This window comes from Streptomyces sp. UG1 (genome assembly GCF_049974585.1).
Lineage (GTDB): Bacteria > Actinomycetota > Actinomycetes > Streptomycetales > Streptomycetaceae > Streptomyces.
The window spans coordinates 1-105,133 of sequence record NZ_JBNGGG010000047.1; the positions used below are offsets into that span (position 1 = coordinate 1).

The following is a 105,133-nucleotide window of genomic DNA, read 5'->3' on the forward strand; positions in this document are numbered from 1 at the left end:
GCACTTCCTGGCCTTCACCGCCATCGCCTGCAGCCTCATCTGCTACCGCAGACTCACCAAATGAGACGACGTCTAAGAAGTACAAGCGCGTCCACGCCCTCACCTATGCCGACCTCGGTGACAGCCTCGCCGCCCAGGCTCGCGCCGACGAAGCCGTCGCCGCCTGGTCCCAGGCTCTGACCCTCATGGAAGGCATGACCTCCGACCGCACCCGCAAGGCCATCACCTCGCTCCGCTCCACCCTCTCCATCTACCACCGCCGCAAAGTGCCCGGAGCCACCGAACTCGCCCGCCGCACACGCGAAGCACTGGCCTAAGACGTCATCTCATTTGGGTCGGTAGCCTGTTGGTCGTGGTTTCGATCGTTGAGCGGCTGGTGCCGGATGAGTTGTGGGAGTTGTTCCAGCGGGTGGTCCCGGAGGCTCCGTCGCGGCCTCAGGGCGGCGGCCGGCGCCGGCATGGTGACCGGGAGGTGCTGGCCGCAATCGTGTTCGTGGCCACGTCGGGCTGCACGTGGCAGCAGCTGCCGTCCGCGTCGTTCGGGCCGTCGGGAGCGACGGCTCACCGGCGCTTTGCCGAGTGTGCGCGGCGCGAGCTCGCGCGCAATGACAGGCCCGAATCCTGTCGACCGGGGCAAGTACGGCTCGAAGGTCCACCTGATCACCGAGCGCACTGGTCTGCCCCTCTCCGTCGGAATCTCGGGGGCGAACCTGCACGACAGCCAGGCGCTGATCCCGCTGGTGAAGGGGATACCGCCGATCCGCTCCCGGCGCGGACGCCGGCGGCGCAGACCGGGAAAACTCCATGCCGACAAGGGATACGACTACGACCACCTGCGGCGATGGTTACGCCGGCGCGGCATCAGGCACCGCATCGCCCGCAAGGGCATCGAGTCCTCGACCCGCCTGGGCCGCCACCGCTGGACCATAGAACGCACGATGTCCTGGCTCGCCGGATGCCGCAGACTGCACCGCCGCTACGAGCGCAAAGCCGAGCACTTCCTGGCCTTCACCAGCATCGCCTGCACCCTCATCTGCTACCGCCGACTCACCAAATGAGATGACGTCTTAGCCGTACCACAGGCAGGTGGTCTCGGCGGTGAACACGGTCTCGGCGCGGCTGTGGCGGTTCACGGCCTGTGGGGTGAACGTCAGTGTGGCGGCCGGCTCGGCCGGAGTGCTGAGCCGATCGCCTTGAGACAGGGCCGCCCGCGCCGCACGGTCGGCGGCGGAGCGAGACCGTAGAGCACCGCGTTCGCCGGCAGCCGGGTGGTGAAGTTGACTGATACGGGCAGGTCACCGGCTGGGGACACCTCCCGGCCGGAGGCTGCGGGAGCACGCCGGCCGGGGTAGGAACGGCAGGTCCACGATCAGGCCGAGGACGACGAAGCAGGTGCCGTAGCCGATCATGTCGCGGCCGGCGGCACAGCCGTCGTGCTGCCAGGCGGCCCCGAAGACCTTCTTCCCACGCCGTTTGAACAGCGTGTCGTCCACCGCTACCGTCAGCGGGTGCCGTCGGGCACCAGCGAGCGCGCCACCAGGTGGGACAGCGACGCGCCCAGCGTATGCGGCTCTCAGCGGGCACAGGCGAAGAAGGAGTGGGCCCGGTCAGTGGAAAAGGTCGGCGAGGTGCAACTGCGGCGCGAAGCGCCCAGCACAGCGAGCAGAGATGCAGGTACGGTCGGATCCGGAAGCATCGGCGGGTCCCGCACCACAGGCGACCCACGCACCGCCGACACTTCCTTGGCGTCTGCTCCCGACCGGGCCGATGGCCACGAGTCACCCGCACGAGCTACTGACTGACAGTCAGAACGACGAAAGCCGAGTCAGTCGAGTCACCTTCACGCGTAACACTTTCACGAGGCCGCTCCGAAGACGCGGAGCGAGTACGTCGCCTTGTCCTCGCCCGCGCCGTACACCACCAGGACGGTCGCGGCGGAACCCGACCGGTACAGGGGGCTGTCGGCGGTCTTCCCGGTCCGGTCGTGCAGCTTGTCGACGGCGGCCGTGGTCGTGGTCAGCCAGCGGGCCGCCGCCTCCGGATGCGCGTCCGGGTGGTCCAGTTCGACGCACTGGCGCAGGAAGTCGGCGCGACCGGGGGCCGTCCGGCCGGCGGCGCATGTCAGGGACTTCATGTCGCCGTCCAGGCTCCACACGACGGCGACGGACAGCTCGGTGCCGGCCGTGGGGTGGGTGACACCGGAGGAGAACCACACGGCGGGCCGGTCGTCGTCCGCGTCGAAGTCGTTCTTCTTCCTCGCGTTCAGTGTGATGTGCCACCGCTTGGTCAGCCGGGCCAGGTAGTCGGCGCCGGTGTATCCCTTCGCGAGAACGGCATTGGGGACGGCGTCGGGAACCTTGTCCGAGGTCGCGGGCCGGGTCGGCCAGTCGTTCAGGTCGGCGGTGGCCGAGGGCGACGGCGTGGCCGCCGTCTTCGGGGCGGAGGAGGTGATCTCGCCTTCGCCCGGCCCCGGAGACGCCGGGGAGGCGGAACCCGGTGAGGAGCCGGGGTGCGAGGAGCACCCGGTGAGCAGGGCGCTGGCGGTCAGCGCCGCCGCGAGGGCGTGCGGGAACTTCATGAGCGTGGGCTCCGTTGCGAGGTGCAGCTGGGCAGATGTGCGGCAGTGGGAAGGCGGTGCGCCCGCACGTCCCGGTCGTACGCGGAGCGTGGGACCGGGACGTGCCGTGGTGTACTGCTGTGGAGTACGGCCGTGTGTCAGGGCATCGCGTCGTGGAAGCAGATGCCCGTGCTGGACGCGGTCGTCGTCGGCTTGAAGACCACCGCGTCGTAGGCCACGTCCTGGTCGCCGGTGTAGTCGCCGCGGCTGGTGTTGTCGGCCTGGAGGTTGCCGCCCTGCCACATCCGGACCGTGCCCAGCTCCACCCAGGCGTCGTTGCCGTTGCTGCGGGTGGCCTGATTGACGCCGCAGGTGCGCGTGGGTGTGGCCCCAGCGGTGTTCATGCCGACGTGGACGGTGTACGGCACGATGGCCTGCGCCCCGTGGTTGGGCAGGTGGACGTAGATGTCGTACAGAAGGCCCGTGGTGCCCGGCTCGGACATTTTGGACGGGTCCGGTGTCCAGGTCGCGGTGACCGTGTGCCACAGGTTGGCCGCGCTGCCGGTGCCGCCCGCGTAGCCGTGGGTGAACCAGGCGTGCCCGTCGTATCCGGCGCCGAGCTGGTGCAGGTCGATCGGGGCGATGTCGCCGGTTGCCCGCCAGGTGCCGTCGCCGCGGTGGTAGGTGAAGTTGTCCCCGAACTGGAGGGTGAACTTGCCGCCGCTCGGCTGGGATTCGGTGCAGCCCTGGGTGTTGTCGTCCGGGTTGCCCAGGTCGTCGACCAGCAGCCCGCTGGGGGCGTTGCCGCAGGGGCCCGCCGCGTACTGCCGGTTGAGCTGCGGCTCGCCGCTGGCGAGGGAGTAGGCGAGGTTCTCGCTGGAGCCGTTGGTCGAGTCGCCACCGGCACCCCAGTCGACCGAGCCGTGGAACCAGCAGGTCTCGTTCTCGGCCGGGCACGGATCGGTACCGGACGCGGCCCCGGGGTCGCAGTTGTTGGAACTGTCGCAGTAGGCCCGGTAGTTCAGGTTCAGGTTGAGCTTGCCGGCCGGTCCGGTGCCCCCGGTGGGGAACTGCGGGTAGGAGTACGAGGGCTGGCCGTTGTAGGTGAGCTGCGGCGTCTCCACCCAGCCCATGATCTTTTCCTCGTACGGCCAGTCGGCCGGGTGCGCGGCGTCGTCGTAGGAGTCGCGCAGGAACGGGGCGCGGTCGGCCGGGTAGTTGGGGTTGGCCGGGTTGTTGAACCAGCCGAGCCCGATGTGGCCGCCGTTCTGCGAGGTGTCCGTGTAGACGCCGCTGTTATAGCCCCACAGCGCCATGAACCAGTTCTCGACGTACGCCGGGTTGCCGGTGTTGACGTTCATCCCCAGGCCCTTGAGCTGGTTCCAGGTCTTGCTCAGGATCTGCAGGCCGGCGGCGATGTTGGCCGCGTAGTCGGTGGCGATGGCGTACGCCTCGGTCGGTGCGTACGGGTCGGGCTTGGCCTCGTTCATGCCCGAGGTGACCTGGGCGATGCCGTAACCGCAGTCGGCGGCACCGTTGTTGGGGTAGTAGTGGATGCTGTCGCCGTTGCCGTAGTAGTCGCCGAGCAGCGGGTTGCCGCCGTCGCCGGGGACGGAGTGCCAGGTCGCCTGCTTGAAGTTGGACTCCTGGGCGAGGATGCCGAGCATCACTTGGGCGGGCACGGTGCCGCCCCCGGTGAGCGCTGCGCGCGGGAAGAGGCCCTGCGGGGTGTAGGAGGCGCTGCCGGTGCCCAGGTAGTTCGCCGGCCGGGTGATGTTCAGGTCACCGTGCACGGCCTGGTCGACGGCCCACTCCACCATGTTCGGGCTGGGCTGCAGGGCCTGGGCGTGCGGGTCGTTGCGCTTGACGAGGCAGTTGGAGTAGTGCGACTGCGGGTTGGGGTCGCTCGGCGCCACGCCGGACTGGGCGAGTGCGTCCTTCTCCGGCTGGCCGTTGACGTCGGGCTCCACGTCGTCGGGTCCCGACGACGTGGCCTCGGCGGTGGCCACCTGTGTGGTGGCCATGGTGCCGGTTTCCGGCGCGAGGGCCTGCACGTCGATGAGTCCGGCTCCCTGCCCGCCGGAGGAGCCGATCTTCGACGTGATGCCCTTGAGTTCTTCCGACGCGGCCTTCGTGGTGAGCAGGTGCCCCTGCCGGGAGGCCTCGAGGGGCTTGCCGGGGGCGTTCGCCTTCGCCAGGCCGGGCGCCTCGGTGGCGTCGATGCCGGACACCTGGCCGGCGACGAGGTCGCCGCCGCGGCGGGGGAAGAGACCGAGCTTGCCAAGCGGGGCGGTGCCGAGTTTCGTCAGTTTGCTGCCGTCCCAGCGGTGCAGGACGTCCTTGCCGTTCGACACGACGGCCAGGTCGACGGCTCCGCCGGTGGACGGGGCGATGGCGAACAGGCGGCCGGGCAGGTCGGTGAGGGTGGAAACCCGCCCGCGGGCCTCGTCGGCCGAGACCTTGACGAGCCGGCCGTCGAGCACGCCGATGTCGCCGTCCGCGGTCGGCAGCGGGTTGGTGAACTGGCCTGTGACGGTGGTGCTGTCGACGGTTCTGCCGGTGGTGGCGTCGACGTCGAAGAGCTGGGTGGTTCCGTGCCCGGAGTCGCCGACGGCGCTCCGGGTGAAGGTGACCGTGTCGCCCTGTCCGCATCCCGGGGAGAAGTAGGCGAGCTGGACACCGGTGACGGACCGGGTGACCTTCCCGGTCTCCAGGTCCACGACCGCGGCGAAGGCGCCGTGCTGCATCAGGGCGGGCTTGTTGGCGGCCATGGACGGCGCGTAGACGGCCGCGGCGTAGCGGCCGGAGCCGGTGGTGCACACGTATCCGGTCCACGGCCCGATGCCGTCGAGTCCGGCCTCGGTCAGATCGGCCACCTCCCGGTACCGGAACGACTGCGACTCGTCGGCCACCAGAACGTGGAAGCCCTTCGAATCGCCGGTCCCGATGACCGCGCGGTCGCCGGAAGTCCGCCAGTTGCCGCCCAGCGCCTTGGCGGGCGAGGCGAACAGCGTGCCGTCGGTGTGGGGAACCGGCTGTTGCGGTGCGGCCGCCGCGGTCACGGCGGAGGCCGGCAGCAGGCTCACGGCCAGTGCGGCGCAGGACAGCGGGACGATTCTGGCCGTCAGGCGCCGCGCTCGTCCCAGTGGACGCAAGACGCCCGCTCTCCTCGCCCTTCGTATCCTTCTTGTCAATGCCATTGCGTGCAGTCTCCGCTCGTCCCTTGCTGCTTCCACGTCTCCGGTGCAGGGTCGAATCCTTGGCCCAGTTCCGTGACACAGCCCTTGGCCATCGAATCTCCGCCGACCATCGGCGTCGCCTTGGCCACGTCCGCGGTGGCGATGTATCCGGTGGAGTACGACGCCTCGCTGCCGCCCAGCGGAGGGACGTAGAAGATGTTCGCGGCCTGCGGGTCGAGGGTGTAGTCGGTGTCGAGGGTCACCTTGGCCCAGGACGCGTCGCAGGTGCCCGAGTAGAAGAACCGCAGGGAGAGCCCGGTCTCGTCGACCTCCTCCAGGAGCCGGGCGTCACTGTCACAGCCCGCCGTGACCGGGCTCTGGCCGGTGCACGCGGTGCCCTTGCAGGTGGCGCGGCCGACGCCGGGCTCGTCATGGCGCACACGGAACCGCCGGCCAGGGCGAGGGCCAGCAGCAGGGACTTCAGAGAGGGAACGATCCGGGATCCGGCACCCGCGGAGGATCTTCGCGTCAACATGGCTGTCCTTCACATCCGTTGACAGTGGGTACATCCACAGCGGTGGCGGCAGGTTCGCCATTCGGGCATGCGTGCATGCGTACGCGCGACGCTTCCGCCCCTTGCCGTCGCGCACGAACACGCATGATCACGCGACGGTCACAGACTTTCGCCCGCCGTACGGCGTGATCAACCAAGGTTCCGCCAAGAGGTACCCAAAGCATCCCGAGGCGCAAGCCCTGACTGTGTCAGCCGGCGATCCTTCGTCGCGGTCGATGCCGAACCGGTAATGCTCACGGAGGCGGAAGAGATGCTCCGTCCCGCGCTCGGCTCCTTCCACCGGCTGCGGCTGCGTCACGCTCTCACGGAGGACTTTCTTCCGCCGGAGGATGGCGTCCGCACCTCGTGACCTGCCGCCGTGTCTTCCACTGGCTGGACAAGCCCCACTTCCTCGACCAGCTCAGCGAGTGCGTGGCCCCGGACGGGGTCATCGCGGTCTTCGGCGGCAGGAGCCTGTGGACGCCCGACAGCCCTGGCAGCGAGCCGCTCGGAAGGTCGTCCAGGACTTCCTCGGCCGGCAACACAGAGCGGGCGATGGCACCTTCAGCGCTCCAGGGCCGCCGTACGAAGACGTGCTCCGTGCTTCCGCCTTCTCGCACGTCGACTCTGCGGTCGTCTCCGTTCGCAGGCAGTGGAGGATCTCGCAGGTCATGGGCCACCTGTACTCGACGTCGTTCGCGGCTCCACACCTCTTCGGCGATCGCAGCGATGCCTTCGAAGCGGCCGTCACCAACGCCGTCTCGCCCTTCCTCGACAGCGGAGTGCTGACGAAGGACAACGCTCTTACCGTCCTCGGAGGGCATTAAGTCCGATCTTCCCTGGTTCGTGATCGCTCGATCGTGGTACTTCGCGGCGACACCGGCCGCACAGGCTCCGGCGACGGTGCAGAAGGCCGTGGCTGTTCCGGCCGTCTCCGCGTCGAACCGGAAGGTTGCTGCCGATACCGACCGTGGCGCCCGCCAGGCCCCCTCGTCGAGCGTTCCATAGCGAGCGAGGCAGGATAGTGCGATCCGGGCCGCGCAGTTCACCGGCCGACCGCGAGCGTGTCAGGGCGTCATACAAGGCTCCCGCTGCCGAACGGCGCCGGTACGGGCGTCACCTGGGTGGCGCCGGCTGTCAGCCAGACGTCAGCGCGTCTCGGCACCGCTCTTGACCGAGCCTTGGCTGATCACGTAGTCATTCATGGCCATAGGCGTTCTACGCTCCGTCCAGGCCGCTGATCTTCCGGCCCCGCCCCGCTCGTTCCCGGACGCCTCCTCACCTTGTGACGCATGCGGTCCTGGCCCCCACTTCGACGTGGCGCACTCTGCACGACCATCAAGGACTTCCATGCGCCCCTCGTCCCGTGCCCTGACGATGCTTGCCGTTGCGGCACTCTCGTTGGCTCTGGCTTCCTGCTCCTCCAGCTCTTCCTCCGCCGACGGGGCCGCCTCCACCGCACCGACCAAGCCCAAGGACCCCAACGCCGGTCTGCTGACAGGCACACAGCTGAAGAAGGCCCTGGCTCCCGCGTCCTACTTCCGGGCCGGCTTCGCGGCCGACCCCAGCGCCGCCCGGGACACCGGCGACACCTACCAGGCACCGGCCACCAAGAGCGCCGACAAGCCGCACTGCGCCGGTCTCGGAGCCACCAGCTGGATCAGCCTCACCGGCGTCGAGGGCGTATCGTTCGCGCAGAACTCCTACATCAACAAGAACACGTCCGCCGAGCTTGACCAGGAGATCGACGTCTACCGCGGTACGACAGCCGCGGATGTGATGAAGGACGTGGCACAGGTTGTCTCCGCGTGCCCGAGCTACACGGACGCCGACACCCGCAGCACTGTGAAGGTCACCAGCGCCTCCACGGCAGGGCTCGGGGACGAGGCGTACACCATCACGCTGACCGACAGCGCATGGGAGAGCGGCACCACTCTGATCGCCGCCCGCGCGGGCGCGGCGGTCGTGAGTGTGCTGTCCACCGACGGCAGCGACAACGGCGCCGCGAGCGCGAAGAAGCTCGCGGAGCAGGTCCTGACCTCTGTGAAGGGCATGAGTGGTACGGCCGGCCAGAGCTGACCGCCCCCGGCGCCGTCCGGTGAACCGGGAGGGAACTCTTGGTCATGGGTTCCTTTGGGCGGCCGTTCGGGCGCAGCCCGCTGCCTAGCATGAGGCGGTCATGAACAGTACGCCCCGGGAGACCGGGATGGTGTGGTCCGGCCTCAGGCGGAGGTCGCCGCGTCCGTGGGGTGTCGTCGGGCTTGGCTTCGTGTGCCTGGTGGCCGGAGGGCTGGCCCTCGCACACGGGAGCCGCCAGGCCCGAGCGGACTCGGACGGGCTGCCGCACACGACCGTCGAGGTCTCGCCGAGCCACTGCGGCCGCGGCTGGCTGCACCCTGTGTCCGGCTTGCAGGTGTTCAACGTGCGCAATACCTCCGTCGGGCCCTCCGAGGTCTACCTGCAGGATCCGAAGAGCCAGGCCGTCTACGGCGAGCTGGAGGACATCGGCCCCGGTACGACGCGCCCGCTGACCGTGCGTCTCGGCAAGGGGGCGTACGCGTTCAAGTGCGTGCCGGACGACGCCGACGCGGTGACCGGGCCCACCGTCCGTGTCACCACCGGCCGCGGCGGTCCGGCGGCGGCCCCAGTCACCGAGCACGACCTGATTCCGCCGGCGCTCGCCCACCAGAAGTGGGTGGGAAGCGCCCTCGACGACGTCGTACGGCTGACGTCGGCACTGCGCGATGCGATCGACCGCGGCGACCTCGCCGGGGCACGGACCGCCTGGCTTATCCGTCGCCGTCGTCGAAGGCATGCTCTGCGGCATCGGCCTCGTCATCATCGCCGGCCACGTCTATGCGGCAGCGGGCCTGAAGGCCCCGGAGACCGGCATCGGCAAGATCGTGGGCCTGCCCGGGGCGTTCGCCGACGCCCTCGGCAGCACGGAGGCCCTGGCCTCGCTCGCGATCGGGGCGGCCACCGTCGCCGTGATCGTGCTGTGGAAGAAGCTGCCGAAGGCGGTGCGGTCCGTGCCCGGCGCCCTCGCGGCGGTGGTCCTGGCCACCCTCGCCACGCTCGCCTTCAGCCTGCCGGTCGCCACCGTCCAGGTGGAGGGCCTGCTCGGCGTCATCCAGCCGCCCGGGTCCGAAGCCTTCGGTGAGCTCGCCAGCCCGGCCATCTGGGGCACGATCATCGCGTTCACGCTGATCGCCTCCGCCGAGTCGCTGTTCAGCGCCGCGGCCGTGGACCGCCTGCACGACGGTCCACGCACCCGGTACAACAAGGAGATGATCGCCCAGGGCACGGGCAACACGGTGTGCGGTCTGCTCGGCGCGCTGCCGATGACCGCGGTGATCGTGCGCAGCTCCGCCAACGTCAACGCGGGCGCGAAGACCAAGGCGTCGCGCGTGCTGCACGGCGTGTGGCTGCTGCTGTTCGCCGCCGCGTTGCCCTCCGTCCTGGCACTGATCCCGATTCCCGCCCTGGCGGGCATCCTGGTGCACGCGGGCTGGAAGCTGATCCGGTTCCGCCAGATCGCGGAGCTGTGGCACAGCCACAAGGGCGAGGCACTGATCCTCATCGTCACCGCCGTCTCGATCGTCGCGGTGAACATGTTCGAGGGCGTGCTCATCGGTCTGGCCCTGTCGGTGGTCAAGACCGCCTGGGAAGCCTCGCACCTGAAGGCGGAGGTCATCGACAAGGGCGCCGGACCGATCCAGGTGTACCTGTCGGGCAACGCGACCTTCCTCAGGCTGCCGAAGATCCTCGACAGCCTGGAGGCCCTGCCCCAGGACCGCCCGGTGGAGCTGGACCTGTCCGGCCTGCACCACCTCGACCACGCCTGCCGTACGGCCCTGGAGAACTGGGCCGAACGGCACAGCACGGACGGCACGGAACCCGTGAAGGTCACCGAACTGCTCAAACCCGAGGCCGAGAAGATGACGTCGAACACCTGACACTGCTCAGCAGCGGGGCGGTGCACACCCAACCCGCACCACCCGGTCCACCCTGCCTGCGCCGTGTGTGCTCACTGTGCCGCGTCGCCGTCTGCTTCCTCCTTTCCACTGCCTGGGCCGCTACAGCATCCGTGCCAGTGTCCCGGCCGGCGGCGGCCTGGGCTGCCCGCTGCGCGACCCGGCCGCCGCAGACGTCGAGGAGGACGACGCCGGGTGAGTTTCGCCGGGCACCTCGGGATCCCTGCGGCGCGACGGCCCGGCTGCAAGGATCCCGAGGGGGCCGCTCCGCTGTCCGGACCGGAGCGGCCTGCCTGGCTACCGGCACCTTTCCCCGTCCCCGCCACCCACACACCGCCGGTGGACTCATGCAGGGCGCCGTCAGCTGCTCAGGGCGGCCTCGGCGTCGGCGACGGTGTCAAAGACCCGCAGGACCTGATCGGCTCCGGTCATCTCCAGGATCTGGCGCAGGCGGGACCGGGACGCAGGCCAGGACCAGCACGACTGCTGCCTTCTCCGCCTCACGACGGGCACCCAGCAGCACGTTCAGCCCCGCCGAGTCGCAGGAGGACACATCCGTCAGCTCCACCACGACAGCCCGCTCCGCGCGGTCGATCGCCTGCGTCAGCTGCCCGCGCAGCTCCAGCTGCGTGAGGTAGTCCATGGTCCCGCGCACCTTCGCCACCAGACAGGGGCCCGATACGGTCGTCTCGACCGAGGAAAGATCTTCCACAACGCCTGCCCAACCGTCTCGTCCGGGGCCTGAGAGTGCTGTCGAGCCTATCCGGGAAGGTCCGTCCGGTACGCCGGACCGGCACGGGTGCCTTCATCACGGGCCCTGCTTCCCTGTAGACAATGGATGAAGCGGGTTTCGGGAGGTTTGCTGCCGGTGTTCCCGGTGCGGCGGCATCGAGGGGGCAGCGTTGATCGTGGACCAGCAGGCCGGAGGATGGGACTTCCTCACCAACCATGCGCGCGTGCTGCTGGCCATCGCACGCGATCCCGCCGCACGTATCCGTGACATCGCCGCCGCCTGCCACATCACCGAACGCACCGCCCAGAACATCGTCGGCGACCTCGAACAGGCCGGCTACCTCAGCCGGGAGCGAGAGGGACGGCGCACGCGCTACACCCTCCGTCTGGACGGCAGGCTGCGTCATCCGGCGGAGGCCCACCTGCCCGTCAGTGCCCTGCTGGAGGTGTTCACCGGCCGGGACCGTGAGGATCTTTCTTCGGCGGGCGAGTGAGGGCCAGGGCGGCATACGCAGATTCTCATGCTCGTTTTCGCCCGCGCGCTGAAGGACCGCGGTGTCCCTGTGCCGGAGATCGCGAAGAAGCTGACGATCAAGACGGGCGGGAACGCAGGGCGTCACCCCGTCGCCTCGCTATACCGGGCCCTCGCTGAAGCCGAGGCGGCCGAGGCACCGGCCGGGCCGGAGATCATCGCCCCGCCCCGGCCGACCCGGGTCGACCTCACCGGCCCCGGCAACGGCGCCGCCCCCGAACTGATGGAACGCCTCACCCAGCAGGTTCTCAACGGCACGAGCGACGAGCTGACCGACGTGCTCGCTGAGCAGACCGAGGACGGCACGAAGGATGTGGTGGCCCAGCTGCCGGCTCGGGCCCAAAACGGAGAGAAGGCGAGTGATCCCGGGCGGTCCGCCCTCGTTCGGCCGACAGCGCGGGCAATGCCTGGCTCGTTGTGCGGGTGTGGACGACGAACGGAGCGTTCTGGACCGGTCGCCGTACGGGGCGGGGCAGCACCGTCGCGCGCTGAGGTTATGCACCGAGGCCGCCCTCGCCCGGCGCCTGGGGGTGATGACAAGGCCGTCAGCGTGGCCCGATCCGGCGAGCTCCGGCGGGACCAGGCGGTGCGACGGCTGGTGCCGACTCGTAGGCTGCCGCCATGACCGAGATCCAGACCCCGACGCCCCGCGACGCCTTCGAGCTGCTCATGGCCGGTAACCAGCGCTTCGTCTCAGGCACGCCCGAGCACCCGAACCAAGACGCCATACGCCGCACCGAGATCGCACCGGCCCAGCAGCCCTTCGCCGTGCTGTTCGGGTGCTCCGACTCCCGGCTGGCCGCCGAGATCATCTTCGACCGCGGCCTGGGCGACCTGTTCGTGGTGCGCACCGCCGGGCATGTCGCCGGTGCAGAAGTCCTCGGTTCCATCGAGTACGGCGTGAGCGTGCTCGACGCCCCGCTCGTCGTCGTGCTCGGCCACGACTCGTGCGGGGCCATCGCAGCCGCCCGTGCCGCAGCCGACGGGGGCAGGGTGCCCAGCGGCTTCGTCCGTGACGTTGTCGAACGAGTGACCCCGAGCGTGCTGGCAGCCCGCGCCGCCGGACGCGACCAAGCCGACGAGATCCTGGCCGAGCACATCGAGCACACCGTGGACCTGCTGCTCGAACGCTCCCGCGTCCTGGCCGAGCGGGTGGCCGCCGGCCGTCTCGGAGTGGTGGGGCTGTCCTACCGGCTGGCCGACGGCAGTGCACAGCTCGTCGCCTCACGCGGCCTCGACGCGGCGGTCCCCGCCGCATCCTGACCGCCCCGGCGTGATTTGCCCCGGTCCCAGGAGACCCGTATACGTGGAGGGGGAACCCACCGGATTCACCGCTCGATCACCCCCGGAAGGGCACCGCCCGATGGCTCACGGAGCCGATCACGCGCCCAGCACCGCCCCCCGCGCCGACCTGGCGCGCGCCGCCGGCTGCGAGGTGTGCCTGGGATGGGGAACGGTCGTCACCGACGACGGGCGGCACGAGTTGTGCCCGGCCTGCCAGACCGGCGGGCGCCCAGCCGAATCCGTCAGGAATCCGCCAGGCCCCCCACATCCGGGAGCAGTAAGAGCAGCGCCGGTACTGGTCACACGGTGGGCCGGGGCCCCGCGGCGCGCCGGAGCCGGTTGGCGATCGCCAATCCCAGCCCCTCCTCCACCGGCAAGGACGCGACGATGAGGTCGCCCCCCCGCTGGTCGAGCTCGCGCAGGAACCCGTACAGCCCGCGCGCATAGGCGGCCATCGAACCGGGGACCGCCACCACCGCGTGCGCCTTCACCTCCGCGCCAGCGAAGGCGGCAGGAAGAAAGACACCCACCCGGTGCCCCAGCTCCCGCGCCAGCTCCGCTTCGGCGACGACCTTCTCCGGCTCGACCAGGACGACCCGAGCACGCGGCGCGTAGTGCGACGGATGCTGGCCCGGCACCCGGACCCGGCTGGTCGCAGGGACCGCGAGCGGGCCCTCCAGCACCGCTTCAAGGTCCTCACGCGTCACCCCGCCGGGCCGCAGAATGGTCGGGAACTCGCCCGTGACGTCGACGATGGTCGACTCGACACCGACCTCGCAGGGGCCGCCGTCCAGCACGAAGTCGACGGCGTCACCGAGCTCGGCACGGACATCGTCCGCCGTGGTGGGGCTGACCGAGCCGAAGCGGTTGGCGGACGGGGCCGTGACACCACCGCCGAAGGCCGACAGCAACGCGAGTGCGACGGGGTGGTCGGGCACCCGCACGGCCACCGTCTCCAAACCACCGGTCGCCTCCAGGGGCACCCGGGGACCACGCCGCAGGACCAGCGTGAGCGGCCCCGGCCAGAAGTGTTCGGCCAGCAGGCGCGCCGTCGCCGGCACGTCCTCGACCCAGTCGCCCAGCAACTCCGCGCCACCGATGTGGACGATCAGCGGGTGGGAAGGCGGACGCCCCTTGACCTGGAAGATGCGCGAGACAGCGGCGGGATCCTCGGCATTGGCGCCCAGACCGTAGACGGTCTCGGTCGGGACAGCCACCAGGCCGCCGGCGCGCAGCACACCGGCCGCCTTCTCGATGTCACTGGTTCGTGCCGTCACGCCGGCAATCCTCCCACTGCTCCGCTCTCCCAGGACGCACGGAGGCCGTCACGGCGGCACCGGGCAAACACCGCCAGCACGGCCCGGCTTCAGCGTAGAGCCCACGGGCCCTACCCCAGCCGGATGGTCACCGCCGGGCGTTGCCGAGTGGAACCACGCCCCCAGCACCCAACGACCCAGCAGCGCCAACGTTCCGAGTACCCGAACCTCCAGCTCGGCCGGGCCCTGCATCCGAGAACTCCCGCAGCCACACCGGACTAGACCGGGATTTTGCCCCGCAGGCACTGACGCCGTCTGCATTGCCGAGCGGAAGACGCTCACCGCCCATGACCTCCCCTGAATCGACTGTGCCCGGTCGACAGCATTCCGGGGATTCCAATATCCGACGCTACCGTCAGTCCAGGAGGCAGACTCCGACGAAGCCCAACGCCGGCTGCGTCGTGTACGCCCCGGCCACGCACCGCTCCACGTCGACGCCATCCACCTGGTCGACGTCACCGCGGACAGCACGGCCAAGACGATCACCTGGGAGCATCTTCGCGAAATTCTCCTCGGCCGCCGCGATTGAGTCTGTGACGGGGGCCGTGGAGATCGCCGAGTTGGTCGCTGTACGGCTGCGCGGCGGCCACGATTCTCTTGCCGAGGGCGGTCAGGCGCATCGCGTGTCCCTGCCCGCCGCGGTCCAGGAGCCGCCCGTCGAGGTCTCGTTCCAGCCGGCTGATCTGCAGTGTGACCGTGGACGGGTCAAGCCCTTCGGCACGGGCGAAGGCGGCGAGGTTGGGGTACTGGACGGCCTCCAGGAACCGGCGTAGTCGGCGGCGTCCGCCGTAGGTTCCGGCCGCTGGGCGCAGGAGGGCTGGAAGGTGGGCCAGCCTCGTGGCTGCGGCGGCCGTTGTGCGCGGTCTCCTGCGGCGGGGGTGCCGGATTGGTTCGGTCGGCACGGCAGTCGTCGGGACGCCGAGTTGGTCGGACAGCGGCCGGGCGGCATTAAGAACCTTGTGACCGAGTTCGGTCGGCTCCATCGGCCGGCTCCTCAGGGTGCGCACCAGCAGCGTGCCGCCCATGTCCTCGTCGAGACGAGCGAGGTGATTGGTGACGCTGTGTGAGGACAGGCCGAGCGCCGCGCACGCGTCGCCGAGGGAGCGGTACCCGGCGATCTGGAGGAAGGTTCGCAGCCTGCGCAGCTGGTAGTTGTTGCCGAGGGCCGGTCGCAGGACCGCAGGGATGTCCTCGATGCCGAGGACGGGGCGGCTGAGGTGCCGGTTGCTCTGCCGCGGAATGTGATGGCTTCGGGCCCAGCGCGCCACCGTCCCCGGTGTCACGCCCAGGTCCTGGCCGATGTCCTTGAAGGACCGGTGCCGGTCGACGTACTGCGTGTGCAGCCAGTCACGGTCGAGGAGTTCTGCGGGCCCGGGTGTGCAGTCGGCCCGGCGGGGCCGTGTGCCGTGGCGCGGCAGACCGTACTCGTCGGTGAGTCGGGCGATGTGCTTGCGGTCGAGCCCGGTCTGTTTGGCGATCTCCACGAAGGTGGCGTGCTGGTGCACGTAGAGCCGCTCCAGGACGTCGCGGGGGAGCTCCCTGCGCGCGATCTGCATGCCGGTGAGGGTGGGCTGGCCGGGCCTGCCGTTGCGGGGCCGACGTCGAGGCCCGGCCGGCGTGGTGGCCTGCGGGTGGCCGGCAGGGCGGGCGCGGGGTGCTCGGTGAGCAGGAACCGAAGGGTGCGCAAGTCGGTGTTCAGGGCCCGGGCGATGTGTAGTGGCGCGTGCCCCGCGCGGACGTGACGGTGCAGGCCGGCCAGGTCGAGGCGTTCGGGGTCGGCTCGTGGGAGGTCGAGGCCGGTGAGAAGTTCGGGGGGGAGGTTCCCAGGTCAGCGGCTCCTCGGCGACGCCCTGGCGGGTGAGGAAGACCGCCGCGACCTGTTCGAGTTCGGCGAGGAGCTCCGGGGTGAGTAGGTAGGGGAACCGGTTGCATGCATTTCGGAACGAGGCCGAGTGGTACGGAAGTTCGGACAGCTGGTGGGCGGGCAGCCGGCTGATCCGCTCGAAGAGGAAGCAGCGGGCGACGTGGTAGCGGCCCCCGTTGCCCGGCGACTGCTGCGCCCGCGCGCACGCTGTCTCCCAGTTATCCTCGGACAGGAGTTCGGTGTAGTCGAGGCGACGGCGTCGGGCGTAGTCGATGGGGACCTCGTGGGCGTCGAGGTGCTCGGCCAGCCGGATAAGGGCAACCTGGATGTCGTTCCACTGCGGGGCGTCGCGCAGGGCCTGCAGGGCGTGCGTGGTGATGGGCTGGTCGATCAGCCCGCCCAGGTGCTGGGCGATGACCGGGGAGAGCTCGGCCCGGCTGTCCACCAGCATCAACGCGGCCGACAACGCGGGTCCCAGATGTTTACGCACCTGCGCGGGCGGATCGAGGCGGGCTACCCAGCGCGGCCAGAGCACCACCGGGGTCTTGACCGCTCGTCGGGCCACCATCTCCAGGTCGGCCGACGGGCTGCCGGGCCGGGCGGCGGCCGATCGGTAGCGCAGCTGGTCCACCGAGCGCAGAGTCGGGCCGACGGCCGCCACGTGCACGGTCTGCAGCCACGGGCTGGCGTACCTCGCCCAGGGGCGGGACACCGTGGGGCTGATGAAGTTGCCGCGTTCCGCCGCAGCGTCCAGCAGGAGCCTCATCCGTGGCGCCGCCTGCCGGCAGTCGTCCTGTCCGAGGATGCTCCACGCCGCGGTGATGAGCGCGGCCGTGCCGGCGGCTGTCACCGGCACGAGGCGGCCGGACGCACTCTCGCCGGCCGACGTCTCCTCGCGGGCGTGGAGGAGGTCGGCAGGAACGAGCTCGGCCAGTCGGTCGCCGGACATGATGAACAGGGCCCGCCGTCCTAGCCCTTTGACGTCGGCCAGGACGTCGAGGGCGGGTTGGGGCTGGTGCCGGTAGACGCCGAAGGAGCCGACGCCGGTGGTGACGGCATCCACGAGGTCCGGGCGGGGACCGTTGTCCGGCTTCGGGCCGGGACGATCACACAGGCCGGGCGCCGGGATGACGAGGTCGGCGTGCCGACGCCGTCGCTGCAGTGACGCACAACCCGGGCACGAATCGGCCAGGAGCCGGCGATGGGGCAGGCAGGCGAACGACCAGCCGAATCGCCAGGACAGCTGCCACCGGCCGCCGCTCTCGGCGAGGCAGTCGGGGCAAAACCGTGAACCCGTTCCGGCGCTGCGCCGCCAGTTGCGGGTGCGGTGCAGCATGCGCCTGCCGTGGTCAATGGACAGGGCACGTTGATCGTAGTGTTCGAGCGTCATCGCATGAGGGTCGCCCGGGCCAAGCCCGTCGCGGCGCTCAGATGTTCCGCCTCGTCCGGGGCGAGGAGAGTCAGCCAGGTATGCCGCGTGGACGGAGTCCACCCGTGCGGCCGATGCTGATCGGGGAGGCCCACCTCACACAGGAGATCGCCCATGGGCGTACGGAGCTGGGCGGCGAGCGCCTCCAGCCACGAGTCCAGGGCCTCGCCGGGTATCGGGGCAGTGCGCAGCGGCAGCGAGCGGACCACGCTCATGCCACGGTCTTCGCCGACGCGTTCTTCGTGGCGCGGGAACGGGTCCTGGTCGTCATCCGCCCGCGGGCGGACTTCTTCGCGAGCGCCTTGCGTGCCCGTTCCGCCGCCGCGTCCAGCTTGACCTGGTCGAGGAGTTCTTCGTCGAGGAGCTCGGCGCCGGTGCGGGCGGCGCGCTGGCACCCGCGGTTGATCAGTGTCATCAGCGAGCCGATGTGGCCGGTGGTGCGGATGTAGAGGTAGTCGGACAGCTCGTCGGCGAGCATGCCGGGGAACTTCTGGCACAGCACGATCCGCTTCTGCAGGGCGAGCAGCATGCGGCGCCACTCGCGCCGGTGCTTGTCGTGGTTGCTGACCTCGGTCCCGTTGCGGTCATGCCACTTGAGGAAGTGCAGATCGTCGATGACCAAGATGCGCGTCTCACATTCCAACACGCAGTCCAGGGCCCGCTGGGCGAAGAGCGCGGCGGTGCCGGTCGTCCTGCCGGGGTGCGCGTAGTACTCCAGCAACGACCGGTTGAACTCCTTCATGCCGATGTTGCTGGTCAGCCCGACCCGGCAGACCGGCCGCCGCTCGTGTCCGGCGGCGGTGAACGCCCCCTCCCGCTCGATCACCTGCCGGTGGTGCTTCAGCGCGAAGTCCAGAACCGCGGTGGTCTTGCCGAGTCCGGGGAAGGCGTCCACCGCTACGGCGCCCTTGGCCTTGTCGCCGTCTTGCTGGTTGCTCGCGAGGATGTCCCACAAGTCTTCGTGCAGCGCTTTGAGTTGAGGCGTCCCGATCGGCCCCAGGTTGGCGTGCCAGATACTGCGACCCTGCTCGTACTCCAGCAAGGCCGCCTCGCCCAAGAGCTCCTTCTGCTTGAGCGTGAGCTGCTCCGGCGGCTGCCGCTTCGGCGCCTCGGCCAGGGCCCGCAGCCCTCTTTACGCGAGAGCGTGAGGTTGTCCAGCGGCGGGGTCTCGGGGCGGGGCTGCATCATGCGTCCTCCAGAGCATCGGCGTAGAAGTCCCCGTCGTCTTCGGGACTCTCGAGTTCCTCGTCCTCGTCGTCATCACCAGGCAGCAGGCCCTCATACGGGTCGGCCTCCACCTCCTCCGGCTCCTCTGCGTCGTCCTCCTCGACCTCCGCGTTGGTGGAGAGGATCCGCGCGACGGACGGCAGCATGCGCACGTCGTCCTCGACGGTTCCCGGGAGGTCGAAGGCGGACTCCTCGCGGGCCTGGCGCAGAGCCAGACGGCGCTCGGTCATCGTCAGCCCAAGGCCCAGGTGCCAGCGGTCGAGCAGTTCGGCGACCGCGGTCTCGTCGTCGGGGAACGGGTATTTCTCGCCCGCGATCTTCCGGGCGATCTCGATGGCTCCCCGGCTGATCGGGAACTTCTGCGCCGGGGCGTGCTCCCACTCCAGGGTGTGCCAGCGGCGGGTGTCCGGGCGGCGGAAGTAGATGTAGTTGATGTTGTCGGGGTCGACCTGGACGGGCCATAGCCCGTTGGCCTTCGGCCCGGTGTACGGGCTGGTCTCGCCCCGGTAGCCGTCCAGACCGGGGCCGTTGTAGCGGCACTTGCGGATCTCGACGCCATAGTGGTGGGTCTGCTTCCACTCGGTCTTCAGGAACTCGAAGCCGAGCGCTGGATCGCGGGGCACCTCGATGTAGCCGGCCCGGGCGATCCCGTGCTCGAACATCGCCGCCGGCGACAGCTTCAGCCCCGGTACATGGCCGTCAACGCTTCCAACTCGTGAAGGAAGAAGAACGCCTGGTCCTCCGGCCGCTCACCCCGCGAGAACAGGTCCGGACCCTTGTAGCCGGGCAGCGACTCCAGCAGCCCCTCGCGCACGGTCTTGAAAAATCTTTCAATCGGCCCTTTATCCCGGCCCGTCGCAGACGGGCCGGCTGAATGGACACGCCCAGACGCTGGCAGACGGAGGTGATGTGCTCCGAGATGAAGGGCTTGCCGTGGTCGACGACGATCGTCTCCGGCACCAGAGCCGGAGACGCGACACCGCCCTTCTTGGCCTCCTCCGGCTCCTCCTCATCCGGGTCGAGTGCCTTCCGCTCGACGAACACCGTGCGGGGGATGCCGTGGTCGGGCCACACAGCGTGCGCCGGCCAGTCCTTGCCGGCCGGACGGGGGCGGAAAGTCTGGAACATCACGGCCGCGACGTCGATGGACGACGTGGACACCGGTGTAACCCTCACCCCGCACACGCACCGGTCATACCAGTCCATCGCGACCGTCAGTTCGGCCTGGACCCACTTCATCGTGATCGGGTCCATCGCGAAGACATCCAGGCGCGTGGTGTCCATCAGCAGGTGCTCGCCCAGCCTCGTGGGCCGCAGCTTCCCGTACGCGCCCGGCGGCCGGGTGGCGATGTCCCGGTTGCGCTTCGTACTCAGCCGGAAGGTCGGCAGCCGCCGCTCCAGCTCCTCGAGCCACCGGTATGCCGTCGCGCGACCGGGCAGCTTCACCTCGCCCTCGCCATAGCGGGCAACGAGGCGCGGGCCGACGGAGCGGATCACCTTCCCACGGGTCGGCTTCGAGTCCTTCCCGTGCTCGGCCATGATCTCCAGGGCCATCTCCACCCACCGCACGTCGGCCCGGCCCAGCCCTCCCATGTCACCGCTCCCACGATCCGGACCGCCGCGTACGAGCCCGGCTTCCCGGTCGGTGAGGAAGGCGCGCACCCACCGCTTGATGGTCCGTACGCTCACACCCAACTCGGTGGCCTTCGCCCCGTATCGCTGCAGCTTGGGTACCGTGGCCGCGTACTGCGGCCGGGGCTCGCCCGGCTCCGCGAGTTCGTCGCTGCCCGACCGGAAGCCGGTCAGGACCTCGTTGATATGGGCGGCCCGCTCCCGAACCTCGGCAAGCTCCTCTTCGCTGAGCAGAGCGAACAGCACCGAGGCCGTCTCGCGGTCGTCGTCCGATTCCGGCCCCGGTCCGGTCGCGATGACCTGGGCCCGGCCAGAGGCGAGCACCTCGCGCAGCGACAGACGGAACCTGCGGCCCGGCCCGTCACGGACCAGCACCTCGTTGCCGGCCGCCGAGCCGAACATCTCCTCCACCACGACGACTTCACTGTCGTACCTCAGCCTCGTGCCCACCCCGACACGTACAGCGGCTCCGGTCACATGCCCTCCTCCACGAGACCCCGGCCTCGTGACCCGACAGATCTGCTCGAGCTGCTCCTCGTTGCGTGCGGATTCGTCCTCGGGCTCCTCGATGGGGCGGGGCAGGTCGCGTCTGCCAGCGCCAATCACCGTGGCCAGGCCCTGGCGCAGGATGTGGCGCTCGGACAACGGCTCCGTCAGGTCCGTCACAAAATGCTGGCACCACAACAGCCGCAGCACCGCGGCCCTCACCCGCCAGTCCGGATGACGGGGGAAGGCATGAAACGCCTCGCCCAGCGTCGCCCCGTACAGATCTGTCGCCCGGATCTCCGCGAGCAGGTCCTCGTCGAAGAGCCAGCTGCGGCGATAGCCCGCGAGGAACCGCAGGTTCGCCAGTTCAGCTTCTGGCGGCTCGGACCACACTTGGAAATCCCAGCCGCGCGACAGAACGACCTCGCGAGCCCAGCCGAGCGCGAAGCTCACCTTCGGGCGGGTGAGCAGGTGCCGCGGCTTGACGTCCACGACCAGCGGAACGTCCTTGTCGCGCATCACGAGGAAGTCGGGTACATGGCGGCTCCGGCGACCGTCGACGGTGGTGGACAGCAAGAACGGCTGGGCGAAGACGGCCGTCACATCCTGGGCGAAGTCGGCGTAAAGCAGTCGTGTCAGCTCAAGGCGCGACTCGTAGGCGACGTGGTCACGCATGGTGGACGACCAGTACAGGCCGGAATAGTGCTTCTGTCCCTCTCTCCAGCGGAACGTACGCCAAGGGATCGAGGGCTCGAAGACGTCGATGGCCGTCGTCGACCAGACCAGGTCCTCGTCGATCTTTCCGTCCGTACGACGGAGGCTCATCGAGACTTCGCCGATCACACGCGACATGCCCCACCCCCGAGCAGCAGGAGCGGGGCGCGGAGCTCCCGGTCTCAACCAGCTGCGACATTCCCACGATCAAGCGGGAGAGCGCCGCTGCATAGAACGAGACCGGGAACAGCACTACGACGAGTGAACTATCAGACAGGAGCGCGTCTCACCGCGTTGTCCCTTGGGCCGGACAAGGACCGGGGAGAACACAACTGTGAGAGTCCTTCCGCGGCCCGGGACTGGTCCCTGCCAGGCTCGGCGCTCGTGGGACCACCTCGTCGAGGCGGTCGGCACTGCCGGAGACGGGCGCCATGGCTGCCCTGGAGGCCGCACCGACCGAAGCGGGCCTCGGGGCCGGACCCGCTGCTGGGCGACTTCGCCGCCGTGGGAGCTGCGCGCCCTCGTGCGCTTCGCGGACGCCGCCGGTCGGCTGCACCGATACGGAATCGACAGACCGATTGGAGTAGTGGTCATCCGACCAGCAGTGGCTGCACGACGCTGCTTGATCGGAAACCTGCGCGGCGCCCTACGGGAGGGCTTCAGGTCATGGACCACCACTCCGGACTTTTAGTCCAGGGTCTGGACGTTTACTATAGTCGGCGTCCTGGGCTGGATGAGACTGAGGGATGGTGTGATGGCCGACGACAGCGCGGATGCGATCCTGGCGGCGTTGCTGCCCGTCATCGATGGGCTGGCGGCGACGTTCGGGCCGACGTGTGAGGTCGTGCTGCACGACTACCGGCGGGGTGAGCAGTCGGTCGTGGCGGTCTCCGGCGCGGTGACCGGCCGCAAGGTCGGCGGCGCGCTGAGTGAGATCGGCCTGGCCGTGCTGGCCCAAGGGGACGCGGCGGCTAACGACATCAACTACGTGACGCGCACCGGGGACGGGCGCATCATCAAGTCCTCGACCATGCCGTTGCGCGATGGTTCGGGCCACGTGTTCGGGGCGCTGTGCGTCAATGTCGACGTCACGGCTCTGCGGCAGGCCGGCGACCTGCTGACGGCACTGGCGGGGACGCCGCCCGTGCAGGTGACGGCCACCACGTTCAGTAACGACTTCGACGACGTGGTCGACGCGCTCGTCCGGGCCGAGGAGGTGTCCCGTGGCAAGCCGGTGAGCAGTCTGACCCGAGTGGAGCGGCTGGCCCTGCTCCAAGTCCTGGATCGGCGCGGTGTCTTCTCGGTTCGCAACGCGGTGCCGCGGGTCGCCGAACGGCTCGGCGTGTCGCGCTCGGCGGTCTACGCGGATCTCAACGAGTGCCGCAAGACGCCGCCGGCCGACCCGCCACACCGCAGCGACGGCGAGGCCCCGGCGGCACGGCAGGACCGAACGCCGCGGACCGAGGAGAGTCCCGGCGCCGTGCGGCGGCCGGCCCCGACCAGCAGTGAGGAAAGCCGATGACCCACCTCGAACAGGCGCTGACGGGCCGGAGAACCCTCGACGATCCGGACACCCCGTTCCTGGCTCTGGACACGGCCACGGTGAGAGCGAACATCAGCCGGCTGCGCGAGCACCTCGACGGGCTCGGTGTCACGCTGCGGGCCCACGTCAAGACGGCCAAGTCCCTCGACGTGGCCTCGCTGCTGTACGACGGGCAGCCGGGACCGATCACGGTGTCGACGCTGGCGGAGGCCGAGGCGTTCGCCGACGCCGGCTACCGGGACATCCTGTATGCGGTGGGCATCACGCCGCACAAGCTTGACCGGGTGATCGCGCTGCGGGAGCGCGGCGTGGACCTGACGGTGCTGCTCGACAGCGTGGAGCAGGCCGCCGCACTCGCTGCCGATCGCGTGGGGATGTCCGGTATTCCGGCGCTGATCGAGGTCGACTGCGACGGTCACCGCGGTGGGGTGCGACCTGACGACCCCGTACTGCCAGCCATCGCGCGGACCCTGCGCGACGGCGGCGCGGTCCTGCGGGGTGTACTCGTCCATGCCGGCGAGTCGTACTACGCCGACGGCGAGGAGGAACTGCGCGCCGCCGCCGAGAACGAGCGCCGGTGTGCCGTGCAGGCCGCCGAGGTGTTGAGGGCGGCCGGTCATGAGGCGCCGGTAGTGAGCGTGGGTTCGACGCCGACCGCGCACTTCGCGACCGACCTCACCGGCGTCACCGAGGTCCGGGCCGGCAACTTCGTCTTCTTCGACCTCGTGATGGCCGGGATCGGCGTGTGCTCCACGGCCGACCTGGCGATGACGGTGGTCACGACGGTGATCGGTCACCGTCCGGACAAGGGGTGGATCCTCACCGACGCGGGCTGGATGGCGACATCACGGGACCGCGGCACCTCGCGCCAGCGAGTGGATCAGGGATACGGCCTCGTCGCCGACCTGGACGGCACTCTCTTCGACGGCCTGCTGATGACCGACGCGAGCCAGGAGCACGGCATGCTCTCCATGCGCCCGGACAGCACCGCCGCCCTGCCCGATCTGCCGGTCGGTACGCGCGTGCGGATCCTGCCCATCCACGCCTGTGCGACCGCCGCACAGCACGACCACTACCACGTGACCGAAACCGGCTCCCGCACCGTCGAGGCCGTGTGGCCGCGCATCCGAGGATGGTAACCACCATGCATTTCCTGCCCGAGGAGCGGTCCGCCGCCCTCATCACCGAAGAGCTGGCCTTCACGGCGGTGCGGGACGCGTTGATCGCTGCCGCCGGCTCGCATGCCGAGGTCTTCCCCGCCGTCCTCGGCCACGGATCACAGGACGAGAACCGGTTCACCGTGAAGTCCGCCGCAGCGGCGCGGCTTGCCGGAGTGAAGATCGGCAGCTACTGGCCGGGCAACGCCGACAAGGGCATTCCCCGGCACAACTCCCTGGTCCTGCTCTTCGACCAGGAGCACGGCCGCATCGGTGCGGTCGTCGAGGCCGGCGTGGTCAACGCCTACCGCACCGCCGCGGCCGACGCGGTCGCCGCGAGCGTCCTGGCACGCACCGACGCCACCACCCTGACCATCTTTGGCACGGGCCACCAGGCCCTGTACGAATGCGCGGCGGTCGCCCGCGTGAGTCCCATCAGCACCATCCATGTCGTCGCCCGCACCCCCGAGCGCGGCGAGCATTTCCTGGCCCAGCTGGCCGAGCGAGGGCTCGCCGGCCGGCTCACCCCTGCCGAACAGGCGTGCCGCGCCGCCGACATCATCGTCACCGCCACCACCGCCACCGCGCCTCTCTTCGACGGTGCGTGGGTGCGCCCCGGCACCCACATCGCCAGCATGGGCTCCGACGCACACGGCAAACAGGAACTGCCTCCGCAACTGCTGAACGAGGCACGCCTGTTCTGCGACCTTCCCTCCCAGGCGGTCCGCATCGGGGAGCTGCAGCACGTCGCCGACCTCATCGACGACGGCACCCTCGCAGTCACCGCCGTGGGCGACGTCCTGACCGGGCAGGCCAAGGGGCGCCACAGCGAGCAGGACATCACCGTGTTCGACAGCTCCGGCATAGCCCTGCAGGACCTCTTCGTCGCCGACGCCCTCCTGCACGCCGCCACACCCGCCGCCGGAGCCACCACATGACCCACACAGCCAGCTCGACGCCGACCACCATGGCGCTGCAGTGTGCCGCGTGCAGCCACACCCATCCGCTGGGCGACCTGGCCTGGCGGTGCGCGAACTGCCACGGCGTCCTCGACCTCGTCGGGTTCACACCGATCATGCCCACGACCGCCGACCTCGCCACGCGTCGCCCCAGCCTGTGGCGATACGCCGAAGCCCTCCCGATCGGCGAACCGCACGACATCACCATGGGCGAGGGCATGACCCCCCTGGTCACCGCGCCCGGCCTGCCCGGCGTCCAACTCAAGGTCGACCACCTCATGCCGACCGGATCCTTCAAGGACCGCGGCGCGGTGATGCTGGCTGCCCTCGCCGCCCGCCTCGCCGTGTCCCGGCTCATGGCCGACAGCAGCGGCAACGCGGGAACCGCCGTCGCCGCCTACGCCGCCCGCGCCGGCATCGCCTGCGACGTCTACGTACCGGAGAGCACCTCAGCAGGCAAGGTCGCGCAACTGCGCGCCTACGGCGCCACCGTGCACCAGATCCCCGGCACCCGCGAAGACACCGCCCAGGCGGCAGCCCGAGCCGCCGACGAGCCGGGCGTCTTCTACGCCAGCCACGTCTACCACCCTCTTTTCCTGCACGGCACCAAGACTTACGTGCTGGAGCTGTGGGAACAGCTCGGCGGCCGACTGCCCGACACCCTCGTCCTGCCCGTCGGTAACGGCACCCTCGTGCTCGGCGCCTACCTCGGCTGCGCCGAACTCCTGAACCAAGGACTGATCGACCGGCTGCCGCGGATCGTCGCGGTCCAAGCCGCCGGCTGCGCACCGCTGGCCACCGCCTTCGCCGACGGCCAGCCGGAACCGAGCGACGTCCCCGCGTACGGCACCGTGGCCGAGGGCATCGCCATCGCGCGCCCCGCCCGCGGCTCCCAGATCCTCACCGCCGTCCGGGCCACCGGCGGCACCATCGTCACCGTCACCGACGACGATGTGCGCGCCGCCCACGCCTCCCTGGCCCGTTCGGGCCTCTACGTCGAACCGACCTCTGCCGTGTGCTGGGCCGCCGTACAAGCCGGGCTGATCCCCACCACGCCCCGGCACGACGGCCTTCCCACCGCTGTGGCACCCCTGTGCGGCAGCGGACTCAAGTCCAAGCCTCCGGCCTGAGCACCGACGGGTAACCCCATGCATATCCATGTCATCACCACCGGCGGCTCCATCGACGTCGAGTACTCCCTCCAGGGCACCCTCGTCATCGGTCAGCCGATGGCAGTGCCCATCCTCGAACAGGCCCGCACGCTCCACAAGTTCACCGTCGAGAGCGTGTGCCGTAAGGACAGCGCCGCGTTCGACGACGCCAACCGAGACCTGATCCGCCACCACGCCCGGACCGCCGACGCCGAACACATCCTCATCACCCACGGCACCGACACCATGACGACCACGGCCGAACACCTGCGTGAGGTGACCGGCAAGGTCATCGTCATGACCGGGGCGATGCAACCAGCACGGATGACCGACAGCGATGCCCCCTTCTACCTCGGACTCGCCGTCGCCGCCCTGCAGACCCTGCCCCACGGGGTCCACATCGCCATGAGCGGCCGAATCTTCCCTGCCGGGCAGGCAAAGAAGGACCGCGCGCGAGGAATATTCATCTGATCTCGGCCGCTCGGCGCTACCACGCGTGCCCGACAGCTCTCACTAGTCCTGGCCGTACGCTCTGATCCGGACCCTGATCTCCATCAACGCGGGAAACCCCCACCCTCCCGAGTGACGGAACTGACAGGTGCCGTGAGAATCGAGCCCCCAGCGACGCGCGAAATGCGAACCTACATCAGCTGACATCGGTCGTCGACGGCGCAGGGCAGGGCCTGACGCTGACGTACGCGTCTGGCAAGCTGTCGTCCGTCAAGGACGCGGCCGGCCGCACGACCAGCTTCACCCTGAACGCAGACGGCCTGGTCACCAAGGTGAGCCTTCCGGACGCCACTTCGGTCTCCTACGCCTACGACGCCGGCAAGCGGCTGTCCTCGTACACCGACCCGGCGGGCGGCAGGGTCAGCAACACTTACGACTCGTCCGGCAGGGTCACCTCCCAGACGGACCAGAACGGTAAGAAGACGACGTTCACGTGGGATGGCAGCCGCGAGTCGCACATGACAGCCCCGGACGGCGGGGTGTGGACCGACGTCTACTCCGGCAACGTGCTGCTGGAGAGCATCGACCCGTACGGCAAGCGCGTCTCCTACAGCTACGACCGCTCTCTGCGCCCCGTCGAGATCACCGACCAGCGCGGCAGCACCACGTCGATGACGTACGACAGTGCCGGTCGGATGCTCACGCGCAGCGCGCCGTCGTCGCTGGGCTAATCGGAGAGCTGGACCTACGACAGCGCGGGCAACATCCTCAGCCACACGGACGGCCGCGGCAACAAGACGTCGTACACGTACACGGCACTCGGCGCCCTGGCGACCGTGACCACACCGCGCGGCAAGACCACGACGTACGGCTACGACACAGCGGGCAACCGGACTTCAGTCACCACCCCGCTCGGTGAGAAGACGACGTTCACCTACGACGGCGCAGGCCGCATCACCGCCAAGACCGACCCCCGCGGCAACGTCACCGGTGCCGACCCGCTGGGCCGCACCACCACCTACGGCTACAACGGCGCCGAGCAGCTGACGTCCGTGAAGAACCCGGCGGGCAACACCACCACCTTCGCGTACGACGACGCCGGCAACCTCACCAAGACCACCGATCCGGCGGGCAAGTCCGTCACCCGCACCTACGACGCGCTCGGCAACCTCACGTCGGAGACCGATCCGCTGGGCAACAAAGCGACCTACACACACGACAAGGTCGGCCGTCTGCTGAGCTCGGTTTCCGCGCGCGGCAACGTCACCGGAGTCGACCCGGCCGCTTACACGACGAGCTACGCCTACGACGCCGCGGGCAACCGCACCAAGGTCACCGGCCCCACCGGCGCGGCCGTCACCACCGAGTACGACGCCGTGAACCGACCGGTCAAGGTCTCCGACCCGCTCGGCAACGCGACCAGCTACACCTACGACGCCGTCGACAACGCCACCAAGGTCACCGACGCCCTCAGCAAGAGCATCACGTCCGTCTACGACAAGAACAACAGACTGACCAGCACCACCAACCAATTCGGCAAGACCACCACCTACACCTACGACGCCGACGGCAACCTGCTCAGCCGCACGTCTCCCCTGGGCAACAAGGAGAGCTGGACCTACGACGGCGACGGCCGCAAAGCCACCGCAGTCGACCCGCGCGGCAACGCCACCGGCGCCGACCCCGCCCAGTACACCACCACGTACGCCTACGACGCGGCCGGCAACCTCACCTCCGTCACCGACCCGCTCGGCGGCGTGACCACCACCGCCTACGATGCGGCCGGCAACGTCACCAAGCGCACCGACGCCGACAAGCGCGTCACCACCTACGGCTACGACCAGCTGGACCAACTCACCACGGTGACAGCCGCCGACGATGGAAAGACGACCTACGACTACGACTCGGCCGGGAACGTCGCCAAGCGCACCGACGCCAACAGCCACATCACGTCGTACGCCTACGACGCGGCCCGCCGCCTGACCACGATCACCGACCCGCTCAACCGCGTGACCTCATACGCGTACGACGCCGAGGGCAAGCTGACCAAGAAGACCACCCCGCGCGGCTCGACCAGCTACACCTTCGACCCGCGCGGCCTGCTCACCAAGGTCGACTACTCGGACACCACGCCCGACGCAACCTTCGCCTACGACGCCGCCGGGCAGATGCTCACCCGCAAGTACTCCGACGGCAACACCATCAGTTACGCCTACGACAACGACGGCCGCACCTCGTCCATGACCGCTGACGGGGTCACCACCAACTACACCTGGGATGCTGCAGGCAACCTGACCCGGTCCGCACTGCCCAACACTGAAACCGAAGACCGCGCCTACGATCGAGCCGGACGGCTGACAGCGGTCACCTCGTCCAAGTCGGGCGCCACCGTCACCAAGACGGCGCTCACCCTGTCCGCCGCCGGGCTGCCCACCCACGTCGACGTCACCCGCGCCAGTGTCGGCACCGGCGGCTATGACCTGACGTACGACGCGGCGGGCCGTCTCACCTCCGGCTGCTTCCCGCAGCCCTGGGTCACCGGCTGTGCATCCAGCCGTACCACCTCCTACACCTACGACAAGGTCGGCAACCGCCTGACCTCGACACTGGGCACGACATCCACCAGCTACACCTACGACGCCGCCGACCAGCTCACCTCGACCACCACCGGCACCACGACCACCGCCTACGACGACAGCGAGGGCAACCAGACCAAGGCAGGCGCCGACACATACACCTACGACCTGGCCGGACAGATCTCCGCCGCTACCGTCGCAGGCGCCAACTACACCTACGACCACGACGCCAGCGGAAACCAGGTCACCACCAGCAAGGACGGCACGGTCACCAACCGCACCCAGTGGGACCCCAACGCCCCCCTGCCGATCCTGGCCACCGAATACGACGGCGCCTGGGCGATCAAGCAGTCCTACCGCTACGACCCGCTGGACCAGCCCACCGCGACGAAAACTGGTTCGGGCGCGCTCTTCTACTACCACCACGACACCCAGGGCTCTCCCGTCGACGTCACCAACGGCACCGGCACGCTGTACCAGCGCTGGGCCTACGACCCGTTCGGCACCCGTGTGCTGAACACGACCACCACCGGCAACCTCGACCTGCACGCCCGCCAGTACAACACCGCTACCGGCCGCTTCAACCGCCCCGACCCCGCCACACGGAGCCTCACCACCCCATACGTCTCGGCGTACGCCTACGCCGACAACCAGCCCACCCACCTCACGGACCCCAGCGGTCTGGCGCCCGGCAACCCCGACGACGAGCACGTCGAGAGCTTCGGCCAAGTACTCGGCATTTTCGGTGATGCTTTCGTCGACGTCTTCAAGTCGCCTTTCGTGTTCCTCGGAGACGTGCACGATGCGTTCACGGGAGAGAACGGCGGCGCCGGAGCCTTCGTCGACAAGTACCTTCCCGTCCGCCCGGCCTACCGGCTCTACCGTGCCGAGTACATGCTGCGGCAGCAGGGGTGCGACGCGCTGGCGGACCTGTACGCCGATGCCGCCGAGGAACTGACCAAGCAGATTGTCCTCGTGGGGGTTGGCGGCCTCACAGGGTGGCGGCGAGCCGCCGTTTTCCCTGAGAGCACCACGATCAAGGTCGGGAACCTGCGATTCGGTCCAGGTGGCGGGGGAGTGACACTCGGGTATGGAGGCATCCCCTACAAGACGCCCATCACCGCTCAGCTCAAGGCACTGGTGAACCCACAAGGCGGCGGGACGAACTGCCGTGCCTGCGCTGTGGCAGTTGACCGCCTGCTCGCTGATGCGTCTCCGTCTTCGGCTCCCGGAGCACTCAAGGAAGGCCCTACGGCGCCTATCGAGGCGTTGTACGGCGGAAGGAGTTTCAAGAAGTCGACGCTCTCCCGCATCGTGCACGAGATCAAGTCTTCAGGAGATGGCGCCAGAGGTATCGTCATGGGCCAGAAAGGCAGGCAGGCGCATGTCTTCAACGTCGTCAACGTCAAGAGGGATGTCGTGTTCCTGGACGGCCAGACGGGGCACGCTGATCTCTCGACGTGGCGAAACTTCTCCCTCCTGAGGACGGACTGATGCTGGACATGGAACAGGCGACCAGGCTCGCCCAGGAGTTTCTCGACAGAGAAGTGAGCCATGAAGGCATGACCTTCGCGCTGGTCGAGGGAGAGCGTGCCCAGGTTGAAGGCAAGTTCTACTTCGACTGCCAGTCGGTCGCCTACCTTCGCAGCGGAGACTTCCGGGACATGGCAGTCGGCACGGGATATGTGTGTGTCGACGCAGAGACCGGGAAGTGCCACATGCTGGGAGCGGTGGAGTCCGCCCAGCTCGACCTGTTCTGACACCGGCCCATGGCCCGCGACGATCGCAGTCCGCACACAGCCGCAAGACACCCGCTCAAGACCCCCGCACCCCATCGCCACCAATCGCAAAAAGACCAGGTCAGCGACCCGTAGGAGACATCACCGCAGGTCACCGACCCGGCCCGTTACCAGGAGACCAAGAAGGCCTGACCCCGGCCTCGTTTTTCCGCGTGACCGGCGAGCGGTGCACCATCGCCGGTCGACGGAGCCCTCGAAAGGGCCCGGTCGCTCTCCGGTCGGGCCCTTTTCCCGCGTCGAGGCGCTCAGTGACGGTGACGGCAGAGCAGGATGCCGGCCCTGCACTTGACCTCGAACGCCCCGTGCCGCGCGATGTGTTCGTCGAGGATGGCGCGCGCCCGCTCGATGGTCGCGGCGAAGGGCACGTCGTGCTGGTCGGCCCAGGCCCGGTAGGAGGCCAGGTGCGTGATGACCGGATCGGGATCGTGGACCGTGACGGTGCCGGACAGCTCGATCCGCTCCACGCGGCCGAAGCCCTGCCCCAGAAGGGAGGGCGCCTTCTCCAGAGTGAAACGAGCACTGAGCGAGATACGGTCCGGCCCGCGACCGGTGCCGAGAACATCATCCGCGGCCCGCCGCCACAGCTCGAAGAGCTCCGCCTTGTCCCGGCCGCTGTTGGTCGAGACGACCAACAGCCCGTCACGGCGCACCACCCGTGACAGCTCCCCGACCGCCTGCGGAATGTCGGGGACGTGGTAGAGCATGTGCATCGCCAGGGCGGCGTCCACACTCCCCGAAGCCAGTGGCAGCCGGCCGGCGTCCGCCACGGCCACCGGCCCGGGGACGCCGGCGAGGATGCCGGGCGCGATGTCCAGGCCGAGCAGGTCCAGGTCGGGCCGGTCCTGGCGCAGCCGCTGGATGAACTTCCCGTTGCCGCAACCGACATCGACCACACGCCCTCGCCCACGCACCCCGCGCAACCGCTCCACGACCATGCCCGGCAGGTCGTGACGGGGCGTCTGCCACTGGTAGAGCGACTGGCGCGCGGCCAGGTCCCGGTCACTGCTGTAGGCCCGCCCGGCAAGGCGGTTCCGGTCGGTGATGGCGGCGTCGTCCGAGGCAGGGAATTCGGTCACGTCGGCAGCTCCGGGAGGTCAGTGGGGGGACGTGAGGCCGTCACGCACGGTCCGGTCGCTGCGGCGGGTGGGGAGGCCAGGGCCCGAGGGTGGGCAGCCCCTGTGCCGCCACTGGCGGCGTCGTGGGTGTACGCCCGGCCGGCCAAGCCGCCAGGTCGCGTACCCGTCCGGTGATCTCCGGGCCCGGGCCGTCGCCGACGGACCACTGTCGGGGCATGTCCTCGGCGCGTACGCGCGTGCCCGCCGGGAGTCGGCAGAGGAGGAAGTCGACGGTGTGAGCGGCGAGTTCCTCGGGCCAGTCGTCCGGACGCACGCCGAGGTCCAGGTCGACCATGTGGATCCATACCTCGCGCCAGCGCGCAAGGACCGTCGCGGCGAGGTCCGCGTTGCGGAAGGTGACCGGCCGGGTCCAGTCCGCCTCGTCGGCGACTCGTGCCCACACCGCCTCCAAGTGGGCCACTGCTCCGGCGAGTTCGGCGCGGTGCTCGGCGGCGCAGCGCGTGCTCCGCGAGACGGGCGAACATCCTCGCGTTGTCGGTCAGATGCGCGAGTACGTGGCCGCGCGACCAACCGGAAGGGCGGAGTCCCCGGCGACCTGCTGGTCGTCCAGTCCGGCGGCGACTCTCTCCAACGTCCGGTGGGCTTCGATCACTGCCGCGACGGGAGGCTGCATACGTCACCACCGCCCTACGGGGCGACGGTCGGGACGGCAGCACTCGGGACCTTGGCGGCGAGTTCTCTCAGGGGCTCACCGCTCAGCCGGCACACCGTCCACTCGTCCAGGAGCTCCACCCCGAGCGACTTGTAGAAGTCGATCGTCGGCTCGTTCCAGGCCAGCACCCACCACTCGAAGCGCTCGTAGCCGTTGCGCAGGCAGGTCGCGGCGAGTGAGGCGAGCAGGGCCTTGCCGTGGCCCCCGCCTCGGGCGTGCGGTCGTACGTAGAGGTCCTCCAGGTGCATGCCTCGTGTGCCGGTCCAGGTCGAGAAACTCGGGAACCACAAGGCGCAGCCCACGACGTCGCCCGAGTCGTCGTCCTCGGCGATGAGTGCGAAGGCGGCGGGGTGCTCGCCGAACAGCGCCGCGCGGAGTTGCTCCTCGGTGGCCCGGGCCTGCTCGACGGCCCGTTCGTATTCGGCGAGTTCGCGGATCATCGCGCGGATCTCGGCGACGTCGTTCACAGTGGCAGCCCGGATCATACAGAGGATCATGGGTCACCGCGCCGAACCGTGTCCATCCTGTTCAGGATGCTGGGCCTGGCCCCCGGCCGCCCGTACCGCCGCCCCCGGCCAAGCGCTCTCCGGCCGGCCGGGTGGACGACGTCCTGGCCGTCGCGGCGGACGTACGGCGGCTGAAGGAGACCGGGGACGCGGTGGTGTTCATACCGGCGGCCGGCGCGACACCGCCCCGGTCTCCCCCGGCGACTTCACCGGTCTGCGGGACGTCGCACTGGCGAAGAACCCGGTGGCGTCGGGAACGTTGAAGGGCGAGGAGGCGGATCCGGCCCGGATACGGTCGGCGATGCTCGCACAGCGGCGGACACTGCTGGTCACCGATGCGCCGGAGGTGGCGCGGGCCGTGAAAGGGAAGCGGGACAAGGCCAAGACCGCCGTGCTGGAGGAGCACTTCAGGGCCGCGTCGGACTTACAGGTCCGGGTGCGGCGGGTGACGGTGTACGAGCAGGTCGGGCCGGCGGAGGAGACCTGAGCCGGAAGGCCTCCTCCGGTTCACGACCCGGTCAGTGGAACTGCGGCACGATCAGGTAGATCCCGTACGCCACCACCGCCGCGCAGGCCAGGAAGCACAGCCCGGCCTGGGCGACGCCGAGGGAGGACGTACCGCCGCCCTCCGCACGCGCCCCTTCGTAGCGGGCCAGGCCCAGCACACCGAGGGCGAAGACGGCGACCACGGCCACCGTCACGGCGAGGCTCACCGCGGTGACCTGGCCGAGTGCGGTCCAGTCGAGGCTCATGGATGGAACTCTCCTTGCTTTCAGAAATGGTTGCCGTAACGGCCCTTTCTCAGGCCGCCGTCCCGACCCGCTCCGGCTCCGCGCCGCGGATCGTGACCTCGTGGGCGTCGTTGACGTTGTGCGCGGACACCGGGTTGCGGCGGGAGACGAGGACGATGCCGCCGGCGACCGCGGCGCCGATCAGCGCGACCACGGCCGTACCGAGGTCGCCGCCGTGGGTGACCACGCTCGCGGAGACGCCGCCGACCAGCGCGGCGGCGGGCAGAGTGATCAGCCAGGCCACGACCATGCGACCGGCCACGCCCCAGCGGACCTCCGCGAGACGGCGGCCGAGTCCGGCGCCGAGGATGCTGCCGGAGGCGACCTGGGTGGTGGACAGGGCGAAGCCCAGGTGGGCCGAGGTGAGGATGACCGTCGTGGAGGCGGTCTCGGCGGCGAAGCCCTGCGGGGACTGGATCTCCGTCAGGCCCTTGCCCATGGTGCGGATGATGCGCCAGCCGCCGAGGTAGGTGCCGAGGCCGATGGCCAGGCCGGCGGAGGCGATCACCCACAGGGGCGGGCCGGCGTCGTGGCCGAGCGCGCCCGCCGAGATCAGGGTGAGGGTGATGACGCCCATCGTCTTCTGCGCGTCGTTGGTGCCGTGGGCCAGCGAGACCAGCGAGGCCGAGGCGACCTGACCGATCCGGAAGCCTTTGGTGACGGACTCCTTGCGGGCGCGAGAGGTGAGCCGGTACGCCAGGTACGTGGCCAGCAGCGCCGCGACTCCCGCGACCACCGGCGAGGCCACCGCCGGGATCAGCACCTTCTCGACAACCTTGTCGAAGTGCACGCCGTGCGCCCCCGCACCGACCCAGACGGCCCCGATCAGCCCGCCGAACAGCGCGTGCGACGAACTGGACGGCAGCCCCACCAGCCAGGTGAGCAGATTCCACAGGATCGCCCCCACGAGCCCCGCGAAGATCATGCCCGGAGTGACGAGTGTGTCGTCCACGATGCCGCCGGAGATCGTCTTGGCGACCTCGGTGGACAGGAAGGCGCCGACGACGTTCAGCACGCCGCTGATCAGCACCGCCGTCCTCGGTTTGAGCGCCCCCGTGGCGATGGAGGTGGCCATCGCGTTCGCCGTGTCGTGGAATCCGTTGGTGAAGTCGAAGGCGAGGGCCGTCACGATGACGACCGCCACCAGGAACGTGATGTGGTCCATTCCCCAATGCAAACAAGGACGGGCCAATGCGGGGCGAACTGATGGCAAAGCACGTCCCAGGACCTGGCACGCGGTTGGTGAGGGTCCTGCAAAGCGGGCGTGGTGAGCGCTTGGTCCGGCGTACGACTGCCCCGGCCTGAGGGCCGCGCCGACCGGCGGTTTTACGATCACTCCATGAGCATCCGCTGGACCTACGCGTTCATCGACCGTCCCGCCGGGTCCTTCGCCCGGGCCCACGCCTTCTGGAGTGCGGTGACGGACACCGAGCTGTCCGAATTCCGGGGCGAGCGGGGGGAGTTCGTGACGCTGGTGCCGCGCGGCGGGGCGGACGCCTGTGTGAAGGCGCAGGGCGTCGACTCGGGCGCGGGCGGCGCGCATCTCGACTTCGCCGTGACGGACGTACCGGAGTTCGTGAAGGCGGCGCTGGGGCGCGGTGCGCGTCTCGCCGCCGGACACGAAGGGTGGGCCGTACTGTGCTCTCCCGCCGGGCAGTTGTTCTGTGCCGTGCCCTGGCACGGGGAGTCGGCGCGGCCGCCCGTGGTGCGCGGCAGCCGTCTCGACCAGGTCTGCGTGGACGTGCCGCCATCGCGGTACGACGCCGAAGTCGCCTTCTGGAGCGGGCTGCTGGAGGGCTGGGCGGCGGCGCCCGGCTCGCTCCCCGAGTTCCATGTGCTCAGGCCGCCGGCCGGGCTGCCGGTGCGCATCCTGCTCCAGCGGCTCGGCGAGGAGCGGCCCACCACCGCCCACCTCGACCTCGCCTGCGCGGACATCCCGGCGACCCGCGCCCGGCACGAGGAACTGGGCGCGGTCTTCGTGTCGCAGGGTGCCCACTGGACGGTGATGCGCGATCCGGCGGGCGGCATGTACTGCCTGACGGCCCGCGACCCGGAGACGGGCGGACTGGCGGCTAACGCGTCCTGACGAAGCAGAGCACTTCACCGTCCTCGTCGGGCGTGGGGCACGCCGACCTCCAGCGCTCCGGCAGCGAGGGCGTAGGGCCGGCGTTCTCCCAGCGGTAGGGCCCCGGCGGCTCGGCCGAGTCCCGCAGCCACAGCGTCGCCCCGCCCGCGACGGCCACGAGAATCACCCACACCACCAGGGCCCACCGCCACAACCGGCGCCCTCCGGTCACGTCCACGCCGCCACGTCCACCACGGCCGCCACCGGAATCGGCCCGTACACATGCGGGAACTCCTCGCCCCCCGGCTCCGGTGCCTCGTACTTCAGCGGCACGTCCAGCCGCGCCGGGTCCACGACCAGCACCACCAGGTCGTCGGGGCCGTCGTAGGAGCCGTACACGAAGGCCGCCACGGTCGGGAGCTGGTCGCGGGTCGAGCAGTGGATGAAGCCCTCCTCCTCAAGGGTGCGGCCACGGGTCGACATCTCGTACGTGCCGCGCTCGCGGGCCGCGTCCCACAGGGAGCGCTCGGTGATGTGGAGGATGTACGTGTGTTCGGACATGGGGCGAGGTTACGGCCCCAGCCGGGCCGCCCGCGCGCGCAGATAGCGCTGCTCGGGCAGGCTCAGCGTCTTGGTGGCGGCGGCCTCGTAGGCGGCGCGGGCCTCGTCGCGGGCGCCGGCCCGCTCCAGGAGGTGCCCGCGGACCGCGTCCAGACGGTGCCCGGCGCCCAACTCCTCCTCCAGCGCGGCCAGTTCGGCCAGCCCCGCCCGCGGGCCCTGGACCATGGCGACGGCGACCGCGCGGTTGAGGCGTTCGACGGGGCCGGGGACGAGGCGGATGAGGACGTCGTAGAGGCCGAGGATCTCCCGCCAGTCGGTCTCCTGCGCGGACGGCGCCTCGTCGTGTACGGCGGCGATGGCGGCGCGCAGTTGGTAGGGGCCGGCCGGCCCCCGGGAGAGTGCCCTGGTCACCAGGGCGACGCCCTCGTCGATCGCGGCCTTGTCCCAGCGGTCGCGGTCCTGTTCGTCGAGGGGGACCAGCTCGCCGTGCGGTCCGGTGCGCGCGTCGCGGCGGGCGTCGGTGAGCAGCATCAGCGCGAGCAGCCCCGCCACCTCGCCGTGACCGGGGAGGAGGCGGTGGACCTCGCGGGTCAGCCGGATCGCCTCGCCGGCGAGCTCCCGCCGCTGGAGGCTGGTGCCCGAGGTCGCCGTATAGCCCTCGTTGAAGATCAGGTACAGGGTCTGCAGGACCGCGGGCAGCCGGTCCTGCCAGTTGTCGGGGCGCCCGAAGCGCACACCCTTGACCTTCTGCTTGGCCCGGCTGATGCGCTGGGCCATCGTCGCCTCCGGGACCAGGTGCGCCCGGGCGATCTCCGCCGTGGTCAGACCGCCGACGGCACGCAGGGTGAGGGCGGTCTGGGCGGGCGCGGACAGGTTCGGATGGCAGCTCAGGAAGAGCAGGGTGAGGGTGTCGTCCTCGCGGGGTGCACGGTCCGCCCCGGGCGGCGGTGCCGTGAAGGCGTCCCGTGGCGCGAGGGCGGCGACCTTCTCCTCCCGGGCCCGCCGCGCCTCCTCCGCGCGCAGGGCGTCGGTCAGCCGGCGTGCGCCGACCCTGATCAGCCAGCCGCGCGGGTTGTCCGGGACGCCGGTGCGCGGCCACTGCTCGGCCGCCGCGAGCAGTGCCTCCTGTACGGCGTCCTCGGCGCTGTCGAAGTGGCCGTACCGCCGTACCAGCGCGCCGAGGACCTGCGGCGCGTGGCGGCGCAGCAGGTCCTCGGTCTCGGTCGGGCCGGCCATCGGCGGTTCAGGCGTCCGAGGAGCCGTCCTGGATGGGCCGGATCACCACCGGGTACACGGGGGCGCCGGCGGGCTGGGGGCAGCCGAGGACGCGCTCGGCGATCTCCGTGACCCGCTCCAGGCTCGCGCAGTCCAGCACCCAGTAGCCGGCCAGCAGCTCCTTGGTCTCGCTGTACGGCCCGTCGGTGATCACCGCCTTGCCGTCGTCGCCCAGGGTGACGTGCCGGGTCTTCGCGGGCTCGGCGAGCCCCTGTCCGTCGATCATCTCGCCGGTCTCGGCGAGGTCGTCGTTGAGGGCCTGCATGTAGGCGTACATCGCCTGGACGTCCTGCTGGCTCCAGGCCACGGAGTGCTCGGACCCCTTGCCCTGCATCGCCTCGTAGTCCGCCTGCGAGCCCTGCACCATGACCAGGTACTTCATCAGTCCGCTCCTTCTGCTTGCGTCGGCTCGGGCCACCCTCGGCGGGCGGCTCTCACAGGGGACGTCGGAGCCGGGACGGGCTTCTCGACATGGTGCTCAGGAATTTTTCGCCGTGGGGGTGTCGGGCTTCGCGGTGGGGGTCCCCGGCTTGGAGGTCCCGTGCCGCTCGCGCTTCTCCTCCTGCTCGGCGCCCTCCTCGGCGTACGCCTCGCAGTCGGGGTTCTTGCACGGGCCGCCCACCCAGGTGGGGACCCAGGCGCCCAGCGTCTTGTGGCGCTTGACGACCGTGTCGACGGGCTGTCCGCAGACGGGACAGACGTGCTCTTCGCTGTCCATGCCCTCAGAGTAGGGCGGGAGCGGTCTCAGCGCTTCCTGCTGTACGTACGAACCACGGCGCCGTTGCCGAACGCGCGGACCTCGTCGAGGGTGAACTCCGTGAGGGCGAAGGGCGAGCCGAACATCGGCATGCCCGTGCCGTACACGACGGGGTAGCTCTTGATGACGAGCTCGTCGATCTCGTCGAGCAGCGCGCCGGCGAGCTGCGAGCCGCCGCACAGGTAGATGTCCAGCTCGCTTTCCTCGGCCTTGAGTTCGCGCACCTTGGCGATCAGGTCGTCGCCGATGATCTCGACGTTGGGGTCGGGTGACTCGGTCAGGCTGCGCGAGGCGACGTACTCGCGCAGGTGGGCGTACGGGCTGTTGATGCCCTCTTTCAGGGCGAGGTCGTAGCTGCCGCGGCCCTGGATGATCGTGTCGAACCGCCGGTTCTCCAGGTCGTCGAAGCCCATGGCGCGGCGGCCGTGGGTGGGCATGGTCTCCGGGTACTCCGTCTTGAGGAACTCCAGGTACTCCTCGTCGACGAAGGCGACCATCGCCGAGGCGTCGCCGTCCGGGTCGCCGATGAAGCCGTCGAGCGAGCAGGCGATGAAGTAGGTGAGCTTTCGCAAGCCGGTCTCTTTTCGTAGGGTGTCGGACAACCACTCCGGCTGTAGTGCTTCAGTTGTAGTACTTCGCTTGTAGTGGTTGCAAGGGCATTCACGGGACCGGCTGGAAGTGGGAGAGGGGATTCCGCATGGCGGGCAATCCGGAGCGGCGGGCCGCCCTCGTCGACGCGGGCGTCGAGGTGCTCGCCCGGGAGGGGGCGCGCGGTCTGACGTTCCGCGCGGTGGACGCCGAGGCGGGGGTGCCGGTGGGCACCGCCTCCAACTACTTCACCGGGCGCGACGACCTGCTCCGCCAGATCGACGCCCGGCTGCATGTGCGGCTGGCGCCGGATCCGGAGGTGATCGCCGAGCTGCTGACCCGGCCGAAGGACCGCGCGCTGGTCACCGCCTTCATGCACGACCTGATGGCCCGCGCCGGCCGCGACCGCACGGGCTATCTGGCCCTGCTGGAGATGCGTCTGGAGGCCAACCGGCGCCCCGAACTGCGCGACTCCTTCACCAAGTCGGTGCGCGGCGACCTGGAGGAGGCGATGGAGTTCCATCGCGACGCCGGGCTGCCGGGCGGCGACGACATCGTCACCGTGCTCTATCTCGCGATGCTCGGGCTGCTCCTGGAGCATCTGACCCTGCCGGACGTGCTGGAGGGCGTCCTGCCCGGAGTGAGCGTGCCGGACGGGCTGGTGGAGCGGATCGCGGCGACGATCGTGCCCGAGGGGTAGGGGGCACAGCCGGCGGAACGCTCAGCCGCGTGGTTCGCGCCACATCGGCCACATCTGGGGGCCGTCGAGGAGGTCCAGAGGGCGGCCCTCGAGCGCGAAGCCGAGGCGCTCGTACAGGCGCCGGCTGCGGGCGCTGCTCGCCTCCAGATAGGCGGCCACGCCCCGCTCGTCGCAGCTGTCGAGGACCGAGGTGATCAGCGCGGTGCCAAGGCCCTCGCCCTGTCGCTCGGGTGTGGTGCCGATCATCCACAGGTATTCGTGGGCCCGGCCCTGCGGGTGGATGGCGGCCGTCAGCCGGCCGATCTGCTCGACGCGCTCGTTGTCCGGGTCGACGGCCTCGCGCAGCCGGGCGGGCCCTTCGTCGTCGTCCTGGGCGTGCGCCTCGGCCGGCATGGACAGCCACAGCGCGCACGCCGTGCCGTCCTCGGTGACGTCGATACGGCCCTGGTCCAGCACGATGTCGGTGAACGCCGCCATCAGCCGGGGGTGGGCGCTGCGGCGATGCTCCGTCCCCGGGAACACCCAGCCACTGACCGGATCGTCCTGGAAGGCCGTGTCCAGCAGCCGGACCACCAGCTCCCGGTCCTCGTAGCCCGCCGTCCGGATCGCGACGCCCATGGTGTGTACCCGCCCCTTCGTGTCAACCGGCCTTGATCGTAAGGCGAATGGCACGGGTGTGCGGGTCCGTGGGGCCAAGTTGTCGAGATCCGGCCGGTGCCAGGATCGGTACACCCGGTCGGTGCCCGGACCGGTACACCGGGACGGGCCCCGCACACCGTGGGGATGTGCGGGACCCGCCGTTCCGGAGCCGCTCACCGGCCGTACGGGGTCAGGAACCGTACGGCCCCGACGGCTCCGGAGACTTCGACGCCCGTCACGCCCTCAGGTGCTGCGCCGGGTCACGAACTCCGCCAGGGCCAGCAGCCCGCCCGCGTCCTCCGGGTCCGGCACCGCACGCGCCAGCTCCTGCATGGCGCGGGCCATCCGGTCGGCGGCCTGCGCCTGCGCCCAGTCCCGGCCACCCGCCCGCTCGACGGCGAGCGCGGTGCGCTGCAGGTCCTCCTTGTCGTACGGCAGCTCGTACAGCGCGGCCAGTTCCGCCGCCGCCGGGCCGCCGGAGGTCAGCGCGGCGACGACCGGCAGGGACTTCTTGCGGGCGGCGAGGTCCGCGCCGGCCGGCTTGCCGGTGCGGCTCGGGTCGCCCCATATGCCGATCACGTCGTCGATGAGCTGGAAGGCGAGCCCGGCCTCCCGGCCGAACGCGTCCAGCGCCGCCACGTCCTCCTCGGCCGCGCCCGCGTACAGCGCACCCACCGCGCAGGCGCACCCCAGCAGCGCGCCCGTCTTGGCCTCGGCCATGGCCAGCACCTCGTCGAGGCCGACCTCGCCCGGGCCCCGCTTCTCCAACGCCGTGTCCGCGTGCTGACCGGCGCACAGCTCGACGACACAGTCCGCGAGCCGGGCGGCGGCGGCCGTGGACGCCGGGTGCGGGTCCTGGGCGAGCAGCCGCAGGGCCAGCGCCTGGAGGGCGTCCCCGGCGAGGATCGCGTCGGCCTCGCCGAACACCGTCCACGCGGTGGCCCGGTGCCTGCGGGTGGTGTCCTGGTCCATCACGTCGTCGTGCAACAGCGTGAAGTTGTGCACCAGTTCCACCGCGACCGCCGCCGCCATGGCCGCCGCCCGCGCCCTCGGCCCGCCGAGCGCGGTGGCCGCCGTGAGGACGAGGGCGGGACGGATCGCCTTGCCCGCGTTGCCCGCCGCAGGTGTGCCGTCCGGGTGCACCCAGCCGAAGTGGTAGAGCGCGATCCGGCGCATCGACGGCGGCAACGACTCGATGGCGGCGCGCAGTTCGGGGTCGACCGACATCCGGGCGCGCTCCAGGATCACCGCCGCCTCGGGACCGTCGAGCGGCCCCGGCATGCCGTCGCTGTCGGTCGCGATGGGCCTTCGCCTTTCGAGCGTCTCGGTGGGCGGCCGCGCCCCGGCGGGGCGTTGCTGCGTCTGCGTCATGAACTCACCCATGGCATCGCCTCGGAGAGTCGGCGGACAGTGGCACTTCCGTCAAGGGGTCTTCCACCAAGGGATCCAAGGGGCCTTCCACAACACCCCCTGGGGCCGGGCACCTACCCGGTGGGTCTACCCACGGCGACGGCACGGGACACGACGCGACGGCGGCGGGCGTTCGCGGCAGGGTCACCGCCAGCGCCCGATCTCGACGTTCTCCAGCACCCCGAGGGCGTCCGGCACCAGGACCGCGGCCGAGTAGTACGCCGTCACCAGGTACTTGATGATGGCCTGTTCGTTGATGCCCATGAAGCGGCAGGACAGGCTCGGCTCGATCTCGTCCGGGATGCCCGACTGCTGCAGCCCGATGACGCCCTGCTCCGCCTCGCCCGTACGCATGGCGATGATCGAGGTCGTACGGGCCGCGGTGACCGGGATCTTGTTGCACGGGAAGATCGGCACCCCGCGCCAGGTGGGGATGCGGTTGCCGGCCATCTCGATGGTCTCGGGGACCAGTCCGCGCTTGTTCAGCTCGCGCCCGAACGCCGAGATCGCGCGCGGGTGGGCGAGGAACAGCTTGGTGCCGCGCCGGCGGCTGAGCAGTTCGTCCATGTCGTCGGGGCTGGGCACGCCGTCGTGCGGCTGGAGCCGCTGGTCGTACTCGCAGTTGTTGAGCAGCCCGAACTCGCGGTTGTTGATGAGTTCGTTCTCCTGGCGCTCCTTCAGCGCCTCCACGGTCAGCCGGAGCTGCTGCTCGGTCTGGTTCATCGGCTGGTTGTAGAGGTCGGCCACGCGCGTGTGGATGCGCAGCACGGTCTGGGCGATGCTCAGTTCGTACTCGCGGGGCCGGGCCTCGTAGTCGACGAAGGTGTGCGGGATGTCCGGCTCGCCACTGTGGCCGGCCGCGAGGTCGACCGCCTTCTCGCCGTATTTGTTGGTGCGCTGCTCGGGGATCGCCCGCAACTGCTGGATGTGCTCGCGCAGCGAGTCCGCGCGCTCCGCGACCTGCTCGACCTCCTGACGGGGCAGCACGAGCACCGTGCAGGCGGTGACCGCGCGGGCCGTGTACTCCCAGATGGCGTCGGAGTCGAGCAGCGCCTGCTCCCCGAGGTAGGCGCCGTCGGCGAGGACGCCGAGGGATTCGTCCTCTCCGTAGGGGCCGGTGCCGAGCTTCTCCACCCTGCCGTGCGCCAGCAGGAACACCTCGTCGGTCTGGCTGCCGAACGAGGCGATCACGGCGCCCGCCGCGAACTCGCGCTGCTGGCAGCGCTGGGCGAGCTCCGAGAGCACCTCCTCGTCCTCGTACGACCGCAACGCCGGGAGCTCGGTGAGCTCGTGAGGGATGACCTCGACGCGGTCGCCGGTCTTCACGAACGTGATACGGCCGTCTCCGACGGCGTAGGTCAGACGCCGGTTCACCCGGTATGTGCCGCCCTGTACGTTCACCCAAGGCAGCATCCGCAGCAGCCAGCGGGAGCTGATCTCCTGCATCTGCGGCGCGGACTTGGTCGTGGTGGCCAGGTTCCGCGCGGCCGAGGTGCCGAGACTCTGCTGCGGCTTGCCCTGCTCCGTGCGGACCTCTTCGCCTACCGACATAAGGAATTGCCCTCCCGGTCGTACACCGGCACCGATCTGGCGCCACGCATCGCGATCTGCTACCACCGAGCTTTCCATCACGGAGCGTGCCGGTGCTATTACACGAAAGAGCGGGAATGGATCAGGCCGGGTTGGGCAAATAGAGGGCTCTTGTCCACGGGCGCGTTCGGCGGCGCGCGGGTAAAGCACGGGTACGAGGCGGCCGCGTACGGCGGCCGGCGCACGGCGTGAAGGGAGCGGCCATGGCCACACCCATGTCCGCGAGCAGATTCCTGCAGAGACTCAAGGCGGAGGGCGCGAGGGTCGTCGAGGTGGGCGACTGGAAGAACCACAACCGCAACCACGTGGGGCCGTGGGGCTCGGTGCACGGCGTGATGATCCACCACACGGTCACCAAAGGCAGCGCGCACACGGTGGAGCTGTGCCGCAAAGGCTACTCGGGGCTGCCGGGTCCGCTGTGCCACGGCGTCATCACCAAGGACGGCAGGGTCCACCTCGTCGGCTACGGCCGCGCCAACCATGCCGGCCTCGGCGACGACGACGTCCTGCGCGCGGTCATCGCGGAGCGGGCGTTACCCGCCGACAACGAGGCCAACACCGACGGCAACCGGCACTTCTACGGCTTCGAGTGCGAGAACCTGGGCGACGGGAAAGACCCGTGGCCGTCGGCCCAGCTCGAGGCGATCGAGCGGGTCTCCGCGGCGGTCTGCCGGCATCACGGGTGGACGGAGCGGTCGGTGATCGGGCATCTGGAGTGGCAGCCGGGGAAGGTGGATCCGCGCGGGTTCACCATGGCCTGGATGCGGGGGCGGATTCGGGAGCGGTTGCGGTAGGGCGTCTGGTGGTCTGGGGTTCGCGTTGATGCCTGCGGCGCCTGTGCGGGGTGTGTGGGGGTGCGCGTAGCGCCTGCGGGTGCGTTGTGGGTCGGGGACGTGGCTGCGGCTGCGTGGGGCCCCTGGTCGCCGAGTGACAATGGGCTTGTGTCCAGCACCGATCTTTCCGCTCTCCGGCCCAGGCTGCCCTCGCCCTTGGAGGAGCTGGTGGACGAGCGGTTCGGGCGGTGTGGGGTTCGGGTGGTGCTCAAGCGGGACGATCTGATCCATCCGGAGTTGGTCGGCAACAAGTGGCGCAAGCTCGCGCCGAATCTTGCGGCTGCGGGTGGTCGTACCGTCGTCACCTTCGGGGGTGCCTACTCCAACCATCTGCGTGCCACGGCCGCTGCGGGGCGGCTGCTAGGGCTGCCCACGGTGGGGGTGGTGCGGGGGCAGGAGTTGGCCGACCGGCCGCTCAACGCGTCGCTGGCGCGGTGTGTGGCCGACGGTATGCGGCTGCATTTCGTCGACAGGTCGACGTATCGGCGGAAGGGTGAGCCGGAGGTGTTGGCGGGCATTCTGGGTGCGGCGGGGGCTGAAGGGGCCTGTGTCGTGCCGGAGGGCGGGAGCAATGCCCTTGCCGTACGGGGGTGCCGGGCGCTCGGTGAGGAGTTGCGTGGGCAGGCCGATGTGGTGGGGGTCGCCTGCGGTACGGGTGGGACGTTGGCGGGGCTGGCTGCTGGGCTGGGGGGCGGGCAGCGGGCGCTGGGGGTGCCCGTGCTCAAGGGGGGTTTTCTGGGTGATGAGGTGCGGGGCTTGCAGGGGGCTGCGTTCGGGGGGCCTCGGGGGGAGTGGTGGTTGGACGAGAGGTTTCATTTCGGGGGGTACGCCCGTACCGCGCCCGAACTCGACGCCTTTGCCGTGGACTTCGAGGAGCGGCATGGGGTGCGTGTGGAGCGTCTCTATGTCGCCAAGTTGTTGTATGGGCTTCTCGTGTTGGCGGAGGAAGGGGCCTTCCCGCGCGGGTCGGTGATCGCGGCTGTCGTCACGGGGGCTCCGTTCGACGGCTGAGCCGGCTCAGTGCGCCTCCCGGTATGCCGCCGCCTCCTCCAGGTCCAGCCTGCGCAGCAGCGTCCGCAGCATCTCGTCGTCGATGTAGCGGCCGTCCCGCAGCCGCACGAACACCGCTCGCTCGGCGCCGATGACCTCGCGGGACAGGCGGCGGTAGGTGTCGTCGACCGACTCGCCGGTGATGGGGTTGGCCTGGCCCAGGCGCTCCCACACGGCGTTGCGGCGGCGGTCCAGGACGGCTCTCAGGCGGTCGGCCAGAGGGCCGGGGAGGGCGTTGCGTTCGTCGGAGAGGAGTTCCTCCAGGCGTCGTTCGGCGGCGCGGGAGGCCTGGGCCTGGGCGTTCGCCTCGGCGAGGGTCGCGGCCTGGGCGTCGCGGCCGGGGAGTTTCAGGAGGCGGATCAGCGGGGGCAGTGTGACGCCCTGGACGACCAGGGTGCCGATGACCGTGGTGAAGGTCAGGAAGAGGATGAGGTTGCGCTCGGGGAACTCCTCGCCGCCGTGCACGGTGAGCGGGATCGAGAAGGCGATGGCGAGCGAGACCACGCCGCGCATTCCGGCCCAGGAGATGACGAACGGCGCCTTCCACGTCGGGTTCGGCTCGCGCTCCCGGATCCGCGCGGACATCATGCGCGGCAGGAACGTCGCCGGATACACCCACACGAACCGCGAGACGACGACCACCAGGAAGACGGCGATCGCGTACCAGGCGGCGCGGCTGCCCTCGTACTCGCCGAGGCCCTTGAGGACCACCGGCAGTTGCAGTCCGATCAGCGCGAACACCGCCGACTCCAGCACGAACGCGACCATCTTCCACACGGCGTCCTCCTGGAGCCGGGTGGCGAAGTCGACCTCCCACGCGCGGTGGCCCAGGTACAGCGCGACGACCACGACCGCCAGCACTCCGGAGGCGTGCACCTGCTCGGCGGCGGCGTACGCGACGAACGGGATCAGCAGGGAGAGCGTGTTCTGCAGCAGCGCCTCCTTCAGGTGGGTGCGCAGCCAGTGGATCGGCACCATCAGCACCAGCCCCACGCCGATGCCGCCGAACGCCGCGATCAGGAACTCGCCGATGCCGCCGGCCCACGTGGCGCCCTCACCGACGGCGGCCGCGAGGGCGACCCGGTAGGCGGTGATCGCGGTGGCGTCGTTCACCAGGGACTCGCCCTGCAGGATCGTGGTGATCCGGGACGGCAGCCCCACGCGCCGTGCGACCGCCGTCGCGGCGACCGCGTCCGGCGGCGCCACCACCGCGCCCAGCACCAGCGCCGCGGTCAGCGGCAGACCCGGTACGACGAGATAGGCGGCCCAGCCGACGGCGAAGGTCGCGAAGAGCGCGTAGCCGACGGACAGCAGCATCACGGGGCGCATCTGTGCCCGCAGATCGAGATACGAGCTGTCCGTCGCCGCGCTGTGCAGCAGCGGGGGCAGCAGCAGCGGCAGGACGACGTGCGGGTCGAGCGTGTAGTCGGGCACGCCCGGCAGGTACGACACCACGAGCCCGACCGCGACGAGCAGCAGCGGCACCGGCACGGGCGAGCGCCGCCCGGCCGCGGCCACGGCCGCGCTCCCCGCCACCAGCAACAGCAGCGGCATCACGTCCATGCGCCTCGCCCACCCTCGCCCGCACCATCACCGGCGTCACTCAGCCGGCGCCCGCCCGCCATCATCCGCCCGCACCCACCCATCGCCGCTCGCCGCCGGCCCTCGATTTTCCGCGCGGGTGTGCGCGTGGCCGTCGTAACCTGGCAATCATGAAACAGTGCACGCACGCCGACGCGCTGCCGCACCCGGAACCAGGTCCGCTCAGCGAGACGTGTCCCGAGTGTCTGGCGGAGGGCCGGCACCCGGTGCAGCTCCGGCTGTGCCTCAGCTGCGGTCACGTCGGCTGCTGCGACTCCTCGCCGGGACGGCACGCCACGGAGCACCACAAGGACTCCGGGCATCCGGTCATGCGGACGTTCGAACCCGGCGAAGCGTGGCGCTGGTGCTTTGTCGACCACGTACTGGTGTGACGCCGACGTACGCTGGACGACTGGGGATCCGGACGGTTCGACCGTCTGACGTCTGGGTACGTCAAACCGGCGCGCGCTCTTCCCAATTGGGCCCGCAAACCCCCTAGCCACGGAGCGTATCCGTGTGTTTACTATGAGTGACAGCAAGGGGTTGGGGTCCTGGGGACAGGAAAGTTAAGAGCGCGATAGCGTCACCGCTGAACCACACATCGCGTTACCCCGAGGGGCAACCCTCGGCCCCGAAAAGCTTGTACCACCTTGGAGGTGAGGGTGTCCCAGATCGCAGGCGAGCCCGCGGCGAACCAGGACTTCGTGGAAGTCCGCTTGCCGGCTGCGGGTGCCTACCTGTCGGTGCTGCGGACGGCCACGGCCGGCCTCGCGGCCCGTTTGGACTTCACCCTCGACGAGATCGAGGACCTGCGCATCGCGGTGGACGAGGCCTGCGCGATCCTGCTCCAGCAGGCCGTGCCCGGCTCGGTGCTCAGTTGTGTCTTCCGACTCGTCGACGACTCGCTCGAGGTCACCGTCTCGGCGCCGACCACGGACGGCCACGCCCCCTCCAGGGACACCTTCGCCTGGACCGTCCTGTCCGCCCTCGCGGGCAAGGTCTCCTCCGCCGTCGACGAGGACAAAACCGTTTCGATCAGCCTCTACAAACAGCGCGGCGCGGGACCCGGGCCGGCGTGAGGAACGGGGACGGGCCGGTGCGGGACGAAGAGCGCGGCACACGGGAGCTGCCGGACACTCCCCCCTGCTCGGGCGGAGCCGGGAATCCAGGGGCGGGCCCGAGCGGTTCCCGACGCATGTCGGACGGCATCGACGGCATCCCCGAGCAGGCACGGCCGCACCCGGAGGACGACTCCGCGGAGGCCGGCTTCCTGGGCGACGGACGTCAGGACGAAGGTGCCGTGCAGGGCGCGCCTCCGGGCGGGCGGATCGGGGTCTCCCCAGTCCGAGTGGAGGCGAGGGCTCGGGAGAGGGCGACGGGCGGGACGATGAGCGAGCACGAGCGATACGCCGAAGAGGCCATGGGCGCGCACAGCGCGCAGGCCACGCAGCACGATCCGCAGGACCGCAGCGGGGCACGCGCCATGTTCCTCGAGCTGCGCAAGCTGAAGGACGGCAGCCCGGAGTACGCGGAGCTGCGCAACCAGCTCGTCCGGATGCATCTGCCGCTCGTCGAGCACCTCGCGCGCCGCTTCCGCAACCGTGGTGAGCCGCTGGACGACCTGACCCAGGTCGCCACCATCGGCCTGATCAAGTCGGTCGACCGGTTCGACCCGGACCGGGGTGTGGAGTTCTCGACGTACGCCACTCCCACGGTCGTCGGTGAGATCAAGCGGCACTTCCGCGACAAGGGCTGGGCGGTGCGTGTCCCGCGCAGGCTCCAGGAACTGCGGCTCGCCCTGACGACGGCCACGGCGGAGCTGTCCCAGCAGCACGGCCGCTCCCCCACGGTCCATGAGCTCGCCGAGAAGCTGTCCATCTCGGAGGAGGAGGTCCTGGAGGGCCTGGAGTCCGCCAACGCGTACTCCACGCTGTCCCTGGACGTCCCCGACACCGACGACGAGTCCCCCGCGGTCGCCGACACCCTCGGCGCGGAGGACGAGGCGCTGGAGGGCGTCGAGTACCGCGAGTCCCTGAAGCCGCTCCTGGAGGATCTTCCCCCGCGTGAGAAGCGCATCCTCCTGCTGCGTTTCTTCGGCAACATGACCCAGTCGCAGATCGCGCAGGAGGTCGGCATCTCCCAGATGCACGTCTCCCGACTGCTGGCGCGCACGCTGGCGCAGCTCCGGGAGAAGCTGCTGGTGGAGGAGTGACGGGCCGGTTCGGCGCCGGGGACTACTTCTGATCCGACTACTTCTGATCCGGCGCGTTTCCGGGCCCCCGGATGCCGAGGGCCTGGGTCGTCGCCGGGTTGATCAGGAGCACGAGCGTGGCGATCGAGACCGCGGCGATCGCGATCCCCGCCGGGATGGCCATGCTGTCCGCCTGCAACAGGCTGTAGGCCACCGGCAGCGCCATGATCTGTGTGATGACGGACGGCCCCCGGCTCCAGCTCCGCCGGCCGAACAGCCCTCGCGCGGCGAGCAGCGGCAGCAGGGCCAGGGCGACCAGGGTCACGCCCAGAGTGACGGCCTGCTGCCGGTCGTCCGGCTCCCCGGCCAGCCCCATCACGAGCACCCAGACACCCCCGACGGCGAGCGCCACCCCTTCCAGCGCGGTCAACAACGCCGCATACGTCAGCCGCCGCGGACGCGGACCGGCGGTTTCCGGGGTGGTGGGGCTCTGCTCCTTGGTCACTCCTGAAGGGTAGCCCGCCACGAAATCGCCCCTACCGCTCGAGCCCCCGGCCGCGCGGGGGCCGCACATGCCGCCGACGGCCGGAAACCGACAGCACAAGACCCTCGGCCAAGCCGACGCAGTCGTCCCGTGTTGCGGCTCACGCCCCCTCTCTTACTTGATCCCTACCTCGGCCTGTGCCCGGTACCCCCCAGTAGGTACGCTGCAACTCATGCGTGCACTTCTCGTGGTCAATCCGGCGGCAACCACCACAAGCGCACGTACGCGCGATGTCCTGATCCATGCGCTCGCCAGCGAGATGAAGCTGGAGGCCGTCACCACCGAGTACCGCGGACACGCCCGCGACCTCGGCCGGCAGGCGGCGGAGAGCGACGACATCGACCTGGTCGTGGCCCTCGGCGGCGACGGCACCGTGAACGAGGTCGTCAACGGCCTGCTGCACGCCGGCCCCGACCCGGAGCACCTCCCCGGTCTGGCCATGGTCCCCGGCGGCTCCACCAATGTCTTCGCCCGCGCCCTGGGCCTGCCCAACGACCCGGTGGAGGCCACCGGCGCCCTCCTGGACGCACTGCGCGACGGCAGCGAACGCACGGTCGGGCTCGGCCTGACCTCCGGCGCCCCGGGCACCGACGACGAGGCGGCCCCGCCCCGCTGGTTCCTCTTCAACGCGGGGCTCGGCTTCGACGCGGGGGTGGTGGGACGTGTGGAGCAGCAGCGCGAACGCGGCCGGAAATCCACACACGCCCTCTACCTCCGCCAGGCCGTGCGCCAGTTCCTGGGCGAGCCCAACCGCCGGCACGGCACGATCACGCTGGAGCGGCCGGGCGAGGACCCGGTGACCGATTTGGTGCTGTCCATAGTCTGCAATACCGCTCCGTGGACGTATCTGGGCAATCGTCCGGTGTACGCGGCACCTAAGGCCTCGTTCGATACGGGCCTCGACGTACTCGGTCTCAGCCGGATGTCCACGGTCGCGGTTGCCCGGTATGCGACCCAGTTGCTCACTTCGTCCCCCGAGCGCGGCGCCCGCGGCAAGCATGCGGTCACACTCCACGACCTTGACCAGTTCACCTTGCATTCGAAGGTCCCATTGCCCCTTCAGATGGACGGCGACCACCTCGGGCTGCGTACGAGCGTGACGTTCACAGGCGTACGCCGTGCACTGCGTGTGATTGTGTGAGCGGAACGGGCTAAAGTCCTTTCACTCGAACGTTTAGGCCAGGATCCACCCCATGGAAGTACGGCTGTGACCTAGTCGACACCGAGGAATCAAAAAAAACTTTCCGGAAGGGGTTGTATCCGTCGCTGAGGTTTGCGAGTCTCTACGTGGCGATCGGGACGGCCCGCAACACCGGCCTCCACTGATCACCGGAACCCCTCTTCAACTCACAGGACCTCGCCAGGGAACCTGGCGGTCGGCCCTTCACTTGTTGAGGGATTCGTGAAAGCGTTCACATTCACAAGCAATCAGCATGTAATACCAAGGAGAGGTAGCAGCCATGGACTGGCGTCACAACGCCGTTTGCCGCGAGGAAGACCCCGAGCTCTTCTTCCCCATCGGCAACACCGGTCCTGCGCTGCTGCAGATCGAGGAAGCCAAGGCCGTCTGCCGTCGCTGCCCGGTTATCGAGCAGTGCCTGCAGTGGGCGCTCGAGTCCGGTCAGGACTCCGGCGTCTGGGGTGGTCTCAGCGAGGACGAGCGCCGCGCCATGAAGCGCCGCGCCGCCCGCAACCGGGCCCGTCAGGCCTCCGCCTGACACACCCACCCCGCTAAAACAGCCTGAGCTTGGCGGCGCGTACAGCGAGTACGCATCTCCCGCCCCCGAGCCGCAGCGCGCAGTACCCCCGATGCGCGGCAGATGCCGGCAACGAGCATGTTGGGCCCCAGCCCCCTGAACGGGCTGGGGCTCTTTGCTGTCCAAGGACGTCCCGATGCTGTCCGAGGACCGTCCCGCCGCCTACTTGTGCGCCCGCACCGGGATGTCGAGGATCACCCGGGTCCCCCGCTCCGGCGCCGGCACCATGTCGAAGGTACCGCCCAACTCGCCCTCCACCAGGGTCCGTACGATCTGCAGGCCGAGGTTGCCCGCGGTCTGCGGGTCGAATCCCTCGGGCAGGCCCACCCCGTCGTCCTGAACGGTGACCAGGAGGCGGGACTGTTGCGTCGTGCCGCCGCGGACCGCCGTGACCTCGACCGTGCCGGTCTCGCCCTCACCGAAGCCGTGCTCCAGGGCGTTCTGGAGGATCTCCGTCAGGACCATCGACAGCGGGGTGGCGACCTCGGCGTCCAGGATGCCGAAGCGGCCGGTGCGCCGGCCGCCCACCTTGCCGGGTGAGATCTCGGCGACCATGGCCAGGACCCGGTCGGCGATCTCGTCGAACTCCACGCGCTCGTCGAGGGTCTGGGAGAGCGTCTCGTGCACGATCGCGATCGAGCCGACTCGCCGTACCGCCTCCTCGAGGGCTTCGCGGCCGCGGTCGGACTCGATGCGCCGGGCCTGGAGGCGGAGCAGCGCCGCCACGGTCTGGAGGTTGTTCTTCACCCGGTGGTGGATCTCCCGGATGGTCGCGTCCTTGGTGATCAACTCCTGCTCGCGGCGGCGCAGTTCGGTCACGTCCCGGAGCAGGACCAGTGAACCGATGCGGGTGCCCTTGGGGCTGAGCGGGATCGCGCGGAACTGGATGACCCCGTCCCCCGACTCGATCTCGAAGTTGCGGGGCGCCCAGCCGCTGGCGACCTTGGCCAGCGCCTCGTCCACCGGGCCGTGGGTCGGGGCGAGTTCGGCGGTGGTCTTGCCCAGGTGGTGGCCGAGGAGGTCGGCGGCGAGGCCGAGGCGGTGGTAGGCGGACAGCGCGTTCGGGGAGGCGTACTGGACGATGCCGTCGGCGTCGAGGCGGATCAGGCCGTCGCCGACGCGCGGCGAGGCGTCCATGTCGACCTGCTGGCCGGCGAACGGGAACGCGCCGGCCGCGATCATCTGCGCGAGATCCGAGGCGCTTTGGAGGTACGTCAGCTCCAGGCGGCTCGGGGTGCGGACGGTCAGCAGGTTGGTGTTGCGGGCGATGACGCCCAGGACGCGACCGTCCCGTCGTACCGGGATGGACTCGACGCGGACCGGGACCTCCTCGCGCCACTCCGGGTCGCCCTCGCGCACGATCCGGCCCTCGTCGAGCGCGACGTCCAGCATCGGGCGGCGGCCGCGCGGGACGAGGTGGCCGACCATGTCGTCCTGGTACGAGGTCGGGCCGGTGTTGGGCCGCATCTGCGCCACGGAGACATAGCGGGTGCCGTCGCTGGTGGGGACCCACAGGACCAGGTCGGCGAAGGAGAGGTCGGAGAGCAGTTGCCACTCCGAGACCAGCAGGTGGAGCCACTCGAGGTCGGAGTCGTCGAGGGCCGTGTGCTGGCGTACGAGTTCGTTCATGGAGGGCACGTGGCCGAGCGTACCTGGCGGTACGGACAGGACTCGAAACCAGCCACCAAGGACGGGGATCCGGCCGCGAAAACACCCGCGGGCCGCGGCGCCTGAGAGGGACCCTCAACCCTCCCGGCACCGCAGCCCGGAGCAATATCGGCCGTGGGGTGTGCGGTCCCGGTCGGCCGAAGGATGAGGATCCGGGGCAGTCAGGGCAGAGAGCTCCGGGTCCTCGGTCCGCCTTCCTGTGCGGGGAAGACGGAAGTCGGTGCGTTCTCGTACGACGCACTCCTTCGCATTGTGGACTAGACCACTCCGGTGTGTCCATGCGTTGGAGCGTGTTTGTTGTTGACGCTTCTGAGCGGGCTCCGAACCAGCGGGAGAACTAGTAGGACGCCCTCGCATACATCACGCAGCCTAACCCGTGTGGGTTCATGTGCGGGGCCAGATGGCCATGGCAATTTCAACGAGCGCCTCCAGTTCCTCCCGGCTCGCCCCGTCGCGTGCCTGTTGTGACATGCCCTGGATCATCGCGCCGGTGTGCCGGGCGAGGGCGGCGGCGTCGGTGCCGGCAGGGAGGGCGCCGGTGGCGATGTCCGCCTCGATACGGCCGCGGACGGCGTCGATGTTGGCGTTGCGCCGCTCGCGCAGGGACTCCTCCACCTCGGGGCTCGTGCAGTTGATGGCCGCGTGGACGACGAGGCAGCCGTGCGGGTGGCCCGGCGCCGTGTACTCGACGGCGGCGTCGCGCAGCATCCGCGCCACGGCCGCCCGGGCGGTGGGCTCCTCGGCGAGGGCGCGGTCGGTGAAGGAGCCGTAGCGGGCGCCGTAGAACGTCACGACCTCATCGAACAGCGCGCGCTTGTCACCGAAGGCGGCGTACAGGCTCGGCGCTCCGATGCCCATGACGCGGGTGAGGTCGGAGACGGAGGTGGCCTCGTACCCGTGCTCCCAGAAGGCCAGGACCGCTTTCTCCAGGGCGGTCTCGCGGTCGAAGGAGCGGGGGCGGCCACGGGGCTTGGAGGCCGGCGCGGTCTCGGTCTTCGTGTGCTGGGTGCCCACCATGGAGTGAATTGTATAGGGGTCGCTAGAGAAATGTCGGAGGTCTCCTGTACGGTCTTTTTGTAGCGACTGCTAGAGAATCCGCGAAAGGTACATGACATGACCGTGCTTGCAGGCAGGACCGCACTCGTCACAGGGGCGAGCAGGGGGATCGGACGAGGGATCGCCGAGCGACTGGGGCGCGACGGGGCGCGGGTCGGCGTGCACTACGGCAGGAACGAGGCGGCGGCCAAGGAGACGGTCACCGCGATCGAGGCGGCGGGCGGCTCGGCGTTCGCCATCGGCGTCGAGCTGGGGGCACCCGGGGACGCCGAGGCGCTGTGGGCGGAGTTCGACCGGCATGCGGACGGGGTGGACATCCTCGTCAACAACGCGGCGATCGGCTCCTCGTCGGCCCTCGACCGGATCGACGAGGAGGAGTACGACAGGGTCTTCGCGGTGAACGTGAAGGCACCGCACTTCATCGTCAAACACGGCCTCGGCCGGCTGCGGGACGGCGGCCGGGTCGTCAACATCTCCTCGGGGCTGGCGCGCACCGCGGCGATGCCGGACAAGATGGCCTACGCGATGACCAAGGGGGCGCTGGATGTCTTCACCCGGGACCTGTCCAAGGTGCTGGGCCCTCGCGGTATCACCGTGAACTCGGTGGCGCCGGGCATCATCGACACGGACAACACCGCCGGGCTGCTGTACGGAACCGAGGACGGGTGGGCCCGGGCCGCGGCGATATCCGCGCTCGGCCGGGTCGGGGCGCCGGCCGATGTGGCGGATGTGGTGGCGTTCCTGGCCTCGGACGCGGGGCGATGGGTGACGGGGAGCTGGGTGGACGCGACGGGAGGCTCGCTGACGTAACCCCCGCAGCCCGGACTGCGGTGCACAGAGCGCTTCAGCGCGTCTCCGTCACCTTCGCCAGCGCCCGCGGCGCGTCCGGATCCTGGCCCCGGGCGATGGTGACCTCGTGGGCGAGGAGCTGGAGCGGGAGGATCTCCAGGATCGGCTGGATCTCCTCGGGCACGTCCTCGGTGGGCAGGACGAAGCCGGCCGAGGCCTGCTCGACCTGGCGCCGGGGGCCGATGACGACCAGGTCGGCGCCGCGGCCGCGGAGTCGGTCGAGGACGGGCCGGAGGGCCTCGCCGCCCTTGCCGTCGGTGACGACCGCGATGACCGGGGAGACGTTGTCGACCATGGCGAGCGGGCCGTGCAGCAGGTCGGCGCCGGAGTAGGCGAGCGCCGGGATGTAGCTGGTCTCCATCAACTTGAGGGCGGCTTCCTTGGCGGTGGGGTAGCCGTAGCCGCGGGAGGTGATCACCATGCGTTCGGCGAAGCGGTAGCGGGCGGCCAGGGTGCGGACCTCGTCCTGCCGGGCGAGCAGGCGCTCGGCGAGGCCGGGGAGGACCTCGGCCGCGGCGCCGTCGCCGCCGCGCAGGCCTTCGACGAAGAGGTACAGCACGAGGAGGGAGGCCGTGTAGGTCTTGGTCGCGGGGAGGGCCCGCTCCGGTCCGGCCATGATGCCGAGGTGGTACTCGGAGACGCCGGCCAGCGGGGAGTCGGGGTTGTTGGTCACGGCGAGGGTGATGGCGCCGGCCTCGCGGGCGGCCTGAGTGGAGGCGACCAGGTCCGGGGAGCCGCCGGACTGGCTGACGGTGATGACGAGGACGTCGGTGAGGTCGGGGCGGGCGCCGTAGGCCGTGGTCGTCGACATCGAGGTCAGTCCGCAGGGCAGGCCGAGGCGGATCTCCAGAAGGTACTTGGCGTAGAGGGCGGCGTTGTCGGAGGTGCCGCGGGCGGTGAGCAGGACGAAGCGCGGTGCGCGGGCGGCGATCTCCTGGGCGACCCGGCGGATCGCGGGGGCGCCCCGGGTCAGGATCCGGCGCAGCACCGCGGGCTGTTCGGCCATCTCGCGGGCCATGATCCGGCCGGGGAGCTCGTTGTGGGGTGCCTGGGGGTCGGGAGGGTACGGGGTCGTGGTGGTCATGGGCCCTTCCTGCTCTCGCGCTCGTCGTGCCGGGCGGGACGGCTGTCTCCTCGGGCGGACAGTGTCCATTCCACTCCCCCACGGAGAATGACGCCTGCCCGACGGGCTCTCGACATGTTCATGGGCTCTTCTCCACCTGGGCCGTGGAGCGCCGCTCTGTTAGATTGGTCTAAACCACATGCCCCTTTCAGGGTGCCCTTCGAGTCCCTCTTCAGATCGGCAGGCCCAGCGTGGAAGTTGTCATCGTTCCGGACGCCAAGGCGGGTGGCGAGCTGATAGCCGAGGCCATCGCCCAACTGCTCGGGCGCAAGCCCGACGCCGTGCTCGGCGTGGCCACCGGGTCGACTCCGCTGCCCATCTACGCGGCGCTCTCGGCCAAGGTGCGTTCCGGTGCCGTGGACGCCTCGCGGGCGCGGATCGCTCAGCTCGACGAGTACGTGGGGCTGCCCGCCGAGCACCCGGAGTCCTACCGCTCGGTGCTGCGGCGCGAGGTGCTGGAGCCGCTGGGGATCGGGATGGACGCGTTCATGGGCCCGGACGGTACGGCCGAGGACGTGCAGGGGGCGTGCGAGGCGTATGACGCGGCGCTGGCCGAGGCCGGCGGGGTGGACCTGCAGTTGCTCGGGATCGGGACCGACGGGCACATCGGGTTCAACGAGCCGTGCTCGTCGCTGGCGTCGCGGACGCGGATCAAGACGCTGACCGAGCAGACCCGGGTCGACAACGCGCGGTTCTTCGACGGGGACATCGAGCAGGTACCGCATCACGTCGTCACGCAGGGGATCGGCACGATCCTTCAGGCGCGGCATCTGGTGTTGCTGGCCACGGGTGAGGGCAAGGCGGACGCGGTGGCCGCGACCGTCGAGGGGCCGGTCGCGGCCGTCTGCCCGGCCTCGGCGCTGCAACTGCACCCGCACGCCACGATCGTGGTCGACGAGGCCGCCGCGTCGAAGCTGAAGCTGGCCGGCTACTTCCGGCACACCTATGCCAACAAGCCGGAGTGGCAGGGGATCTGAGCCGACGTCGTCTCGGCTCCCCCTGAACCTGCGTTACGCAGTCGAAGGTCCCTCACTCCCCCGCGATGACCTCCGCCGCCGCGCGGCCGCAGACGCGAGCCGCGCCGTGGGTGGCGATGTGCAGGGTGCCTCGGGGGGCGGCCTGGGGGACGCCCATCTCGACCACGATCGTGTCGGGCCGGGCCTTCAGCAGGTCGTCCAGGGCCGCCGCCATCCAGGGGTGACGGTGCTCGTCGCGGACCACGGCCACCACCCGGCGGTCGCCGGCCGCTTCGAGGGCCGCTCGGCCCGCGTCCTCGCCGGTGTGGCTGCCGGTCCGCGTGCCGGGGAGCCGGCGCGCCAGTTCCGCCGCCACACCCCACGGCGTCTCGTCGCCGACCGCGATGTTGGCGACCGGGGTGAAGGCGGCGACGTACGGCGCTTCGGTGATCGGCGTGAAGGCCGAGGCGGCGGTCGTCCTCAGGGCGCGGCGGGCGGCGACGAGGCCGATGTCCGTGCGCACCTCGCCCCCGGCCGCCGGCGCCCCCGCCGTCGCGGTCCAGCGCGCCAGCTCCCGTACCCGCTGCGCCGCCTCCGCCAGCCGGGACTCGGCCAGCTCCCCGGAGCGCACCGCCCCCACCAGCGCGTCCCGCAGCCGCCGTACCGTCTCGTCGTCCGCGAGCCCGCCGCCCACGCAGATCGCGTCGGCGCCGGCCGCGATGGCGAGCGCGCTGCCGCGTTCGATGCCGTAGGTCGCCGCGATGGCCTGCATCTCCATGCCGTCGGTGACGATCAGGCCGCGGTAGCCGAGTTCGCCGCGCAGGAGATCGGTCAGGACCGGGCGGGAGAGGGTCGCCGGGTGGTCGGGGTCGAGGGCGGGGACGAGGATGTGCGCGCTCATGACCGCCCGGGTGCCGGCGGCGATCGCCGCGCGGAACGGGGCGAGTTCGCGGTCCGACAGCGTCTCCAGGGCCGCGTCGATGCGCGGCAGCGCGTGATGGGAGTCGACCGCGGTGTCGCCGTGGCCCGGGAAGTGCTTGGTGCAGGCCGCTACGCCCGCCGACTGCAGGCCGGTGACGTAGGCCGCGGTGTGGCGGGCCACCAGGGCCGTGTCGGCGCCGAAGGAGCGGACGCCGATCACCGGGTTCGCGGGGTTGGAGTTCACGTCCCCCGACGGGGCCCAGTCGAGGTTCACCCCGCAGGCGCCGAGACGGCGGCCGAGCTCGAAAGCCACATCCCGCGTCAGCTCGACGTCGTCCACCGCACCCAGGGCGTGGTTACCGGGGAAGCTCGAGCCGGCCCGCACCTCCAGCCTCGTCACATCACCCCCCTCCTCGTCGATCGCGACCAGCACGTCGTCCCGCTCAGCGCGCAACTGGGCGGTGAGGGCCGCAAGCTGTTCCGGCGAGGCGATGTTGCGGCCGAACAGGCCGACCGAGGCCAGGCCCTCCCCCAGGCGGCGCAGCAGCCAGTCGGGGGCGGTGGTGCCGGTGAAGCCCGGCTGCAGGACCGTCAGCGCGTCGCGCGTGAGGGTGTCTGTACCGCTGGCGAATGTCGTCATCGGGTGGCGTTATCCCTTCACGGCGCCGGCCGTCAGGCCGCTGACAGCCCTGCGCTGCAGGAAGACGAAGAGGATCAGGATCGGGAGGGCGAAGAGGGAGGACGCCGCCATCGTCGCGCCCCAGTCGTCGCCGAACGCGGTCCGGAAGCTGGACAGCCACAGCGGCAGGGTCTGCGCCTCCGCCTCCTTGTTCAGCACCAGGACCAGGGCGAATTCATTCCATGCGGTGATGAATCCGAAGAGGGACGTGGACATCAGGCCCGGCGCGAGCAGCGGCAGGATCACCTTGCGGAACGCCTGGGCGCGGGTGCAGCCGTCGACCATCGCGGCCTCCTCCAGATCCCGGGGCACCGCCGCGACGAAGCCGCGCAGGGTCAGGATGGTGAACGGCAGGATCATCATCGTGTAGAAGGCCGTCAGCGGCACGAGGCTGTTCAGCAGCGACGCGTCCCGCACGATCATGTACATCGCGATGATCATCACCTCCCAGGGTGCCATCTGGGCCAGCATGAAGCCGATCACGAAGCCGCGCCGTCCCTTGAACCGCATCCGGGCGAGGGCGAAGGAGCCGGCCAGCGCGACGACCAGGGCGAGGCCGACCGCGCACAGCGTGACGATCAGCGAGTTGGAGACGTACGTCCAGAAGTGGTCGACGCCGGTCGCCGTCCTGAAGTGCTCGAAGGTGACGTCGGTGGGGAACCACACCGGGTCCTCGGAGATGATGTCGCCGGTCGGTTTGAAGGCCGTGGCGAACATCCAGTAGACGGGGAAGACGAAGCCGATGAACAGGACGACGGCCGTGGCGTTGGGCCACAGTCGGCCGAAGAGGGAGCGCTTCACCGCTTAGACCTCCTCTTCCTCTCGCTTGAGCACGATCCTGAGGTAGTAGGCGGTCAGGCCGAGCAGGATCAGGATGGTCAGGACGGCGATCGCGGCGCCCATGCCGTAGTGCTGGTTGCCGACGCCCTCGATGTAGGCGTAGACGGGCAGGATCTCGGTGAGCCGGTCGGGGCCGCCGCCGTTGATGATGAAGACCTGCACGAACGCCTTGAAGACCCAGATGATCTCCAGGAAGGTCGTGGCGTGGAGGAAGGGGCGCAGGAAGGGCAGCGTCACCGTGGTGAAGCTCTTCCACATGCCCGCCCCGTCCAGCGCGGCGGCCTCGTACAGCTCGTCCGGGATGGTGGTCGTGGCCGCGTACAGGTTGATCGCGACGAACGGGATCGACATCCAGACGATCAGGACCGTGACCACGAAGAACGTCGACATCTGGCTGCTGGTCCAGCTGTAGTCGGCCATCGAATGCCAGCCCAGCTTGTCCAGGACCCAGTTGACGACGCCGAAGCGCTGCGCGAACAGCCACTGGTAGACGGTGGTCGCGGCGACCACGGGCATCGCCCAGGCCAGCACCAGCCCGACCATCAGCATGACCCGCATCCGCCTGCCGAGGCGGGCGAGCAGCAGGCCTACCAGGGCGCCGAGGACCATGGTCAGGGCGACGTTGACCGCCGTGAACAGGATCGAGCGCAGGGTGACGCGCCAGAAGTCCTCGCCGGTGAGGACCTCCTTGTAGTTGTCGATGCCGTTCCACTCGGTGACGTGCTGGATGAGCTGCGCCATGTTGAGGTTCTGGAACGACAGCAGGACGTCCTTCAGCAGCGGCCAGCCGAGCAGCAGCACGGTGGCCGCGCAGGCCGGCAACAGCAGGAGGTACGGGGTGAGCGCGCCCATGCGGGACGCGGCTCGGGGCCGCGGTCCGGCGGGCCCGCTCTCCACCCTTTTGGCCACGTCCACCGGCCCGGAGGGCGGCCGTTCGGTCTGCACGGTCATGCTCACGATCTCTCTTCTCGACCCACGTACATAGACCCACGCACTCAGACCCGCGTACGGTCGCCGGGGCGGGGGGCGTCATGCGCTTCCCCCGCCCCGGCGCGCACACCGGCGCGTTACTGCTGCTGCGCCAGACGCTTGTTGAACTCGTCCTCGACCTGCGCCGCGGCCTGGGCCGGCGACTTACCGCTCAGCACGGCGGTCATGTACGTCTTGATCGGGTTGGGCGCGTTCTCCACCGCCGCCCACTCCGGGATCAGCGGAGTGGTCCCACCGCCCGCGGCGGCCGGCGCGGCGGCCTCGGCGACGACGTTGCCCTTGAGGTTGGTCTGCAGCGACTCCTTGTTGGGGATGACGCCGTTGAGCTTGGCCAGCTCGCCCTCGTACTCGTCGGACAGGGCGATCTTCAGGAACTCCTTGGCCAGCTCCTGCTTCTTGCTGCCCGCGGCGACGGCGAGGTTGGAGCCGCCGAGGAAGACGCCCTCGGGCTTGTCGGCCGTGGCACCGGGGATGGTGAAGTAGCCGATCTCCTTCTCGATCTTCTTGTTGGCCTCGATCGCGATGCCGGCCTCCCAGCCCATCCCGATGAAGGCACCGACGTTGCCCTTGCCGAAGACCTCGCCCTGCTGCGGGGTGGACTCGTCCTTGTCCTTGGGCGCCTTGGACAGCGCCTGGAACTTCTTGTACGTCTCCATGGCGGCGGCGACCTTCGGGTCGGCGAGGTTGGAGACCCACTTGTCGCCGTCCTTCTTGACCAGTTCGCCGCCCTCGCCGACCACCAGGCCGACGAAGTGGTACCAGTTCTGGCCGGGCAGGTAGATCGGCTCGGCGTCGGTCTTCTCGCCGATCTGCTCGAGGTCGGCGTAGAACTCGTCGCGGGTCTTGGGGGTGTCCTTGATGCCCGCCTCGGCCCAGATCCTCTTGTTGTAGAGGACGACGCGGTTGGCGAAGTACCAGGGCGCCGCGTACTGCTTGCCGTCGAAGACGGAGGACTCGTTCAGCGACTCGGTCCAGTCGGCGCCGATCTCGGTCTTCAGGTCGGCGAGGTCGGCGAGGCCGCCGGTCTTGGCGTACGCCGGGGTCTGGGTGTTGCCGATCTCGAAGACGTCCGGCGGGTTCTCCTCCGACAGGGCGGTGGTCAGCTTCTGCTGGATGCCGTTCCACTGCTGGATCTTGAACTCGACCTTCGCCTTGGTCTTCTTCTCGAAGGCCGCGGCGACGTCCTTCTGCCACTGGTCCGGGGAGGAGCCGTCCATCACCCACACGGTGAGCGTCTGACCCTCGTAGCCGTCCGCCCCGGCCTTGTCCCCGCCGTCCCCGTTGTCGCCCCCGCACGCCGCCAGGGAGATCATCATGCCCGCGACACCGATCGCGGATATCAGCTTGCGCTTCACGCCACCCTCCTCAGGGATGCCCACACCTCCCGCCCACGGGCCGGGACCTGGACCAATGGTGTAGACCAGTACGGGGAGCTTGGACCAGACCAAAAGCCCTGTCAAGGGTCATCGAAAGGGCCCTGACCAGCCGTTATGCGACCTACATATGCAGGAACCTTTAAGTAAGAAGCCAGCGAAATCCCCGGCGCCGGAGTAATCTCGCCGCTAGACCACTCAGCGCTATGGACTAGACCAAAAGTGGCGGCGAAGGTATACAGAAGGGATCACGATGTGACCCGCATCCGGAGCCGGGAAGGCGAAGCATGAGCACCGACGTCAGCAGTGCGGAGAACGAGAACGGCGCTGCCGTCCGTACCGCCCGCGTGCCCAAGTACTACCGCCTGAAGAAGCACCTCCTCGACATGACGGAGACCCAGGCGCCGGGCACCCCGGTCCCGCCCGAGCGCACGCTGGCGGCCGAGTTCGACACCTCCCGCACGACCGTGCGCCAGGCCCTTCAGGAGCTGGTCGTCGAGGGGCGCCTCGAACGCATCCAGGGCAAGGGCACGTTCGTCGCCAAGCCGAAGGTCTCGCAGGCCCTGCAACTCACCTCGTACACCGAGGACATGCGCGCCCAGGGCCTGGAGCCGACCTCCCAGCTCCTGGACATCGGCTACATCACCGCCGACGACCGCCTCGCCGACCTGCTCGACATCACGGCCGGCGGCCGGGTGCTGCGCATCGAGCGACTGCGCATGGCCAACGGCGAGCCGATGGCCATCGAGACGACCCACCTCAGCGCGAAGCGCTTCCCGGCGCTCCGGCGCAGCCTGGTGAAGTACACCTCCCTCTACACCGCGCTCGCCGAGGTCTACGACGTCCATCTCGCCGAGGCCGAGGAGACCATCGAGACCTCGCTGGCCACCCCGCGCGAGGCGGGCCTGCTCGGCACCGACGTGGGCCTGCCGATGCTGATGCTCTCCCGGCACTCGCTGGACCGGGAGGGGCAGCCGGTGGAGTGGGTGCGGTCGGTGTACCGGGGGGACCGCTACAAGTTCGTGGCGCGGCTGAAGCGGCCGCAGGATTAGGCCACTTCGCGGCCGTCGCCCTCGCGGTCTGCACCACGCCGCTGGTGAAGTCGGGGCGCCTGAAGTGGGCCTGGATCACCGGGGTTCCGCTCGCCCGGGACGCCACCGTGACGCTCACCGCGAGCCGGCAGAAGGTGTTCTCCTTGGCGGGCGCCATACGACCGCTATGCCGCGCATGTACGGAGCGAGCACCCGGACGCGAGGGTGCCCACCCGGCGCGACTTCGAGCGGATGCGGACCGACCGTCAGGAGAACGACCCGCGGCCGCCGTACACACCATTCCTCCACATCCGGTATGCGGACAGGGTCTTCCGCTGTCGGTGCACCGTCACCTAGATTGCCTGCGCGTTTCTGTGGCGATCAGTGAGGGGACGGAGCCGTCAGATGTCAGATGCATCAGAAGCGAACAGAGGGCCGGTGGTGACGCCCGTACGGGTCGTCATCGCGCTCTGTCTCGTCGCGCCCTTCGTGGCGATGCTGTGGGTCGGTTCGTACGCCAAGCCCGATCCGGAGTTCGCCAGCATTCCGTTCTTCTACTGGTACCAGATGCTGTGGGTGCTCATCTCCACCGCGCTGACGATGATCGCGTACAAACTGTGGCAGCGTGACCAGCGCGCACGACGTGGAGGTGGCAAGTGAAGGACGGCGTGAACGGCGTCGCACTCGCCGTCTTCATCTTCTTCTTCCTGCTCGTCACGGTCATGGGCTTCCTGGCCGCGCGCTGGCGCAAGGCCGCCAACGAGAACACCCTGGACGAATGGGGCCTGGGCGGCCGGTCGTTCGGCACCTGGGTCACCTGGTTCCTGCTCGGCGGCGACCTGTACACGGCGTACACCTTCGTGGCGGTCCCGGCGGCGATCTACGCGGCCGGCGCGGCGGGCTTCTTCGCGGTGCCCTACACGATCCTCATCTACCCGCTGATCTTCACCTTCCTGCCCCGCCTGTGGTCGGTCTCCCACAAGCACGGCTATGTGACGACCTCGGACTTCGTGCGCGGCCGCTTCGGCTCGAAGGGCCTGTCGCTGGCGGTGGCCCTCACCGGCATCCTGGCGACGATGCCGTACATCGCGCTCCAGCTCGTCGGCATCCAGGCCGTCCTGGACGTGATGGGCATCGGCGGCGGCGAGAACACCAACTGGTTCATCAAGGACCTGCCGCTGCTCATCGCCTTCGGCGTCCTGGCCGCGTACACGTACTCCTCCGGGCTGCGCGCGCCCGCGCTGATCGCGTTCGTGAAGGACACGCTGATCTACATCGTCATCGCGGTGGCGATCATCTACATCCCGATCAAGCTGGGCGGGTTCGACGAGATCTTCGCCGCGGCGGACAAGAAGTACACGGAGAACGGTGTGGGCGGGCTCATCCCGCCCGCGGCGGGGCACTGGGGGTACGCCACGCTGGCGTTCGGGTCGGCACTGGCACTCTTCATGTACCCCCACTCGATCACGGCGACGCTGTCCTCGCGCAGCCGTGAAGTGATCCGCCGCAACACGACGATCCTGCCGCTGTACTCCCTGATGCTCGGCATGCTGGCGCTGCTCGGCTTCATGGCCATCGCGGCCGGAGTCATCGTCGCCAACCCCCAGTTGGCGATCCCCCAGCTCTTCGAGAACATGTTCCCCGACTGGTTCGCGGGCGTGGCCTTCGCGGCGATCGGCATCGGCGCCCTGGTGCCTGCGGCGATCATGTCCATCGCGGCGGCAAATCTCTTCACCCGCAACATCTACAAGGACTTCATCAGGCCGGACGCCACGGCCGAGCAGGAGACCAAGGTCTCCAAGCTGGTCTCCCTGCTGGTGAAGGTGGGTGCGCTGGTCTTCGTCCTGGCGATGGACAAGACGGTCGCCATCAACTTCCAGCTCCTGGGCGGCATCTGGATCCTGCAGACCTTCCCGGCCCTGGTCGGCGGCCTGTTCACCCGCTGGTTCCACCGCTGGGCGCTGCTGGGCGGCTGGGCGGTCGGCATGATCTACGGCACGGTCGCCGCGTACGGGGTCGCCTCCCCGACGCAGAAGCACTTCGGCGGCTCCTCGGCGGAGATCCCCGGCATCGGTGAGATCGGCTACATCGGTCTGACGGCGTTCGTGCTGAACGTGGTGGTGACGGTGGTCCTGACCTTCGTCCTGAAGGCGGCGAAGGCGCCCGAGGGCGTCGACGAGACCAGGCTGGAGGACTACACGGCGGACGCGGGCGACCCGGGCGTGCAGGTGGAACTGCCTCCGGCGACCGCGGGATCGTCCCACTGAGCACCTGACGCCGACGGGCCGCCGGAGGAATCCGGCGGCCCGTTGTCGTACCCGTCCGGCAGACTCGCCCGCATGGACATCGCGATCCGGCAGGCGGAACCCGGCGAATACGACAGGCTCGGCGAGATCACCGCCCAGGCCTACCTCCAGGACGGCCTCCTCGACTTCGGCGAGAGTGACGCATACCTGGCCGAGCTGAGGGACGTGGCCAAGCGGGCGGCCGCCGCCGAGGTGCTGGTGGCCGTCGAGAGCGGCCGGCTGCTGGGCGGCGTGACCTTCGTGCCGAGCGGCGGCCCGATGGCCGACATAGCCGCCCCCGGCGAGGCCGAGATCCGCATGCTCGCGGTCGCGCACGACGCGCGGGGCCGGGGCGCCGGCGAGGCCCTCGTACGCGCCTGCGTCGACCGTGCACGGGCCACGCAGGGCTGCGTACGGATCGTGCTGTCGACCCAGCGCACGATGCACGGCGCTCACCGCATCTACGAACGCATGGGCTTCGTCCGCACACCCGAGCGGGACTGGAACCCGATCCCGCATCTGGACGACATCACTCTCCTCACCTACGAGTTGACGCTCTGAAACCACCGCGACACAACATCTGGGGGTGGCGTGGCGGGCGAGCACAAGATGTATGCTCTTCCTCGCTGTCGCCGCAGGGGAATCCGGTGCGAATCCGGAACTGTCCCGCAACGGTGTACTTGTGCATGTCCGTTCCCGAAAAACGCCGTGCACAGGAGTCAGTCCGAGGACCTGCCGACAGCGCGCCCGGCCACCCGGCCGGTGCGCCCTGACGTCCGGGCCTCGTGGAATGGGCCGGTGGACGCGACGCCGCGTGCGCTCGTGAGCTGCCCCTGCCCTCCGCAAGGCCCCCGTGCCGAGCGAGGGAGAGCCCCCACGTGACCATCGCGCCAGCAGACCCGGCCTCAGCCGTCCCGACCAACGAGGACGCTCCGGGAACCGCTTTGCTGCGGACCCTCACCGAGCTGACCGCCGACCTCCCCGACGCCGACGCCGGCCGGGTCGCCGCCGCCGCGCTGCGCGGCCGGTCCGCCCTCGCGGACGAGACGGAGCTGCGCGAGCTGGCCACCGAGGCGGCCGCCGGTCTCATCTCCGAGGACCCCGCCTACAGCAGGCTGGCCGCCCGGCTGCTGACCATCTCCATCGCCGCCGAGGCCGCCTCGCAGGGCGTGACGTCCTTCACCGAGTCGGTCGCGGTCGGGCACCGGGAGGGCCTCATCGCCGACCGGACCGCCGAGTTCGCGCGCGTCCACGCGGCCCGGCTGGACGCGCTCATCGACCCGGCGGGCGACGACCGCTTCGGCTACTTCGGCCTGCGCACCCTGCACAGCCGCTACCTCCTGCGCCACCCCCACACCCGCAAGGTCATCGAGACGCCCCAGCACTTCATGCTGCGCGTCGCGGCGGGCCTCGCCGAGGACGACACCCCCCGCTCCGTGGACGAAGTCGCCGCGCTCTACGGGCTCATGAGCCGCCTCGACTACCTCCCCTCCTCCCCCACCCTGTTCAACTCCGGCACCCGGCACCCCCAGATGTCGTCCTGCTACCTCCTCGACTCCCCTCTCGACGAGCTGGACTCCATCTACGACCGCTACCACCAGGTCGCCCGCCTCTCGAAGCACGCCGGCGGCATCGGCATCGCGTACTCCCGCATCCGCAGCCGCGGTTCGCTGATCCGCGGCACCAACGGGCACTCCAACGGCATCGTCCCGTTCCTGAAGACCCTCGACGCCTCGGTCGCCGCCGTGAACCAGGGCGGCCGGCGCAAGGGCGCGGCCGCGGTCTACCTGGAGACCTGGCACTCCGACATCGAGGAGTTCCTGGAGCTGCGCGACAACACCGGTGAGGACGCCCGCCGTACGCACAACCTGAACCTCGCGCACTGGGTCCCGGACGAGTTCATGCGCCGGGTCAACGCCGATGAGGTGTGGAGCCTGTTCTCCCCCTCCGACGTGCCCGAGCTGGTCGATCTGTGGGGCGAGGAGTTCGACGCGGCGTACCGCAAGGCGGAGGCCGCCGGGCTCGCGAAGAAGACCATCCCGGCCCGTGACCTCTACGGCCGCATGATGCGCACCCTCGCGCAGACCGGCAACGGCTGGATGACCTTCAAGGACGCCGCCAACCGCACCGCCAACCAGACGGCGCTGCCGGGCCATGTCGTGCACTCCTCCAACCTCTGCACGGAGATCCTGGAGGTCACCGACGACGGGGAGACAGCGGTCTGCAACCTGGGGTCGGTCAACCTCGGCACCTTCGTGGACACGGCGACCGGCGACATCGACTGGGAGCGGCTCGACGCCACCGTGCGCACCGCCGTCACCTTCCTGGACCGCGTCGTCGACATCAACTTCTACCCGACCGAGCAGGCGGGCCGGTCGAACGCCAAGTGGCGGCCGGTGGGCCTGGGCGCGATGGGGCTGCAGGACGTCTTCTTCAAGCTGCGGCTGCCCTTCGACTCGCCGGAGGCCAAGGACCTCTCCACGCGTATCGCCGAGCGCATCATGCTCGCCGCGTACGAGGCCTCGGCCGACCTCGCCGAGCGGGGCGGTCCGCTGCCGGCCTGGGAGAAGACCCGTACCGCCAAGGGGGTCCTGCACCCCGACCACTACGGCGTCGAACTCACCTGGCCGGAGCGCTGGGCCGCGCTGCGCAGCCGTATCGCCACGACCGGCATGCGCAACTCCCTCCTGCTCGCCATCGCGCCCACCGCCACCATCGCGTCGATCGCCGGCGTGTACGAGTGCATCGAGCCGCAGGTGTCCAACCTGTTCAAGCGCGAGACGCTCTCCGGTGAGTTCCTCCAGGTCAACTCCTACCTGGTCGACGAACTGAAGCGGCTCGGCGTCTGGGACGACCGCACCCGTGAGGCGCTGCGCGAGTCGGGCGGCTCGGTGCAGGACTTCGCCTGGATCCCGGCGGACGTACGGGCGCTGTACCGCACGGCGTGGGAGATCCCGCAGCGCGGGCTCATCGACATGGCCGCCGCCCGGACCCCGTTCCTGGACCAGTCCCAGTCCCTGAACCTGTTCATGGAGACGCCGACCATCGGCAAGCTCTCCTCGATGTACGCGTACGCCTGGAAATCGGGCCTGAAGACGACGTACTACCTGCGCTCGCGCCCGGCGACCCGCATCGCCCGCGCCGCCCAGGCCACCATCCCCGTACAGCAGCCGGCCCCCGAAGACGCCGTCGCCTGCTCCCTGGAAAACCCCGAGTCCTGCGAGGCCTGCCAGTAATGACCACCCGTAACCAGAACCTGCTCGACCCGGGCTTCGAGCTGACTCTGCGCCCGATGCGCTACCCCGACTTCTACGAGCGCTACCGGGACGCCATCAAGAACACCTGGACCGTCGAGGAGGTCGACCTCCACTCGGACGTCGCCGACCTCGCCAAGCTCAGCCCCGCCGAGCAGCACCTCATCGGCCGGCTGGTCGCCTTCTTCGCGACGGGCGACTCGATCGTCGCCAACAACCTGGTGCTGACGCTGTACAAGCACATCAACTCCCCCGAGGCGCGCCTGTATCTCTCGCGCCAGCTCTTCGAGGAGGCCGTCCACGTCCAGTTCTACTTGACGCTGCTGGACACCTACCTCCCCGACCCGGAGGACCGCGCCGCCGCCTTCGCGGCCGTGGAGAACATCCCCTCCATCCGCGAGAAGGCCGAGTTCTGCTTCAAGTGGATCAACGAGGTCGAGAAGCTGGAGCGCCTGGAGAGCCAGGCCGACCGGCGTCGCTTCCTGCTCAACCTGATCTGCTTCGCGGCGTGCATCGAGGGCCTGTTCTTCTACGGCGCCTTCGCCTACGTCTACTGGTTCCGCAGTCGGGGCCTGCTGCACGGTCTGGCCACCGGCACCAACTGGGTGTTCCGCGACGAGACGATGCACATGTCCTTCGCGTTCGACGTCGTGGACACCGTCCGCAAGGAGGAGCCGGAGCTCTTCGACGACCGGCTTCAGCAGCAGGTCACCGACATGCTGAGGGAGGCCGTCGAGGCCGAGCTGCAGTTCGCGCGCGACCTGTGCGGTGACGGCCTCCCGGGCATGAACACCGACTCGATGCGGCAGTACCTGGAGTGTGTCGCCGACCAGCGTCTGACGCGGCTCGGCTTCGCTCCGGTGTACGGCTCCGAGAACCCCTTCAGCTTCATGGAGCTGCAGGGCGTTCAGGAGCTGACCAACTTCTTCGAGCGGCGTCCGTCGGCGTACCAGGTGGCGGTGGAGGGCACCGTCGACCTGGACGAGGACTTCTGAGCCTCGGCCGCCCTCAGCTGGCGGTCGATCCGGCGCTCGTGAAGGTGTCCCACGAGCGCCGGACCCGCCAGGAGGACAAAGAGAACCACTACGGCCATGTATTCGAGGAGTGCGTCCATGCCGTAAGTCTCATACCGACAGGACACTCCTGACAGTGGCAGGACTGCCGTACACCCTCGATTTACTGCCACTTCTGAGGCACACTGGCAGCATGCTGAAGAACGTGGCGGCCGTCCTGCTCGACGGCGTGCACCCCTTTGAACTGGGCGTCGTGTGCGAGGTGTTCGGCATCGACCGCAGCGACGAGGGGCTGCCCACCTACGATTTCGCCGTCGTCTCGGCGGAGGGACCGACGCTGGGCACCCATGTCGGCGGCCTGTCCGTCTCCACACCGTACGGCCTGGAGCGGCTGGAGGAGGCCGATCTGATCGCCGTGCCGGCGGGGGACGACTTCGTCACCCGCGACTATCCGCCCGAGCTGCTGGACGCCCTGGTCAGGGCCGTCGAGCGGGGTGCGCGGGTGCTCAGCGTGTGCTCCGGCGTCTTCGTGCTGGGGGCGGCCGGGCTGCTCGACGGGCGGCGCTGCAGTGTGCACTGGAAGCACGCCGGGGAACTGTCCCGCCAACACCCGCGGGCGGTCGTCGAGCCCGATGTGCTGTACGTCGACGAGGGGCCGGTGGTCACCAGCGCCGGCACCGCCGCCGGCATCGACGCCTGTCTGCACATCGTGCGGCAGGAGCAGGGGCTCGAGGTCGCCAACAAGATCGCCCGGCGCATGGTGGTGCCGCCGCACCGGGACGGCGGGCAGGCCCAGTACATCGAGCGCCCGCTGCCCCGCTCCCAGTGCGACACGGTCGGCGCGGTGCTGGCCTGGATGGAGCGCCACCTCGACGAGGACGTCACCGTCGAGCAGCTCGCCGAGCGCGCCCTCATGTCGCCGCGCACCTTCGCCCGCCGCTTCCAGCAGGAGACCGGCACCACTCCCTACCGCTGGATCCTGCGCCAACGGGTGCTGCTGGCCCAGCAGTTGCTGGAGGCGACGGACGAGACGGTGGACGCGATCGCGGGCCGAACGGGGTTCGGCACCGCGGCCGCGCTGCGCCATCAGTTCGTACGGTCGCTGGGGACGACGCCGAACGCCTACCGGCGGACGTTCCAGGGCCCCGAGGCGGCCGCCTGAGTCACTCCCACGGCACGGAGCGCAGCAACAGCGTGTGCGGGTGCAGCGTGATGCCCACCCGGGTCGTGTCGTTCGAGCCGGGCGCCTGTTCGAGGCGGTACTCGGCGGACAGCGCCGCCGTGATCAGTGTCAGCATCGCCATGGAGAAGTGGTCGCTCGGACACTTGCGGTTGCCGACGCCGAACGGGCTCATGGCGTATTTCGGCACCTCCTTGGCGCGTTCCGGAAGCCAGCGATCGGGGTCGAACTCGAGGTGGTGGCCGTACGACTTCGGGTCGCGCTGGATGGCGTAGGGGCTGTAGACGATGTCGGCCCCGGCTGGAATGCGATAGCCACCGAGTGATGTGTCGGTCACCGCCCGTCTCGTCAGAATCCAGATCGCGGGGCGCAGCCGTATCGCCTCCACGACGACATTGTTGGTGTGCCTCAGCCCGCGGACGTCCTCGAATGCCACGGGCCGGCCGCCGGTGACCGATTCGACCTCCGTGCGTACCTTGTCGGCGTGTTCCGGGTGTTCCGCGAGCACTTGGAGCAGCCACAAGATCGTGGAGGCCACGGTTTCGGTGCCGGCGGTGAATATCGCGACGACCTGGTCGTGGATCTCCTGCTCTCCGATGGGTTCGCCATTCTCGTCCTTCGCCGCCAGCAATGCCGTCAGCAAATCGTCCGGCTTTTGACCGGATGCCCGGCGTTCGGCGACGACCTCGTCGACCAGGAGATGAAAATCGGCCAGGGCGCCGTTGAATGCGCGGTTGGCGGGGAGCGGCAGCTTGTAAAGCGGCCCGAGCGGGATCACCATCCGCCGGTACATGCCGCTGAAGAGGGTGTCGAGCGCGGCGCACAGCCGGTCGGCCCGCTCGTCCATGTAGGCGCCGCGCAGCAGACAGCGGGCGACGATCCGCACGGCGATCCGGAAGGACTCGGCGGTGCAGTCGACGGTCTCACCGGGCCTGAAGCGCTCGGTCAGGGCGTGCGCCTCCTGAGCCATGACCGGCCCGTACGCGGGGATCGCGTCGAGCCGGAAGGCGGGCTGGAGGGTGCGCCGCTGACGCCGGTGCCGGGGGCCGTTGGCGGTGGCCACGCCCTCCTTGCCGAGCAGGCTCTCCAGGGACTCCCACAGCGGCCCGGCGATCTCGAAGTCGGTGCTCAGCGCCAGCGCGCCGGTGAGGTCCGGCGTGGTGACGGCGTACACCGTCTTCGGGCCGAGCTTGATGCGCACGACGTCGCCGTGATCGCGGAGCGCCGCCACGAAGGCCAGCGGATCGCGGACCAGCTTCCAGCCGTGGCCGAGCAGCGGAACCCTGCCGCCGGCGAGCGGCGGTTCGCGCAGTTCCGGCGGCGCGGGTGGCCGGGCCTCGGGGCGGACGGAGTCGATGGTCATAGCTCACCTGCCGCTTCGTTGTCGACGTACGGGGGCGTGGACCGGTCGTCCCAGCTCTCGACCCGGTAGCGACCGGACTCGTGGTGGAACCAGTAGACCGAGCTGAACCAGTTGCGCATATTGCCGACGCAGGCGCGCACGGCGGTGGCGAGTTCCTTTCCGTGCCGCGTGCCGTCGGCCAGGGAGTCGGCGAATTCCCGGGCCTCGCGCTCGGCGACGAGGAAGTCGGACACACAGTCCTCGACCCGTCGTCTGACTTCCGTCACCGTCTCTTCGAGAGTGAGCCCTTTGTGGGTGATGAGGCTGATTCCGAGATTGTGGACCTCGTCGCCCGCTATTTCCTTCGGGAACGAGCACAGATCGTTGTACCAGGCGGCGAAATCCTGACTCAGCAGTGCCGCCCGCCGATATGCCGGGTGGTTTCGCACGGGATCCGGAAGTTCCATTCCGGCGCTCGGCTCCAGCAGATCGGTCCAGATCGCGTGCGCGAAGGTGAGCCGGCGCAGTTCGAGGTATTCCTCGACCGTGGGGATTCGTCCCTCGGTGCGGTTGTGGAATTCCTGGTCGTACGCCTCTATCACGGCGTGGAAGTGCCGGGCGAACCGGGCGTTCCAGGTGCCGGGAAGGAAGGAGTACAGCCGCCCCACGCTGTCCGCGAGCCCCGCGACCAGCGGGTCCTCGTGGTGCAGATGCTCCTCGGGGGACTCCAGCGCCGCGTGCAGCCGTAGTTCGAGCCGCCGCCACGCTTCCGGGCGGTGATGGACGATGTCGCGGTCGTGCCGGTCGTCCCACACGAAGAACCACGCGCTGTAGTCCGCGATCGCCTGGAGGACATCGTCCGGGGCGCCCATGTAGTACCCCGCCATGAGGTCGGTGTAGCAAAGGCCGTCGGCATGGTCCTCGACCTTGTCGGGCGGCATCAGCCGCTTCTGAAGCAGCCAGGTGCGGGTCTTCTCCTGGAGCCGGGGCCAATACGGATGGAGTTGCCTGGGAAACGCCGCCTCGATCACCGGGAGAGAGAGCGACGGTGGCACCGGGACCGCCGCCGGTGTCGCTGTGGTGCTGTCTGAGAAAGCATGCACGAACGAACTCCCCTCAGCCGCCTGTCCCCGCGCTTCCATTCAGCACCACAACTGACCGTTTTGGGAACGGATTTGCTTGTTTCCTGCACGAGATCGAACGCGCGACGGACATGCGAACGGCGCCCGGCCGGAAGGGGAAACCGGACCGGGCGCCGTGCGGAGGAGACTCAGTCGTTGGCGACCACGGGGTAGCGGGGCTCGTTCTCGGCCATCTGCCGCAGCGCGTCCTTGCGCTCGCGCTTGGAGAGACGGTCGATGTAGAGGTAGCCGTACAGGTGGTCGGTCTCGTGCTGCAGACAGCGGGCGAAGTAGCCGGTGCCGCGCACCTTGATGGGGTTGCCCTTCTCGTCCTGCCCGGTCACCTCGGCGTAGTCGGGGCGGGCGAGTGGCGCGTACGCGGTCGGCACGGACAGGCAGCCCTCGTTGCTGTCGTCCAGGCGGCGCCGGTCGGCGGGCAGCTCCACCAGCTTGGGGTTGCAGACGACGCCGACGTGCCGTGCGCCCTGGTCGTCCTGGCAGTCGTAGACGAAGACCTTCAGATCGACGCCGATCTGGTTGGCGGCAAGCCCCACACCCTCGGCGGTGCGCTGCGAGGCGAACATGTCCGCGACCAGTTGGTCCAGCTCGGCGCCGAACTCGGTGACGTCCTTGCACTCCCGGTGCAGGACCGGGTTCCCCACGACGGTGATCGGCCGCGAGGTGCCGCGCTCACGCCAGGCGTTCTCGCGCTCCTCCGTGTCCTCGGTGTCGACGACGAACCCCTCGTCGTCCACGGGAAGCACGCCCGCGTGCTGCTGCTCGGTGTCCTGCTGGGCCATGGCCTACGGATGCCTTCCTGCACAAACAAATGAAACGAAGGGAGCTGTGATGCTGATACAGGGTACGGGGAATCCTCAGCAGACCTCTTCGAGATCCCGCCAGTCCCTGGAGTCCGGGCTGTCCGCGACCCACCCGTCCAGCAACCCCCGGACCAGCGAGGCCGGCGCCGCCACCCCGCACTCCCGCTCCGGTACCCAGAGCTGTCCGTCGGTCCGGTGCCCCAGGGGCCCGGGGTGACCCGGTTCGCTGTGGTCATGCGGGTCCAGGTGCTCCCCGTCACCCTCGTCCGAGGGCATCCGTGACTCCGAACACATCCGGCACAGCAGCCGCACCGACGACGACCAGTCCTCCGCGGCGAACCCGGCGTCCGCCGCGAGCTGCTCCAGCGCGTCCCGGTCGGCCTCTGTGGCGGCCTCGAGGAGCACCACCCAGGTCGGCACCGGCGACGGCGCCCACAGCTCGATCTCGTCGAAGACCGGGTAGGCGTGCCCGGAGGCCGTGGTCCGCTCGCCATGCGGCACCCCGTCGTGCAGCACGACCTCGCCCCAGCGCCGCCCGGACGACGGCAGCGGAATCGACAGCACCTCGATCCGGGCGGGGTCGAGCCGCCGCCCCCACACGACCTCGGCCTCCCCCTCCGGGGACAGCCGTACGGCCGCGCTGCCCAGGTCCATGCCGACCGGCTCACCGGAATCGGTCGCGCCGCCCGGCACCCGCAGCCCGTACGCCTGCCAGGCCCGCCGGGCCAGCGGCCAGTCCTGCAGCGCGGTGGCCGCGATGCCGACGTTCCACCAGTCGGGCGCCCCGGTCTCCCGGTCGAGGAGCGCCACGGCACGCAGTCCGGCCGCCCGGGCCTGCTCCCAGTCGTGCCGGAACTTGTGCAGCAGCGCGAGGTTGAACCAGGACTCCGAAAGCCAGGGCTCCAGATCGGCGGCACGTGTCAACAGCGCGCCCGCGTCCTCGTACCGGCCGTCGCCGATGAGCGTGAACGCCCGGTCGGTGGCCTGCCGCCAGGAGGCGGAGGGCCGGTGCCGTCCCTTGCCGAAGATCCTCACGATTCCCGCCTGCCAGTTCCGTGGAGATGGGCTGGCTAGTGCTGCCCCCGGACACCCTCTCATTCGCATCCAACCACGTACGGCTGGAAGGGCGCTCATTACCCATGGGTTACCCAGCCCTGGGCATCATCAGACAGTCTCTGGACAGTACCCGTGCGAGCGACTCGACCACCTCCGGCGAGTACTCCCCCGCCGTCCCCAGCCGCAGCTCCTCCAGCGCCTTCAGCGGCCCGCCGGGCCCCGCGTCCCGCGCCTTCTCCTCGTAGGCGTTGACCGCCCGCACGATCCGCGCCGCAAGCGGCTGCTCCGGGCAGGGGTCGGCGATGCGCTCCACGACCATCGCGACCTGCGGGTTCACCCCGGTCTGCCGTACCACGGCCCCGCCGAGCAGCGCGATCCGCCGCTGCTGTGTGACGGGCAGCTCGGCGGTGGCACCGGCCGGCACCGGGTCGACCAGGCTGAGCTGCCCGATGTCGTGCATGAGGGCGGCGTACTCCAGCACGGTGAGCTCGGCCTCGGACAGGCCCAGGTCCCGGCCGACCGCCCGGCTGAGCGCGGCGACCCGCCGGGCGTGTCCGGCGGGGGTGTACCCGGCGATCTCGGTGGCGCGGGCGAGGGAGGCGATGGTCTGCCGGTAGGTGGTCCGCACGGCGGCGCAGCGGCGGAAGGACATCTGGGTGAGCAGCAGCGGCAGCGAGAAGACGGGCAGCGCCCACAGCCCGACCACGGCGACCGCGAGCGCCATCACCGCGCCCGTCGCGCAGACGGCCGACCCGATGCCGAGGGTCGCCCGCAGCTCGTCCCGCAGCAGCGGCCCGAACGGCCATCGGGTGCGCGAGTGGGCCAGCGCGGCGGCGAGCAGGGCGTCGCACAGGCACGTGAGGGTGAGGATCGCGAGCAGGAGCAGCGCGTAGGGGGTGCCCCAGCCGTGGAACGTGCCCTGGTTGAACAGGGGTTGGAAGCAGACGGCGGCGAAGCCGACGGTGAGCACGCGCCGGGCGAGGTGGTCCAGGACGGGGCGTCCGCGCGCGATGTGCGGCACGCTGCCGAGCAGCGAGGCGACCACGACGACGCCGATGACCTGTGCGACACCGTGCCGGGTGGGCTCCGAGCCGTTCTCCCCCAGCAGGGCGTACGACAGCGCCGCGGCGGCGCCGAGCGGTGCGGCCTCCCTGCCCTCGGCCCCGGTCCACCGGGTGAGTTCGCCGAGGGTGATGAGGGCGCCGAAGGCGAGGGCCGTGCCGCGCTCGTCGAGGCCGGTGGGCAGGACGCCGAGCAGGCAGCCGGCGGCGAGGAGGGCGGCGCAGGCGTGGACGACGGTGAGCAGGGCAGGTGGTCGCGGGCCACTCATCGGTGCACTCCGGGGACATCGGCGGCCGACGGCCGGACAGCGGGGCCGGGCGGCTCGTCGGCGGTCACGGCGGGATGCCAGCCGTGCCGGCCGACGGCGCGGACGAGGGCCGTGACCATGCGCGGGTCGAACTGCGAGCCCGCGCACTTCTCGAGCTCCCGCAGCGCCACGGGCACGGGCCGGGCCCGCGAGTAGGACCGGGTCGACGTCATCGCGTCGAAGGCGTCCGCGACCGCCACCACCCGGGCCGACTCCGGGATCTGACTTCCGCTCAGCCCGTACGGGTACCCGGTGCCGTCCAGCCGTTCGTGGTGGTGCAGTACGGCGGCCCGGGCCTCGCCGAGGAAGGAGATCCCGCGGACCATCTCGTGCCCGTACTCGGGGTGCAGCTCGATCACCCGGCGCTCCTCGGGCGTCAGCGGCCCGCTCTTGCGCAGCAGCCGGGTGGGCACGCCCAGTTTGCCGACGTCGTGCAGGATCCCGGCGAAGCGCAGCACCTCGACACGCTCGTCGGCCAGGCCCAGCTCGCGCGCGATCATCAGGGAGGCCTGACCGACGCGCTCACTGTGGCCGCGGGTGTAGCCGTCCTTGATGTCGACGGCCTGGACGAGCGCCCGGATGGTCGCCTGATGGGCCGCGCGCTCCCGGTGGTACTGGGCGAACGCCCACCACGACACGCACATCGGCAGCAGCACGAGCAGCGCGGCGACCGGTCCGAAGGGGCTGCGCCAGAGCACGGCCATCATCAGCCCGGCCAGCCCGTGCACGGCGATCGGCGCGAGCGAGCGCAGGAACTGCCCCCGCCAGGCACGCCGTACGGGCACGTGTTCGGCCAGCGCCACGATGCCGCCGTCCAGCAGGACCAGGGTCAGGGCGAACGCCAACACGGCGGCGCCGGCGGGCAGCAGCGCGTACGGGAAGTCGGCGGCGACCACGGCGTCCTGCTCGCCGAGTGCCCAGTGCACCCGGGCGGCCGCCCACACCGCGACCATGAGCCGCGCCGCCCGCCACACCCGGCGCAGCAGGGCCGGGCGCCCGGCGACCGGGGCCGGGGCCTGTGTCGGAAGTGACGCCGTCCGCGCGGAGGGCGGGCCGGGCGGCGGCGTTGGGGGTGCTCCCGCGCGAACTCGGGTTCGAGCGTGGGGGAGTGTGTTCTCGGCGTGCCGGGCGGAGGGCCTCGTTGATGGAGCGGACGTACTCGGGCTTTCGTCCGGCGCGGCGGGTGGGGGCACCTCCCGCGCCCTTGAGGCAGCGGGGGAGCGTGCCAGGCGTCGCCCGGCAGGCGTCACTTCCGACACCGGTCCCAGCAGCGCGCCCGGCACCGCGACCAGTGCCGCGGCGGCCGGTGGCAGCAGGAAGGCCCCGGCGAGGAGCACGGGATAGAACGAGCCGGACAGCCGCTCGCCCCCGGCGTAGAGGGCGGCGAGCAGGGCCACCGCCCACCAGGGGACGTGTGCCGTCGGCAGTGTGTGGGCGCAGTACAGAGCGGCGAGGACGACGCAGAAGACGTAGCAACGTGCCCGTGCGGGTGTCGCCTCCATACGCCCCTCCCAGGCCACGCGCTTCAAGCAACGGAGCCTAGGGCGGCCGGGGAGGTCCGCGGTCTTATGACCGGGGGATTAGCACGTTCGAGTGACGGCCGTGCGTTCAGGATTCCTGCGGGGTGGCCGTGACGTCGTGGTCGGGCACGGCCTGGCCGGAGCGGATCATGTCGAGCCGCCCCAGCACCTTGGCGCGCAGGTCGCTCGGCACGTCGTCATGTCCGCAGCACCGCTTGACCAGCTTCTTCACGGCCTGCTCGAGGCCGTACTTCTCCAGGCACGGCGAGCACTCCTCGAAGTGCTGCTTGAACTTGGCGCGATCGACGTCCGGCATCTCACTGTCGAGGAACTCGTAGAGATGGTCGAGTACCTCACTGCAGTCCGTCTCGTGCGGCTCTCCGCAGCTCATGAGCCCGAGCCTTTCGCTTCGTTCGACTCTCCGGCGCCGGCCGGGACCAGCCCGCGCTCACGAGCGTAGTCCTCGAGCATGCCGCGCAGTTGACGGCGGCCCCGGTGCAGCCGGGACATCACCGTACCGATGGGTGTCCCCATGATGTCCGCGATCTCCTTGTACGCAAAGCCCTCTACGTCGGCCAGATACACGGCGATCCGGAATTCCTCGGGGATGGCCTGGAGCGCTTCCTTCACGTCCGAGTCCGGCAGATGGTCGAGCGCCTGCGACTCCGCGGAGCGCAAGCCCGTCGACATGTGCGACTCGGCGCGGGCGAGCTGCCAGTCCTCGATCTCCTCCGCCGCCGAACGCTGCGGCTCACGCTGCTTCTTGCGGTAGGAGTTGATGAAGGTGTTGGTGAGGATCCGGTACAGCCACGCCTTGAGGTTGGTGCCCTCGCGGAACTGGTGGAAGGACGCGTACGCCTTGGCGTACGTCTCCTGCACCAGGTCCTCCGCGTCCGCCGGGTTGCGCGTCATGCGCAGCGCGGCCGAGTACATCTGGTCGAGGAATTCGAGCGCGTCCCGCTCGAAGCGCGCGCTGCGCTCGGCGGTCGTCTCCGTGGACATGCCCACGCTCGTGCCCAGGCCCTCGGGCTGCTCCGCCTGGCCGTTGTCGGTCCCTGCGTCGGTACCGGGAACCGGACCCACCTCCTCAAGATTGCGGGCAGGACCGAAGCCGGTCCCACTCGAATCGGAGGATAGACGACGATCCGTCCCCGCCGCCCCTCGAATAGGAGCGGTCTTGGCCGCGTGCAGCACCGTCCAGTCCAGGTCAGTGCGGCTGCTGCGGGCCGGGCAGAAGGTCGAACCCATGCGGCGGACTTCCTCTCCTACGACGTCTGCGCTGCTGGTTTCAGCACCGCTGTCCGCCACAACAGAGGGCGGGTCCGCAACATTCCCGAGGCTTTACCCCAGTGACCCGACCCACTTCACCACCGCGTCCGTGACGATCGCCACTGCCTCGTCCTGATCGAGCGGCGCCCGCTTGGGCACGGCGAAGGCGTGATCGCCGTACGCCACCTCGACCAGCTCGTAGTCGCCGTCGGGGAATTCCTCGGGCCTGCCGAACGGATCGTTCCCGCCCTGTACCACGAGGGTGGGCACCCCGGCGCCGAGCAGCTCGTCGGCGCGGGACTTCTCGGGCCTGCCCGGCGGGTGGAGCGGGAAGCTGAGGGCGAGCACGGCGCGCGCGCCGAGTTCGACGGCGGTGCGGCAGGCGACGCGGGCGCCCGCGCTGCGGCCGCCGGAGATCACCGGCAGCCCGGGCGCGGTGAGCGCGGGCCACAGGCCCCGCCAGCCGGCGTCGAGCGTCTTCGGCGCGGGCGCCACCTTCTTGCCGGCCACTCGCCAGGGCTGCTCCACGAGGGCGACGGTCACGCCGTGCGCCGGGAGGACCTCGGCGAGCGCCACGAGGTCGCGCGCCCCGATGCCGCCTCCGGCGCCGTGGCTCACGGCCAGAACCAGCCGTGCGCCGGCCGCCGGGTGCCAGGTGATGCGGGCGTCCCCCGCGTCGGTGCCAATGATCTCGGTCGTCACGTCGGGCCCGGTCGTCACATCGTCGGTCGTCACATCAGAAGAGTGTGCCCTCTTCGGGCCCGTCCAGCTCCTTCAGCAGCTCCGGGCCGTTGTTGCGGACGTTGCTGACCAGGGTGGAGACGGGGTAGGCGCGCATCAGTCCGGGCGGCGGCGGGTCGAGCAGGGTGCGCAGGTCGCCGGGGTCCGTGCGGGCCGGGTCGAGCCAGTCGTCCCAGCGGTCCGGGGTCAGCATCAGCGGCATGCGGGGGTGGATCTCGGCGAGCGTGTGCGGGCCGTCCTCGGGCGCGACGGCCAGCGGGGTCGTCTCGGCCTCCGTGGTGATGACGGAGCAGGTCACCCACCAGGCCTGCGGGTGCTCGTCCGGCAGCGTCTTGTCCCGCCAGAACTCGTACAGCCCGGCCATCGCGAACACCGAGCCGTCGGCGGGCAACACGAAGTAGGGCTGCTTGCGCGGCCGCTTCCGCTTCCCCTCGACCTCCAGGTCGCGCTCCTGCTTTCCGGTGACCCATTCGTAGTAGCCGTCGGCGGGGATGATGCAGCGCCGGGAGGAGAAGGACCGGCGGTACGACGGCTTCTCGTGCACCGTCTCCGCGCGCGCGTTGATCATCTTGAAGGCGCTCTCGGGGGTCTTGGACCAGCTCGGCACCAGCCCCCACTTCAGCTTGCGGAGCTGCCGGACCGGCCGGGGGTCCTCCGCGTCCTTCAGGGGACGGTCGAGGACGACGTGGACCTCCTTCGTCGGGGCCACGTTGTAGTCCGGTTCGAGGGCCTCCTCGGGCTCCCACTTCTCGATCTCGAAGATTCCCGCGAGATCCTCGGGCCTACGACTGGCCGCATACCGTCCGCACATCTGGAGCCGTCCCTCCCCGCCTGCTGTCGTGGCGAACCAGTGTCGCAGGTGGTGCTGCGCCCGCGAGTGCCCCGGGCGGCCCCGCGACCCCAACCCTGTGACCTGCACGTTCACCGCCAGGAACGATGGCTGCGGCGTCGGCGTCTCAGATAGCGTCCGGACTTCCGTGCAACACTGCCGCACTCCAGCCGACCACAGGGAGCCATCGCCTGACATGGACAGCACCGCATCCGCCTCGCTCGCCTCCCTCTGGGACGAGGTAGCCGGCACCCAGCCCGACCCTGACCTGTGGGTCGTGATCGCCACCCTGGTCGCCGCGCTCGTCGTGGTCGTCCCGCACGGCCTGTGGCGCCTGTCGCGCAACGCCATCACCATCGCCCACGAGGGCGGCCACGGCCTGATCGCGCTGCTGACCGGCCGGACCCTGACCGGCATACGCCTGCACTCCGACACCAGCGGCCTCACCGTCAGCCGAGGCAAGCCGCACGGCATCGGCATGATCCTCACCGCGGCCGCGGGCTACACGGCTCCGCCGCTGCTGGGGCTCGGCGGCGCGGCCCTGCTGGCCGCCGGCCGGATCACCCTGCTGCTGTGGCTGTCCACCGCCCTGCTGGTGGCGATGCTGGTGATGATCCGGAACGCGTACGGGGCCCTGACGGTGTTCGTCACAGGCGGCACGTTCCTGCTGGTCTCATGGCTCACCGGGCCGCAGGTCCAGGCGGCGTTCGCCTATGCGGTGGTGTGGTTCCTGCTGCTGGGGGGCGTACGCCCGGCGTTCGAACTTCAAGCCAAGCGCGCTCGCGGGGGCGCCGGGGACTCGGACGCGGACCAACTGTCGCGGCTGACGCACGTACCGGCGGGTTTGTGGTTCTTCCTGTTCCATGCGGTGTCGCTGTGCTCGCTGGTAGGCGGGGGAAGGTGGCTCTTGGAGTTGTGACGCGCCCCGAACGGACGGCGTCACAGGGGCGCGGGGCCGCGTCGGTATGCGGCTCCGCCGCGTGGGCGCGACCAGCCACAACGGACCCGCAGCCGACAGGCCGACAGACGGCCTGCCCAACCCCCTCCTTATAGAGTGGGCGCATGGCCCCGAACCCCACGCACACCGCCCTCTGGCCCGCCCCGCACGCGAGCGGGGCCGTCGACGCGACGGTCCACGTCCCGGGGTCCAAGTCGGTCACCAACCGCGCCCTGGTCCTCGCCGCCCTGGCGAGCGAACCCGGCTGGCTGCGCCGCCCCCTGCGCTCCCGCGACACCCTGCTGATGGCTCAGGCCCTGCGCGCGATGGGCATCGAGATCGAGGAGGGCGTCGGCCCCGACGGCACCGGCGAGGCCTGGCGCGTCCTGCCGGCAGGCCTGCGCGGCCCGGCCACGGTCGACGTCGGCAACGCCGGCACGGTGATGCGCTTCCTGCCGCCGGTCGCCGCGCTGGCCGACGGCCCCATCCGCTTCGACGGCGACCCGAGGTCGTACGAGCGCCCCCTGCACGGCGTGATCGACGCCCTGCGCGCCCTGGGTGCCCGGATCGACGACGACGGCCGCGGCGCGCTGCCGCTGACGGTGCACGGCGGCGGTGCGCTGGAGGGCGGCCCCGTGGAGGTCGACGCCTCGTCGTCGTCCCAGTTCGTGTCGGCGCTGCTGCTGTCCGGCCCGCGTTTCAACCAGGGCGTCGAGGTCCGCCACACCGGCTCCACGCTCCCCTCCATGCCGCACATCCGGATGACCGTCGACATGCTGCGCGCCGTCGGCGCCCAGGTGGACACTCCGGAGTCGGGCGGCGAGCCGAACGTCTGGCGGGTCACGCCGGGCGCCCTGCTCGGCCGTGATCTGACCGTCGAGCCGGACCTGTCCAACGCCCAGCCGTTCCTGGCGGCGGCGCTGGTGACCGGCGGCAAGGTGCTCATCCCGGACTGGCCGGCCCGCACCACCCAGCCCGGTGACCGGCTGCGGGAGATCTTCACCGAGATGGGCGGCTCCTGCGAACTGACCGAGTACGGGCTCGTGTTCTCCGGTTCCGGCTCGGTCCACGGCATCGACGTGGACCTGAGCGAGGTCGGCGAACTCACTCCGGGCATCGCGGCGGTCGCGGCCCTCGCCGATTCCCCCTCGACCCTGCGCGGCGTCGCACACCTGCGGCTGCACGAGACCGACCGCCTGGCCGCGCTGACCAAGGAGATCAACGAACTCGGCGGCGACGTCACCGAGACCGCCGACGGTCTGCACATCCGACCGCGCAAGCTGCACGGCGGGGTCTTCCACACCTACGAGGACCACCGCATGGCCACCGCCGGCGCGATCATCGGCCTCGCGGTCGAGGGCGTGCGGATCGAGAACGTGGCGACGACGGCGAAGACCCTGCCGGACTTCCCCGAGCTGTGGACCGGGATGCTCGGGGCGTAGGACGCGGGGATACAGTCATGCGCCGCTACGGCAAGCACACCGACGAGGACGACATCCGTACCCGCCCCGGCCGCCGGGGCACCCGGCCCCGTACCAACATCCGGCCCAAGCACGAGGACGCCGCCGAGGGCATGGTCCTCACCGTCGACCGGGGGCGGCTGACCTGCCTCGTCGAGGACCGGGTCGTGCTGGCGATGAAGGCCCGCGAACTCGGCCGCAAGGCGGCGGTGGTCGGTGACCGGGTGGCGCTGGTCGGCGACCTGTCCGGCAAGAAGGACACCCTCGCGCGGATCGTACGGATCGAGGAACGGTCGTCGCTGCTGCGCCGTACCGCCGACGACGACGATCCCTTCGAGCGCGTGGTCGTGGCCAACGCCGACCAACTGGCCATCGTCACCGCCCTCGCCGACCCCGAGCCACGGCCGCGGCTGATCGACCGCTGTCTGGTGGCGGCGTTCGACGGCGGCCTGGAGCCGCTGCTGGTGCTGACGAAGTCGGACCTGGCGCCGCCGGACGAACTCCTCGAGCTGTACGGGGCGTTGGACATCCCGTTCGTCGTCACCAGCCGTGAGGAACTGGCGGACGGCGGCGCGGCGGACCGGGTGCGCGAGCATCTTCACGGCCGGGTCACGGCGTTCGTCGGGCACTCGGGCGTGGGCAAGACGACGCTGGTGAACGCGCTGGTGGCGGAGGAACGCCGGCGTACGACGGGGGTGGTGAACGCGGTGACCGGGCGGGGCCGGCACACGACGACGTCGGCGCTGGCGCTGCCGTTGACGGAGGTGGACGGCTGGGTGATCGACACTCCGGGAGTGCGCTCCTTCGGGCTGGCGCACATCGATCCGTCGCGCGTGATCCACGCGTTCCCCGACCTCGAGCCGGGAACCGAGGGCTGCCCGCGTGCGTGCAGTCATGACGAACCGGACTGCGCGCTCGACGACTGGGTGGCACAGGGGCACGCGGACCCCGCGCGGCTGTACTCACTGCGGCGGTTGCTGGCCACCCGGGAGCGCAGGGAAGGCGACTGACCTCCGCGTTGTTTGCCTGGCTGTACGTCCGGTAAGGGCATAATCGCACCGAGCCGGATCCAAGCCTGATGAAGCGGTCACTGAACGTGGGGATACGGGAGGACAGCACATGGCGTGGCTGCTGGTCATTGTGGCGGGGCTGCTCGAAACCGGCTTCGCGGTCAGTCTGAAACTGTCACACGGTTTCACCCGGCTCTGGCCGACCATCGCGTTCTGCGTCTTCGCCCTCGGCAGCTTCGGGCTGCTGACGCTGGCGCTGAGGAAGCTGGACGTGGGGCCGGCGTATGCGGTGTGGACCGGGATCGGGGCGGCGGGCACCGCGATCTACGGGATGGTCTTCCTCGGGGACATCGTCTCGACGCTGAAGATCGTGTCGATCACGCTGGTGATCGTGGGGATCATCGGGTTGCAGTTGTCGGGGGCGGCGCACTGAGCGCTCCGCTGGAAGTGCCACGATGTGCCGTCGTTCGCCTGCGGACTCGTCGTGGCTGGTCGCGCCCACGCGGCGGCAGCCGCATGTCGACACAGCCCCGCGCCCCTTTGGGGCGCTGCCGAACCACAGTCGACTTCGCCAGGTCCGCTCGGGGCCCGCACCAGGCCCCGGGGTCAGACCGCCAACTGCCGGTGCAGCGCGCTGCGTACGAGGTCGGCGACGCCGCCTTCGCCGGGTGGGGCGGCGACGCAGGACAGGGCGAGCCGGGCGACGAGTTCGCAGGAGCGGGCGAGGTCGGCGGTGTCGGACTTGTTGCCCGCGGGGCCGGTCAGGACGGACACGGCCCGGTCGCGCACGATGGCCACGAAGTCGCCGGGTGACGGGAGGGGGCCGTCGGCGCGGCGCTGTGCCGGGACGGCGGAGGAGGACGGGACGGCGGACAGGGTCGGGGAGGGCAGGCGTTCGCTCCAGCAGCCGGTGAGCATGGCGCGGACGAGCGCGTTGTCGCGGGCGTGGGCGGCGGTCCACTCGGCGGTGGCGGTGAGGCGGTCGCGGGCGTCGCTGGGGGTGGCCAGGGCGCGGTCGACGCCGGCGAGGTAGCCGTCGGCCTCCCTTCTGACGAGCGCGCGGGCCAGCCCTTCCTTGCTCCCGAACTCGTTGTACAGCGTCTGCCGGGAGACTCCGGCCGCCGCGGCCACGTCCACCATCCGCACGGCGGACCACGGCCGGCGCGCCAGCGCCGTGTACGCGGCGTCCAGCAGGGATTCCCGCGCTGCAGGCATCATCGCCTCCCGAGGACGAGCGGCTCTGCGCCCAGATTTGACGCGCACAGGGGCACTGTCAAGGGTTCGCGAGGGCATGTAGCTCCGGCGGTGGGACGCGGATGCCCGCGGCGCCTGCGCGGGTTCGGCCGGAGGGTTCACCCCGGCCCCGCCCGGCGTAATTGCGACCCGCCCGTGATCCCGGGGCCTGTAGCCCCACCCCGACCACGGCGGATACGGTTCGTTCCATGCCGGACTACCTCGACGATCTGCGACTCGCCCACGTCCTCGCGGACGCCGCCGACGCCGCCACCATGGCCCGATTCAAGGCGCTCGACCTCAAGGTCGAGACGAAGCCGGACATGACCCCGGTGAGCGAGGCGGACAAGGCCGCCGAGGAGCTCATCCGCGGGCAGTTGCAGCGGGCCCGGCCGAGAGACGCGATCCTCGGGGAGGAGTACGGCGTCGAGGGCACCGGACCCCGCCGCTGGGTGATCGATCCGATCGACGGCACGAAGAACTACGTGCGCGGCGTTCCGGTCTGGGCCACGCTCATCTCCCTGATGGAGGCCGGGGAGGGCGGCTACCAGCCCGTCGTCGGCCTGGTGTCCGCGCCCGCGCTCGGGCGGCGCTGGTGGGCCGCCCAGGGGCACGGCGCCTTCACCGGCCGCAGCCTGTCCTCCGCGACCCGGCTGCGGGTGTCCCAGGTCTCCAAGCTGACGGACGCCTCATTCGCGTACTCCTCGCTGACCGGATGGGAGGAGCGGGGGCGGCTCAACGCGTTCCTCGATCTGACGCGTGAAGTGTGGCGCACGCGCGCGTACGGCGATTTCTGGCCGTACATGATGGTCGCCGAGGGATCGGTGGACATCTGCGCCGAGCCCGAGCTGTCCCTGTGGGACATGGCCGCCAACGCGATCATCGTGACGGAGGCGGGCGGCACCTTCACCGGCCTCGACGGCCGCCCCGGCCCGCACAGCGGCAACGCCGCCGCCTCGAACGGCCTGCTGCACGACGAGTTCCTCGGGTACCTCAACGAGCGCTACTGAACGCCCCCTTGTTGACCCCCTCTTTACCTGTCACTCTGAAGGTCCCCCCACTTGTGAATTTGTGAAACGATGAACAAACGGTGCGGGGGCACTTCAGGAGGTGGCTCCATCCATGCTCGTACGTGACGCCATGAGCACCGTGGTCCTCACCATCGGCCCCACCCACACCCTTCGCCAGGCCGCCGCACTGATGTCGACCCGCCAGGTCGGCGCGGCCGTGGTCCACGACCCCGACGCGGGCGGTATCGGCATCCTCACCGAACGCGACATCCTCGTCTCCGTCGGCCTCGGCCAGAGCCCGGACACCGAACGCGCCCATGACCACACCACCACCGACGTCGTGTTCGCCGCGCCGTCCTGGACCCTGGAGGAGGCGGCCCGCGCCATGGCGCACGGCGGCTTCCGGCATCTGATCGTCCTGGACCACGACGAGCCCGTCGGCATCGTCTCGGTCCGCGACATCATCCGCTGCTGGGCACCCGCGCGGCAGCACGTACCGGCCTGACCTCACGCGACCGGCTGATCCCGCGCGACTGGCCGGGCCCTCGAAGGGGCCCGGCCAGTCGGTCTCGGACCTATACTGGACTTCGTCCAAATTAAGCCGACCTCCAAAACCACACCCATTCGGAACCTGGTCCTCCTGCTGTTAAAGTGTTTTCCATGAGTGACCTTCTCGAACGGCTGCGCGGACGCGGATGGCGGATGACCGCGCAGCGGCGCGTCGTGGCCGAGGTGCTCGCCGGCGATCACGTCCACCTGACGGCCGACGAGGTGCACGCCCGAGCCGTCGCCAAGCTGCCCGAGATCTCCCGGGCGACCGTCTACAACACACTGGGCGAGCTGGTGTCCCTCGGCGAGGTACTCGAGGTCTCGACCGACAAGCGCGCGAAGAGGTACGACCCCAACGCCCACCGGCCCCATCACCACCTGGTCTGCGCCCGGTGCGGCGCGATCCGGGACGTCCATCCGACGGGCAACCCGATGGCCGACCTCCCCGACACCGAGCGCTTCGGCTTCACGGTCTCGGACGTCGAGGTGACCTACCGCGGCATCTGCCCGAACTGCGCGAAGGCCTGAACCCGCCACACCCCGAGCCCCGGCGCGGTCGAGTCGACTGCCGGGGCTCTGTGCTGCCCGAATGCGGGCGGGGTTCCCGAATCTGACGGCCCGTCATATGGTCAACGGCACCCACCCGTACATCACCCACACGTCCGTTCCGCACTCCGCGAGGAGACCGAAGTGGAGGAGACCGAAGTGGGAGAGCCAGCACCGACCCCGACACCGACCGGAGAGCCGTATCCCAAACTCAAGGCTGAAGATCTGACGCGTACCTTCGGCCGAACCCCCCACACGGTCCACGCCCTCGGCCCCCTCGATCTGACCGTCGCCCCTGGCGAGTTCGTCTGTGTCGTCGGCCCCTCCGGCTGCGGCAAGTCGACCCTGCTGCGCATCGCCGCGGGCCTGCTCCGCCCCAGCGCCGGCACCCTTCAGATCCGTACCACCAGCCAACGTCCGGCGGCCATGATCTTCCAGGACTACGGCATCTACGACTGGAAGACCGTCCGCGCCAACGTCCGCTTCGGCCTGGACATCCAGCGCGTCCCGCGCCGCGAGGGCACCGCACGCGCCGACGACTGGCTGGCCCGCATGGGCCTGTCGGACTTCGCGGACGCCTACCCGGCCGCCCTCTCCGGCGGTATGCGCCAGCGCGTGGCCATCGCCCGCGCCCTGGCCGTGGAACCCGAACTCCTGCTGATGGACGAGCCCTTCGCCGCCCTCGACGCCCAGTTGCGCACGATCCTCCAGGACGAACTCCTCGACATCACCCAGTCGCTGCGCACGACCACGCTCTTCATCACGCACAGCCTGGAGGAGGCCATCGTCCTCGGCGACCGCGTACTGGTCATGTCCGCCCGCCCCGGCCGGATCATCGCCGAGCACCGCCCGCCCTTCCCGCGCCCGCGCTCCGGCGACATCCGCGCGACGCCCGAGTTCACCGCCCTGAAGAGCGAACTGTGGGACCTGCTGCGGAAGGAGGCAGTACCGGCATGACCACGATCCCCAAGCCGCCGGCCGAGTCGGTCCTGATCCGCCGCCCGGGCCCGCGCGAACTCCACCCCGCGCGCACCCATCGCCGCAGGCGCGCGCTGGAGCTCTCGCTGGCGCTCGCCGTTCCCCTCCTCCTCGTCCTGCTGTGGCAACTGGCCGCGAACCGGGCCTGGATCGACGACCGCGTCTACCCGGCCCCGTCCACGATCCTCGCCGACGGCTGGGACCGGGCCGCGGCCGGCGAGCTGTGGCCGGACGTGTGGGCGACGCTCAAGCGCGTCCTGGCGGGCTACGCGGCCGGCACGGCGGCCGGCTACGCCCTGGGCCTGCTGATGGGATCGCTCTCGCTGGTACGAGCGGCGCTGGAACCGCTGCTGGACGCGCTGTACGTGGTACCCAAACTGGCCCTGCTGCCGGTCTTCCTGAACATGTTCGGCCTGGGCGAGGGCCCGCAGGTGGCGCTCGTGGCGGCGACGGTGTTCTTCTTCGTGTGGATCTCCACCATGTCCGCGGTCATGTCCATCCCCGCCGGCCACCGTGACGCGGGCCAGGTCTTCGGCGCCTCGCGATGGCAGATGTTCCGTCACGTCCTGCTTCCGGCGTCCCTCCCCGCCGTCCTCGTGGGCGCGCGCATCGCGGCGGGTGTGGCGGTCCTGGTCATCGTCGCGTCGGAGCAGATCGCCGCGACGAACGGCCTGGGCCATCTGATCTTCGACTCGCGCGCGCTGTTCCAGAACGACGTCATGTTCGTCGGCATCGTCTGCGTCGCGGTCCTCGGAGTGCTCTTCTCCGAACTGATCCGCTTCGCCGGACGCCTGCTGACGCCCTGGGCACCGAGGGACCGCGGAAGGGGCCAGTCATGAGCAGGCGGAACCCGGCATACGGCGCCGTCCTCACCGCGGCCCTGCTGGCGTCGGCGGCGTGCTCGTCGCCGTACGAGTCGGACTCCTCGTCGAAGGCGGCCGCCGGCGACCGCACCGTCCGCCCGGTCGAGGGCTGCGGCGCGAAGGCCTGGACGGATCCGAAGGACCTCTCCCCGAACCGCACTCCGGCCCGCTGTCTGCCCGGCGCCCCTCCCCCACAGCCGCTGTCCGAGCGGCGCGAGCTGACGATCGCGACGGGGACGCTGAGCGCGGAGTACGTGGCCCCGCTGCAAGTGGCGCTCGACAAGGGCGAGTTCGAGAAGGAGGGCCTGGACGTCACCCTGAAGGTGCTGCCGACCCCGGACGCGCTGCCCCTGCTGGCCAAGGGGGACGTCGACGCCCTGTGGGCGGCCCCGGAGGCGGCCGTCATGAACGGCGTCAAGGGCGGCTTCGACATCAAGTGGGTCGCGGGGAACTTCTCGCCCGCCGCGAAGTCCAGGAGCGGGCTGTGGGTACGGCTGAAGGACGGCGACAGGGCGGACCGCGTCACGATGGCCGGCCGCAAGCTGGGCACGATGATCGGCAAGGGCTCGGTCATCGCGTACCCCATGGAGAAGGCGCTTCAGCGGCACGGCGGCGGCCTCGCCGACATCCAGTACCAGCAGCTCGGCTCGGCCGACGTCCTCACGGCCCTGCAAAACGGCGGCGTCGACTCCGCGTGGCTCCTGGACCCGGTCTGGCGCAAGGTGGACGGCGAGCGTGGGTACGCCTTCCTGGGCGGCCAGCCGCGCGGCGAGCCCTTGGGCGGCATGCTCTACGGCCGTGCGCTGCTCCAGGACGACGTGGACGCGGGTGTGGCCCTGCTGAGGGCGTACATCCGCACGGTGAACACGTACTTCGCGTCCGACTACAAGCGGGATGCGAGATTCGTCACTTATCTGGCCAAGCTGCTCAAGGCCGAGGAGTCGATCCTCCGATCCACTCCGCCCCTGGTCATGGACTGGGAGATCCGCTCCGGCACGACCTCTCGCCTCCAGGCGGCCTATGAGGCGCAGGGTGTGGCGGAGGGGAGCCCGCTGCCGGAGTCGCGGACGGTGAGCCGGTCCCTGTACGAGGAGGCGGTGGGCCACACGCCGTGAAACGCACCTGGGGCCGGAACCCTTTCGGATTCCGGCCCCAGGCCTTCAGTAGCGGGGACAGGATTTGAACCTGCGACCTCTGGGTTATGAGCCCAGCGAGCTACCGAGCTGCTCCACCCCGCGTCGGTGAACTGAACATTACGTCAAGGACGCGGGCAGAGGCAAATCGCTGGTCGCGGGTCGCTCTCCTTACTCAGCCCGTCCGGCGTTCGAGGACGAGTGGGGGCGGCGGAGGCGAAACAACCGCGACGGCGCGCGCAGCGCCCGCTCACAGCAAAGTCACGCCGACAGTTCCTCACGCAGCGCGTCCCGCAGCCGCGCGGCCCGCTCCGCGACCTCCGCCGGTCCCAGGCTCACCGCTCGGTCGGCCCACCGCTGCCCCTCCGCCAGCTCCCCGCGACGCGCGTAGAGCAGGGCGAGCCGCAGCGCCGACCGCCCGTGCCCGGCGTCTGCCGCCCGCGTCCACCACAGGGCCGCCTCCGGCTCGCTGCCCTCCCGGGCCAGCAGCAGCGCGAGATTGAAGGCACCGTTGCGCGAACCGGCCTCGGCGGCCTCCCGGTACCACCGGGCCGCCTCCACCACGTCGCCCCGGGCGGCGGCCAGCATGCCGACGCGGACCTGCGCCCGCCGATGGCCCTGGGAGGCCGCCCGCTCGTACCACTCCTCGCACTCGGTCTTCTCGTGCGCCGGTTCCCCCAGCTCATGCGCGGGCTCCGGCGGCCGCCGGGAGTCCAGCACGGTCGCCAGCCGGTACGCGGCCTCCGCGCTGCCCGCCCCGGCCGCGCACCGCAGATGCCGCTCCGCCGCGTGCTCGTCCCCGTCCCGCAGCCGCGCGATGCCTACCTGCAGCGCCGCCTCGGTGTGGCCGGCGGCCGCGGCACGCTCGTACCAGCGCAGCGCGGCCCGCTCCTCGCCCCGCCCGGCGTGCAGGATGCCCAGATTGAACGCGGCGTCCACGCTGCCCGCCTCCGCGGCCTTGGAGAACCACGGCTCGGCGCCGCCGGCGTCCCCGCCCTGGAGCAGCAGGATCGCCAGCGCGTTGGCCGCCTCGCGGTGGCCCGCGTACGCCGCCCGCCGGTACCACTGCTCGGCCTGGGCGGTGCGCCCCTGCTCGGCGCAGAGCAGCCCGAGGTTGTACGCGCCGTTCACGTCGCCTGCGTCCATGGCGGCCCGGTACCACCGCTCGGCGGTCTGGGTCTCGCCGCGCTCGGCGTGCAGTGCGCCCAGCGCGTTCGCGGCGTTGCCGTCGCCGTCCTGCGCGGCCCGCAGCCACCACACGGCGGCGCTCTCGGTGTCCCCGGCGTCGCGCAGCAGGAACCCGAGCGCACAGGCGGCCCGCGCCTCGCCGTCCTTGGCGGACGTCAGATACCAGCGCCCGGCCTCCTTCAACTGCCCGCGCTTCTCGAGGATCGCCCCGAGGTGCAGCGCGGCCCTGCGGTGCCCGCGCGCGGCGGCCTGCCGGTACCACTGCTCGGCCTCGTCCAGCAGCGCGTCGCCGGTCCCAGCACCGTCGTCGGCCCCGTCCTCGCCCGTCCGCGTCGCCTGCCGGTCGAGCGCGCGCGCCAGCCGGTACGCCGCCTCGCGGTGCCCGCGCTCGGCCGCGGCCCGCATCCACTGCTCGGCCCGGTCGTCGCTGCGGTGCTCCAGCAGATCGGCGAGCGCGTACGCGCCCAGCGCGTGCCCCTGCTCGGCGGACTGGCGCAGCCAGTACTCGGCGGCGGGCTCGTCGCCCCGCTCGCGGTGATGGCGTCCCAGCGCGTGCGCGGCCGCGGCCGAACCGGCGACGGCGGCGATCCGCCACCATCCGGCGGCCTCGTCGGCGTACCCGCGCTGGTGGAGGAGGACTCCCAGGTTGTTGGCGGCGGCCCGGTCACCGGCCGCGGTGGCGGCACGCAGATGGGGCTCGGCTCCGTCGAGGTCTCCGCGGCGCAGCAGCATGGCGCCGAGGACGCTCATCGCCTCGGCGTCACCGGTCTCGGCGGCGAGCCGCTGCCGCAACTCCTCGACGGCCGCTCCCGTCTCGTCCTGGTCGGCCGGCCGGTCGACGATGAAGTCACCCTCCGGCTGCACGAAATCGCCCGTCGGCTGTACAAAGTCGGCAGGCTGCGCAAACCGCCCTGTCTCCAACAGAGTTGCCTTGTCCCCCATAACGTCCATCGTCGCACCACCTGCAACCTGGGTACACCTGGTATACCGCAGCCAGTGAGGTCACTTCAGCGTTTTGTCGACATGCCCACAGAGAGACAAGTCAAACACAGTTCTCCCAACTCCCCACGGCGGCACGACCGTCCCGCCGTGCGGCACATGCGTTCGCACACCACGAAGGCCCGGATCCTTGGAGGATCCGGGCCTTCGCTGTCGTACGAGATACTCGTCGACTTCAGTAGCGGGGACAGGATTTGAACCTGCGACCTCTGGGTTATGAGCCCAGCGAGCTACCGAGCTGCTCCACCCCGCGCCGTTGTCCGGCAACCGTATCACGGCGCAAGGTGGGCCATTCGATCAACCGTCCGTCCCTAAGTGCCGGTGGGACTGCCGCTCGGGCTCGGACTCGAACTCGGGCTCGCGCCGCTGCCGCTGCTGCCCGCGCCGCCGCCGGTCTTGTCGGCCTGCGCCTGCGCGTCCCCGGCCCGCTTCAGCGCCTCCTGGAGATCCTCCTGCGCCCGGCCGTACGCCTCCCAGTCACCCTTCTTCAGGGCTTCCTGGCCGGCCTCGAAGGCCTTCTGGGCGTCGTTGAGCGCGTCTTGGACCGTCGGATTGTCGGACGTCGGCGGCGGCGTCGTACCGCCTTCCTCGTCACCCTCGTCCGGAGGCTCTGTCGTCGGGCCCTCCGCTCCGAAGACCTTGTTCAGGGCCTCGCCGAGGGTGTCCTCGAAGGCGGTGCTGCCGCCGTAGGACACCAGCACCTTCCGCAGCAGCGGGTACTTGAGTCCGCCACCGCGCACGTAGACCGGCTCCACGTAGAGCAGTCCGCCGTCGAGTGGCACCGCCAGCAGGTTGCCGTACTCGACCTCCGAGTCGCCGCCTCTCAGCAGCCTGATGGTCTCGGCGATGTTCTGCTCGGAGTTGAACTGGCTCTGGACCTGACTGGGTCCGTTGACCGTCGTGTTGGTCGGCAGTTTCAGGACTCTGATCTTGCCGTAGCCACTGGTGCCCGCCTCGGCGTCCACGGCCATGAACGCACTGAGGTTGTCCCGGCCGTTCGGGGTGAACGTCGTCGTCAGCGAGAACGCCTGCGCCTTCTGGTCGGGCATCTTCATGCTCAGGTAGTACGGCGGCACCGCGCTGCCCGACTTGTTGGTCGGGTCGTCCGGCACCTGCCAGACCTCGCTGCCGCTGAGGAACGTCGTCGCGTCCTTCACGTGGTAGCGGGTGAGCAGCTCGCGCTGGACCTTGAACAGGTCCTGCGGGTAGCGCAGATGGGCCATCAGCGACTTGGAGATCTCGCTCTTCGGCTCGACCGTGTCCGGGAACGCCTTCATCCAGGTCTTCAGGACCGGGTCCTCGGTGTCCCACTGGTAGAGCTTGACCTGGCCGGTGTACGCGTCGACCGTCGCCTTCACCGAGTTGCGGATGTAGTTGACCTGGTTCTGCTGGGCCACCACCGCACGCTGGTTGTTGCTCGCGGTCAGCGAGTCCGCCGTCGTGTCGCCGAGGGTCGTGCGCGAGGAGTACGGGTAGCCGTTGGTCGTCGTGTACGCGTCGACGATCCACTGGATACGGCCGTCCACCACCGCCGGGTAGGCGTCGCCGTCGATGGTCAGCCACGGGGCGACCGCCTCGACGCGCTCCTTGGGCGTGCGGTTGTACAGGATGCGCGAACCGTCGCCGATCGCACCGGAGTACAGGATCTGCGGCTCGCCGAACGCCACCGCGTACGCGGCCCGGTTGACCGGGTTGGAGAGGCTGACTCCGCTGTCGCCCTTGTAGCTGTAGGTCTTCTCACCGCTGTCGTCGGAGTAGTCGATCTCCTTCTGGGGACCGCCGACGATCGAGTACATGGTGGTCTTCTCGCCGTAGTAGACCCGCTGCTCGTACTTCCCGAGGTCGCCCTTGGACGGCAGGTCGGATTCGGTGAACTCCGGCCGGCCCTGGGTGTCGGCGCTGGTCCCCTCGGCGGCGACCACGCCGTAGCCGTGGGTGTAGCGGAAGTGGTCGTTGATCCAGTTCCGCTTCGGAATGCCGTTGAGGTTGATCTCACGCAGACCGATGACCGTGTCCTGGTCCTTGCCGTCCTTGCTGTAGCGGTCGACGTCCAGGTTGGTCGGGAACGCGTAGTAGTTCCTGATCTGCTGGAGCTGCTGGAACGTGGGCGAGACGATGTTCGGGTCCAGGATCCGGATGCTCGCCGTGGGATCCACGTCGTCGCGCAACTGGGTCTTGTCCTTGGTCTGACTCGTGCCCGGGTACTCGCTGACCTGGGTGTCGTCGATGCCGTAGGCCTCGCGCGTCGCCTTGAGGTTCTTGTCGACGTACGGCGCTTCCTTGGCCTGCTCGTTCGGCTTGACCTGGAACTGCTGGACGATCGCCGGGTACAGGCCGCCGATGAGGATCGCCGAGAGCACCATCAGGCCGAAGCCGATGACGGGCAGCTGCCAGGTGCGCCGCCACAGGGTGGCGAAGAACAGCAGCGCGCAGATGACGGCGATGCAGAACAGGATCGTCTTGGCCGGCAGATAGGCGTTGGCGTCGACGTACCTGAGGCCCGTCCAGTTGTCGGTGGCCTTGAAGTCGCTGGACTTCACCGCGAGTCCGTACCGGTCGAGCCAGTACGCGACCGCCTTCAGGGCGACGAAGATGCCGATGAGGACCGACAGATGGCCGGTGGCCGCGGCCGTGGCGCGCGCGCCCGGGCTGGTGATGCGCAGGCCGCCGTACAGGTAGTGGGTGAGCGCGGCGGCGATCACGGACAGGATCGCGGCGGCGAAGCCGAAGCCCAGCAGGAACCGGTACCAGGGCAGGTCGAAGGCGTAGAAGCCGACGTCCAGGTTGAACTGCGGGTCCTTCTCGCCGAAGGGCACGCCGTTGACCCACATGAGCCAGGTCCGCCACTGGCTGGAGGCGGAGGCGCCGGCGATCAGACCGACGAGTGCGGTGATCCCGAGCAGCAGCCACTTCTTGTACGGCGCGATGCCCATGCGGTAGCGGTCGAGGCTCTGCTGCTCCATCGACATGGCGCTCAGCGGCGGGCGCAGCCGGTGCGCAAGCCAGATGTTGAAGCCGACCGCCAAGGCCATCAACAGACCGAAGACGAAGAAGAGTCCGATCTTCGTCCACAGCGTGGTCGTGAACACCGAGGAGTAGTTCACCGACCGGTACCAGAGCCAGTCCGTCCAGAACCCCGCGAACATGGTGAAGGCCATGCCGAGGACGGCGAGCACGCCCAGTGTCATGAGCAGGGTCCGGACACGCCGGGACGGTCGGCCCACTCTGATCCGTGGCCCGGTCGGGCCTCCGCCGCGGTCCGGCATCTGGAAAGCCAAGGTTCGCACCCCGAAGTTCGCTGTTGATTCGTCAGGCCCGCGTCTTCGTGGACCCTCCGTGGCCCCCTGTGATCGTGGGCCCACACCTATGCAACTTACTCACCCTTTACTCAGTTCCCGATTCCGGCCAGGAACGAGGCAGGATTGTGACCATGTCCAACACTCCCATGGCTGCGAACCCGCTGACCCGGGCCGTCCTCGAGATCGACGAGTACGCCTCCGGCCTCGGCTGGGACCAGCCCGCCCGCCTCTTCGCCCTCGTCGACACCGCACGGCTGCGAGCCCAGGAACCCGGCCTCGCCGCCCAGCTCGGCCTGGGGGACGAGCAGGAGTCCTCCGGCCTGACCCCGATCGAGCAGGACGAGATGGAAACGGGCAAGCCGCTCGATGAGTTCCTGGGCACCATCGCCTGGCCCGACGCGGTGGCCGGCTGCGCGCTCACCGTCGAGCGGATGATGCTGCCCCCGTCCGCCGAGGCCCAGGTCCCGCAGGGCCTGAGCGAGGCAAGGCTCGCGAAGTGGGTGGCGGACCACCCCGACCGCCAGGAGGTCCGCATGACGGTCGCGGTCCTGCGCGACGGCACCCGTGAGTCGGCCCTGCGCCTGCGTGAGAAGGACACCCCGACGGAGGTCCTGACCGGCCCGGACCTGGTCCCGGGTCTGGCGCAGGCACTGGCGGCGACGTTCGCGGACTGAGGTCTTCCGGTACGGCGACGGAGGGCGCCCTCGACGTGAGGGGGCACCCCGGGTCGCCGTACCACGCCCCCCGTGGCTCAGCTCCTGGCCGTGCACTTGGGCAGGTCTGCGGTGTCGCCGGAGCGGATGTCCTTCAGGGCGCCGAGCGCGTCGTCGATGGTGTCGACCTTGACCAGGGTGAGCCCGTTCGGGACGTCCCGGGCGGCGGTCGCGCAGTTGTCGGCGGGCGTCAGGAAGTACTGGGCGCCCTTCTCGCGCGCGCCGACGGTCTTCATCTCGATGCCGCCGATGGGCCCGACCTTGCCGGCGTCGTCGATGGTGCCGGTGCCGGCGACGAACTTGCCGCCGGTGAGGCTGCCCGGGGTGAGCTTGTCGTAGAGGCCGAGCGCGAACATCAGGCCCGCGCTGGGGCCGCCGACGTCGGCGAGCTTGATGTCGATGGTGAACGGGAAGGTGTGGTCGGTCCCGGCCGAGATCCCGACGATGGCGCGCTTCTTGCCGCTGTCGTCGGACTCGGCGGTCCTTATCGTGACCTTCTCGGTCTTCGTCGGCGCCCTGCGCTCCTTCTCGGCGGCGGCCTGCTCCTTGGCCGGCACGATGGTGAAGAGGACGTCCTGGCCGGGCTTGTGCTTGGTCACCAGCTCGGCGACGTCGCCGGGCTCCTTCACCGCCGTACCGTCGACGGCCTTGATCACGTCACCGGCGTGCAGCTTGCCCTCGGCCGGGGTGCCCTTGACGACGGTCGAGACGATCACCCAGCTCTGCACCGGGATGTCCAGCGCCTTCAGGGCGGCGACCTTGGCGCTCTCCTGGGACTGGCTGAACTCCTCGGCGTTCTCCTGGGTGGACTGCTCCTCGGTCTTGCCGTCCGGGTACAGGGTGTCGTGCGGCACGACCTTGTTGTCGTGCGCCAGCCATCCGTAGACGGCCTCCACCAGGTTCATCTTGTAGTCGGCGCTGGTGACCCGGACCGTGGTCATGTTGAGGTTCCCGGACGTCGCGTAAGTCTTGTGCCCGGAGATCTGCAGCACCGGCTCGCCGTCGTGATCGCCGAGCGTGTTCACCGTCGGCCCCGGGGACATCTCCGAGTACGGCACGGGGATGAAGACTCCCGCGCACAGGAGCGCGATCAGCATCAGGGTGGAGGCGAGCATCGTCGCGGTGCGGCGTGGCATGCCTCGACAGTACGTGACAGTCCTGTCAGTGCCCCGTCAGGGCCGTGAACCCGGCTGTGACCACGGGCCACGGGCCGGGGGCCGGGCGATCAGGTGCGGGAGGGGGGCTTCTCCATGGCCGCGCGGAATCGGGCGTAACCGTCGAGCTCCGGGCCGTCCCCCCGTACCTTGCGGGTGCGGTTGGCCCAACTGCCCCACAGGCCGGCGCAGACCCCGACGACGAGCGGAATGAGCAACCAGGCGAGCGCCGCCATGCCGTCCTCCCATCCCATGAGCGACCGCAACTGACTGATCAGCAGATTAACCGCTGGCACTGACAACGCTCACGTCAGGGGGGCGGTTACGCAACCGGAGTGGGGCGGATGGGGGTTGAGGAGGGCGCCCCCAGGGCTCCTCTGGGCCCCTCAGCAGGCCCCGACCCACTCCTCGGTGCCGTCCGAGAACTTCTGGTGCTTCCAGATGGGAACCTCGTGCTTGAGGTCGTCGATCAGCTTCCGGCACGCCTCGAAGGCCTCGCCGCGATGGGGGCAGGAGACGGCGACGACGACCGCGAGGTCCCCGACCCTGAGGTCCCCGACCCGGTGCACGGCCGCGAGCGCCCGCACCGGGTACTCCGCGACGACCTTCTCGGCGATCCGCCGCATCTCGGCCTCGGCGCTGGGATGGCACGAGTACCCGAGCTCGTCGACGTCGGCACCCCCGTCGTGGTTGCGCACCGTCCCCACGAACAGCGCGGTCCCGCCGGCGGCGTCGTCCCCGACGGCCCGGAAGACCTCGTCCAGGGACAGGGCCGTCTCTCGGATGGCGATGAGCTTGACCGGGTCCTGAGCGCGCAGCTCACCGGGGTGATCGTTGATAGGTGCCATGACCCCATCGTGCCGTACGCGCGCGGGGAGGCGGAATAGCGATATCGCCGGGCACACGCGCGTGCGGGTTGGAGCCTCCTACAGAGGGGCCTTTGGAGCCTGCTGCACAGGGTCTTCTGAGGAGGTCTCCGGGAAGGTCTCCGGGGGAGGTCCGGGAGGGGTGAAGTGAGCCCTGGCCGGTCCGGGCGCGGCCCTCGCCGGGTCAGATCCGCCGCCTTGCCTTCCGCGCCCGACGTACCACGGCTGCCGCGCCCAGCAGGGCCACCGTCGCGCCCGCGGCACCGGCCGCCGTCGCGTCCTTGCGTCCGAGCCGGCGCCCGGCGACCGTGTGACGGCCGGAGACCTCCTCCAGCAGTTCCGCGAGCACTTCCTCGTTGGTCCACCGCGGCCGCCACCCCGCGTCGTGCAGCCGGCTCCCGCTCACCACCCACGGATACATCGTGTAGGCCAGGTCCCCGGCCGGGGACGGCGTGAGGCCGATGCGGTGCAGCCGGGCCGCCGCACCCAGGGCGACCGCCGAGGGCAGCTCCATGCGCCGGATCCCGCTGAGCTCCTCGACCTCCTCCTGTTCGAGCCAGCCGTCGCAGCCGACGGCGAGTTCCCCGTCGGCCTTCTCCAGGACGGCGTACTCCAGGGCGCCGCACAGGTCCTCGACATGGCAGAACTGCCAGGCGGGCCGCGAGCCGGCCACGACCAGCAGCCGAGGTGACTCGAAATACCTGGTCAGCGCGGTGTCGGTGCCGCCGACCAGGATCGCGGGCCGTACGACGGTGACGTTGAGTCCGGGGTGGGCCCTGGGCGCCCTGCGCGCGAGGCGCTCGATCTCCAGGAGGTCCCCGACGCCGGTGGCCTCGGCCGTCGCCCGCAGTTCCGCGTCCTCGGACAGCGGCAGCTCGTTGTCGGGGAGCGCCCCGTAGACCATCGCCGAGGTGCACAGCACCACCCGGTGGATTCCGGCCGCCGCCGCGGCCGTCAGCACGGTCTGCGTCCCCCGAACGTTGTATGCCGTCCGGGCGGCCGCATCCGTCTCCAGGTCCAGGTCGAGCGCCAGGTGCACGACCACGTCGGCGCCCCGCAGCTTGTCCGCGATGGCCGGATCCCGCACGTCCAGGATGTGCCACTGCGCCGCCGCGCAGTCACCGCGCCGCTCGTCGATGGCGATGACCTGCTTGACCTCGTCGGATGCGGCCAGCCGCTCGGTGAGCAGCGCTCCGATTCCGGACGCGGCGCCGGTCACCGCGACGACGGGTCCGCGCGCGCCGCGCGCGGAGGCAGGGGTTGACTGGTTTCGCGCTGCGCGAACCTGCGGATCAGGGGAACTCACCGGGCGTCTCCAGCGGTTGTCTTCAGTACGAACGCGAGTGACGCGTCCGTACCAGGTGGCATCCATCCTGCCGCAGGCCGAGAGTCGGCGAAGCACCGAGGCCCGATCGGCTCGCGGTGTCTACGCTGGGTGGTGTTATCGGGCAGTCGTGCCGTCGGCGCCAGCCGGTGGCCTTACCAGCCGAGGAATCCCGTGAGTGACACCCCATTCGGTTTCGGCCTTCCGCCGGAGGAGCCGGAAGACGGCGACGAGGGCAAGAAGAAGGACCCGCAGAGCGGTGGTGGTCAGGGACCGGCCAACCCGTTCGGTTTCGGGCTGTCCGGTGCCGGGGGCCCGGGGGGCGGTGCGGACAATCCGTTCGCGGCCATGTTCGGTTCGCTGAACCCCACCGACCTGGGCGCCGCGTTCCAGCAGCTGGGGCAGATGCTCTCGTACGAGGGCGGCCCGGTGAACTGGGACATGGCCAAGCAGATCGCCCGCCAGACGGTCTCCCAGGGCACGGCGGACGGCACCAAGGACGCCAGCGTCGGCCCCGCCGAGCGCACCGCCGTCCAGGAGGCCGTGCGCCTGGCCGACCTGTGGCTGGACGACGTGACGTCCCTGCCGTCCGGCGCGGGCACCGCGGTGGCCTGGAGCCGCGCGGAGTGGGTCGAGGCGACCCTGCCCGCGTGGCAGGAGCTCGTCGACCCGGTCGCCGAGCGCGTCGGCACCGCGATGGGCGACGTGCTGCCGGAGGAGATGCAGGCCATGGCCGGCCCGCTGATCGGCATGATGCGCTCGATGGGCGGCGCCATGTTCGGCACGCAGATCGGGCAGGCCGTCGGCGTGCTCGCGGGCGAGGTCGTCGGCTCGACCGACATCGGTCTGCCGCTCGGCCCGGCCGGCAAGGCCGCGCTGCTGCCGGTGAACATCGAGACGTTCGGCAAGGACCTGAGCGTCCCGCAGGAGGAGGTGCGGCTCTATCTCGCCCTGCGCGAGGCCGCCCATCAGCGCCTCTTCGCGCATGTGCCGTGGCTGCGCTCGCACCTGTTCGGCGCAGTCGACGGCTACGCGCGCGGGATCAAGGTCGACACCGCCAAGCTGGAGGACGTGGTCGGCCAGTTCGACCCGCAGAACCCCGAGCAGCTCCAGGACGCCCTGCAGCAGGGCATGTTCCAGCCGGAGGACACCCCGGAGCAGAAGGCGGCCCTGGCCCGTCTGGAGACCGCTCTGGCCCTCGTCGAGGGCTGGGTGGACGCGGTGGTCCACGCGGCCGCCAAGCCGCGGCTGTCGTCCGCCGACGCACTGCGCGAGACCCTGCGTCGCCGCCGCGCCTCGGGCGGCCCCGCGGAGCAGACGTTCGCCACGCTGATCGGCCTGGAGCTGCGACCGCGCCGGCTGCGTGACGCCTCGCGCCTGTGGGCCTCGCTCACGGACGCGCGCGGGGTCGACGGCCGGGACGCCCTGTGGGCCCACCCGGACATGCTGCCGACGGCCACCGACCTGGACGACCCGGACGGCTTCGTGCACCGCGAGCAGATCGACTTCTCCGAGCTGGACAAGATGCTCGGCGAGGCGGCGGGCGGCTCCGAGAAGCCGAACCTGAAGAAGGACGACGACACCAAGGGCGACGAGACCGAGTGAGCCTGTACGACGACGCGGTCCTCGTCCTCAAGGGGTACGAGGGCCAGGAAGAGCTGCGCCGGACGTACCTGGAGCACCTGGAGACCCACCCGGACGGCATGTGGAAGGCCTGCGGCGACGGGCACATCACGGCGAGCGCGCTGGTGATCGACCCCGCGCGCGAGCGGGTGCTGCTGACCCTGCACAAGAAGCTGCGCATGTGGCTGCAGATGGGCGGCCACTGCGAACCGGCCGACGAGACACTGGCGGCGGCCGCCCTGCGCGAGGGGACGGAGGAGTCGGGCGTCGCGGGCCTGACCCTGCTGCCGGGCGGCCCGGTCCGCCTGGACCGCCATCGCACGCCCTGCGCCTGGCACTTGGACGTGCAGTACGCGGCGCTGGCCCCGGCCGGCGCCGTGGAGGCGATCAGCGACGAGTCCCTCGACCTGCGCTGGTTCGGCTACGGCGAGGTGGCTGACGTGGCGGACGAGTCGGTCGTACGACTGCTGGACGCGACGCGCGCGAGGCTGTGACCTTCGGCCAGAGGTTGTGACCTCCGGCCAGACGTAAGGGGCGACCGCCATGGCGGTCGCCCCTTACGTCTGCTTTCCGGACGGTCAGCTCCAGACGTTGCCCTGGTTCTGGCCGCGCGCTCCCTGCTGCCCCATGCCGTACTGCGCGGCGAGGCCGGAGCCGATCTGGGCGTTCTGCGGCGGCAGCAGCTCGCTGGGCTGGACGAGCGCGAATCCGGAGCCCATGAAGCTGAGCTCCCAGCCCTCGCCGGTGTTGCCGCGGCGCCGCCACACCCCGGAGGAGTGCGTCTGGGCCTGCATCTGCACGCGCAGCGCGGTGGACCAGGCGACGATCGCGTCCGCGTCGCAGTTGACGTACTTGTCGGGCGTCACCTGCATCAACAGCGGCATCCCGGAGGTCATCAGGGCGACCTTGCCGCGGCCGGTGATGTTGAGCTGGTACTTCCCGGAGCCGGAGATGCCGTAGAGGCTGTCCACGGCGATGACCTCGTGGTGCAGCGAGGAGTCCATCGCCAGCACATAGCTGCTGTCGACGGTCAGCCCGTCCTGGTCGACGTCCATGACGTGCACGTGCTGCTTGAGGTTCGCGAGGTAGACCGTGCCCTGCCCGTGGCAGCGCATGAGGTCCAGGCCCTCACCGGTGTGCGCACGCGCGCGTGACTGCTGGTTGCTCTGGTACTCGGCGTCGAACTCGACGAGTCCCTGGTAGGCGACCATCGTGCCCTTGCGGGCGAGGATGTCGTCCTGTCCCTCCAGGGCGACGCGGAGCATCTGCTTGTTCTGCAGGCTCCAGCGGTCCTGGGTCTGCTGCTCGTTGTAGGCGAAAATCGGGCTCTGCATGGCGTTTCCTGGCTCCCCCTCAGCCCCGGACCCGGAGGCGGTCGGTGCTGTCCTCGCTCGGCTGGACGACGACGATGCCCTGTCCGGAGAAGGCCATCTGGTAGGCCTCGCCGCTGCCCCGGCCGATGAGCGACTGCGCCTTGAAGCTGCGCTTGCCCTTCACCTTGAGGTTCGGGGACCAGGCGACGAGGGCGTCCGGGTCGACGTACGTCTCGTCCTCGCCACCGCCGCAGTCGACGACGATCGGCTTGCCCCGGGAGGTCAGCGCGACCCAGCCCTGCCCGGAGATCTTGGTGTTCCACAGGCCCTGCCCGGCGAACTTCGCCAGGCCCTTGACCCGCTCGACGCCCCACGTCAGGTGCGCGTCGAAGGCGAGCAGGTTGGTGGCGTTGACGGAGATGCCGTCGCCGTTGAGGTTGATCACGACGACGTTGGCGCCGTAGTCGGCGAGGTAGAGCAGTCCGTCGCCGGAGCACTTCATCAGGGGCGCGCCCTCGCCGGTGAGCCAGTCCTTGGCGATCTGGCGCACGGCCGGCGGGTTGGGCTCGTACTGGACGAAGCCCTCGTAGGCGACCATCGAGCCCACGCGCGCGAAGAGGTCGTGCCCGGTCTGCATGGCGACCTTCGCCATGTGGTTGCCGTGGTTTTCCATGCGGGCGGTGACGGGTGCGGGAGCGTAGCCCGCGAGCGGCTGGTTCATGACGGGCTCTCCCTCAGATCTCGTACGGCTGGACGACGATGAAGTTGCCGGGGCCGGCCCGGAACTGCAGGTTGACGCTCTCTCCGGTGGCGCCGGGGTAGGCGTTGTGCCGCATCCGCACCTGACTGGAGACGACCACCTGGGCGGCGGACGACCAGGCGACGACGGCGTTGGCGTCGGCGAACGTCGTGGGAGTGACCGGCAGCACCACGGGCGTGCCGTGCGTCTTGACGACGATCGTGCCGGTGCCGGTGAACTGCATCGTGAACAGCGCGCCGCCGGGGATGCCGTGGCCCTCGATACGGCGGATCTCGTACTGGAGGCTCTCGTCGAAGGCGAGGACGTTCTCCGCGGAGACGCAGATGCCGTCGCCCTGGAGCTCGATGGGGTGCAGCATCGTGGAGTTCTCGGCGAGGAACACCTGCCCCTGGCCCGTACAGCGCATGAGCTGCATCTCCTGGCCGGTCGCGTTGCCCGCGATCCGGCCGGCGAACCCGGCGCCCCGGTAGCTGAAGTCGACCTTGCCCTGGTAGAGCACCATGCTGCCCTGCCGGGCCAGCACGGGCTGACCGCCGATGCCGAGGTCGACGCGGACCAGCTTCTTGTTCTGCTGCGTCCAGCGCTGGCCGGTGGGCGTCTCCTTGAACTGCTGGAGCGCGGCACCGACGCCGGGGCCCTGAGGCGCGCCCTGGGGCACGCCTTGCTGGGCGCCTTGCGGGGCTCCGTAGGGCGCCTGCTGGCCGGGGACCTGGCCGTAGGGGGGCTGCTGGCCGTAGCCCGGGGGCGGCGTCGGCTGGCCGTAACCCGGCGGCGGGGCCGGGGCCTGGGGGGCCTGCGGGGCCTGGGGCTGGGCGTAGCCGGGGGGCGGCGGGGCGGTCGGGGCGGGAGCCTGTCCGTACGGCTGCTGCTGACCCGGCTGGCCGTAGGGCGCGGGCGCCGGGGCCGGGGGCGGCGGGGTGCCGCCGGGCGGCGTCACGGGCGCGACGATGGTCGGCTGGGCGTGCACCGACGACGGCGCGGGCGCCGGGGCGGGGGCCGGCTCCGGGTCGGGGTCGGGCGCCGATGGTGCGGGGGGGCGTCCTGAGCCGCCGGGTGCGGTTCCGGGGGGGGGGGCCGGGTCCGGCTCGGGTGACTCGGGCCACTTCGGTGACTCGGGCGACTCGGGTGTGGGTGGTTCCGGGGTGATGG

Annotated in this window: 97 protein-coding genes, 2 tRNA genes, 8 pseudogenes and 1 riboswitch; of the genes and pseudogenes, 49 read left to right on the forward strand and 58 right to left on the reverse strand. The window is 70.3% G+C overall.

Features of this window, described 5'->3' with window-relative positions:
• Together ACP4J3_RS40370 and ACP4J3_RS40375 are read left to right on the forward strand one after the other, a co-directional pair.
• A pseudogene (locus tag ACP4J3_RS40370) lies at nucleotides 1–317 on the forward strand (hypothetical protein); the annotation flags it as partial.
• Nucleotides 318–346: 29 nt separating this feature from the next.
• Nucleotides 347–1,058 (forward strand): annotated as a pseudogene (locus ACP4J3_RS40375) (IS5 family transposase).
• Nucleotides 1,059–1,295: 237 nt separating this feature from the next.
• Here the strand turns inward: ACP4J3_RS40375 and ACP4J3_RS40380 are convergent.
• The 4 genes from ACP4J3_RS40380 to ACP4J3_RS40395 all read right to left on the reverse strand — a co-directional run bounded on the left by ACP4J3_RS40380 (nucleotide 1,296) and on the right by ACP4J3_RS40395 (nucleotide 6,176).
• Nucleotides 1,296–1,493, reverse strand: coding sequence for a hypothetical protein (locus ACP4J3_RS40380; protein ID WP_426541432.1), 198 nt, complete (start codon nucleotides 1,491–1,493; stop codon nucleotides 1,296–1,298).
• A gap of 362 nt (nucleotides 1,494–1,855) precedes the next feature.
• Complete coding sequence (locus ACP4J3_RS40385; protein WP_426541434.1) at nucleotides 1,856–2,578, reverse strand: hypothetical protein; 723 nt, start codon at nucleotides 2,576–2,578, stop codon at nucleotides 1,856–1,858.
• 137 nt (nucleotides 2,579–2,715) lie between these two features.
• On the reverse strand, nucleotides 2,716–5,712 hold the full coding sequence (locus ACP4J3_RS40390; protein ID WP_426541436.1) for a hypothetical protein: 2,997 nt from the start codon (nucleotides 5,710–5,712) through the stop codon (nucleotides 2,716–2,718).
• Nucleotides 5,713–5,747: 35 nt separating this feature from the next.
• The gene (locus ACP4J3_RS40395) at nucleotides 5,748–6,176 is read right to left on the reverse strand and encodes a DUF2690 domain-containing protein (protein ID WP_426541438.1); all 429 of its coding nucleotides are present in this window, start codon (nucleotides 6,174–6,176) and stop codon (nucleotides 5,748–5,750) included.
• Between the two features lie 784 nt (nucleotides 6,177–6,960).
• Here ACP4J3_RS40395 and ACP4J3_RS40400 point away from each other — a divergent pair.
• From ACP4J3_RS40400 to ACP4J3_RS40415, 4 genes and pseudogenes are all read left to right on the forward strand, one after another.
• Nucleotides 6,961–7,116 carry a hypothetical protein gene (locus tag ACP4J3_RS40400; protein WP_426541440.1) on the forward strand — a complete coding sequence of 52 codons (156 nt, stop codon included), beginning with the start codon at nucleotides 6,961–6,963 and terminating at the stop codon, nucleotides 7,114–7,116.
• A gap of 574 nt (nucleotides 7,117–7,690) precedes the next feature.
• Nucleotides 7,691–8,368, forward strand: a complete 678-nt coding sequence (locus ACP4J3_RS40405; protein ID WP_426541442.1) for a hypothetical protein — start codon at nucleotides 7,691–7,693, stop codon at nucleotides 8,366–8,368.
• Nucleotides 8,369–9,078: 710 nt separating this feature from the next.
• A pseudogene (locus tag ACP4J3_RS40410) lies at nucleotides 9,079–10,245 on the forward strand (SulP family inorganic anion transporter); the annotation flags it as partial.
• A 67-nt stretch (nucleotides 10,246–10,312) separates the two neighbouring features.
• Nucleotides 10,313–10,462 carry a hypothetical protein gene (locus ACP4J3_RS40415; protein WP_426541444.1) on the forward strand — a complete coding sequence of 50 codons (150 nt, stop codon included), beginning with the start codon at nucleotides 10,313–10,315 and terminating at the stop codon, nucleotides 10,460–10,462.
• Nucleotides 10,463–10,660: 198 nt separating this feature from the next.
• Here ACP4J3_RS40415 and ACP4J3_RS40420 read toward each other — a convergent pair whose 3' ends face one another.
• The gene (locus tag ACP4J3_RS40420) at nucleotides 10,661–10,975 is read right to left on the reverse strand and encodes an STAS domain-containing protein (RefSeq protein ID WP_426541446.1); all 315 of its coding nucleotides are present in this window, start codon (nucleotides 10,973–10,975) and stop codon (nucleotides 10,661–10,663) included.
• Nucleotides 10,976–11,171: 196 nt separating this feature from the next.
• Here ACP4J3_RS40420 and ACP4J3_RS40425 point away from each other — a divergent pair, with 196 nt between their 5' ends.
• Together ACP4J3_RS40425 and ACP4J3_RS40430 are read left to right on the forward strand one after the other, a co-directional pair.
• On the forward strand, nucleotides 11,172–11,489 hold the full coding sequence (locus ACP4J3_RS40425) for a MarR family transcriptional regulator (RefSeq protein ID WP_426541600.1): 318 nt from the start codon (nucleotides 11,172–11,174) through the stop codon (nucleotides 11,487–11,489).
• Nucleotides 11,490–12,148: 659 nt separating this feature from the next.
• Entirely contained in the window at nucleotides 12,149–12,790 is a 642-nt protein-coding gene (locus ACP4J3_RS40430) for a carbonic anhydrase (RefSeq protein ID WP_426541448.1), read from the forward strand.
• A gap of 320 nt (nucleotides 12,791–13,110) precedes the next feature.
• Here ACP4J3_RS40430 and ACP4J3_RS40435 read toward each other — a convergent pair whose 3' ends face one another.
• From ACP4J3_RS40435 to ACP4J3_RS40465, 7 genes and pseudogenes are all read right to left on the reverse strand, one after another.
• Complete coding sequence (locus ACP4J3_RS40435) at nucleotides 13,111–14,088, reverse strand: L-threonylcarbamoyladenylate synthase (protein ID WP_426541450.1); 978 nt, start codon at nucleotides 14,086–14,088, stop codon at nucleotides 13,111–13,113.
• Nucleotides 14,089–14,609: 521 nt separating this feature from the next.
• On the reverse strand, nucleotides 14,610–17,054 hold the full coding sequence (locus ACP4J3_RS40440) for a LysR family transcriptional regulator (RefSeq protein ID WP_426541602.1): 2,445 nt from the start codon (nucleotides 17,052–17,054) through the stop codon (nucleotides 14,610–14,612).
• A 186-nt stretch (nucleotides 17,055–17,240) separates the two neighbouring features.
• Nucleotides 17,241–17,381, reverse strand: a pseudogene (locus tag ACP4J3_RS40445) (TniQ family protein); the annotation flags it as partial.
• On the reverse strand, nucleotides 17,378–17,635 hold the full coding sequence (locus tag ACP4J3_RS40450) for a TniQ family protein (protein ID WP_426541451.1): 258 nt from the start codon (nucleotides 17,633–17,635) through the stop codon (nucleotides 17,378–17,380). The gene ACP4J3_RS40450 and the pseudogene ACP4J3_RS40445, both read right to left, overlap by 4 nt.
• Nucleotides 17,632–18,477 (reverse strand): AAA family ATPase, encoded by an 846-nt coding sequence (locus tag ACP4J3_RS40455; protein ID WP_426541453.1) that lies wholly within the window; start codon nucleotides 18,475–18,477, stop codon nucleotides 17,632–17,634. Before ACP4J3_RS40455 ends, ACP4J3_RS40450 begins: the two co-directional genes overlap by 4 nt.
• Before the next feature lie 127 nt (nucleotides 18,478–18,604).
• Nucleotides 18,605–19,309, reverse strand: a complete 705-nt coding sequence (locus ACP4J3_RS40460) for a hypothetical protein (RefSeq protein ID WP_426541455.1) — start codon at nucleotides 19,307–19,309, stop codon at nucleotides 18,605–18,607.
• Between the two features lie 37 nt (nucleotides 19,310–19,346).
• Complete coding sequence (locus ACP4J3_RS40465) at nucleotides 19,347–21,590, reverse strand: TnsA-like heteromeric transposase endonuclease subunit (RefSeq protein WP_426541457.1); 2,244 nt, start codon at nucleotides 21,588–21,590, stop codon at nucleotides 19,347–19,349.
• A gap of 643 nt (nucleotides 21,591–22,233) precedes the next feature.
• On the opposite strand from ACP4J3_RS40465, the gene ACP4J3_RS40470 reads away from it, so the two are divergent.
• From ACP4J3_RS40470 to ACP4J3_RS40500, 7 genes and pseudogenes are all read left to right on the forward strand, one after another.
• Nucleotides 22,234–23,001, forward strand: a complete 768-nt coding sequence (locus ACP4J3_RS40470; RefSeq protein ID WP_426541459.1) for a helix-turn-helix transcriptional regulator — start codon at nucleotides 22,234–22,236, stop codon at nucleotides 22,999–23,001.
• Nucleotides 22,998–24,161, forward strand: coding sequence for a DSD1 family PLP-dependent enzyme (locus ACP4J3_RS40475; RefSeq protein ID WP_426541461.1), 1,164 nt, complete (start codon nucleotides 22,998–23,000; stop codon nucleotides 24,159–24,161). Before ACP4J3_RS40470 ends, ACP4J3_RS40475 begins: the two co-directional genes overlap by 4 nt.
• A 5-nt stretch (nucleotides 24,162–24,166) precedes the next feature.
• A complete protein-coding gene (locus ACP4J3_RS40480; protein WP_426541463.1) occupies nucleotides 24,167–25,117 on the forward strand; it encodes an ornithine cyclodeaminase family protein in 951 nt (316 codons plus the stop codon).
• Nucleotides 25,114–26,268 carry a threonine synthase gene (locus tag ACP4J3_RS40485; protein ID WP_426541465.1) on the forward strand — a complete coding sequence of 385 codons (1,155 nt, stop codon included), beginning with the start codon at nucleotides 25,114–25,116 and terminating at the stop codon, nucleotides 26,266–26,268. The genes ACP4J3_RS40480 and ACP4J3_RS40485 overlap by 4 nt, the downstream gene beginning before the upstream one ends.
• Before the next feature lie 18 nt (nucleotides 26,269–26,286).
• The gene (locus ACP4J3_RS40490) at nucleotides 26,287–26,760 is read left to right on the forward strand and encodes an asparaginase domain-containing protein (protein WP_426541467.1); all 474 of its coding nucleotides are present in this window, start codon (nucleotides 26,287–26,289) and stop codon (nucleotides 26,758–26,760) included.
• 179 nt (nucleotides 26,761–26,939) lie between these two features.
• A pseudogene (locus ACP4J3_RS40495) lies at nucleotides 26,940–30,809 on the forward strand (toxin glutamine deamidase domain-containing protein); the annotation flags it as partial.
• Nucleotides 30,809–31,075 (forward strand): hypothetical protein, encoded by a 267-nt coding sequence (locus ACP4J3_RS40500; RefSeq protein ID WP_426541469.1) that lies wholly within the window; start codon nucleotides 30,809–30,811, stop codon nucleotides 31,073–31,075. The pseudogene ACP4J3_RS40495 and the gene ACP4J3_RS40500, both read left to right, overlap by 1 nt.
• Nucleotides 31,076–31,359: 284 nt before the next feature.
• Here the strand turns inward: ACP4J3_RS40500 and ACP4J3_RS40505 are convergent, their stop codons facing one another.
• From ACP4J3_RS40505 to ACP4J3_RS40520, 4 genes and pseudogenes are all read right to left on the reverse strand, one after another.
• A complete protein-coding gene (locus tag ACP4J3_RS40505; RefSeq protein ID WP_426541471.1) occupies nucleotides 31,360–32,190 on the reverse strand; it encodes a class I SAM-dependent methyltransferase in 831 nt (276 codons plus the stop codon).
• A 40-nt stretch (nucleotides 32,191–32,230) separates the two neighbouring features.
• Nucleotides 32,231–32,707, reverse strand: a pseudogene (locus ACP4J3_RS40510) (maleylpyruvate isomerase family mycothiol-dependent enzyme); the annotation flags it as partial.
• A gap of 21 nt (nucleotides 32,708–32,728) precedes the next feature.
• Complete coding sequence (locus ACP4J3_RS40515; protein WP_426541473.1) at nucleotides 32,729–32,863, reverse strand: hypothetical protein; 135 nt, start codon at nucleotides 32,861–32,863, stop codon at nucleotides 32,729–32,731.
• Between the two features lie 14 nt (nucleotides 32,864–32,877).
• Complete coding sequence (locus ACP4J3_RS40520) at nucleotides 32,878–33,387, reverse strand: N-acetyltransferase family protein (RefSeq protein ID WP_426541475.1); 510 nt, start codon at nucleotides 33,385–33,387, stop codon at nucleotides 32,878–32,880.
• 265 nt (nucleotides 33,388–33,652) lie between these two features.
• Between ACP4J3_RS40520 and ACP4J3_RS40525 the strand changes: the two genes are divergently transcribed.
• Nucleotides 33,653–33,895 (forward strand): hypothetical protein, encoded by a 243-nt coding sequence (locus ACP4J3_RS40525; RefSeq protein ID WP_426541477.1) that lies wholly within the window; start codon nucleotides 33,653–33,655, stop codon nucleotides 33,893–33,895.
• A gap of 31 nt (nucleotides 33,896–33,926) precedes the next feature.
• Here the strand turns inward: ACP4J3_RS40525 and ACP4J3_RS40530 are convergent, their stop codons facing one another.
• Nucleotides 33,927–34,160, reverse strand: coding sequence for a hypothetical protein (locus tag ACP4J3_RS40530; RefSeq protein ID WP_426541479.1), 234 nt, complete (start codon nucleotides 34,158–34,160; stop codon nucleotides 33,927–33,929).
• A 49-nt stretch (nucleotides 34,161–34,209) separates the two neighbouring features.
• Nucleotides 34,210–35,364 (reverse strand): anion permease, encoded by a 1,155-nt coding sequence (locus tag ACP4J3_RS40535; protein WP_426541480.1) that lies wholly within the window; start codon nucleotides 35,362–35,364, stop codon nucleotides 34,210–34,212.
• Between the two features lie 174 nt (nucleotides 35,365–35,538).
• Between ACP4J3_RS40535 and ACP4J3_RS40540 the strand changes: the two genes are divergently transcribed.
• Nucleotides 35,539–36,285, forward strand: a complete 747-nt coding sequence (locus ACP4J3_RS40540; RefSeq protein WP_426541482.1) for a VOC family protein — start codon at nucleotides 35,539–35,541, stop codon at nucleotides 36,283–36,285.
• Here ACP4J3_RS40540 and ACP4J3_RS40545 read toward each other — a convergent pair.
• From ACP4J3_RS40545 to ACP4J3_RS40570, 6 genes are all read right to left on the reverse strand, one after another.
• Nucleotides 36,272–36,502: a hypothetical protein gene (locus ACP4J3_RS40545; protein WP_426541484.1), complete on the reverse strand. Its 231-nt coding sequence runs from the start codon at nucleotides 36,500–36,502 to the stop codon at nucleotides 36,272–36,274. The two genes, ACP4J3_RS40540 and ACP4J3_RS40545, sit on opposite strands and share 14 nt — an antisense overlap.
• On the reverse strand, nucleotides 36,493–36,825 hold the full coding sequence (locus ACP4J3_RS40550) for a DUF952 domain-containing protein (protein ID WP_426541486.1): 333 nt from the start codon (nucleotides 36,823–36,825) through the stop codon (nucleotides 36,493–36,495). The genes ACP4J3_RS40545 and ACP4J3_RS40550 overlap by 10 nt, the downstream gene beginning before the upstream one ends.
• Nucleotides 36,826–36,834: 9 nt before the next feature.
• Nucleotides 36,835–38,061, reverse strand: a complete 1,227-nt coding sequence (locus ACP4J3_RS40555) for an RNA polymerase sigma factor (protein WP_426541488.1) — start codon at nucleotides 38,059–38,061, stop codon at nucleotides 36,835–36,837.
• Nucleotides 38,062–38,068: 7 nt separating this feature from the next.
• Nucleotides 38,069–38,482: a YciI family protein gene (locus ACP4J3_RS40560; protein WP_426541490.1), complete on the reverse strand. Its 414-nt coding sequence runs from the start codon at nucleotides 38,480–38,482 to the stop codon at nucleotides 38,069–38,071.
• A 96-nt stretch (nucleotides 38,483–38,578) separates the two neighbouring features.
• Entirely contained in the window at nucleotides 38,579–38,818 is a 240-nt protein-coding gene (locus ACP4J3_RS40565) for a hypothetical protein (protein ID WP_426541492.1), read from the reverse strand.
• Nucleotides 38,819–38,844: 26 nt separating this feature from the next.
• On the reverse strand, nucleotides 38,845–39,429 hold the full coding sequence (locus ACP4J3_RS40570) for a dihydrofolate reductase family protein (RefSeq protein WP_426541494.1): 585 nt from the start codon (nucleotides 39,427–39,429) through the stop codon (nucleotides 38,845–38,847).
• A 125-nt stretch (nucleotides 39,430–39,554) separates the two neighbouring features.
• Here ACP4J3_RS40570 and ACP4J3_RS40575 point away from each other — a divergent pair, with 125 nt between their 5' ends.
• Nucleotides 39,555–40,145, forward strand: a complete 591-nt coding sequence (locus tag ACP4J3_RS40575; protein WP_426541496.1) for a TetR/AcrR family transcriptional regulator — start codon at nucleotides 39,555–39,557, stop codon at nucleotides 40,143–40,145.
• A 21-nt stretch (nucleotides 40,146–40,166) separates the two neighbouring features.
• On the opposite strand, the gene ACP4J3_RS40580 is transcribed toward ACP4J3_RS40575, so the two are convergent.
• The 3 genes from ACP4J3_RS40580 to ACP4J3_RS40590 all read right to left on the reverse strand — a co-directional run bounded on the left by ACP4J3_RS40580 (nucleotide 40,167) and on the right by ACP4J3_RS40590 (nucleotide 43,745).
• Nucleotides 40,167–40,763 (reverse strand): GNAT family N-acetyltransferase, encoded by a 597-nt coding sequence (locus ACP4J3_RS40580; RefSeq protein ID WP_426541498.1) that lies wholly within the window; start codon nucleotides 40,761–40,763, stop codon nucleotides 40,167–40,169.
• A 264-nt stretch (nucleotides 40,764–41,027) separates the two neighbouring features.
• Complete coding sequence (locus ACP4J3_RS40585; protein WP_426541500.1) at nucleotides 41,028–42,155, reverse strand: family 2 encapsulin nanocompartment cargo protein polyprenyl transferase; 1,128 nt, start codon at nucleotides 42,153–42,155, stop codon at nucleotides 41,028–41,030.
• A 183-nt stretch (nucleotides 42,156–42,338) separates the two neighbouring features.
• Nucleotides 42,339–43,745, reverse strand: coding sequence for a family 2B encapsulin nanocompartment shell protein (locus ACP4J3_RS40590; protein ID WP_426541502.1), 1,407 nt, complete (start codon nucleotides 43,743–43,745; stop codon nucleotides 42,339–42,341).
• 242 nt (nucleotides 43,746–43,987) lie between these two features.
• Between ACP4J3_RS40590 and ACP4J3_RS40595 the strand changes: the two genes are divergently transcribed.
• Both ACP4J3_RS40595 and ACP4J3_RS40600 read left to right on the forward strand, forming a co-directional pair.
• Nucleotides 43,988–44,578 carry an N-acetylmuramoyl-L-alanine amidase gene (locus tag ACP4J3_RS40595; RefSeq protein WP_426541504.1) on the forward strand — a complete coding sequence of 197 codons (591 nt, stop codon included), beginning with the start codon at nucleotides 43,988–43,990 and terminating at the stop codon, nucleotides 44,576–44,578.
• 147 nt (nucleotides 44,579–44,725) lie between these two features.
• Nucleotides 44,726–45,628 (forward strand): 1-aminocyclopropane-1-carboxylate deaminase/D-cysteine desulfhydrase, encoded by a 903-nt coding sequence (locus tag ACP4J3_RS40600; protein WP_426541506.1) that lies wholly within the window; start codon nucleotides 44,726–44,728, stop codon nucleotides 45,626–45,628.
• A gap of 6 nt (nucleotides 45,629–45,634) precedes the next feature.
• On the opposite strand, the gene ACP4J3_RS40605 is transcribed toward ACP4J3_RS40600, so the two are convergent.
• Nucleotides 45,635–47,230, reverse strand: coding sequence for a Na+/H+ antiporter (locus tag ACP4J3_RS40605; RefSeq protein WP_426541508.1), 1,596 nt, complete (start codon nucleotides 47,228–47,230; stop codon nucleotides 45,635–45,637).
• 149 nt (nucleotides 47,231–47,379) lie between these two features.
• Between ACP4J3_RS40605 and ACP4J3_RS40610 the strand changes: the two genes are divergently transcribed.
• The 3 genes from ACP4J3_RS40610 to ACP4J3_RS40620 all read left to right on the forward strand — a co-directional run bounded on the left by ACP4J3_RS40610 (nucleotide 47,380) and on the right by ACP4J3_RS40620 (nucleotide 49,460).
• Nucleotides 47,380–47,640, forward strand: a complete 261-nt coding sequence (locus ACP4J3_RS40610; RefSeq protein ID WP_426541510.1) for a UBP-type zinc finger domain-containing protein — start codon at nucleotides 47,380–47,382, stop codon at nucleotides 47,638–47,640.
• Nucleotides 47,641–47,910: 270 nt separating this feature from the next.
• Complete coding sequence (locus tag ACP4J3_RS40615) at nucleotides 47,911–48,327, forward strand: anti-sigma regulatory factor (RefSeq protein WP_009190566.1); 417 nt, start codon at nucleotides 47,911–47,913, stop codon at nucleotides 48,325–48,327.
• Nucleotides 48,328–48,344: 17 nt separating this feature from the next.
• Nucleotides 48,345–49,460: an RNA polymerase sigma factor SigF gene (locus tag ACP4J3_RS40620; protein ID WP_426541604.1), complete on the forward strand. Its 1,116-nt coding sequence runs from the start codon at nucleotides 48,345–48,347 to the stop codon at nucleotides 49,458–49,460.
• A 37-nt stretch (nucleotides 49,461–49,497) separates the two neighbouring features.
• Here ACP4J3_RS40620 and ACP4J3_RS40625 read toward each other — a convergent pair whose 3' ends face one another.
• Nucleotides 49,498–49,944, reverse strand: a complete 447-nt coding sequence (locus ACP4J3_RS40625) for a hypothetical protein (protein WP_426541512.1) — start codon at nucleotides 49,942–49,944, stop codon at nucleotides 49,498–49,500.
• 211 nt (nucleotides 49,945–50,155) lie between these two features.
• On the opposite strand from ACP4J3_RS40625, the gene ACP4J3_RS40630 reads away from it, so the two are divergent.
• Complete coding sequence (locus tag ACP4J3_RS40630) at nucleotides 50,156–51,124, forward strand: diacylglycerol/lipid kinase family protein (protein WP_426541514.1); 969 nt, start codon at nucleotides 50,156–50,158, stop codon at nucleotides 51,122–51,124.
• Between the two features lie 319 nt (nucleotides 51,125–51,443).
• A complete protein-coding gene (locus ACP4J3_RS40635; RefSeq protein ID WP_003992873.1) occupies nucleotides 51,444–51,701 on the forward strand; it encodes a WhiB family transcriptional regulator in 258 nt (85 codons plus the stop codon).
• A 201-nt stretch (nucleotides 51,702–51,902) separates the two neighbouring features.
• Here the strand turns inward: ACP4J3_RS40635 and ACP4J3_RS40640 are convergent, their stop codons facing one another.
• Nucleotides 51,903–53,369, reverse strand: coding sequence for a sensor histidine kinase (locus ACP4J3_RS40640; RefSeq protein WP_426541606.1), 1,467 nt, complete (start codon nucleotides 53,367–53,369; stop codon nucleotides 51,903–51,905).
• A gap of 423 nt (nucleotides 53,370–53,792) precedes the next feature.
• Nucleotides 53,793–54,425 carry a TetR/AcrR family transcriptional regulator gene (locus ACP4J3_RS40645; RefSeq protein ID WP_426541517.1) on the reverse strand — a complete coding sequence of 211 codons (633 nt, stop codon included), beginning with the start codon at nucleotides 54,423–54,425 and terminating at the stop codon, nucleotides 53,793–53,795.
• A gap of 96 nt (nucleotides 54,426–54,521) precedes the next feature.
• Here ACP4J3_RS40645 and ACP4J3_RS40650 point away from each other — a divergent pair, with 96 nt between their 5' ends.
• Nucleotides 54,522–55,274 (forward strand): SDR family oxidoreductase, encoded by a 753-nt coding sequence (locus ACP4J3_RS40650; RefSeq protein WP_426541519.1) that lies wholly within the window; start codon nucleotides 54,522–54,524, stop codon nucleotides 55,272–55,274.
• 34 nt (nucleotides 55,275–55,308) lie between these two features.
• Here ACP4J3_RS40650 and ACP4J3_RS40655 read toward each other — a convergent pair whose 3' ends face one another.
• Nucleotides 55,309–56,397, reverse strand: a complete 1,089-nt coding sequence (locus tag ACP4J3_RS40655) for an SIS domain-containing protein (RefSeq protein ID WP_426541521.1) — start codon at nucleotides 56,395–56,397, stop codon at nucleotides 55,309–55,311.
• A gap of 230 nt (nucleotides 56,398–56,627) precedes the next feature.
• Between ACP4J3_RS40655 and nagB the strand changes: the two genes are divergently transcribed.
• The gene (nagB, locus tag ACP4J3_RS40660) at nucleotides 56,628–57,413 is read left to right on the forward strand and encodes a glucosamine-6-phosphate deaminase (protein ID WP_426541523.1); all 786 of its coding nucleotides are present in this window, start codon (nucleotides 56,628–56,630) and stop codon (nucleotides 57,411–57,413) included.
• Between the two features lie 52 nt (nucleotides 57,414–57,465).
• Here nagB and ACP4J3_RS40665 read toward each other — a convergent pair whose 3' ends face one another.
• The 4 genes from ACP4J3_RS40665 to ACP4J3_RS40680 form a co-directional block, all read right to left on the reverse strand.
• Nucleotides 57,466–58,953: a glycoside hydrolase family 3 protein gene (locus tag ACP4J3_RS40665; protein WP_426541525.1), complete on the reverse strand. Its 1,488-nt coding sequence runs from the start codon at nucleotides 58,951–58,953 to the stop codon at nucleotides 57,466–57,468.
• A 9-nt stretch (nucleotides 58,954–58,962) separates the two neighbouring features.
• The gene (locus ACP4J3_RS40670) at nucleotides 58,963–59,793 is read right to left on the reverse strand and encodes a carbohydrate ABC transporter permease (protein WP_426541527.1); all 831 of its coding nucleotides are present in this window, start codon (nucleotides 59,791–59,793) and stop codon (nucleotides 58,963–58,965) included.
• 3 nt (nucleotides 59,794–59,796) lie between these two features.
• On the reverse strand, nucleotides 59,797–60,783 hold the full coding sequence (locus tag ACP4J3_RS40675) for a carbohydrate ABC transporter permease (protein ID WP_426541608.1): 987 nt from the start codon (nucleotides 60,781–60,783) through the stop codon (nucleotides 59,797–59,799).
• 116 nt (nucleotides 60,784–60,899) lie between these two features.
• Nucleotides 60,900–62,177 (reverse strand): extracellular solute-binding protein, encoded by a 1,278-nt coding sequence (locus tag ACP4J3_RS40680; RefSeq protein WP_426541529.1) that lies wholly within the window; start codon nucleotides 62,175–62,177, stop codon nucleotides 60,900–60,902.
• A gap of 305 nt (nucleotides 62,178–62,482) precedes the next feature.
• Between ACP4J3_RS40680 and ACP4J3_RS40685 the strand changes: the two genes are divergently transcribed.
• The 9 genes and pseudogenes from ACP4J3_RS40685 (at nucleotide 62,483) to ACP4J3_RS40725 (ending at nucleotide 70,940) form a co-directional block, all read left to right on the forward strand.
• On the forward strand, nucleotides 62,483–63,247 hold the full coding sequence (locus ACP4J3_RS40685; RefSeq protein WP_426541531.1) for a GntR family transcriptional regulator: 765 nt from the start codon (nucleotides 62,483–62,485) through the stop codon (nucleotides 63,245–63,247).
• An 8-nt stretch (nucleotides 63,248–63,255) separates the two neighbouring features.
• Nucleotides 63,256–63,390 (forward strand): annotated as a pseudogene (locus ACP4J3_RS40690) (carbon starvation CstA family protein); the annotation flags it as partial.
• 25 nt (nucleotides 63,391–63,415) lie between these two features.
• A pseudogene (locus ACP4J3_RS40695) lies at nucleotides 63,416–63,583 on the forward strand (CstA-like transporter-associated (seleno)protein); the annotation flags it as partial.
• A 48-nt stretch (nucleotides 63,584–63,631) separates the two neighbouring features.
• Entirely contained in the window at nucleotides 63,632–63,886 is a 255-nt protein-coding gene (locus ACP4J3_RS40700; protein ID WP_426541533.1) for a DUF3311 domain-containing protein, read from the forward strand.
• Nucleotides 63,883–65,493: a monocarboxylate uptake permease MctP gene (gene mctP / locus ACP4J3_RS40705; RefSeq protein ID WP_426541535.1), complete on the forward strand. Its 1,611-nt coding sequence runs from the start codon at nucleotides 63,883–63,885 to the stop codon at nucleotides 65,491–65,493. The genes ACP4J3_RS40700 and mctP overlap by 4 nt, the downstream gene beginning before the upstream one ends.
• A gap of 72 nt (nucleotides 65,494–65,565) precedes the next feature.
• Nucleotides 65,566–66,072, forward strand: coding sequence for a GNAT family N-acetyltransferase (locus ACP4J3_RS40710; RefSeq protein WP_426541537.1), 507 nt, complete (start codon nucleotides 65,566–65,568; stop codon nucleotides 66,070–66,072).
• A gap of 52 nt (nucleotides 66,073–66,124) precedes the next feature.
• A riboswitch (cobalamin riboswitch) is annotated at nucleotides 66,125–66,265 on the forward strand.
• Between the two features lie 124 nt (nucleotides 66,266–66,389).
• Entirely contained in the window at nucleotides 66,390–68,747 is a 2,358-nt protein-coding gene (locus ACP4J3_RS40715) for a ribonucleoside-diphosphate reductase subunit alpha (protein ID WP_426541539.1), read from the forward strand.
• On the forward strand, nucleotides 68,747–69,760 hold the full coding sequence (locus ACP4J3_RS40720; protein ID WP_426541541.1) for a ribonucleotide-diphosphate reductase subunit beta: 1,014 nt from the start codon (nucleotides 68,747–68,749) through the stop codon (nucleotides 69,758–69,760). Before ACP4J3_RS40715 ends, ACP4J3_RS40720 begins: the two co-directional genes overlap by 1 nt.
• A 211-nt stretch (nucleotides 69,761–69,971) precedes the next feature.
• Nucleotides 69,972–70,940 (forward strand): GlxA family transcriptional regulator, encoded by a 969-nt coding sequence (locus tag ACP4J3_RS40725; protein WP_426541543.1) that lies wholly within the window; start codon nucleotides 69,972–69,974, stop codon nucleotides 70,938–70,940.
• Nucleotide 70,941: 1 nt separating this feature from the next.
• Here ACP4J3_RS40725 and ACP4J3_RS40730 read toward each other — a convergent pair whose 3' ends face one another.
• The 10 genes from ACP4J3_RS40730 to ACP4J3_RS40775 form a co-directional block, all read right to left on the reverse strand.
• The gene (locus ACP4J3_RS40730) at nucleotides 70,942–72,321 is read right to left on the reverse strand and encodes a cytochrome P450 (protein ID WP_426541545.1); all 1,380 of its coding nucleotides are present in this window, start codon (nucleotides 72,319–72,321) and stop codon (nucleotides 70,942–70,944) included.
• Complete coding sequence (gene cyc1 / locus ACP4J3_RS40735; RefSeq protein ID WP_426541547.1) at nucleotides 72,318–73,403, reverse strand: epi-isozizaene synthase; 1,086 nt, start codon at nucleotides 73,401–73,403, stop codon at nucleotides 72,318–72,320. The genes ACP4J3_RS40730 and cyc1 overlap by 4 nt, the downstream gene beginning before the upstream one ends.
• 167 nt (nucleotides 73,404–73,570) lie before the next feature.
• Nucleotides 73,571–74,221: a peptide deformylase gene (gene def / locus ACP4J3_RS40740; protein WP_426541549.1), complete on the reverse strand. Its 651-nt coding sequence runs from the start codon at nucleotides 74,219–74,221 to the stop codon at nucleotides 73,571–73,573.
• Nucleotides 74,222–74,296: 75 nt separating this feature from the next.
• A complete protein-coding gene (locus ACP4J3_RS40745) occupies nucleotides 74,297–75,277 on the reverse strand; it encodes a tetratricopeptide repeat protein (RefSeq protein ID WP_426541551.1) in 981 nt (326 codons plus the stop codon).
• A gap of 109 nt (nucleotides 75,278–75,386) precedes the next feature.
• A complete protein-coding gene (locus ACP4J3_RS40750; RefSeq protein ID WP_426541553.1) occupies nucleotides 75,387–76,628 on the reverse strand; it encodes an HD-GYP domain-containing protein in 1,242 nt (413 codons plus the stop codon).
• Entirely contained in the window at nucleotides 76,625–78,169 is a 1,545-nt protein-coding gene (locus ACP4J3_RS40755) for an HD domain-containing phosphohydrolase (protein WP_426541610.1), read from the reverse strand. The genes ACP4J3_RS40750 and ACP4J3_RS40755 overlap by 4 nt, the downstream gene beginning before the upstream one ends.
• A gap of 106 nt (nucleotides 78,170–78,275) precedes the next feature.
• Nucleotides 78,276–78,578, reverse strand: a complete 303-nt coding sequence (rsrA, locus tag ACP4J3_RS40760; protein WP_426541555.1) for a mycothiol system anti-sigma-R factor — start codon at nucleotides 78,576–78,578, stop codon at nucleotides 78,276–78,278.
• The gene (gene sigR, locus ACP4J3_RS40765; protein WP_426541557.1) at nucleotides 78,575–79,270 is read right to left on the reverse strand and encodes an RNA polymerase sigma factor SigR; all 696 of its coding nucleotides are present in this window, start codon (nucleotides 79,268–79,270) and stop codon (nucleotides 78,575–78,577) included. The genes rsrA and sigR overlap by 4 nt, the downstream gene beginning before the upstream one ends.
• A 258-nt stretch (nucleotides 79,271–79,528) precedes the next feature.
• On the reverse strand, nucleotides 79,529–80,158 hold the full coding sequence (locus ACP4J3_RS40770; RefSeq protein ID WP_426541612.1) for an alpha/beta family hydrolase: 630 nt from the start codon (nucleotides 80,156–80,158) through the stop codon (nucleotides 79,529–79,531).
• 34 nt (nucleotides 80,159–80,192) lie between these two features.
• The gene (locus tag ACP4J3_RS40775) at nucleotides 80,193–81,008 is read right to left on the reverse strand and encodes an SOS response-associated peptidase (RefSeq protein WP_426541559.1); all 816 of its coding nucleotides are present in this window, start codon (nucleotides 81,006–81,008) and stop codon (nucleotides 80,193–80,195) included.
• Between the two features lie 214 nt (nucleotides 81,009–81,222).
• On the opposite strand from ACP4J3_RS40775, the gene ACP4J3_RS40780 reads away from it, so the two are divergent.
• From ACP4J3_RS40780 to ACP4J3_RS40795, 4 genes are all read left to right on the forward strand, one after another.
• The gene (locus ACP4J3_RS40780; RefSeq protein ID WP_426541561.1) at nucleotides 81,223–81,945 is read left to right on the forward strand and encodes a M50 family metallopeptidase; all 723 of its coding nucleotides are present in this window, start codon (nucleotides 81,223–81,225) and stop codon (nucleotides 81,943–81,945) included.
• A gap of 143 nt (nucleotides 81,946–82,088) precedes the next feature.
• Nucleotides 82,089–83,405, forward strand: coding sequence for a 3-phosphoshikimate 1-carboxyvinyltransferase (gene aroA / locus ACP4J3_RS40785; protein WP_426541563.1), 1,317 nt, complete (start codon nucleotides 82,089–82,091; stop codon nucleotides 83,403–83,405).
• A 17-nt stretch (nucleotides 83,406–83,422) separates the two neighbouring features.
• Nucleotides 83,423–84,433: a ribosome small subunit-dependent GTPase A gene (gene rsgA / locus ACP4J3_RS40790; protein WP_426541565.1), complete on the forward strand. Its 1,011-nt coding sequence runs from the start codon at nucleotides 83,423–83,425 to the stop codon at nucleotides 84,431–84,433.
• A 109-nt stretch (nucleotides 84,434–84,542) separates the two neighbouring features.
• Entirely contained in the window at nucleotides 84,543–84,866 is a 324-nt protein-coding gene (locus tag ACP4J3_RS40795) for a DMT family transporter (RefSeq protein WP_426541567.1), read from the forward strand.
• 173 nt (nucleotides 84,867–85,039) lie between these two features.
• Here the strand turns inward: ACP4J3_RS40795 and ACP4J3_RS40800 are convergent, their stop codons facing one another.
• Nucleotides 85,040–85,651, reverse strand: coding sequence for a TetR/AcrR family transcriptional regulator (locus ACP4J3_RS40800; protein ID WP_426541569.1), 612 nt, complete (start codon nucleotides 85,649–85,651; stop codon nucleotides 85,040–85,042).
• A 224-nt stretch (nucleotides 85,652–85,875) separates the two neighbouring features.
• Between ACP4J3_RS40800 and hisN the strand changes: the two genes are divergently transcribed.
• The 6 genes from hisN (at nucleotide 85,876) to ACP4J3_RS40830 (ending at nucleotide 90,727) form a co-directional block, all read left to right on the forward strand.
• Nucleotides 85,876–86,676 (forward strand): histidinol-phosphatase, encoded by an 801-nt coding sequence (gene hisN / locus ACP4J3_RS40805; RefSeq protein WP_426541571.1) that lies wholly within the window; start codon nucleotides 85,876–85,878, stop codon nucleotides 86,674–86,676.
• Between the two features lie 112 nt (nucleotides 86,677–86,788).
• Nucleotides 86,789–87,181 (forward strand): CBS domain-containing protein, encoded by a 393-nt coding sequence (locus ACP4J3_RS40810; protein ID WP_426541573.1) that lies wholly within the window; start codon nucleotides 86,789–86,791, stop codon nucleotides 87,179–87,181.
• Between the two features lie 155 nt (nucleotides 87,182–87,336).
• Complete coding sequence (locus ACP4J3_RS40815; RefSeq protein ID WP_426541575.1) at nucleotides 87,337–87,753, forward strand: Fur family transcriptional regulator; 417 nt, start codon at nucleotides 87,337–87,339, stop codon at nucleotides 87,751–87,753.
• 177 nt (nucleotides 87,754–87,930) lie between these two features.
• A complete protein-coding gene (locus ACP4J3_RS40820) occupies nucleotides 87,931–88,728 on the forward strand; it encodes an ABC transporter ATP-binding protein (RefSeq protein ID WP_426541614.1) in 798 nt (265 codons plus the stop codon).
• A complete protein-coding gene (locus ACP4J3_RS40825) occupies nucleotides 88,725–89,588 on the forward strand; it encodes an ABC transporter permease (RefSeq protein ID WP_426541577.1) in 864 nt (287 codons plus the stop codon). The genes ACP4J3_RS40820 and ACP4J3_RS40825 overlap by 4 nt, the downstream gene beginning before the upstream one ends.
• Nucleotides 89,585–90,727, forward strand: a complete 1,143-nt coding sequence (locus ACP4J3_RS40830; protein WP_426541579.1) for an ABC transporter substrate-binding protein — start codon at nucleotides 89,585–89,587, stop codon at nucleotides 90,725–90,727. Before ACP4J3_RS40825 ends, ACP4J3_RS40830 begins: the two co-directional genes overlap by 4 nt.
• A gap of 49 nt (nucleotides 90,728–90,776) precedes the next feature.
• Here ACP4J3_RS40830 and ACP4J3_RS40835 read toward each other — a convergent pair.
• The 4 genes from ACP4J3_RS40835 to ACP4J3_RS40850 form a co-directional block, all read right to left on the reverse strand.
• Nucleotides 90,777–90,850 (reverse strand) — tRNA-Met (locus ACP4J3_RS40835).
• Nucleotides 90,851–91,006: 156 nt separating this feature from the next.
• Nucleotides 91,007–92,884 (reverse strand): tetratricopeptide repeat protein, encoded by a 1,878-nt coding sequence (locus ACP4J3_RS40840; RefSeq protein ID WP_426541581.1) that lies wholly within the window; start codon nucleotides 92,882–92,884, stop codon nucleotides 91,007–91,009.
• Between the two features lie 227 nt (nucleotides 92,885–93,111).
• Nucleotides 93,112–93,185 (reverse strand) — tRNA-Met (locus tag ACP4J3_RS40845).
• A gap of 58 nt (nucleotides 93,186–93,243) precedes the next feature.
• A complete protein-coding gene (locus tag ACP4J3_RS40850) occupies nucleotides 93,244–96,198 on the reverse strand; it encodes a UPF0182 family protein (RefSeq protein WP_426541616.1) in 2,955 nt (984 codons plus the stop codon).
• A 164-nt stretch (nucleotides 96,199–96,362) separates the two neighbouring features.
• Between ACP4J3_RS40850 and ACP4J3_RS40855 the strand changes: the two genes are divergently transcribed.
• Entirely contained in the window at nucleotides 96,363–96,905 is a 543-nt protein-coding gene (locus ACP4J3_RS40855) for a PPA1309 family protein (protein ID WP_426541582.1), read from the forward strand.
• Nucleotides 96,906–96,982: 77 nt separating this feature from the next.
• On the opposite strand, the gene ACP4J3_RS40860 is transcribed toward ACP4J3_RS40855, so the two are convergent.
• The 4 genes from ACP4J3_RS40860 to ACP4J3_RS40875 all read right to left on the reverse strand — a co-directional run bounded on the left by ACP4J3_RS40860 (nucleotide 96,983) and on the right by ACP4J3_RS40875 (nucleotide 100,270).
• A complete protein-coding gene (locus tag ACP4J3_RS40860; protein WP_426541584.1) occupies nucleotides 96,983–98,080 on the reverse strand; it encodes a YlbL family protein in 1,098 nt (365 codons plus the stop codon).
• Between the two features lie 89 nt (nucleotides 98,081–98,169).
• A complete protein-coding gene (locus ACP4J3_RS40865) occupies nucleotides 98,170–98,394 on the reverse strand; it encodes a hypothetical protein (RefSeq protein ID WP_426541618.1) in 225 nt (74 codons plus the stop codon).
• A 90-nt stretch (nucleotides 98,395–98,484) separates the two neighbouring features.
• On the reverse strand, nucleotides 98,485–98,946 hold the full coding sequence (locus ACP4J3_RS40870) for a molybdenum cofactor biosynthesis protein MoaE (RefSeq protein ID WP_426541586.1): 462 nt from the start codon (nucleotides 98,944–98,946) through the stop codon (nucleotides 98,485–98,487).
• A gap of 202 nt (nucleotides 98,947–99,148) precedes the next feature.
• A complete protein-coding gene (locus ACP4J3_RS40875; protein WP_426541588.1) occupies nucleotides 99,149–100,270 on the reverse strand; it encodes an SDR family oxidoreductase in 1,122 nt (373 codons plus the stop codon).
• A 192-nt stretch (nucleotides 100,271–100,462) separates the two neighbouring features.
• Between ACP4J3_RS40875 and ACP4J3_RS40880 the strand changes: the two genes are divergently transcribed.
• Nucleotides 100,463–101,893: a zinc-dependent metalloprotease gene (locus tag ACP4J3_RS40880; RefSeq protein ID WP_426541590.1), complete on the forward strand. Its 1,431-nt coding sequence runs from the start codon at nucleotides 100,463–100,465 to the stop codon at nucleotides 101,891–101,893.
• A complete protein-coding gene (locus tag ACP4J3_RS40885; protein ID WP_426541592.1) occupies nucleotides 101,890–102,405 on the forward strand; it encodes an NUDIX hydrolase in 516 nt (171 codons plus the stop codon). Before ACP4J3_RS40880 ends, ACP4J3_RS40885 begins: the two co-directional genes overlap by 4 nt.
• 84 nt (nucleotides 102,406–102,489) lie before the next feature.
• Here the strand turns inward: ACP4J3_RS40885 and ACP4J3_RS40890 are convergent, their stop codons facing one another.
• The 3 genes from ACP4J3_RS40890 to ACP4J3_RS40900 form a co-directional block, all read right to left on the reverse strand.
• The gene (locus tag ACP4J3_RS40890) at nucleotides 102,490–103,245 is read right to left on the reverse strand and encodes an AIM24 family protein (protein ID WP_426541594.1); all 756 of its coding nucleotides are present in this window, start codon (nucleotides 103,243–103,245) and stop codon (nucleotides 102,490–102,492) included.
• Between the two features lie 19 nt (nucleotides 103,246–103,264).
• Nucleotides 103,265–103,945 carry an AIM24 family protein gene (locus ACP4J3_RS40895; RefSeq protein WP_426541596.1) on the reverse strand — a complete coding sequence of 227 codons (681 nt, stop codon included), beginning with the start codon at nucleotides 103,943–103,945 and terminating at the stop codon, nucleotides 103,265–103,267.
• Between the two features lie 13 nt (nucleotides 103,946–103,958).
• On the reverse strand, nucleotides 103,959–105,133 hold a 1,175-nt coding region (locus tag ACP4J3_RS40900; protein WP_426541598.1), incomplete at its 5' end, for an AIM24 family protein.

Coding starts and splice junctions, on each gene's coding strand:
- ACP4J3_RS40385 (WP_426541434.1), bottom strand. CDS start 2,578: ATGAAGTTCCCGCACGCCCTCGCGGCGGCGCTGACCGCCAGCGCCCTG.
- ACP4J3_RS40400 (WP_426541440.1), top strand. CDS start 6,961: ATGGGCCACCTGTACTCGACGTCGTTCGCGGCTCCACACCTCTTCGGC.
- ACP4J3_RS40430 (WP_426541448.1), top strand. CDS start 12,149: ATGACCGAGATCCAGACCCCGACGCCCCGCGACGCCTTCGAGCTGCTC.
- ACP4J3_RS40450 (WP_426541451.1), bottom strand. CDS start 17,635: ATGAGCGTGGTCCGCTCGCTGCCGCTGCGCACTGCCCCGATACCCGGC.
- ACP4J3_RS40460 (WP_426541455.1), bottom strand. CDS start 19,309: ATGTTCGAGCACGGGATCGCCCGGGCCGGCTACATCGAGGTGCCCCGC.
- ACP4J3_RS40465 (WP_426541457.1), bottom strand. CDS start 21,590: ATGAGCCTCCGTCGTACGGACGGAAAGATCGACGAGGACCTGGTCTGG.
- ACP4J3_RS40470 (WP_426541459.1), top strand. CDS start 22,234: ATGGCCGACGACAGCGCGGATGCGATCCTGGCGGCGTTGCTGCCCGTC.
- ACP4J3_RS40475 (WP_426541461.1), top strand. CDS start 22,998: ATGACCCACCTCGAACAGGCGCTGACGGGCCGGAGAACCCTCGACGAT.
- ACP4J3_RS40480 (WP_426541463.1), top strand. CDS start 24,167: ATGCATTTCCTGCCCGAGGAGCGGTCCGCCGCCCTCATCACCGAAGAG.
- ACP4J3_RS40485 (WP_426541465.1), top strand. CDS start 25,114: ATGACCCACACAGCCAGCTCGACGCCGACCACCATGGCGCTGCAGTGT.
- ACP4J3_RS40490 (WP_426541467.1), top strand. CDS start 26,287: ATGCATATCCATGTCATCACCACCGGCGGCTCCATCGACGTCGAGTAC.
- ACP4J3_RS40500 (WP_426541469.1), top strand. CDS start 30,809: ATGCTGGACATGGAACAGGCGACCAGGCTCGCCCAGGAGTTTCTCGAC.
- ACP4J3_RS40515 (WP_426541473.1), bottom strand. CDS start 32,863: ATGCAGCCTCCCGTCGCGGCAGTGATCGAAGCCCACCGGACGTTGGAG.
- ACP4J3_RS40520 (WP_426541475.1), bottom strand. CDS start 33,387: ATGATCCGGGCTGCCACTGTGAACGACGTCGCCGAGATCCGCGCGATG.
- ACP4J3_RS40530 (WP_426541479.1), bottom strand. CDS start 34,160: ATGAGCCTCGACTGGACCGCACTCGGCCAGGTCACCGCGGTGAGCCTC.
- ACP4J3_RS40535 (WP_426541480.1), bottom strand. CDS start 35,364: ATGGACCACATCACGTTCCTGGTGGCGGTCGTCATCGTGACGGCCCTC.
- ACP4J3_RS40540 (WP_426541482.1), top strand. CDS start 35,539: ATGAGCATCCGCTGGACCTACGCGTTCATCGACCGTCCCGCCGGGTCC.
- ACP4J3_RS40550 (WP_426541486.1), bottom strand. CDS start 36,825: ATGTCCGAACACACGTACATCCTCCACATCACCGAGCGCTCCCTGTGG.
- ACP4J3_RS40555 (WP_426541488.1), bottom strand. CDS start 38,061: ATGGCCGGCCCGACCGAGACCGAGGACCTGCTGCGCCGCCACGCGCCG.
- ACP4J3_RS40560 (WP_426541490.1), bottom strand. CDS start 38,482: ATGAAGTACCTGGTCATGGTGCAGGGCTCGCAGGCGGACTACGAGGCG.
- ACP4J3_RS40565 (WP_426541492.1), bottom strand. CDS start 38,818: ATGGACAGCGAAGAGCACGTCTGTCCCGTCTGCGGACAGCCCGTCGAC.
- ACP4J3_RS40575 (WP_426541496.1), top strand. CDS start 39,555: ATGGCGGGCAATCCGGAGCGGCGGGCCGCCCTCGTCGACGCGGGCGTC.
- ACP4J3_RS40580 (WP_426541498.1), bottom strand. CDS start 40,763: ATGGGCGTCGCGATCCGGACGGCGGGCTACGAGGACCGGGAGCTGGTG.
- ACP4J3_RS40585 (WP_426541500.1), bottom strand. CDS start 42,155: ATGACGCAGACGCAGCAACGCCCCGCCGGGGCGCGGCCGCCCACCGAG.
- ACP4J3_RS40590 (WP_426541502.1), bottom strand. CDS start 43,745: ATGTCGGTAGGCGAAGAGGTCCGCACGGAGCAGGGCAAGCCGCAGCAG.
- ACP4J3_RS40595 (WP_426541504.1), top strand. CDS start 43,988: ATGGCCACACCCATGTCCGCGAGCAGATTCCTGCAGAGACTCAAGGCG.
- ACP4J3_RS40605 (WP_426541508.1), bottom strand. CDS start 47,230: ATGGACGTGATGCCGCTGCTGTTGCTGGTGGCGGGGAGCGCGGCCGTG.
- ACP4J3_RS40610 (WP_426541510.1), top strand. CDS start 47,380: ATGAAACAGTGCACGCACGCCGACGCGCTGCCGCACCCGGAACCAGGT.
- ACP4J3_RS40630 (WP_426541514.1), top strand. CDS start 50,156: ATGCGTGCACTTCTCGTGGTCAATCCGGCGGCAACCACCACAAGCGCA.
- ACP4J3_RS40635 (WP_003992873.1), top strand. CDS start 51,444: ATGGACTGGCGTCACAACGCCGTTTGCCGCGAGGAAGACCCCGAGCTC.
- ACP4J3_RS40640 (WP_426541606.1), bottom strand. CDS start 53,369: ATGAACGAACTCGTACGCCAGCACACGGCCCTCGACGACTCCGACCTC.
- ACP4J3_RS40645 (WP_426541517.1), bottom strand. CDS start 54,425: ATGGTGGGCACCCAGCACACGAAGACCGAGACCGCGCCGGCCTCCAAG.
- ACP4J3_RS40650 (WP_426541519.1), top strand. CDS start 54,522: ATGACCGTGCTTGCAGGCAGGACCGCACTCGTCACAGGGGCGAGCAGG.
- ACP4J3_RS40655 (WP_426541521.1), bottom strand. CDS start 56,397: ATGACCACCACGACCCCGTACCCTCCCGACCCCCAGGCACCCCACAAC.
- ACP4J3_RS40665 (WP_426541525.1), bottom strand. CDS start 58,953: ATGACGACATTCGCCAGCGGTACAGACACCCTCACGCGCGACGCGCTG.
- ACP4J3_RS40675 (WP_426541608.1), bottom strand. CDS start 60,783: ATGACCGTGCAGACCGAACGGCCGCCCTCCGGGCCGGTGGACGTGGCC.
- ACP4J3_RS40685 (WP_426541531.1), top strand. CDS start 62,483: ATGAGCACCGACGTCAGCAGTGCGGAGAACGAGAACGGCGCTGCCGTC.
- ACP4J3_RS40700 (WP_426541533.1), top strand. CDS start 63,632: ATGTCAGATGCATCAGAAGCGAACAGAGGGCCGGTGGTGACGCCCGTA.
- ACP4J3_RS40710 (WP_426541537.1), top strand. CDS start 65,566: ATGGACATCGCGATCCGGCAGGCGGAACCCGGCGAATACGACAGGCTC.
- ACP4J3_RS40720 (WP_426541541.1), top strand. CDS start 68,747: ATGACCACCCGTAACCAGAACCTGCTCGACCCGGGCTTCGAGCTGACT.
- ACP4J3_RS40725 (WP_426541543.1), top strand. CDS start 69,972: ATGCTGAAGAACGTGGCGGCCGTCCTGCTCGACGGCGTGCACCCCTTT.
- ACP4J3_RS40730 (WP_426541545.1), bottom strand. CDS start 72,321: ATGACCATCGACTCCGTCCGCCCCGAGGCCCGGCCACCCGCGCCGCCG.
- def (WP_426541549.1), bottom strand. CDS start 74,221: ATGGCCCAGCAGGACACCGAGCAGCAGCACGCGGGCGTGCTTCCCGTG.
- ACP4J3_RS40750 (WP_426541553.1), bottom strand. CDS start 76,628: ATGAGTGGCCCGCGACCACCTGCCCTGCTCACCGTCGTCCACGCCTGC.
- ACP4J3_RS40755 (WP_426541610.1), bottom strand. CDS start 78,169: ATGGAGGCGACACCCGCACGGGCACGTTGCTACGTCTTCTGCGTCGTC.
- rsrA (WP_426541555.1), bottom strand. CDS start 78,578: ATGAGCTGCGGAGAGCCGCACGAGACGGACTGCAGTGAGGTACTCGAC.
- ACP4J3_RS40775 (WP_426541559.1), bottom strand. CDS start 81,008: ATGTGCGGACGGTATGCGGCCAGTCGTAGGCCCGAGGATCTCGCGGGA.
- ACP4J3_RS40780 (WP_426541561.1), top strand. CDS start 81,223: ATGGACAGCACCGCATCCGCCTCGCTCGCCTCCCTCTGGGACGAGGTA.
- aroA (WP_426541563.1), top strand. CDS start 82,089: ATGGCCCCGAACCCCACGCACACCGCCCTCTGGCCCGCCCCGCACGCG.
- rsgA (WP_426541565.1), top strand. CDS start 83,423: ATGCGCCGCTACGGCAAGCACACCGACGAGGACGACATCCGTACCCGC.
- ACP4J3_RS40795 (WP_426541567.1), top strand. CDS start 84,543: ATGGCGTGGCTGCTGGTCATTGTGGCGGGGCTGCTCGAAACCGGCTTC.
- ACP4J3_RS40800 (WP_426541569.1), bottom strand. CDS start 85,651: ATGATGCCTGCAGCGCGGGAATCCCTGCTGGACGCCGCGTACACGGCG.
- hisN (WP_426541571.1), top strand. CDS start 85,876: ATGCCGGACTACCTCGACGATCTGCGACTCGCCCACGTCCTCGCGGAC.
- ACP4J3_RS40810 (WP_426541573.1), top strand. CDS start 86,789: ATGCTCGTACGTGACGCCATGAGCACCGTGGTCCTCACCATCGGCCCC.
- ACP4J3_RS40815 (WP_426541575.1), top strand. CDS start 87,337: ATGAGTGACCTTCTCGAACGGCTGCGCGGACGCGGATGGCGGATGACC.
- ACP4J3_RS40825 (WP_426541577.1), top strand. CDS start 88,725: ATGACCACGATCCCCAAGCCGCCGGCCGAGTCGGTCCTGATCCGCCGC.
- ACP4J3_RS40830 (WP_426541579.1), top strand. CDS start 89,585: ATGAGCAGGCGGAACCCGGCATACGGCGCCGTCCTCACCGCGGCCCTG.
- ACP4J3_RS40840 (WP_426541581.1), bottom strand. CDS start 92,884: ATGGACGTTATGGGGGACAAGGCAACTCTGTTGGAGACAGGGCGGTTT.
- ACP4J3_RS40850 (WP_426541616.1), bottom strand. CDS start 96,198: ATGCCGGACCGCGGCGGAGGCCCGACCGGGCCACGGATCAGAGTGGGC.
- ACP4J3_RS40855 (WP_426541582.1), top strand. CDS start 96,363: ATGTCCAACACTCCCATGGCTGCGAACCCGCTGACCCGGGCCGTCCTC.
- ACP4J3_RS40860 (WP_426541584.1), bottom strand. CDS start 98,080: ATGCCACGCCGCACCGCGACGATGCTCGCCTCCACCCTGATGCTGATC.
- ACP4J3_RS40870 (WP_426541586.1), bottom strand. CDS start 98,946: ATGGCACCTATCAACGATCACCCCGGTGAGCTGCGCGCTCAGGACCCG.
- ACP4J3_RS40890 (WP_426541594.1), bottom strand. CDS start 103,245: ATGCAGAGCCCGATTTTCGCCTACAACGAGCAGCAGACCCAGGACCGC.
- ACP4J3_RS40895 (WP_426541596.1), bottom strand. CDS start 103,945: ATGAACCAGCCGCTCGCGGGCTACGCTCCCGCACCCGTCACCGCCCGC.